The following is a 112,912-nucleotide window of genomic DNA, read 5'->3' as shown; positions in this document are numbered from 1 at the left end:
AGGGTGATATCCTGCCGACCGCTTGCCGTCACGCAGGAGCTACTGGCATTGGCCGCTCTGGTCGCCAGTAATCCTGCTGCATAGGTATCCTCGAGAACCTCGTAGGATGCCTTTTGTCGGCTGATATCCGCGCCGAATGTCAGTTTGTGTTCTGTACCAAATAGATCGATTTTGTGCAGATCCGCCTTGAACCCGTACTCGAAGCCAGTTTGCTGCTGTTCCAGATCGCCCATGCCCCCATCGGCACTTACCGCCCTGGCATCGCGCACACCGTTACGAAACGGGTTTCCCCAGTTCTTTTCATCGGACCAGCGCCAAGGCACATAAAAGGCTGAGTCCGCGTCACGGGAGCTCTGTACCATCCTGTAGGAAAGTTTGTTGGTGTAGGTCGCCTGGTCACCCCGCCAGACAGTTTTGAGTTGTGCCGTACGCCCACCCTGATCGACGCGGAAGCCCGAATTTCGCGTGTTTTGTCTGAAATATTCGTTCTCTGCAGGGGCATTTATCAGCGTGAAACTCAGATCCAGGCGATCATCGGGCGTCCAGAAACCCTTGATCATGGCGTTCTCTATTTCTCGCGTCTGGTTTCGTTTGACGGGCTCGCTGGCACTGGCGAAGCCCCCCTCGAAGGTATACAGCGGTATCTCAGAGGTCTTGCGTACGAAGTTGCCGATAAGCCCGAAGTTTTCCGTCAGGTGACCTTCCAGCATTACCCGGGTGGTGAGTTTCTTGAATTCCGGTTGGTTGGCGTAGGTGCTGGAGTATTTGAATTCCTCGTCGCTAATGACCTCACCGTTGATATGGTATTTGGTCCACTCCGAACGGGTCATGCTGGCCGAGACTTTGCCGTGGAAGTCTTCGCTGGGGCGCCTGGTAATGGCGTCAACTACCCCGCCGTTGAACTTGCCGTATTCGGCAGGCACGTTACTGTCGTAGACACGTACCTCTTCCAATAGGTCTGCGTCGATAGCGATACCAAAGGCATTGCTGGGCAGTCCGTATTGATTATGCACGTTGTTCCGGGAGCCGCTACTCGCCGCCGGATCGAGGTCATTGTTTATACTGATGCCATCGATCATGAAATTATTTTGGTAGAATTTCGCGCCGTTGATGCTTATATCTGCCGGGTTGAGTTCACCTGGAGTGTTGGAACTCTGCTGGCTAGTATCGAAACGTACACTAGGGTGCATTTTGAGCATGCTGGTCAGGTCGCCATTGGCGCCCGCGAAGTTTTCGATGGCTTGCCGGTCAATCACCGCCTCGCCCTGGAAGGTGTTCTCCGGCCTGCCCAGAACTATCGTGTTGCTCAGTTCGATAGCGTCGTTCTGGCTCGCCAACTGATGAAAGATCACCACCTGCTGGCTGTATTGCCAGCCCACGTTGCTGCCATCCAGCAGGCGTGAAAGCGCCTGTTCGCTACTCATCTGCCCTTTGATCGCCTTGCTGCGCAGGTGGCCGACCAGCTGTTGCTCGGCGCTGACCTGCAAGCCGCTCTGCTGTGCGAAGGCAATCAAGGCGTCGGCCAGGGGCTGGGCGGGCACGTTGAAGGTATGCTGTTGCTGCAACAGCGCGCTGGCGGCGTCTTGCGCCATGGCTGTGCTGACGCTGATTGGCAGCGCGCTGCACAGGCCGAGCAGGCCCAGGCTGATGGCTCTACCCAGTGTCCTGGCATGTATGGCGGGATGCGACTGCTTGTTCATACCTTCCCCGAACGGGCCAGAGGCCCAGCTGAAAGCTAATACGAATCCGTATCGATTCGTGTTCGAGGCAATGACGTGCCCGCGCTGAAAATTTTCAGAGAAATTCGAATTATTTTTTCGAGATTAGAAAAAGCCGCTCGCAAGCGGCTCAAACCCTAGCGGTCGACGATTCGCAGCCAGGCCGTCCAGGTGCTGACTCGCCCCTGATAGGGCTGGATGACGGCGCGCAGGGCGGCATCCGGATTGCGCAGATCGTAGACACCGGTGACGCGCTTGTCGCCCAGCTCGGCGTCACGCAGCGCCAGCTTGCCAGGCAGGTAGGGGCGCAATTCGTCGAGCACCTCGGCGATGCGAGCGTCGCGCACCACCAGTCGGCCTTGCTGCCAGGCGGCTATCTGGCTGACTGGGAGCGTGTCGCGCAGTACCTGGCCGCTGCCGCGCCATTGCAGCCGGTCGCCTGGGTGCAGCGCATCGGCCAAAGTCTCGCTGCCCTCGGCCACTCGCACCGAACCATGCTGCACGGCGATTGCCAATTGGCTGGGGCGCATGGCCACGTTGAACGCGGTGCCGGTGACGGTGATCTGCAGGTCGTCCGCGTCGACCGTGAAGGGACGGCTTTTGTCCGGGGTTACCTCGAAGAACGCCTGGCCGCTGAGCAGGCGTACCTCGCGGCGCTTGCCGTCGAATGCCACGGCGATCGCCGACTGGCTGTCGAGCTGTACGCGGCTGCCATCGTCCAGTTCGATGCTGCGCTGCTGACCAGCGCCCGTGCGGTAGTCGCTCTGGTAGCGCAGATAGGCGTCCGGGGTCATCACCACCAGCAGGCAGGCGGCCAGCGAACCCGCCAACAGGGCTGGCCAGCGACGTCGGCGTGGGCGGTGCGGGCGCGCAGCAGGAGCCGCTGCTGCCGCGAGGTCGGCGGTCGTTGCGCGGGGGTGTTCGATGGCCGGCGGGCTTGTCGCTGCCTGGGCCATGCCGGTCAACTGCCAGACCCGCTGGGCCTTGCGGTAGGCCTCCACATGGCGGCTGTCGATGGCCAGCCAGGCGGCCAGCTCGGTACGCAGCGCGGCATCCTCGGGGCTCTGCTGGATGCGTAGCAGCCAGTCCAGTGCAGTGTGGGTGAGGGTGCCGGTCATGGTCGTTTCGGATCGTCCTGAAAGGTGGGCAAGGTTCGCACACACGTGCCCCTACGAGCAAAGGACGGCTCAGCCGCGCGAATTTTCAGATCAGCCATTGGCCTGCTCCAGCCGGTCGGCGCAATGACACAACGCCTGGTGCACCAACTGGTGGGCGAGGCCTACGGAGATGTTCAGGGCGGCGGCGATGTGCTGCAGGGTGTGGCCTTCCAGCCGATGCATCTCGAAGGCACGCTGCACCCTAGGTGCCAGCTCTGCCAGGGCGGCGTTGACGATACGCAGTTCGGCGCTGGTGCTGGCCTGTTGCTCAGGCCCCGGCTTGTCGTCGGAGAGCGTCTCGAGTAGGTCATCGCCGTCGGGTTGGCGCCGCTCGGTGGCGTCGCGGCGGCTCAGGTCGAAAGCCAGATTACGGACGATCCGGTAGAGATAGCCGACTGGCTGCTCGATCACGGCGTCGACGCTGTCGCGGCTGCTGAAGCGCAGCCAGGCTTCCTGCACGACATCTTCAGCCTGGGCGCGGCAACTGAGCAGCGAGGCGGCGTAGTCCACCAAGGCGAGCCGATGGGTGAGGTACAGGTCGAGTTTGGGGTTGGGTGTCGAAGGCACGATTGGCACTGCCGCAAGCCGTGCACAGCGGGCGTGCTACGGCGAGCGAGCATGTTAGCTCATTATGAGAATTGTTATCAATAAGGTCTGGGCGCGCTCAGTGTGCCGTTCAGCGCGTCCTCGAGGCTGGCCTTGTAGCGCAGGTAATGAACCACCGACGGCTGCCGGTCGCCGAGTAGTGCGGAAAGATCGAGGTCAGTGATGTAACACGGATACGGTTGCTGCTCGCTGCGCTGGGCGAGGATGTGTCGGGCCACGTTGGCGAACAGCTGCTCACCGTGTTCGAGCTCGGAAAACTCCCGATGGTTGCAGAACAGGCTGATGTAGGCACGCTGGCCGTTGCCCGGCTCGACGATGGCCTGAACGTCATAGAACGGCAGGCTGGCTTCGCTCAACGGCGCCGGCCTGGGCTCCAGACGCTGCGCACGCAGTGGGGCGGCCGGCAGCAGTTGGTGGTAGAGGATCTCCAGCGGTTGCTGCGGGCCTTCGAGGGCCTGGGCGGTGCCGCGCCGGTACAGCAGCGATTGCAGGAAGCGGTGCAGCGGCGTGAGCAGGCTGGTTTCGTTATGGAACGGCGCCTGGCTGCGCCATAGCGCGCCGCACTCGTCGAGCACGCTGATCTGCGCCAGGCCTTCCGTTTCATGCAGGCGGTAGAACACCTGGATGCACGCCGGGCGTCCGGCTTCAAGGATCAACGCCAGGTCGTCGCCTTCCAGCGTATTGTGGTCCAGGCGCAGTGCGCTGTACTCGGCGCGATCCTGGGCGAGGTGCTCGAACAGCGCGGGCATATCCTCCAGCACGCTGTGCCGGACGTTGCCGGGTGACAGGTCGAGCAGGTGGTAGCGACGGGCGATCTGCAGCAGGTAGCGCGACCGCTCGCCGCTGTCGAGGCAGTCGATCAGCTCGTCCAGCAGGCCTTCGACGCGCTCGACGATGGTCGCGGCGCGGTTGCGGCAATAGCAGAACACACGCGGGCCCGCGCGCTCACCGCGAGCGGGGCGTGCGTTGAGCACGTCGCTCAGACAGTCGAGCAGGGCGGTGGCGCCTTCGTAACGCTCGACCAGCAACTCGTTCCAGCTGTTTAGGGTGATCCGGTCTAGGGTCAGCACCAGGTTGTCACGCACGCCCGAATAGCCCAGCGGATCGGTGCGCTCGCTGGTCATGTGCACGTTCATCTGGCTGTGCTGCTTGAGCGGGTCGAGGCCGACGTTGACCAGCAGCAGTTCCTCGACAGGCCGGCGCGGTCGCGCCAGGGCCACCTCGCTCGCACTGGTCAGCGGCATCGGCAGGGCCTGGGCCAGGCAGCCGAGCAGCTGGCTGAGTTCGAACTCGGTAAGGTCGCTGTCGCCCGGATACAGCGACAGGTGCGTACCGCTGTCGATCACACCGTTGCGATGGCTCCAGGCAAGCAGTTCGATCAGGCTGCGGGCCTGGCGCAATGGTGCGAAATCGTGCCATTCCTGGGCGCCCAGGCTGCCGTTGTAGAGCGCCCAGCGCTCGCCCTTGGGCGTAGGGTTATGCACCAGGGTCAGGGTGTCTTCGCCCAGTTCCGGGGCGATGCCCGGGTTGATGAATTCCACCTTGCCGGCCCGGCGTTCGAAGGCGGCGTACAGGCGCCGACCCAGCACGGCCAGGTCGCGGCTATCGGCGGCCACGCCCTTGGGGCGATTGCGCGCGAACATCGACAGAAAGCGATAGCTGTAGTTGAGTTCGTTGACCAGCGCCTGGCGTTCGGCGACGACCTGGCGGACTTTCCATTGGCTGCGGCTGTCGAGCAGGATCAGCTGGCGTTCGCCCCAGCCCCACTCGCCGGTCAGCCGCTCGAGCAGCAGGCGCTGCCAGCTCTTTTCGCGGCGGCGCGGCGGCTTGCTGATCTTCTTGTTCACCTTCAGGTACAGGCAGCGCCTGACCAGTTCCAGGCGCTCGGTTTCGCCGCGCGCCTGCAGGTATTCCTCCAGGCGGCGGTAGATCAGCACGTAGGGGTCCAGCTTGTCGAGGTCGAGCAGACCGTCGTAGACCGACTGCTTGAAGCGCAGCGACAGGCAGCGCACCTGGGGATGCTCACTGGCGTACACCTCGGTGAGCAGTAACTTGAGTGCCGATTTGTAGGGCGACTCGATGCCCTTGAACAGCTGCCACATGCCGGCGCCGAGAAACTCACCGGCCGGTACCTGGGCCAGGTGGCCGAGGTCGAGCACGTCCTCGGCGCGGATGAAGCGCTTGCTCAGCAAGGCTTCGGTCACATGGGTGTAGCGATGCTCGTCGCTGGGCGGAACCAGCCACCACAGCGGCATGCGCCCGCCCAGCCAGATCGCCGTGCGGTAGAACTCGTCGAGGAGCAGGAAATGCTGGGTGGTGCCGCAGTCGTCCGAGGTCAGTCGTGCTTCACGGGCGCCGCTGCGAAAGCGCTCGGGGTCTATCAGGAAGAAGTGCGCTTCGGCGCCCTGGCTGGCCGCCCAGCGCTTCAGCAGGTCGCATTTGCGTTGCAGTGCTGCGCGGGCGCCCGCGTCGAGATCGTCGGCGTGGCAGACCCACAGGTCCATGTCGCTCTGCTCGGCCTGGGCCACGGTACCCAGGCTGCCCATCAGGAACAGGCCATGGATGGGCGTGGGCGCCGGAGCGCGCGACGGCTTGTAGGCGAAGGAGCGGGTCAGGCGCTGGGCTTCGGCCAGCAGCTCGGCCGAGGGTTCGAAGCCGGCCAGCCCGGCCGGCGTCTGCGCCGAGACGTAGCCGGGCAGCAACGGATGATTGACGTGAAACAGCAGCGGCAACAGCGTCAGCACCCGTTGCTGGCGGGTCGACAGGGCTTGCATGGCGCGCTGCTGGCGACCGTGGTTGACGCGCATGAAGCGCGCGCGCAGCTGCGTCAGCACCTTGCGGTCGATGCCGTCATCGATATCGGGTCGCAGGGGAAGGTGGCGCGTCATGCTCGGGCTCGGCCGGGTGATAGGCAAGCCTACAGGCGCGTGGTGTCTGCTCGCAATGGCCGTCGGGAAAGGACCTGCCGCGTCATGCGGCAGGCGTGGTCAAACGGTCAGAGCGCTTTGGCGGTGGTGAGGATGGTTCGCAGGCTTTGCGCGTGTTCGGCAGCTTCGTGGCCCAGTCGGGTGAGATAGCCGCCGTCGGGGAGGGTGATCAGACCTTTGTCGTGCAGGCGCCCGGCAGCGGCGACCGCGGAGGATGCGGCGTCATGGTGAATCTTCAGGCCCTCCTGGCCGTTATCTAGATTGAACAGCAAAAGAATTTCCAGTTCGGCGACCAGATCGGCGTTAAAGACCATGGTGACTCCTGCCTGTTGTTGTCGTGCACGGCGTTGGCCGTGGGTCGCGGGGCTGGCCCGCAGGCGAAGTGTAGTCAAGCTGGCGACAGTTCGCCGGAGCGTGCTGCCAGCGCTCGAGAATCTTCTGGTAGCGACCATCCTTGCGCAGGCTGCGCATGCCCTGGTCGAAGCGCTTCAGCAGGTCGGCGGCCGCCGGGTCGCGCCGCGAGAAGCTCAGGTAGAGCGTCGGGCTGTGGAGGGTTTCCAACGCCACGAACTGTCCTTCCAATTGCGGGTTCTCGCGGAACAGCGCCTGGGCGGTGCCGCGGTAAGCGGCCACGAAGTCCACCCGACCGCGCTGCAGCATGAGAAAGCCGCTGAGGTCGCGTCGCACGGGAATGCGGATCACCTGCTGGTCGTTGTCCAGGCGAGCGCCGTATTCGTAGCCGATGGTCACGGCCACCTTGCGGCCGGCAAGATTTTGCGGTTCGCCGTCGGGCGGCGCCGTATCGCGGCGGGTCCAGAGCAGGATGTCGTCACTGAACAGCGGCTCGTCGGGAATCAGATAATCGGCGCTGATGCGCTCATCCGGTGCGGTGTTGAAACAGGCTGCCAGAGAGCCCTCGTGGGTCATCCGCATGCAGCGTGAATACGGGTAGGGCACCAGTTCCACCGGCGTATTGCTGGCCGCGAAGGCCGCCTCGACGATATCCACCGACAGGCCCTGGATCCTGCCGTCGCGGTAGGCGGTGTACGGATACCAGTCGTCCTCGGCGCCAATGCGCAGCACCTGCTCGGCCCGCGTCATGGCGCTGAGGGCGAACAACAGGAGCAGGAGCAGGCGGGTGGAAGCGCGCATCCAGGCTGATCCCCAGGGGCTTCGAGCAACCATAGCAGCGCCCTGGGCAGGAAAGAAGACGGTTGGCTGTCGCGGCGCGTCAGGCTTCGTCTGGCAAGGTCGGCAGGGCGCGCAGCAGGCGCTCGTAGTTCTCGGCATCGAAGGGGCGGTCGTCGCGCAGCATGGCGTCCACTTCGTGGGCCAGCACCATGGCCATCATCTGCACGCTTTCCTCACGCTCGTGGCCGACCAGGGTCAGCTTGTTCAGCACCGCCTGGGCGAAAGCCGGCTCGCCGGATTCCAGCTGATTCTCGATGGCCTGAACCAGCGTGTTCTCGGTGAAGGTGTCGTCGTCGTGCTCGTCGGCGCTGCTCATGGGACGTTCCAGATATCGGGATAAAGCGCCAGTGTAGACAGGCCGGTCGGCTGCTGACCACGACAATCGCGTTGCACCAGTTTGTCCTGATATATGGGAGTGTGTTTCTCATATTGAGAATTGAGTTCGACGCGGCTACAGTCGGCCGTCTGGAGAACCTCATGCCCGATCACTACGATAAACAGGCGCCAGCAGGCGCCCAGGCGCTGTTCCGCGGTCTCGCCGTCATTGATGCGGTCGCCCAGGGCGCCAGTAGCCTGGCCGACATCGGTGCGACCATCGGCTGTACGCGCAGTACCACTCATCGCCTGATCGCCGCCCTGGTGCAGGCCGGTTACCTGCGCGCCCTGGGCGGCAGCAGCGGCGGCTATCAGCTCGGTTCCCGGCTCATTGAGCTGGGCTACAAGGCACGTGGGCAAATGCCGCTGGCCAAGCGCGCGCAGCCACACCTGGAGCGATTGGCGCGCCATACCCAGGACACCGTGCACCTGGGCGTGCGTGACGGCGCCGAGGTGCTGTACATCGATAAACTGCCGGGCAGCCGTGGCCTGGAAATGCGCTCGCGCATCGGCCTGCGCATGCCGTTGGCGCTGACCGGCATCGGCAAGTCGCTGATGCTCGACCTGCCGGAGAGCGAGTGGCTGATGCTCTACAAGCAGCGACCGCAGCCTGACGATGCGCTGCCTTGGGCGACCTTCCGCGAGCAGATGTGCGACTACGCCAGCGGTGGTTTCAGTTTCGATCTCGAAGAGAACGAGCTGGGGATTCGCTGCGTCGCTGCACCCATACGCGAAGCCGGCGGGCAGATCGTCGCTGCCCTGAGCGTTGCCAGTGCCGTGCCCTACATGCCCGAGGTTCGGTTGCAGGCCTTGCGCCCAGAGGTGATCACCTGCGCCCAGGCCATCTCGGCCGAGCTGGGTTGGCGATCGCCATGAACAATGCGTCTGGCGGTCATCATCGCCCAGGCGCCATCACGCCCCGAGGAGGGTCTGCAATGTCCGATGCGTACCTGCAGCAACTGCCCCTGATCGCCATCCTGCGCGGCGTGACGCCCCAGGAAATCGTCCCCGTGGGGCTGGCGCTCCACGAGGCCGGCTTCCGGGTGATCGAGATCCCGCTGAACTCGCCCGAGCCGCTGCACAGCATCGCCCTGCTAGCCGCCGAGCTGGGCGATCGCGCGTTGATCGGCGCCGGCACCGTGCTCAGCACAGAGCAGGTCGCGGCGGTGGCGCAGGCGGGCGGTCGGCTGGTGGTGTCGCCGAACTGCAATGCGCAGGTGATCCAGGCGAGCCGGCGTGCCGGGCTGTTCAGTGCGCCGGGCGTGGCCACGCCCAGTGAGGGATTCGCCGCGCTGGAGGCAGGCGCCGATGTGCTCAAGTTGTTCCCGGCCGAGCAGTTCAGCCCGCAGATCGTCAAGGCATGGCGCGCGGTGTTCGCCAAGGACGTCGCGTTGTTGCCGGTGGGGGGTATCACGCCAGCGAACATGGCCGACTACGTAGCGGCGGGGGCCAGCGGCTTCGGGCTGGGCTCGGCGCTGTACAAGCCCGGCATGAGCGTTGGCGAAGTGGCTGACAATGCCGGCGCATTCGTCGCAGCCTGGCAGGCGATCCAGCGCTGAGCCGAGTCGCCTGCCTTGCACCTGAAGTCAGGGACGGTTGGCGATCTTTTGCAGATTCTCGTGGATCTTGAACAGCACGATCATCAGCTCGCAGCCGATCCGTGCGCCGATCACCCCGCCGATCAGGGTGCCCAGGCCGCCGAGAAAGCTGCCGTAGGCGCCGAACATCATCGTCAGGCTGCTCACGGCCACGCTGAGCAGCATCAGCCAGTAAACGAACGTGATGATTTTCGGGGTGAGCATTGCGTCGAAGAAGAACAGATTCTTCATGGGAGAAACTCCAGTCCATGGGTTGGTAAAGGCCGGGTCGCAGGCGTCGCCACGCATCGTCGGCGACGTCGGGCGGGCGCAGGGTAGCAGTCGTAATGGGTGGCGGCCAGTTGTCCGAAAATGCCCCTGGCGGCCTGTGGACAATGCCGCTAGCGTGTAACCCTGACCGAGCCCGGTCTGCCTACCAGAGGAAACGTATCCATGCTCAGGCTCCATGGTTTCGCCGTCAGCAACTACTACAACATGGTCAAGCTCGCCCTGCTGGAAAAGGGTCTGCCGTTCGAGGAAGTGCAGGTCTTCGCATCCCGTGACGAGGCCTTCCTGGCGATCAGCCCGCGCGGCAAGGTGCCGGTGCTGCAATGCGAGCACGGCTACATCAGCGAGACTTCCGCGATCCTCGAATACCTCGAGGCGCTGGGCCAGGGCTCATCGCTGCTACCTAGCGATGCTTACGAGCAGGCGCGGGTACGCGAGCTGGCCAGGCACATCGAGCTGTACATTGAACTGCCGGCCCGTGCCTGCTATGCCCAGGCATTCTTCGGTCTGCAGGTCGACCCGGCGATCCAGGCCAAGACCCGTGAAGAACTGCTGGCCGGTATCGACTCGCTGAAGCGTCTCGGCACCTTCTCGCCCTATGTGGCGGGCGACCGCCTGAGCCTGGCCGACCTGTATCTCCTGTACAGCGTCGACCTGGCTGCCGCCGTGGCTCACAAGATGTTCGCCATCGACCTCTTGAGTGATTTCCCCGAGGCCAGGGCGCTGCTCGAACGCTTCGCAGGCAACCCCCACGTGCAGCGCATCGCGGCCGATAAGGACGCGTTGATGGGGCCGTTCCTGGCTCACATGAAGGCGCGTTTCGGCGGTTGAGTCAGCCAGCGGCGAAGCTCGTCAGGGCTTCGCCGGTCAGGCGATAGCCGATCCACTCGTTCTGCGGCCTGGCGCCGATCGATTCGTAGAACTCGATGGCGGGCGTGTTCCAGTCCAGCACGGACCATTCGAAGCGGCCGCAACCGCGGGCCACCGCGAGCGTGGCCAGGTGGCGCAGCAGCGCCTTGCCGGCACCGACGCCGCGCTGCTGCGGGGTGACGTACAGGTCTTCCAGGTACAGGCCGTGCTTGCCCAGCCAGGTCGAGTAGTTGAAGAAATACACGGCGTAGCCGATCGGCTCGCCGTTCAGTTCGCCGATCAGACCGTGGGCGGTGCTGCCCTCGCCGAACAGGCTGTTCTCGATGCCGGCGACATCGGTTTTCACCTCGTGCTCGGCCTTCTCGTAGATGGCCAGGTCAGTGATGAAACGCAGGATCAGCGCGGCGTCTTCGCGTACGGCAGGGCGGATGTTCAGGGTCATGAAAGTCTTCCGATATAGAAATTTAACGGTGCGGCAAGCTGGCCAGAAAATTCTCGACGGCGTGGCGTGAGTCCAGGCGCAGGTAGGTGCAGGACGGTGGCGCGTTGCGCATTTCTTCGCTGTAGCGCTGCCGGTACACCGGGTGTCGCGTCCAGGCCCAGGCCAGAATGGATTGGCTCGGGTTGAGTTTGAAGAGATTGCCCCAGCGCTCGCGATTGCCGTTCCACAGCTCCTCGCGCGTCGCGAGCCGGCGCAAGGTGCGCCAGATCACCTGGCGCATGACTTCGTGGCGCGGCAGATCGAGCCAGATGACCATGTCCGAGCGCTCGCGTACCAGAGGACGCACCGCCGAATAGTTGCCTTCGGCGATCCAGCCGTCACCGTGCAGCGCGTCACGCGTTGCCTGCTGGAATTGCTCGGTGGGCAACGGTTGCCAGTTGGGCTGATGGAACAGCGCATCGAGCTCGATATGCCGGTAGCCCAGCTGCCGTGCCAGTTGGCGCGACAGTGTGCTCTTGCCCGCCCCGGAGCAGCCGACCACCGAAATCCGGCGGCCGGGAACGCTCATCGTGTGGCCAGCAGGTTCTGGCCGCGTGCCACCGCCGCACGCACCTGGGCCGGTGCGGTGCCGCCGATGTGGTTACGAGCATTCACCGAGCCTTCCAGAGTCAGCACGGCGAATACGTCCTGCTCGATCTGGTCGCTGAACTGGCGCAGCTCGTCGAGGCTCATTTCGGCCAGGTCCTTGCCGCTGTCGACGCCGTACTTCACGGCATGGCCGACGATTTCGTGGCAGTCGCGAAACGGCAGGCCCTTGCGCACCAGATAGTCGGCCAGGTCGGTGGCGGTGGAGAAACCGCGCAGCGCCGCTTCACGCATGATGGCGTGCTTGGGCTTGATCGCCGGGATCATGTCGGCGAAAGCGCGCAACGAATCACGCAGGGTGTCGGCGGCGTCGAACAGCGGTTCCTTGTCTTCCTGGTTGTCCTTGTTGTAGGCCAGCGGTTGGCCTTTCATCAGGGTCAACAGGCCGGTCAGAGCGCCGAACACGCGGCCGGTCTTGCCGCGTACCAGCTCGGGCACGTCGGGGTTCTTCTTCTGCGGCATGATCGAGGAGCCGGTGCAGAAACGATCCGGCAGATCGATGAACTGGAACTGCGCGCTGGTCCACAGCACCAGCTCTTCGGAGAAGCGCGACAGGTGCATCATCGCCAGCGACGCGGCGGCGCAGAATTCGATGGCGAAGTCGCGATCCGACACACCGTCCAGGGAGTTGCCGCCCACGGCGTCGAAGCCCAGCAGCTCGGCGGTGATCTCGCGCTGGATCGGGTAGGTGGTGCCGGCCAGTGCAGCGCTACCCAACGGCATGCGGTTGGTGCGCTTGCGACAGTCGACCAGGCGCTCGTGGTCACGCGAAAGCATTTCGAACCAGGCCAGCAGATGGTGGCCGAAGGTCACCGGCTGGGCAGTCTGCAGGTGGGTGAAGCCGGGCATGATGGTCTCGGCTTCGCGCTCGGCCTGTTCCAGCAGGCCCTGCTGCAGGCGGGTGATTTCGGCCAGGATCAGGTCGATCTCGTCACGCAGCCACAGACGGATGTCGGTGGCCACCTGATCGTTGCGCGAGCGGCCGGTATGCAGCTTCTTGCCGGTCACGCCGATGCGGTCGGTCAGGCGTGCTTCGATGTTCATGTGCACGTCTTCCAGGTCGACGCGCCAGTCGAAGCTGCCAGCTTCGATCTCGCCCTGGATTTGCTCGAGGCCATCGATGATCGCATCGCGTTCGGCGTCGGTCAGCACGCCGACCTTGGCCAGCATGGTGGCGTGGGCGATGGAACCCATGATGTCGTGACGGTACAGGCGCTTGTCGAATTCCACCGAGGCGGTGAAGCGGGCGACGAAGGCGTCGACGGGCTCGCTGAAGCGACCGCCCCAGGACTGATTGGTTTTTTCTTGGCTCATGAGTGTGGCTCGGCTGTAGGCGTGTTCGGACGGATCAAGGCTGCCCGTCATGGCGGAAAAGTGTACCGATGATAACAGACCCGGCACCCCGCGCAGTGGCCGGTGCGAGTGTCGCCTGGGTCACAGTTTCATCCCTTCGCCATGGGTTTACGCGGCTTATTTCGCTCGCCTGCGCTGGCCTCTCTTGCCCGTTGCGCAGCGCCCGCCGACACTGCCGTGATGAACGATAAACGCAAGACCTCGCCCCCCCAGGCGCCGAACGATTTCTTCGTGCCCGAACTGTGCCAGCCCGAAGCGCTGCTCAGCACCGTGCTGCTCGCCGAATTACTGGTGCTGGTACTGGTGCTCGCCGAACCGATGTTGCCCGGTTTCGACTGGGTGCGCCTGGCGCTGACCTCGCTGTTCGTGCAGTGGATCGTGCTGCTGTCCTCGGCGCTGCTGTGCCGGCTGCGGCCGCTGCTCGCCAGGTTGCGCGCGATGTGGGCGGGGGCGGCCTGCTGCGCCCTGGTGGTCGGGCTGACGCTGGGCTGCACGGCGGTGGCCGATTACTACGATCTGGGCGGGCCGCTGCCCCACGACGGCGAGGTCAACCTGTACCTGCGCCATGCGCTGATCAGCCTGATCATGTCGGCCTTGTTGCTGCGCTATTTCTATCTGCAGAGCCAGTGGCGGCGTCAGGAGCAGGCCGAGCTGCGCGCGCGCATCGAATCGCTGCAGGCGCGTATCCGCCCGCACTTCCTGTTCAACAGTTTGAACAGCATCGCGAGCCTGGTTGTCACAGATTCTGCCAGGGCGGAACAGGCGGTGCTGGATCTTTCCGACCTGTTCCGGGCAAGCCTGGCCAAGCCCGGTAGCCTCGTCAGTTGGAGCGAGGAACTGGAACTGGCACGGCGGTACCTGTCGATCGAGCAATATCGGCTTGGTGAACGACTACAGTTGCAGTGGGATGTCGACGATGTTCCCGCTGACCTGCCGATTCCCCAGCTGACCCTTCAGCCGCTGCTGGAGAACGCTCTGATCTATGGAATCCAGCCACGTATCGAGGGGGGACTGGTGCAGATATCAGCCACATACAACGATGGTGTATTCCATCTCAGCGTCTGCAATCCCTATGAGGAGGGCGGCGCACCCATGGTCTCGCGCGGCACGCACCAGGCGCTGGCCAATATCGATGCGCGGCTTGCGGCACTTTTCGGCTCGCAGGCCAATCTGAGTGTGGAACGCCGCGATGGCCTTCACTACACCCGTCTCCGCTATCCATGTGCAAGACCCATGCAGGAAGCCAGATCATTATGAATGTCTTGATCGTTGATGACGAACCCCTTGCCCGTGAGCGCCTGAGCCGAATGGTGGCCGCGCTCGATGGCTATCGTGTGGTCGAGCCCTCTGCGAGCAATGGCGAAGAGGCGTTGGCGCTTGTGGAGAGCCTCAAGCCCGACGTAGTGCTGCTCGACATCCGCATGCCGGGCCTCGACGGCCTGCAGGCCGCCGCCAGACTTTGCGAGCGCGAAGCGCCGCCGGCGGTGATCTTCTGCACCGCCCATGATGAGTTTGCCGTGGAGGCCTTTCAGGTCAGTGCGGTGGGCTATCTGGTCAAGCCCGTGCGTCCTGAGCACCTTGAAGATGCACTGAAGAAAGCCGAGCGCCTCAACCGTGTGCAACTGGCCGCGCTGACCCGTCCTGCCGCCGAAAGCGGGGTCGGCCCGCGCAGCCATATCAGTGCGCGGACTCGCAAAGGTATCGAACTCATTCCCCTGGACGATGTGATCTATTTCATCGCCGATCACAAGTACGTGACGCTGCGTCATGACGGTGGTGAAGTACTGCTCGACGAGCCGCTCAAGGCGCTCGAAGACGAATTCGGTGATCGTTTCGTGCGCATCCATCGCAACGCCCTGGTGGCGCGCGAACGTATCGAGCGCCTGCAGCGCACTCCGCTGGGCCACTTCCAGCTCTTCCTCAAGGGGCTCAATGGTGACGCGCTGGTAGTCAGCCGCCGTCATGTCGCGGGTGTGCGCAAGCTGATGAACCAGATCTAGCAAGTCCGTTGCCGCGTCGCAGCCGGCTTCGGGCCGGCGGCCTGCGAGCCTGTTATCATCCGCGGCAACTGGTTTTCTGGAACGTGCAAATGCCCCGCGAAATTCGCATCGCCACCCGCAAGAGTGCCCTGGCCCTGTGGCAGGCCGAATACGTCAAGGCCCGCCTCGAACAGGCCCACCCAGGCTTGCGGGTGAGCCTGGTGCCGATGGTCAGCCGTGGCGACAAGCTGCTCGATGCACCGCTGGCCAAGATCGGTGGCAAGGGCCTGTTCGTCAAGGAGCTGGAAACCGCGTTGCTGGACGACCAGGCTGACATCGCCGTCCACTCGATGAAAGACGTGCCGATGGATTTCCCCGAAGGCCTGGGCCTGTTCTGCATCTGCGAGCGTGAAGACCCGCGTGATGCGTTCGTCTCCAATACCTACGATAGCCTCGACGTGTTGCCGGCCGGCAGCGTGGTCGGCACCTCCAGCCTGCGTCGCCAGGCTCAGCTGCTGGCGCGCCGGCCCGACCTGAAAATCCATTTCCTGCGTGGCAACGTCAACACCCGTCTGGCCAAACTGGATGCCGGTGAATACGACGCCATCATCCTGGCTGCCGCGGGCCTGATTCGTCTCGGTTTCGAAGATCGTATCCGCGCCTCCATCGGTGTCGAGCACAGCCTGCCGGCTGGCGGCCAGGGCGCCGTCGGCATCGAATGCCGGGTTGGCGATGCCGAGCTGCAGCAACTGCTGGTGCCGCTCAACCACACCGAGACCGCATTGCGCGTGACGGCCGAGCGCGCCATGAACAAACGCCTCAACGGCGGCTGCCAGGTGCCGATTGCCTGCTACGCCATTCTCGAGGGCGAGCAGCTGTGGCTGCGTGGCCTTGTCGGTGAGCCGGATGGCAGCCGCCTGTTGCGCGCCGAACAACGCGGTTCGGCTGAGGACGCCGAGCGCCTCGGCATCGACGTCGCCGAAACACTGCTGGCCCAGGGCGCGGGTGAAATCCTCAAAGCCATCTACAGCGAGGCCATTGCCGAGTGAGTGCCTGGCGCCTGCTGCTGACCCGCCCCGAGCAGGAGTGCCAGGCGCTGGCCCAGATGCTCGCCGGCAAAGGCATCCACGGCGCCTGCCTGCCCCTGCTGGGCATCGAGCAACTGCTGGAAACGCCCCAGCACGGCGCGACCATCTGTGACCTGCACCGCTACACGGCAGTGATCGTGGTGAGTAAACCTGCGGCCCGCTTCGGCCTCGAGCTGCTCGATCGCTACTGGCCACAGCCGCTCGCCGAGCAGCCCTGGTTCAGCGTCGGCGCCGGCACCGGACAGATTCTTGCTGACTATGGCCTGACGGTGTTCTGGCCGAAACACGGCGACGACAGCGAGGCCCTGCTGGATCTGCCCGAGCTGCAGGCGCCGCTCAAGAACGCGATGTTCCCGCGGGTGCTGATCATCCGTGGCGAGGATGGCCGCACTCTGCTGGCCGAGCGCTTGCAGGCGCAAGGCGTCGAGGTGGACTATCTGCCGGTCTACCGCCGCGTACTGCCAGCCTACCCCGCCGGTGCGCTGCAGCAACTGATACAGGTGGAACGCTTGAATGGCCTGGTGGTCAGCAGTGGGCAGGGCCTGACGCATCTGCAGCAACTGGCGGCGGATGACTGGCCCACGCTGGCGCAGCTACCCTTGTTCGTGCCCAGCCCGCGCGTCGCCGAAATGGCCCGCGAGCTGGGTGCGGTTGATGTTGTGGATTGCCGTGGTGCCGACACCACGGCGTTGTTGGCGGCCTTGCGTGCGCAGGCTTCGCCCGACTCTTGAAGCAAAGGATGGATACGTGAGCGAAGCGACTCCCCCCAAAGAGCAGGAACAGCCTGTGCTGGCCGCCCCCGAATCGTCCCCAGCCGCTGCCGAGGCCAAGCCGGCTGCGCGCGGCTCGGCGATTGCTGCCGTGGCCTTGCTGGTCGCCGCCGTCGGTGTTGGCGTCGGCGGCTGGAGTGCCTGGCAATTGCGCGCGTTGCAGAGCGAAGCGAAGCAGCAGTCCGCTCAGCTAGAGCAGGCGCGCAGCCAGGCCCAGGCGTTGACGCAGCGCACCGAAAGCCTGAATGGCCGTTTTGAGCAACTGCCCAGCGTGCAGGCGCTCGAGGAGCGTCGCCAACTGGTGGCGCAACTGCAGGGTGACCAACAACTGCTCAATCGCCGCCTGGAAACCGTCCTGGGTGCCAGCCGCCAGGACTGGCGCCTGGCCGAGGCCGAGCACCTGCTGCGCCTGGCCAGCCTGCGTCTGTCGGCGTTGCAGGACATCAACAGCGCCACTGCGCTGGTTCAGGCGGCCGATGAAATTCTCCGTGACCAGGACGATCCGGCAGCCTTTGCCGCCCGCGAGCAACTGGCCAAGAGCCTGGAAGCCTTGCGCGCCACCGACAACCCCGATCGCACCGGCCTGTTCCTGCAGCTCGGCGCGCTGCGTGAGCAGGCTTCGCAGCTCAACTCGCTGAATCCCAAGTTCGTCGCTGACGGTGGCGTGCTTGGCGAGCTGGCGGCCGAAAGTGAGCCGGGCACCTGGTGGGGGCAGAGCCTGCACAAGCTCTCCCAGTATTTCCGTCTCGATTTCAACGCCGATCAGAACGTGCGTCCGCTACTGGCCGGGCAGAGCCTGACGCAAGTGCGCCTTGCCCTGAGCCTGGCGCTCGAGCAGGCACAATGGGCTGCACTGCATGGCCAGACCCAGGTCTATCGGCAGGCACTGCAGCAGGCGGCTGAGGTGCTGGACGCCAACTTCAATCGTGACAACCCCGACAGCCGCGCCCTGCGCACCCGCGTCGGCGAACTGGTCGACCAGCCTATCGAGATCAAGGCGCCCGAACTCGGCGAATCACTCAACGCCGTGCAGGCCTATATCGAGCACAAGCAGTCAGCGCGCGAACGGCTCAAGGATGCACCCGGCGAGGACAGCGCGGAGGAGCGCCCATGAAGCGCGGTTACCTGCTGTTGCTCACCGTACTGGTGATCGGCGGGCTGGCGCTGCTGGGCCTGGCCATCTCCGAACATCAGGGCTATGTGCTGTTCGCCTACAAGGGGTTCCGTTACGAGTCGACCCTGTGGGCGTTCGTGCTGCTGATCGTGGCGGTCTGCCTGGCGCTGTGGTTGATGCGCCTGCTGGCTCGCGCACTACTCACCTCGGTCGGGCTGATCAACCCCTGGTCAAGCCTGCACCGCGAGCGCCGGGTGCGCAGTGCCTCCGAACACGGCTTTCAGGAGCTGATCGAGGGGCGCTGGCGCAAGGCGCAGACGCACTTGAGCCGCATCGCGCGCAACGAGCCGCGGCCCCTGATCCATTACCTGGGCGCCGCCCGTGCCGCTCATAACCTCGAACACTATCAGCAAAGCGATGCCCTGCTCGAGGAGGCGCTGCAGCGCCAGCCCAACGCCGAACTGGCGATCGCCCTGACCCACGCCGAGCTGCAGCTGGCGCGTGGTGAAACCGACGACGCCCAACAAACCCTGCAGGTGATGCACGAACGCCATCCGCATAACCCGCAGGTGCTGCGCCAGCTGCAGCAGCTCTACGTGACCCGTGGTGACTGGCAGGCGCTGCTCAAGCTGCTACCGGTGCTGCGCAAGGAAAAGGCCATGGCGCCGGCCGAGCTGATGGCGCTGGAGCGACGCGCCTGGCGTGAATACCTGCTCGGTCTGGATTTCAATGAAGCGGGCGACGGCGCGCTGCCGTCGTTGGCCCAGGCCTGGGAGCGCCTGTCTCCCAACCTGCGTGGCGAGCCCGAGCTGCTGGCGGTGTATGCCGATCGTCTGCGTGCACTGGGTGCCGAGCCAGGCGCCGAGGAGCTGCTCAACAAGGCTTTGAACCGCGAGTACGACAGCCGCCTGGCGCGCCTTTACGGTCTGCTGCGTGGCCGTCATCCAGCCAAACAATTGCAGGCTGCCGAAGGCTGGCTCAAGCAGCATCCCGATGATGCCGGGCTGTTGCTCACCCTGGGCCGTCTGAGCCTGCACAACCAGCTATGGGGCAAGGCCCGAGATTACTTCGAGGCCAGCCTGACGCTCGAGCGCCACCCTGAAACCTGCGCGGAGTTGGCGCGCCTGCTGGCGCAACTGGGCGAAGTGGAACGCAGTAACCGCTTGTTTCAGGAAGGCCTGGGTCTGCTCGACCGTCGCCTGAGTGGCCGGGCAGTCGTAGCCACTCCCGTTGAGCCTGCGCGCACGCCGCCGCTGGGCTGAGCTGCATCCGTTTGCGCCGGCTCTAGGCCGGCGACGCGTTGCCCCCTTGAAGGGTGATCAGAGCAGGCATAACCTCAGACGAAATGAGAGGTCGGACTGCAAACAGAATCATGCTAGTGTCCGGACTCGGCTGCACGTTCAAGGATCGACTCGTGGTGCGTTGCCGTCGCTGCCCTCCATGGGCCGCAGCGACTTCCGGCCAGTGGGATACTGCCAGGTGACCAGCCAACTTCCGATTCCCGGCGAAGACAGGTTGAACGATGATCTGAGCCCGGATGCCTACAGGACTTAACTCATAAGGGAGCGGATCACCATGCTCGAAAGTTGCCAGAATGCGCAGGAGCGGTGGGGCGGCGTACACCTGATGATCGACCGTTGGCTGCAGGAACGTGCCGAACTGATCAAGGCCTATGCGGCCATCGACGACGTCAGCGACAAGGCGGTTATGCAGCGCTTCTGCGAATACCTCGTCGACTACGTCTCCGCCGGCCATTTCGAGGTTTACCAGCAGCTCACCGAAGAGGCCCGGGCGTTTGGCGATCAGCGTGGCCTTGAGCTGGCCAAGCAGATTTATTCGCGTATCGAGGTGATCACCGAAGCGGCCCTGGCCTTCAACGATCGTTGTGATGAAGGCGATTGTGGCGATGTCGACTCGGTGAGCGCCGAGCTCAAGCGCCTGGGGCAGATGCTGCACGAGCGCTTCGAACTCGAGGACTGCCTGATCGAGGTTCTGCACACCGCCCATAAACAGCAGGCCACCGCCGCCGCTGTATGAGCCACGACGCCGCGATCAACCGCGGCGTCGTCGTTTCAGGCCCCCGCCAAGCATATGCAGGTGCTTGCAAAGCGCCTCTGGCGGGCGCAAATTTCACCCACCTATGTATGGCTTTATCCCATCCGCCTGGAGGCGCGTCATGCCGGCCACAAAAAACCTGAAGAAGAAATCGGTCACCACCCCTTTGCATCTGCTGCAGCAACTGTCCGGAAGCTTGCTCGAGCACCTCGAGAATGCCTGCTCGCAAGCGCTGGTAGACGCTGAAAAGATTCTCGCCAAACTGGAAAAGCAGCGCGGTAGTGCGCAGGAAAAGCTGCACAAGGCCCGTGGCAAGCTGCAATCGGCAGTCGCCGATGGCAAGGCCAAGGCGCAGTCCAAGGCCAAGGCCGCAGTGGATGAGCTGGAGGGCGCGCTTGATGCGCTGCAGGCCCGCCAGACCGAAACCCGCCAGTACATCGTGCAGCTCAAGCGTGATGCCCAGGAAAGCCTGAAACTGGCCCAGGGCGTCGGCAAGGTGCGTGAGGCTGCCGGCAAGGCTCTGACCAGCCGTGACAAGGCCCAGGCCAAGCCGGCTGCCAGCAAGGCTGCAGCCAAGCCAGCGGTTGCCAAGCCAGCCGCCAAGGCTGCCGTCAAACCGGCTGCCAAGGCTGCTGCAAAACCTGCTGCCAGCAAAGCGGTGGTCAAAGCCGCAGTGAAACCAGCGGCCCGCGCTGCTGCCAAACCGGTGGCCAAGGCCGCAGCCAAGCCGGCTCCCAAGGCAGCCGCTAAGCCTGTTACCAAACCCGCTGCTCAAGCCGCCGCGAAACCGGCCAGTGCCAAGCCAGCTGCCAAATCTGCAGCTAGCAACGCTGCGGCCAAGCCAACGGTAGCCAAGTCCGCTGCCAAAGCGGCTGCGAAACCCACCGCTGCCAAGCCAGCGGCCAAGGCCGTTGCGAAGCCGGCTACCAAGCCCGCTAGCCAGGCCACTGCCAAGTCGGCCGCAGCCAAGCCTGCAGTCAAGCCCGCAGCTAAACCGGCTGCCAAGCCAGCCGCCAAAGCGGCCGCGAAGCCTGCCACCCAGGCTGCGGCGAAACCGGCTGCTGCCAAGTCGGCGACCAAGGCTGCCGCCAAACCGGCAACTGCCAAAGCCGCGGCCAAGCCTGCTGCCAAAGCCACGGCTGCAAAGCCGGTAGCCAAGCCTGAAGCCAGCAAGGCTGCCGCTGCACCGGCGAGCGAGCCAGCTGCATCCGCGCCTGCCACCAATGCTGCCAACGGCGCAACGCCGCCAGCCAGCAACTGATTGGCTCTTGAGCCTGCGAGCCTCGCGCTCGCAGGCTTGACCCGCACGCCCTTCGATGTCCGCATGCTCGCGCGATCCCTGCGCCGATTAGTATGCGCTTTCTAGTTTTGCCCTTTACGGTGTCTGGTAAGCCTGTGTCGTGCAGGCCATCTGCCAACCCACTGTGAGGTGCACCATGTCGAACGTTACCGTCAGCAGGCAACCGCTCATCTCCGCTCGCCGCTCTGCCCTGGGCGATCAACCGTCGCGAATCAGAAAGTTGTGGCTCGCCGGCCTGGGTGCTTATGCCAAGGTTGGCCAGGAAGGCCTGGAATATTTCCAGACGCTGGTGAACCTGGGGGAGCAAGCGGAACAGCGCGGCAGGAAACAGGTCAATGAACAAGTCGAGGCGGCCAATGGCCAGATCGACGAAGCCAGAAGCAGAGTGTCCGTTGTGAAGAACCAGGTCGCCGCGCGCATCGAAAAGATCGAGCGGGCCTTCGATTCACGCGTGGCTGGCGCACTGAACCGTCTTGGTATTCCCGCCCGACAGGATATCGAAGCCCTGTCTGCTAAGCTGGATGAGCTGAGCGCGTTGCTCGAGCGTGTCGCGCGTACTCAATAAGGAGAGCAGGATGGCTGTCAAAAAGAAAACCGAGAAACAGACCAGCTCGTGGATCGGCGAGGTTGAAAAGTACTCGCGGCAGATCTGGTTGGCAGGCCTGGGCGCTTACTCCAAGGTCAGCAAGGACGGCACCAAGCTGTTCGACACGCTGGTCAAGGATGGCGAAAAGGCCGAGAAGGCCGCCAAGAGCAACGTCGATAAGCAGGCCGATGCGGTGAAGTCGTCGGTCGATTCGTCCGTCAGCAGTGCGCGCTCGCGTGTCGACGAGGTGAAGGGCAGGGCGATCGGCAAGTGGAGCGAACTCGAGGAAGCGTTCGACAAGCGTCTCAACAATGCGATCTCGCGGCTGGGCGTGCCCAGTCGCAACGAGGTCAAGTCGCTCAATGACAAGGTCGATCTGCTGACCCGGCAACTGGAGACGCTAACGGGCGCGTCCAGCAAACCGACCGCCAAGCCAGCGGCGAAAAAGGCCGCTACCAAGTCGGCGGCCGCGAGCAAGGCGCCGGTCAACAAGGCAGCCAGCACGGCAGCAGCGAAGCCAGCCGCCAAGCCCGCTACGGCTAAACCGGCAGCAGCCAAGAAGACGCCGGCGAGCAAGGCGGCGAGTAAGCCAGCCTCCACCGCGAAAGCCCCGGCAAAAGCCGCAGCTAAACCAGCTGCCAAGCCGGCTGCCAAAGCCGTCAGTAAACCAGCGGCGAAGAAGCCAGCAGCCCGCAGGGCAACTACGGCAAAGGCAGCGGCGGCACAGGTAGCCACGCCAGCGGCCTCGACGACGCCGGCCGAGGCCCCTTCGACCTCTTCCGGCACGCAATCGTGAGTCGGTAAGTCGCCTGGAGAACGCCCGATCCCGTATCGGGCGTTTTTATTTTCAGCCGGCATTTTCGTGCAGGTAACTGTGGGCCAACAGTTCTGTTGTGTGGCGTGCTTCATCCTGCAGGTGCGGGGCGACCAGCATCATCACGTGGTAGACCACCAGGCGGCTGTCGGCCGGCTGGGCGACGATGCGCTGGTAATCCTGGGCGAACAGCAGGGTCAGCACGATTTGCTCGACCAGTTGCTGCAACACGTTGTCCTCGCTGATCAGTACCCGCCGGCCCTTCAGGTTCGCCAGTAGAGCCGTGAGCGTATGTCGCAGCCTGGCGAGCCAGTGGCGCATGCCGGTGGCCAGCTTGGGCAGGCGCCCGCTGAGGTTGGAAAGGTCCTGGAACAGGAAGCGGTACGCCGACATGCCTTCGGCGATCAGGTGCAGGAACAGCCAGTAGTCCTGAGCGTCGAGTTCGGCGTTGTCGGGCGGTGTGAGCAGTGGTGCCAGGGTCGCCTGGAACTGCTCGAAGAGCACCAGGGTCAACGGCTCCTTGCCATGGAAATGGTAGTAGAGATTGCCCGGGCTGATGTCCAGGCTGTTGGCGATTTCCAGGGTCGAGACGTTGGGTTCCCCGCGTTCGTTGAACAGCGCCAGTGTGGCGTTGAGAATGCGCTCGCGGGTCTTCATCGGTTCGGTGCGTCCTCACTCATTGCCATGTGTCTGGCCGTCACGGTTGTCCACGGCTCGCCGTCACGTTGTGCGGATGCATGACCGCCGGCTGCCGCTCTTCGGCGAGGAACTTCATGATGATGGGCGCCACCACCTCGGCACGGGTTACCAGGAACAGGTGGCCGTCGTCGATCACGTGCAATTCGGAGTTGGGGATGCGCCAGGCCAGCAGGCGCATGTTGAGCAGCGGGATGATCGGGTCGTCGTCGCCGGCCAGCACCAGGGTCGGCTGGCGGATCTTGTGCAGCCAGTGGATGCTCGTCCAGCCCATGCCGGCGAACAGCTGCCAGTAGTAGCCGAGCTTGCCGCCCGAGCGCACCTTGCTGACGTGAGACAGGGCGAGCTTGGGATCACGGCGAAAGGCCCCGCCGTAGATGTCGGCGGCGATATGCACGCCGTAGGAGGGTTGCAGGTAACGGCGCGGGCTGGCCATGCGCCAAAGTACCTTGGGCTTGCCCGGAATCATCACCGCGCCTGCCGAGGTCGCGGCCAGCACCAGCTTCTTGCAACGCTCGGGGTAATCACGGGCGAACTGCTGCGCCAGGGCGCCGCCCCAGGACACGCCGATGGCGTTGACCTGGCCGTAGTCGAGGTAATCGAGCATGCGCGCCGCCAGCTTGGCCAGGCCGGGAAAGCGATAGGGGATGCTCGGCGTGGAGGAGCCGCCGACGCCCGGCACATCGAAAGCGATAATTTCCTGATCCTTGTCCAGAGCGTTGACGAACGGCATCACCAGTTCCAGGTTGGCGCCGATGCCGTTGAAGATCAGCAGCGGCACCTTGTCCGGGCTGCCGGGGCGTACGGCGGTGCGGATCGTCTGTTGATCCAGGACGATGGTGCGAAACACGAAGGCTGATGACATGTGGCGCCCCTGTCGGTGGTCGTCGCGCGCTTAGCGCTCGTGCACGTAGGTGCCCGGCGCCGCCTGGGCTGCCGGGTAGCGCTTGTTGCCCAGCTTGGCGGGCGCCTTCTTGCTCTCCCCGGAGCGCGCGGTCAGCCATTTCTGCCAGTGCAGCCACCAGGAATCGGCGTGCTTGGTGGCGTCCTCCTGCCAGGCCTTCGGGTCGGCCGGCATCTCGGGGTTGGTCATGTAGCGCGCCTTGGGGTTGCCCGGCGGGTTGAGGATGCTCTGGATGTGCCCGCTGCTGGACAGCACGAACTCGCACTGCCCGCCGAACAGGCGCGCCGACTTGTAGCAGGACGTCCAGGGCGTGATGTGGTCGTTGCTGCCGGCCACCACGTAGTGGTCGCAGGTAACCTGCCTGAGGTCGATGGGTGTACCGCAGACTTCCAGCGCGCCGGCGCGGGTCAGCGGGTTGGTCTGGAACATCTCGATGAATTCGCCGTGCAGGGCAGCGGGCAGGCGGGTGGTGTCGTTGTTCCAGTAGAGGATGTCGAACACCGGCGGCTCGTTGCCGAGCAGGTAGTTGTTGACCCAGTAATTCCAGATCAGGTCGTTGGGGCGCATCCAGGCGAACACCTTGGCCATGTCGCTGCCTTCCAGTACGCCGGCCTGGTAGGAGCGGCGCTTGGCCGCTTCCAGGGTCTGCTCGTCGGCGAACAGCGCGTATTGGCTGTCCAGTTGAGTGTCCAGCACGCTGACCAGCAGCGTCTGGGCGTGCACCTTCTGTTCGTCGATGGCTGCGTAGTGACCGAGCAACGAGGCGGTGGTCGCGCCGCCGGAGCAGGCGCCCAGCACGTTGACATCGCTGCTGCCGGTGATCGCGCAAACCACCTCGACGGCTTCCTTGAGCGCTTCGATATAGGTCGACAGGCCCCATTCGCGCTGGGCCTTGGTCGGGTTGCGCCAGCTGACGATGAAGGTCTGCACCTGGCTGCGCAACAGAAAGCGTGCCAGGCTCTTTTCCGGGGACAGGTCGAATACGTAGTACTTGTTGATCTGCGGGGGCACCACCAGCAGCGGGCGCTTGAATACCTGCTCGGTGACCGGGGTGTACTGGATCAGCTCCAGCACCTCGTTGCGAAACACCACGGCGCCTTCGGTGGTAGCGACGCTGCGGCCCACCTCGAAGGCTTTCATGTCCACCTGGCTGGGCATGCCGCCGTTGTTCAGCAGATCCTTGGCCATGTGCGACAGACCGTCGAGCACGCTCTTGCCGCCAGTGTCGAAGATGCGCTTGAGCGCCGCCGGGTTGGCCAGGCTGTTGCTCGGCGCCATCGCCTCGGTCATCAGGTTGATGATGAAATGGCCGCGGCTGACGTCCTGCTCGGACAGCGAGCTGTGCTCGACCCAGTCGTGCAACTCCTTGCGCCAGGCCAGGTAGGTTTGCAGGTAGCGGCGGTAGAGCGGGTTCTGGCTCCAGGCCGGGTCGCTGAAGCGGCGGTCGTTGTCCTCGGCTGCAACCTGGACTGGCCGAGCAGCACGTTCTTCATTTCCAGCCCCAAGTGGGCGACGTGCCGGGCGCTGTGCAGCGGCTGGCGAATGGCCTGGGTCATTACCAGGCGGGCGGAATTCAGCAGATCCCTGCCACGTATACCGATGACCGGGTTGACCCCCATGGTGCTCTTGGTGGGGTTGTATTTCAGGTCATCGTTCTGCTTTTCACTCATCGACAACGCTCCCTTTGCCAGCGGCAGGCGGCCATTGATCGCGGGCAATGGCGCTGATCCTGTCGAGGCTTGCGATTGGCAGTGGTAGTGGCGCTTGCGGCATCCAGAGATGGCGGGTGAACCTGAAGTGCTCTGGTTACCCGAGTTTAGACGTTAGCGCAGGATCGGCCAGGCGGGAGCGGCGGTCGATGGCGTATCAGAGTATCAGGCGCACGACCGACTCGTCGGGGTCGCGCGATTGGCCGGCGGCGGCCAGGGCGTCCAGGTAATCACGCCACAGCTCATCCTGGCGCAGGGCCAGTTGTTGCAGATAATCCCAGCTGAACAGCCCACTGTCGTGGCCGTCGTCGAAGGTCAGCTTGAGGGCGTAGTTACCCGCCGGCTCGATACCGACCAGGGCGACGTTGAGTTTGCCGGTTTGCAGGATCGGTTTGCCGTGACCCTGCACTTCGGCGGAGGGCGAATGCACGCGCAGGAATTCGGCAGGCAAGCGGTAACTGGTGCTGCCGTAGTGCAGCTCCAGAATACGCGAGACCTTGTGCAGCTTGATCGCGGTGGGGATGAGCATGGGAAATTCCTGCTACAGGCTACAGGCTACAGGCTACAGGCTACAGGCCTTGCTTTGGCCTGCCGCCTGCCGCCTACAACGTAACTAGAGAATGTAGCGCGACAGGTCTTCGTCCTGCGCCAGCTCACCCAGGTGGCTGTTCACGTAAGCCGCGTCGATGCGAATGGTTTCGCCGCCCTGTTGACCGGCCAGATCGCCAGCGCTGAACGATACTTCTTCGAGCAGGCGCTCGAGCAGGGTATGCAGGCGACGAGCACCGATGTTCTCGGTCTTCTCGTTGACCTGCCAGGCGATCTCGGCGATACGCTTGATGCCCTCGTCGACGAACTCGACGCCTAGGCCCTCGGTCTGCAGCAGTGCCACGTACTGCTCGGTAAGCGACGCGTGGGGCTCGCTGAGGATACGCTCGAAATCCTGCGGGCTCAGCGCCTTGAGCTCGACACGAATCGGCAGGCGGCCCTGCAGCTCCGGCACCAGGTCGCTCGGCTTGCTGAGGTGGAAGGCGCCCGAGGCGATGAACAGGATATGGTCGGTCTTGACCATGCCCAGCTTGGTATTCACGGTGCAGCCTTCGATCAGCGGCAGCAGGTCGCGCTGCACGCCTTCTCGGGACACGTCAGCGCCACCCGCATTGGCGCGCTTGGCCACCTTGTCGATCTCGTCGATGAACACGATGCCGTGCTGTTCGACGGCTTCCAGGGCCTTGGCCTTGAGTTCTTCTTCGTTGACCAGGCGACCGGCTTCCTCGTCACGCACCAGTTTCAGGGCGTCCTTGACCTTGAGCTTGCGGCTCTTCTTCTTGCCTTTACCCATGTTAGAGAACAGGTTCTGCAACTGGCTGGTCATTTCTTCCATGCCGGGCGGGGTCATGATCTCGATGCCGGCCGGGTTTTCAGCCACTTCGATGTCGATTTCCTTGTCGTCCAGCTGGCCTTCGCGCAGGCGCTTGCGGAACAGCTGACGGGTGTTCGAGTCGCTGCCCGACGCCGCTTCCTCGGCGAAGCCGCTGCGTGCTGGAGGCAGCAAGGCATCGAGGATGCGGTCTTCGGCGGCGTCTTCGGCGCGGTGACGTACGCGGATGATTTCCTGCTCGCGCAACATCTTCAAGGCGGCATCGGCGAGGTCGCGGATGATCGACTCGACGTCACGGCCGACGTAGCCGACCTCGGTGAACTTGGTGGCTTCGACCTTGAGGAACGGCGCGTTGGCCAGCTTGGCCAGGCGACGGGCGATTTCGGTCTTGCCGACACCGGTGGGGCCGATCATCAGGATGTTCTTTGGCGTGACCTCGGCGCGCAGCTCGGCCGGCAGTTGCATGCGCCGCCAGCGGTTGCGCAGAGCGATGGCCACGGCGCGTTTGGCGTCGTCCTGGCCAATGATGTGGCGGTTGAGTTCGTGAACGATCTCGCGGGGTGTCATGGACATGAGCGGGCTCCGATCCGGACTGGCCTCAAAGGGCCGAGTCCAGCTCCTCGATGGTCAGGTTCTGGTTGGTGAACACGCAGATCGAGCCGGCGATGTTCAGCGCGGTTTCGGCGATCTCGCGGGCGCCGAGTTCGTCGCCGCCTTTCTGCAGCAGTGCCAGGGCCGCGGCCTGGGCAAAGCCACCACCGGAGCCCATGGCGATCAGGCCGTGCTCGGGTTCGACCACGTCGCCGTTGCCGGTGATGATCAGCGAGGCATCCTTGTTGGCTACGGCGAGCATGGCTTCCAGGCGGCTCAGGGAACGATCGGTACGCCAGTCCTTGGCCAGTTCGACGGCGGCGCGCACCAGATGGCCCTGGTGCTTCTCGAGCTGGGCTTCGAAGCGCTCGAACAGGGTGAAGGCGTCGGCGGTGGCACCGGCGAAGCCGGCGATCACCTGGCCGTGGTAAAGGCGACGAACCTTCTTGGCGTTGCCTTTCATCACGGTATTGCCGAGGGAAACCTGGCCGTCGCCACCCATGACGACTTTGCCATGGCGGCGGACTGAAACGATGGTGGTCAAGGGAGAGTCTCCACGCTGCGGGGCGAAATGGCCCTGATGACTCTCAGATGGGGGCCCGCCGCGGTTTTTCAACCGGCGGCGGGCGAAAGGGAATCAGCGTAGCTGGCGCTGTTGTAAAAGTAGGTTGCCGAACCCGCCGGCTGCCAGGGTCTTCTGGGCGCTGGCCAGTTGCTCGCGATTGGCGAAGGGGCCGACCAGTACGCGGTGCCAGGTCTTGTCCTGCACGGTGCCGGATTCCACACGCACGTTCTGGCCGAGCAGAATGATCTGCGCGCGCATGCTTTCGGCCTTGTCCTTGCTGGGGAACGAGCCGGCCTGCAGGAAGAACTGCGTGGTCAGCGGCGCTTGAGCGGCTTCGGCTGGTTTGCTCACGGGCGGTGCGGGCGGCGGGGTTTCGCCATTGAGCGCGGCCTGGGCGCGGGCGGCATCGATCTTGGCCGCCTCCTCCGGGGTGACTGGCTTCTGCTCGGGCGTGGGTGTTAGTGGGGTAGGCAGGGCATCGGGCGGCACGATCACTTCCGATTCGGGAAGCAGGGTGTAGAAATCGTACTTGGGCTTGCCCGGCTCCTGGCTGGTGGCCGAGGGGGTCGGTTTGGGCGTGGTACTGGCGCGCTCCGGCTGTGGCTTGTCGCGCTTGACCGCCTCGTCACCCGGTTTGAGGTTGAGCAGCAGGGTGACGAACACGCCTACGGCCAGGCCACAGGCGAGCCAAATCCAGCCGGGTACCGGGCGCTTGCTCGGGGCCTTGTAGCGGCTGGCGCCGCGCTTGGGTGCTGGCTTCTTGCGGGCTGCCACTTACATGCGCTCCAGGGTTTCCAGGCCCAGCAATTGCAGGCCTTGCTTGAGGGTGCGGCGAGTCAGGGCGGCGAGGCGCAGGCGGCTCTGGCGGGTGCCTTCGTGTTCGGCGCCAAGCACCGGGCAATGCTCGTAGAAGCTGGAGAACAGCCCGGCCACGTCGTAGAGATAAGCGCACAGCAGGTGCGGCGTGCCCTTGTCGGCGACACTGCTCAGCACTTCACCGAACTGCGCCAGCTTGCCGGCCAGTTCGATTTCCTGGGGCGCGTGAAGTTCGATGTGGCCGCCAATGTCCTCGATGCCCTTGCCCAGCTTGCGGAAGATGCTCGCGGTGCGCGTGTAGGCGTACAGCAGGTAGGGCGCGGTGTTGCCCTCGAAACTCAGCATCAGTTCGAAGTTGAAGCTGTAGTCGCTGGTGCGGTGCTTGGACAGGTCGGCGTACTTCACCGACGCGATGCCCACAACTCGCCCGATCTGGCGTAGCTCAGCTTCTTCGAATGGTGTTTCACCCTTCGCCGCACGTTGGTCGTTGCGCTCCTTGACCAGCTCGTAGGCACGCGATTCGGCTTCGTCGAGCAGGTCGATCAGCTTCACGGTGCCGCCGTCGCGGGTCTTGAACGGGCGGCCATCGGCGCCGTTCATGGTGCCGAAGCCCATGTGCTCCAGGTCCATGCCCTCGTGCACGAAACCGGCGCGGCGGGCGACTTCGAAAGCCATCTGGAAGTGCAGGGCCTGGCGCTGGTCGACGAAGTACAGTGCGCGGTCGGCCTTGAGCACCTGGCTGCGGTAACGCATGGCTGCCAGGTCGGTGGTCGAGTACAGGTAGCCGCCGCCGGCCTTCTGCACGATCACCGGCAGCGGGTTGCCCTCGGCGTTCTGGTACTCGTCGAGGAAGACGCACTGAGCGCCGTTGTCCTCGGTGAGCAGGCCCTTGCTGCGCAGGTCGGCGACCACGTTGGCGAGATCCGCGTTATAGGCGCTTTCGCCCTTGACGTCGGCCGGGGTCAGTTTGACGCCCAGGCGGTCGTAGGCCTTCTGGCAATGGCTCAGGGAAATGGCGTTGAAGCGGTTCCACAGGCGCATGCATTGCGGCTCGCCGGCCTGCAGCTCGACGACCAGGGCGCGCGCCCGTTCGGCGAATTCCGGGGACTCGTCGAAGCGCTTCTTGGCGGCGCGATAAAAGCCTTCAAGGTCGGCCAGCTCGCTTTCCGCGGCGGCCGGATTCTCTTCCATGAAAGCCAGCAGCATGCCGAACTGGGTGCCCCAGTCGCCGACGTGGTTCTGGCGGATCACCTCGTCACCAAGGAACTCCAGCACCCGCGCCACGGCGTCGCCGATGATGGTCGAGCGCAGGTGGCCGACGTGCATTTCCTTGGCCAGGTTCGGCGAGGACAGGTCGACGACCACGCGCTGCGTCGCGCCGTTCTTGCGCACGCCGAGGCGCTCGTCGGCCAGGGCCGCTTCCAGGCGCTCGGCCAGGGCGTCGCTGTTCTGGAAGAAATTCAGAAAGCCGGGGCCGGCGATCTCGACCTTGCTGATCTGCGCGTCGGCAGGCAGCGCGTCGATCAGCTTCTGGGCCAGGTCGCGGGGCTTCATGCCGGCCGGCTTTGCCAGCATCATGGCGATGTTGCTGGCAAAGTCACCGTGGGTCTTGTCCCGGGTGTTCTCCACCTGGATCGTCGGGCTCAGGCCGTCGGGCAGCACGCCTTCGGCGGTCAGGCGGGTCAGGGCTTGCTGGATCAGGTGGCGAATGCTGTCTTTCATACTCGGCTCGGGTTGCCTTGGGGCTTTGATCGAAAACTGCACATTATAGGAGTAGCGGCAGGTTGCAGGCCACAGGCTTCAGGCAAAGCGTATCTGCCTGTGACTTGCAGCTTGTGGCCTGCGGCCTAGAAAAGATCGATCGGGTCCACATCCAGCGACCAGCGCACCGCGCGGCCGCTGGGCAGGCTCTCCAGGATCAGCAGCCAGTGCGCCAGCAGCTTGTGCAGCGGTGCACGGGCGTTGCCCTGCAGCAGCAATTGCGCGCGGTAGCGCCCGGCGCGGCGCTCCATGGGCGCGGGCACCGGGCCCAGCAGTTCGATGCCGCTCAGCGCCAGTTCGTTCAGCAGGTGCTCGGCCTCGCTGCAAGCCTCGTCGAGAAAGCCTTCGGCCTGGCCGGGCTTGTGCGCCTCGGCACGCAGCAGCGCCAGGTGGCAGAACGGCGGCAGGCCGGCGGCGCGGCGTTCGCTCAGCGCCTGGTCGGCAAAGGCGAAATAACCTTGCTCGGTCAGCTGTACGAGCAGCGGGTGGTCGGCCAGATGGCTTTGAATGATCACTTTGCCCGGCTCCTCGGCGCGGCCTGCGCGGCCGGCCACCTGGACGATCAGCTGGGCCATGCGTTCGCTGGCGCGGAAGTCGGCGGAGAACAACCCGCCGTCGGCATCGAGGATCGCCGCCAGGGTGACACGCGGGAAGTGGTGACCTTTGGCGAGCATCTGGGTGCCGACCAGGATGCAGGGTTCGCCGCGCTGTACGGTGTTGAACAGCGTATTCATCGCCTCCTTGCGCGAGGTGCTGTCGCGGTCGACACGCAGCACCGGCACGTCCGGAAAGAGAATTTCCAGGCGTTCTTCGGCGCGCTCGGTGCCAGCGCCCACCGGGCGCAGGTCGACGTTGTTGCAGCTCGGGCAGTTGCTGGGCTGGCGCTCGGCGTGGCCGCAATGGTGACAGCGCAGCTCGCGGCTGCGCTGGTGCACGGTCATGCGCGCGTCGCAGCGCGGGCATTCGGACAGCCAGCCGCATTCGTGGCACAAGAGGGTCGGCGCGAAGCCGCGACGGTTGAGAAACACCAGCACCTGCTGGCCGGCTGCGAGAGTCTGGGTGATGGCCTGCTGCAGTGGCGGCGACATGCCGGCGTCGAGCGGGCGGCTCTTGATGTCCAGGCGCAGGAAGCGTGGTGGCTGGGCGCCGCCGGCGCGCTGGTTCATGCGCAGCAGGGCGTAGCGGCCGCTGTGGGCATTGTGCAGGCTTTCCAGCGAGGGCGTGGCCGAGCCGAGCACGATCGGCACGTTTTCCTGATGGGCGCGCACCACGGCCAGGTCGCGGGCGTGATAGCGCAGGCCTTCCTGCTGCTTGTAGGAGGCGTCGTGCTCCTCGTCGATGATGATCAGCCCAGGGCGCTTCATGGGCGTGAACAGCGCCGAGCGGGTGCCGATGATGATGTCGGCCTCGCCGTCGCGTGCCGCCAGCCAGGCGTCCAGGCGCTCGCGGTCGTTGACCGCCGAGTGCAGCAGGGCGATGCGGGCGTTGAAGCGGCGCTCGAAGCGCGCCAGGGTCTGTGGCCCCAGGTTGATCTCGGGAATCAGCACCAAGGCTTGCTTGCCGGCTTCCAGGGTTTCGCGGATCAGCTGCAGATAGACCTCGGTCTTGCCGCTGCCGGTCACGCCGGCCAGCAGAAAGGCGTTGAAGCCATCCAAGCCGGCGCGCACCGCCTCGGCCGCGGCGCGTTGCTCGGCATTGAGTGGCAACTCGGGCTGGGCCAGCCAGTTGGCGTGGCGCTCCGGGCTGCTCAGGCGGCGTACTTCGACGCGTACCAGGCCCTTCTCCTGCAGCAACTGCAGGCTGTCGCGGTTTATCTGCAGCTGGCTGAGCAGTTGGTGGGCGACGCCGTGAGGGTGTTGGGCGATGGTCTTCAGGGCTTCGCGTTGGCGTGGCGCGCGGGCCAGGCGCGGATCATCCAGGTGGGCGTCCTTGGCGATCAGCCAGAAACGCTCCTGGCGCGCTTCGGCGGCTTCGCCCTGGCGCAGCAGCACCGGCAGCGCCCAGCTCAGGGTATCGCCCAGGCTGTGCTGGTAATACTGGGCGGTCCATTGGCACAGGCGCATCAGCGCAGGCGGCACCGGGGGCTGCAGATCGAGCAGCTGCAGCGCGGGCTTGAGCTTGTCGGCCGGTACGTCGCTGTGATCGCTGACCTCGATCAGCACGCCGATCATCTCGCGGCGGCCAAAGGGTACGCGCAACCGTGCGCCGGGCTGCAGGTCGCGGGCCGATACGCCGGGCGGAGCGAGGTAGTCAAACAGCCGGCGCAATGGCGAGGGCAGGGCGAGTCGCAGGATGACGTCGGGCACGCAGAGGCTCCAGGCAGGCGAGGCGCAATAGTAACAGGCCATGTGCGACGGCCGGTAACAGCGAGTTGGTTGCATCATGGGCCGGCTCTGGTATGATCCGCGGCCAACCTAAGTGCGGTACCTGACAATAGTGTCGGGTGGCGGCACAAAACCTGAGGAAGAATCATGAAAGCCGATATCCATCCGGAATACGTCGCCATCGACGCCACCTGCAGCTGCGGTAACGTCATCAAGACCCGCTCCACGCTGGGCAAGCCGCTGAGCCTGGACGTCTGCTCCGAGTGCCACCCGTTCTACACCGGCAAGCAGAAGGTGCTGGACACCGGCGGCCGTATCGATCGCTTCAAGCAGCGCTTCGGTGTGTTCGGCGCCAAGTAAGCGACCGAGCAGCGAAAGAGGCCCACATGGCTGTTTTCGCATCATTGAAAAAGGCGTCCCTGGTGGGCGCCTTTTTCGTTTCTGTCTTTTGCCTGCCTGCCCACGCGCTGTGCCCGACGCCCGGCAAATTGCCTCTGGCCAAGGTTCAGCGTGTGGTCGATGGCGATACGGTGCGCCTGGCCGACGGCCGCAACGTCCGCCTGATCGGCCTCAATGCCCCCGAGCTGGCGCGCAAGGGCCGGCCGGCCGAGCCGTTCGCCGAGGCCGCTGGTAAGCGCCTTGCCGAACTGGTGGCTGCCAATGGCGGGCGGGTGGGCGTACAGGTGGGCGAGCAGAAAAAGGATCGCTACGGCCGGACTCTGGCCCATCTCTATGACAGCGCCGGCAGCAATCTGGAGGCGCAGCTGCTCTCCGAAGGGCTTGGGCAGTTGGTCGCAATCGCACCGAATGTGGCGCTGGTCGCCTGTCATCGCGAGGCCGAGCGTCAGGCGCGTGGCGCCCGGGCCGGGCTCTGGGCGCAATTGCGACCATTGCCGGCCCGCGCGGTACGCAGCAGTGGTTTCGTGCTGCTCGAAGGGCAGGTGCAGCGCGTCGAGCGCAATCGTGGCGGCGTCTGGATCGAGCTGGGTAATTCGGTGGTGCTGCGCATTGCGCCGCAGGTGCTGGATACCTTCGCCGCAGCGGATCTGCGCGATCTGCAAGGCAAGCGGATCGAGGCGCGGGGCTGGATGATCGACCGCTCCCGCGGCGGTGGACTCAGGGTTGGCCAGGCGCGCTGGATGTTGCCCCTGACCCATGGCGCCATGCTGGAGGTGCTGCGATGAAGTTGTTTCTGGTGGTTCTGATGCTGGCGACCCTGGCAGGCTGCGCGGTGAATCCGGCTACCGGGCGCACCGACTTCGTGATGATGAGCGAGGCCCAGGAGCTGTCCATCGGTCGTGATGCCCATCAGCAGATACTCAAGCAATACCCGCGCTACCCCGATGAAGCCCTGCAGGCCTATGTGCAGCAAGTCGGTGAGCGCGTCGCGCGGCACAGTCATCGCGGTCAGCTGGATTACCACTTCACCGTGATCGACAGCCCGGATATCAATGCCTTCGCCCTTCCGGGCGGCTACATCTATATCCATCGTGGGCTGATGGCTTACCTGAGTTCCGAGGCCGAACTGGCGGCCGTGCTTGGTCACGAAGTCGGCCACGTGACCGCCCGCCACGGCGTGCGCCAGCAAAGCCAGTCGACCGCCTGGGGCCTTCTCGGCCAGGCGGTGGCCATGGGCACCGGTGTGGGCGCCGCCGCCGACGTGACCGGGGTGTTGGGTAATGCCGTGGTACGCGGTTATGGCCGTGACATGGAACTGGAGGCCGACGGCCTGGGTGCCCAATACCTCGCCCGCGGTGGTTATGACCCGCAGGCGATGATCGAGGTGGTCAAGGTGCTCAAGCTGCAGGAGGACTTCGCCCGCGACCAGGCCGCGGCGCGCGGTGAGCAGCAGCCGGTCGGCAGCTACCACGGCCTTTTCGACACCCATCCGGATAACGACCGGCGCCTGCAGCAGGTGATCGGTCCGGCTCGAGCCTTGGTCGCCGGGCAGCAGGTGGTCAACCGCGACGCATTTCTACAGCGGTTGCAGGGCCTGCCGTTCGGCGATTCGGCCGAGAGCGGCATTCGCCGCGGCGAGCGCTTCTATCACCGTGATCTCGATTTCACCCTGGCCTTCGCCAAGGGCTGGAGCATCATCAACGGGCCGCAGCAACTGGTCGGCCAATCGCCGGACAAACAGGTGCTCGTCGCCATGACCCTGGAAGACAACCCCCGGCGCCTCGACGCCGCGACCCTGCTCAGGCAACGCATCGGTGGCCGCCGCCTGCTTGGTGGCGAGCCGCTGCAGCAGGCCGGGTTGCAGGGTTATACCGGCCTGATCGAGGGCGACGTGCCGCGCCGGGCGGCGGCGATTCTCAAGGGCGACAAAGCCTACCTGTTCGTTGGTGCGGCCAGGGGTCGCGCCGCCAGCGCAACGGAGGATGCCCAGATGCTCGCGACGATCGGCAGTTTCCGGCCATTGCAGGCTGCCGAGCGCAAGCTGGCCGAGCCATTGAGGTTGCAACTGGTGCGCGTGGCGGCAGGGCAGAGTGTCCGGTCACTGGCGGCCGCCAGTGGTTTGCCGAGTGATGCCGAGGCGACGCTGCGGCTGCTCAACAATCTTTATCCACAGGGCGAGCCTCGCCCTGGTGATTGGTTCAAGACGGTTCGCTGAGGCACGTTTGCAGGCTGACTGCATAGTCTTGTGCAGGCCCCCGCAGATTGCGTATCCTCGGCCGCCTGCCAGTCAACAGCCCAAAAAAGCGGAAATGCCACTATGTCTGATCTGAAAACTGCCGCTCTCGAATACCATGAGAAGCCCCGTCCGGGTAAGTTGAGCGTCGAGCTCACCAAGCCCACCGCCACTGCCCGTGACCTGTCGCTGGCCTACAGCCCGGGTGTTGCCGAGCCAGTGCGCGAGATCGCTCGCGATCCGGAGCTGGCCTACCGCTACACCGGTAAAGGTAACCTGGTGGCAGTTATTTCCGACGGCACCGCGATCCTCGGTCTGGGCGATCTCGGCCCGCTGGCCTCCAAGCCGGTCATGGAAGGCAAGGGCGTGCTGTTCAAGCGCTTCGCCGGCGTCGACGTGTTCGACATCGAAGTCGATGCCGAAAGCCCGCAGGCCTTCATCGACACCGTCAAGCGCATCTCCATCACCTTCGGTGGCATCAACCTGGAAGACATCAAGGCGCCCGAGTGCTTCGAAATCGAGCGCGCGCTGATCGAGCAGTGTGACATCCCGGTTTTCCACGATGACCAGCACGGCACCGCGATCGTCACCGCAGCCGGCATGCTCAACGCCCTGGAGATCGCCGGCAAGACCCTGCCAGAAGCCAAGATCGTCTGCCTGGGTGCCGGCGCTGCAGCCATCTCCTGCATGAAGCTGCTGGTGAGCATGGGTGCCAAGGTCGAGAACATCTACATGATCGACCGCAAGGGCGTGATCCACGCCGGCCGCGACGACCTGAACCAGTACAAGGCGGTGTTCGCCACCGAAACCGACAAGCGCACCCTGGATGACGCGCTGACCGGTGCCGACGTATTCGTCGGTCTGTCCGGTCCGGACCTGCTGAGCGCCGAAGGGCTCAAGCTGATGGCGCCGAACCCGATCGTCTTCGCCTGCTCGAACCCTGATCCGGAAATCAAGCCGGAGCTGGCCCACGCCACCCGCAATGACGTGATCATGGCCACCGGTCGTTCCGACTACCCGAACCAGGTCAACAACGTACTGGGCTTCCCGTTCATCTTCCGCGGTGCGCTGGATGTTCGCGCGACTCGCATCAACGAAGAGATGAAGATCGCGGCGGCCAACGCTCTGCGCGACCTGGCCAAGCTGCCGGTTCCCCAGGACGTGTGCGACGCCTACGGCGGTATCAAGCTGGAGTTCGGCCGCGAGTACATCATTCCGAAGCCGATGGACGCTCGCCTGATCAACGTGGTGTGCGATGCCGTTGCCAAGGCGGCCATCGAGAGCGGCGTGGCGACCCTGCCGTATCCGAAGCACTACCCGCTGCAGTCGGTCAACGACGTGTTCAAGGGCTGAGTCGTCAGCCGGTAACAAAAAACCCGCTTCGGCGGGTTTTTTTATGGGCTTCTGGTTGGCTACAGGCTACAGGCTACAGGCTACAGGCTACAGGCTACAGGCTACAGGCTCTCGCCTGTCGCTTGCAGCTTGCAGCCTGTAGCTGTTTCTAGAACAGGTCGATCGGCGCGCTCTCGTCTGCCGGCAGTGGGCTGTTCGGTGCGCCCATGCCTGGGTCGAACTCGTTCATCGGCGGCGGTGAGTCTTCGCTCTTGAACAGCTCGAAGTACGCGTCCGGCGTTCCTGGGGCTGCGGCACGACCACTGTGCGGGTCGACGCGCAGGGTGAGAATGCCATCCGGTTCGGCGGGTGCGTGGGCGGGCTTGTCCTTGAGCGCGGCGCCCATGTAGCTCATCCAGATCGGCAGGGCAACGGTGCCACCGTATTCATGGCGGCCCAGGCTTTCCGGCTGATCGAAGCCGGCCCACACGGTGGTCACGTAGTCGGCGTTGTAGCCGGAGAACCAGCTGTCCTTGGAATCGTTGGTGGTACCGGTCTTGCCAGCCAGATCGGTGCGGCCCAGGGCCATGGCCCGGCGCCCGGTACCGCGCTTGATCACGTCCTGCAGCATGCTGGTCATGATGTAGGCAGTACGCTCATCGAGGATGCGCTCGGCGGCGGCCGGTTCCGGCGCCTCCGGCAACTGCTCGGGCGCTGCTTCGGCAGTGCTCATCACGCCTTCCTCGTTGACCGGCGGCGGCACGTCGGCCTTGGCTGCATTGGGCACGGTCGGCGGGTTGGCGATGAACAGCGGGTCGCCATGGCGGTTGTCGATGCGCTGGATCAGGTAGGGCTGAACCTTGTGGCCGCCATTGGCGAAGGCCGTCCAGCCGATGGCGATTTCCATCGGCGTCAGGTTGGCCGTGCCGAGCGCCAGGGACAGGTTGCGCGGCAGGTCCTGGCGGTTGAAGCCGAAGCGCTCGATGTAGTTCAGCGTTTTCTCGATGCCCATGGCCTGCAGCAGGCGGATCGACACCAGGTTGCGCGACTTGTAGAGCGCCTCGCGCAGGCGGATGGGGCCGAGGAAGGTATTGGTGTCGTTCTTCGGTCGCCAGACCTGATCCATGTAGTCATCGACGAACACGATCGGCGCGTCGTTGACCAGGCTGGAAGCGGTGTAGCCATTATCGAGCGCGGCACTGTAGATGAACGGCTTGAAGCTTGAGCCGGGCTGGCGCTTGGCTTGCACGGCGCGGTTGTAGTTGCTTTGTTCGAAGGAGAAACCACCGACCAGGGCGCGAATAGCACCGTTCTGCGGGTCGAGCGAGACTAAAGCACTCTGCGCGCTGGGCAGTTGCGCGAAGCGCAAGTTGCCATCGTCCTGGCGCTGCACGCGGATCAGGTCACCGATCTGCGCCACGTCCGCCGGCTGCTGCGGACGCGGCCCCAGGCTGTTGGTATTGAGGAACGGGCGGGCCCATTTCATGCTGTCCCATGACACCGCTTCCTCGTCGCCGCGCCGGGTCAGTACCAGGATGCCGCTCTTTTCGACCTGGGTGACGATCGCCGGCTCCAGACCGCCGCGCAGGCCTTGCTTGCTCAGTTCGGTCTGCCAGGTTTCCCGGGTCATGCCGGGCAGGCGGCTTTCCGGGCCGCGATAACCGTGGCGCTGGTCGTATTCGATCAGGCCGTCGCGCAGGGCCTTGTTGGCCATCACCTGCAGGTCGCTGGGTACCGTGGTGGTTACGTTGAAACCCTGGGTGTAGGCATCGCTGCCGTAGCGACCGACCATTTCGGCGCGGGCCATCTCGGCCACGTAGGGCGCCGGTACTTCGGGCGTGGGCACGTGATAGCTGGCGTCCACCGGCTCGGCCAGGGCGGTTTCGTAGCGCGCCTGGTCGATACGGCCCAGGCGATGCATGCGACCGAGGATCCAGTCGCGGCGCTCCTTGGCCCGGGTCGGGTTGGTCAGCGGGTTGAAGGCCGAAGGTGCCTTGGGAAGACCGGCTATCGTCGCAAGCTGCGAGAGGCTCAAGTCTCGGATGGATTTGCCGTAATAGACTTGGGCAGCGGCTTCGATGCCGTAGGCGCGGTGACCCAGATAGATTTTGTTGACGTACAGCTCGAGGATTTCGTTCTTGCTCAGCTCGCGCTCGATCTGCAGGGCGAGCAGAATCTCGGTGATCTTGCGCGAGAAGCTGCGCTCGCTGGTGAGGAAGAAATTCTTCGCCACCTGCATGGTGATCGTGCTGCCGCCGGACTGAATTTGACCTGTTTTCAATAATTGCGTGGCAGCGCGCATCAGGCTCGTAAGATCAACGCCATAATGATTTGCGAAGTTATCGTCTTCGGCAGCCAGCAGCGCGCTGGTGAAGTCGGGCGGTATGTCGGCGAAGGCGATGGGCGAGCGGCGCATCTCCCCGAATTCGGCGATGAGTTTTCCGTCGCTGCTGTACACGCGAAGCGGGATCTGCAGCTCTATACTGCGCAAGGCATCGACAGAGGGTAGGGTCGGGCTCAGGTAGAGGAAGGCACCACTGACGGCGAGTACCAGCGCACAAAAAACGGCGATGACGGACCAGCAGAAAAACTTCAGCAAACGCATCAAGATTTTTGGATTTCCAGATAAAAGAATGAGTTAAGCGGAAGACAAAATGAAAAGGCAAAAGCTGATCACATTATAAGCGTTTTTTTTGCCGAGGAGCCATTTGCGCTTCTGTCAAGTCTGCTATTTAATGTGGAAAAACATAAATCATCCGTAAGTTATGGATGTGAATAGGAAATCGGTCGTGCTAGGGCTCTTCAGTAAAAAAGCGAATACGCTTTTGGGGATCGATATAAGTTCGACCTCCGTCAAGCTCCTCGAATTGAGTCGCTCAGGTAGCCGCTACAAGGTAGAGGCCTACGCCGTCGAGCCGCTCCCCGCCAATGCCGTGGTCGAAAAGAACATTGCCGAGCTCGAGGGTGTCGGTCAGGCTCTGTCGCGTGTTCTCGCCAAGGCCAAGACCAGCGTGCGCTCGGTTTCCGTGGCCGTCGCCGGCTCGGCGGTGATCACCAAGACCGTCGAGATGGAAGCGGGCCTGTCGGACGACGAGCTGGAGAACCAGCTCAAGCTCGAGGCTGACCAGTACATTCCGTACCCTCTTGAAGAGGTGGCGATCGACTTCGAAGTTCAGGGCATTTCGCCGCGCAACCCCGAGCGGGTCGAAGTGCTGCTTGCAGCCTGCCGCAAGGAAAACGTCGAGGTGCGCGAGGCCGCCCTGGCCCTCGCCGGCTTGACCGCCAAGGTGGTGGATGTCGAAGCCTATGCCCTCGAACGTGCCTATGACCTGCTGGCCGAGCAGCTCGGTGGCGTGCACGACGAGCTGACCGTCGCAGTCGTCGATATCGGCGCGACCATGACCACGCTCAGCGTGCTGCACAACGGTCGCACCATCTACACCCGCGAACAGCTGTTCGGTGGCCGCCAGCTGACCGAGGAGATCCAGCGTCGCTATGGCCTTTCGGTCGACGAGGCCGGCCTCGCCAAGAAACAGGGCGGGCTGCCTGACGATTACGAAAGCGAAGTGCTGCAACCCTTCAAGGACGCCTTGGTGCAACAGGTGTCCCGCTCGCTGCAGTTCTTCTTCGCTGCCGGCCAATACAACGATGTGGATTACATCCTGCTGGCCGGTGGAACCGCTTCCATCCCGGATCTCGATCGCCTCATTCAACAGAAGATCGGCACCCAGACCCTGGTCGCCAACCCCTTCGCGGACATGGCCCTGAGCGGCAAGGTCAACGCGGGAGCGCTGGCCAGTGATGCACCGGCACTGATGATTGCCTGCGGCCTGGCGATGAGGAGTTTCGACTGATGGCGCGGATTAACCTCCTTCCCTGGCGCGAGCAGCTTCGCGAAGAGCGCAAGCAGCGTTTTCTGGTGTCGCTGGGCGGCCTTCTGGTCGCCGCTGCAGCACTGATTTTCCTGGGCGACCAGTACCTCAACGGTGAGATCGAGAATCAACAGGCCCGTAACGACTTCGTGCGCAAGGAAATTGCTGTGCTCGATACCCGCATCGCGGAAATCAGTGAGCTGCGCACGCGCCGCCAGCAACTGTTGGAGCGGATGAAGATCATTCAGGATCTACAGGGCAACCGCCCGATCATTGGCCATGTGTTCGACCAGTTGGTGAGAACGCTGCCTGACGGTGTGTACTTCACCGGGGTGAAAATGACCGACAAGACCATCGCCATCGTTGGCGCGGCCGAGTCGAATAGCCGGGTTTCCAAGCTGATGCGTGATATGGATGCTTCCGACTGGCTGACTGCGCCAAACCTGACCGAGGTCAAGGCCGTCACCGCTGGCGCAGTGGATCAGGCCAACACCTTCCAGCTGACCGTGCAGCAAGCCAAGCCCGTCAAGGAAGAAGCGGAGGTCAAGCCATGAGCCTGAATGATTCTCTGGCCAGCCTACGCAAGGTCGATATCAATGATCTCGATCTGAACAACATCGGTTCCTGGCCTGCCGCGGTCAAGGTGATCGCCGGCATTCTGGCCGTCGTGTTGGTTCTGGTGCTGGGCTATAACTTCCACCTGAAGGATCTGCAGGCCACGCTGGATCAGCAGCGTATGGATGAGGAAACGCTCAAGGAGCAGTTCTCTACCAAGGCGTTCCAGGCCGCCAATCTCGAGGCTTACCGTGAGCAGATGAAGGAGGCTGAAACGTCCTTCGGCGCTCTGCTCAAGCAGTTGCCCAGTGACACCGAAGTGCCGGGTCTGCTCGAAGATATCACCCGTATCGGCCTGGACAGCGGCCTGGAGTTCGAGGAGATCAAGTTGCTACCGGAAGTCACGCAGCCTTTCTATATCGAGCTACCTATCCAGATTCAGGTGGTCGGCGGCTATCATGACCTGGCGACCTTCGTCAGTGGCGTCGCCAGCCAGCCGCGCATCGTCACGTTGCACGATTTCGAGTTGGTGCCGGCCGAGCAGGGCAGTACCTCCAAGCTGCGCATGAAGGTTCTGGCCAAGACCTATCGGTACAACGACAAGGGGGCACACCAATGAAACGTGTCCTCGTACCTGGTCTGCTGCTGCTGACCCTGAGCGGTTGCGGCGGCGGCGACTTCAGCGACCTGCAAGCGTATATGGATGAAGTGCGGGCGCGGCCAAGGGGCCAGATCGAGCCCCTGCCGCAGCCTGAACCCTACGAAAGCTTCACCTACAGTGCTGCCGCCTTGCGCAGCCCATTCCAGCCGCCAGTGAAGATCGATATGGTCGCTCGGGCGAAAGGCAGCAAGGAAATCAAACCTGACGAGACGCGCGTGAAGCAGTTCCTCGAAGGGTTCAATATCGAGCTGTTCGAGATGGTCGGCACGCTGGCCAATGACAATGGTTCGTTCGCTCTGGTGAGCGGTGCGGGCGGGGTCCATCGCGTCAAGGTCGGGGATTACCTGGGACGCAATGAAGGCCGCATCGTCGCCATCGACAGCGCCAAGATCGATGTGGTCGAGATCGTCCCGGACGGTGATGGCGGCTGGCTCGAGCGTCCTCGTACCCTCACTCTGAAGGAACGCTCCTGAGGAGCGAGGTGAACCATGAACAGAAATAACCGGTCTGCCAAACGGAACCCAAGCATGAACAGCTCTCTTTCTCGCCTAAGCATCTCGCTGCTGGTGGCAATGCTCTCTCCTGCCGCTCTGGCTGCCAACCTGCAGGCGCTGGACGTGGCGGCTCTGCCGGGTGACCGTGTCGAGCTGAAACTGTCCTTCGACGAGCCGGTGGCAGCGCCGCGCGGCTATACCATCGAGCAGCCGGCGCGTATCGCGCTGGACCTGCCGGGGGTGTCCAACAAGCTGGGCGTGAAGAACCGTGAGCTGGGCATGGGTAACGCGCGCAGCGTTACCGTGGTCGAGGCCAAGGATCGCACGCGTCTGATCATCAACCTGACCAACCTGTCGTCCTACAATACCCGCACCGAAGGCAATAACCTGTTCGTGCAGGTCGGTGCCGGTGTAGCCACCTCGGCAACCACCACGGCGGCTGCGCCGGTAAGCGCGCCCGCACCAGCGGCGGCGCGCCCCGCTCAGGCGGCAACGCCGGTCGCGGCGCCGGCTGCACCGAAGGTGTTCGGCGCGGTCAACAAGTCGATCAGCAATATCGACTTCCAGCGCGGCGAGCAGGGCGAGGGCAACGTCGTCATCAACCTGTCCGATGCGTCTGTCAGCCCTGATATTCAGGAGCGTGGCGGCAAGATCATCCTGAATTTCAATCGCACCCAGCTGCCTGAAGCCCTGCGTGTGCGCCTGGACGTCAAGGACTTCGCGACCCCGGTGCAGTTCGTCAGTGCCAGTGGCACCGGTGACGATGCCAGCATCGTCATCGAGCCTGTTGGTGCCTTCGATTATCTGGCCTACCAGACCGAGAACAAGCTGACTCTCAGCGTCAAGCCGCTGACCCAGGAAGATGCCGACAAGCGTCAGGCCGAGCGCTTCGCCTATACCGGCGAGAAGCTGTCGCTGAACTTCCAGGATATCGACGTGCGCTCGGTGCTGCAGCTGATCGCCGACTTCACCGACCTGAACCTGGTCGCCAGTGACACGGTGGCGGGCAACATCACTCTGCGTCTGCAGAACGTGCCTTGGGACCAGGCGCTGGATCTGGTGCTGAAAACCAAGGGTTTGGACAAGCGTCAGGTCGGCAACGTGTTGTTGGTGGCGCCGGCTGAGGAAATTGCTGCCCGTGAGCGTCAGGAACTGGAGTCGCAGAAACAGATCGCCGAACTGGCCCCACTGCGTCGTGAGCTGATTCAGGTCAACTACGCCAAGGCGGCCGATATGGCCAAGCTGTTCCAGTCGGTGACCAGTGCGAATGGTGGCGTTGCCGATGATCGTGGCTCGATCACCGTCGATGAGCGTACCAACAGCATCATCGCTTACCAGACTCAGGAGCGGTTGGATGAGCTGCGTCGTATCGTTGCCCAGCTGGACGTGGCTGTACGCCAGGTGATGATCGAGGCACGTATCGTCGAGGCTAACGTCAACTATGACAAGGCACTGGGCGTGCGTTGGGGCGGGAGTGCAAGGCGAGGTGGTTGGGATGTAAGTGGCAAGGATGGTGCCCAGGCTTTTGATTCTGATACTGGGCAACGACTTGGTTTTGTAGGAACTGACCAAATTGGTGGCGGCACTGCCCTACAAGATGGATTGGCGCGTTTGCCCTTTGTCGACATGGGAGTAGCCAACAGTACATCTGGTATCGGCATTGGATTTCTGAGTAACAATGTCGTGCTTGATCTTCAGCTTTCTGCGATGGAGAGCTCAGGAAACGGTGAGATCGTTTCTCAGCCTAAGGTCGTCACCTCGGATAAAGAGACCGCAAAAATTTTGAAAGGCCAAGAGGTTCCTTATCAGGAAGCTAGCTCCAGTGGGGCAACGTCTACATCCTTCAAAGAAGCAGCCCTGTCTCTAGAGGTCACTCCTCAGATCACGCCGGATAATCGAATTATTATGGAGGTCAAGGTGACCAAGGATGCACCGGACTTCGGCCGGGTGCTCAATGGCGTTCCGCCGATTAACAAAAACGAAGTCAATGCAAAAGTTCTAGTTGCAGATGGTGAAACGATCGTGATCGGCGGTGTGTTTGAAAATACTCAAACCAAATCTACGGAAAAGGTCCCTTTCCTCGGTGATGTGCCCTATCTTGGACGCCTGTTCCGTCGCGACACGATCTCCGACAACAAGACCGAGTTGCTGGTTTTCATCACTCCGCGCATCATGAACACCTCTGCGGTGGCCGTGAGTCGGTAATTTGTGCGTAATCTGATCCTTGTCGGCCCGATGGGTGCTGGAAAAAGTACCATCGGGCGTTTGCTTGCCAAAGAGCTGCGGTTGCCATTCAAGGACTCCGACAAGGAGATCGAGCAGCGTACCGGTGCCGATATACCCTGGATTTTCGATGTCGAGGGCGAACAGGGTTTTCGTGAGCGCGAGCAGGCGGTGATCTGCTCGCTGTGCGAGGCTGATGGGCTGGTACTGGCTACTGGCGGTGGTGCCGTTTTGCGGACGCAGAATCGCCAGGCGCTGCGCGACAGTGGCCGGGTTGTGTATCTGCATGCTTCCGTGGAGCAGCAGATCGACCGCACGGCCCGTGATCGCAACCGACCTTTGCTGCGTGCCCCCAATCCGGGGCAGGTACTGGCCGATCTGCTGGCCATTCGTGATCCGCTTTACCGGGAAATCGCTGACGTGATCATCGAGACCGATGAGCGTCCGCCGCGAATGGTGGTTCAGGAAATTCTCGAGCGGCTGGAAGCGCTGGCGCCCCGTTAATGACAGGGCAGAACTGCGCTATCCTAGAGCCCTTTTTCAATCGGGGGCTCCATGCAAACACTTCATGTTGATCTCGCTGAGCGCAGCTACCCCATTCATATCGGGGCTGGCCTGCTGAGTCGTGCGGATCTGTTGGCGCCGCACATCATCGGACGCCAGGTGGCCATCGTCACCAACGAGACCATCGCGCCGCTGTACCTGCAAGCCCTGCAGGGCACGCTCGCCGATTACCGCGTCACCTCGATCGTGCTGCCCGATGGCGAAGCGTTCAAGAACTGGGAAACCCTGCAGACCATCTTCGATGGCTTGCTCGGCGCTCGCCATGACCGGCGCACGACCGTCCTGGCCCTGGGCGGCGGGGTGATCGGCGATATGGCCGGTTTCGCTGCAGCCTGCTATCAGCGTGGCGTGAACTTCATCCAGTTGCCGACTACGCTGCTGTCTCAGGTCGATTCCTCCGTAGGTGGCAAGACCGGAATCAATCATCCGCTGGGCAAGAACATGGTCGGTGCGTTCTACCAGCCGCAAGCGGTGCTGATCGATACGCGCAGCCTGGACACGCTGCCGCCGCGTGAGCTGTCGGCGGGCCTGGCTGAGGTGATCAAATACGGGCTTATCTGCGACGCGCCGTTCCTCGGTTGGCTCGAGGAGAACATGGTTGCCTTGCGCAGCTTGGATCAGGCCGCTTTGACCGAGGCCATCGAGCGCTCCTGTGCGGCCAAGGCTCGGGTGGTCGGTGCCGACGAGAAGGAAACCGGCGTGCGCGCCACCCTGAATCTGGGTCATACCTTCGGTCACGCCATCGAGACGCAGATGGGCTACGGCGTCTGGTTACATGGCGAAGCCGTGGCGGCAGGAACGGTGATGGCCCTGGAGATGTCCCATCGCCTGGGCTGGATCGATGCCGACGAGCGCGATCGTGGTATTCGTCTTTTCCAGGCTGCTGGCCTGCCTGTGGTACCGCCGCAGACGATGACGCCCGAGCAGTTCCTGGCGCACATGGCCGTGGACAAGAAGGTGCTGGATGGTCAATTGCGGCTGGTGCTGCTGCGCTCGCTCGGCGAGGCGGTGGTGACCAGCGATTACCCGGCAGACATATTGAGTGCCACCCTGGCCGCCGATTACCCGGCGCTGGTGGCCCGGCTTAACAATCAGTGAGTATTCAATGACCAGTTTGCACGCCGACGAAGCATTTCTCGATCATTACCAGTTCACCCACGACCCTTTCGCGGCGCGGGTGCCTGGATTCAAGTTCTTCCCGGCACAACGCAAGCCGGTGCTCGGGCAGTTGCATCACCTGGCGCGCTATAGCCAGTTGCTGCTGGTGGTCACCGGCCCAGAGGGCAGCGGCAAGACCCTGCTGCGTCAGGCACTGGTCGCCAGCACCAACAAGCAGGCCGTGCACAATGTGGTGGTTTCGGCCCAGGGCGCTGCCGATCCTGCGACCCTGATGCGCCACATCGCCCAGGGTTTGAATACGCAGCAGACCGACCGTGCCGCTCTGCTCGGCCAGGTCGGCCAGCTGTCGCTGACCGGGCAGGAAGTCTACCTGCTGATCGACGATGCCGAAGAACTCAGCGACGCGGCGATCGACGAGCTGCTGATACTGGCCCAGGGCAATGCCGAAGGACGCCCTCACGTTTTCCTGTTCTCCGATACCGATCTGATCGCCCGCCTGGATGCCCTGAGCAACGGTGAAGAGTCGTTCCACGTCATCGAACTCGAACCGTACAGCGAAGAAGAAACCCGTGAATACCTGGCTGTGCGCCTGGATGGTGCGGCTCAGGGCATCGAGTTGCTGTCCGATGAGCAGGTCGAGCTGATCCACGAGCGCTCCGGCGGCTGGCCTGGCGAGATCAACCGGGTCGCGCGCGAGGTGCTGATCGACGCCATGGCCGCCCGCCGCGGCGCGGTGAAGGGTGGCGGCTTCGCCTTCAAGCTGCCCAAGAAGCACCTGCTTGCGCTTGGCGTGGTGGTAGTCGGCGTGGCTGCAGCCCTGTTGATGCAAGGTCGCTCGGAGTCTACCGATACGCCGGCTGCGACCCAGGCTCAGTTGCCAATGGACAGTGCGCCGCCGCCTCAAACGGCGCCAAGCGCTCCGGCCGGTGCCGAGCAGGGCGCTGATGGCCGGCCGCCGATCGAGTTCGCGGGCAGCAATCAGCCGTTGCCGCTGCCCCTCGTGGGCCAATCCCAGCCGGTCATCCGTCAGCCGCTGGCCCAGGCCGCGGGCGAGACCGACGGTGAGGCAAGCGTGGAGCTGCCGGAGTCCACGCCAACCGCACCGGTCACTGTGCCGCCCACCGCCTCGCAGAATGTGCCTGCACCGACGCCTGCTCCGGCGCCGCAAGTCGCCACGCCGGCTACGCCGCAGCCCAAACCGGTTGAACAACCGAAGCCCGTGCAGCAGCCGAAACCGGCAGAGCAACCCAAGCCAGCGACGCCACCTGCCCAGGCAACTCGGCCTGCACCAGCGGCCCAGGCGCCAGCGACGGCTGGCGGCTCGCAAGCCAATGCCTGGTATGCGGCGCAGAACAAGGGCCACTACACCTTGCAGGTGCTGGGCACCAGCACGGAAGCCAGTGCGCGTTCCTTCGTCAGCCAGAACGGTGCGCAGTACCGCTACTTCAAGAAGATGCACCAGGGTAAGCCGCTTTTCGTCATCACTTATGGTAGCTTTGCCAGCCGCGATGCCGCCCAGGCTGCCGTGAAGACCCTGCCTGCCAAGGTTCAGGCCGGCAAGCCGTGGCCAAAGACCTTCGCCAGCGTCACCCAGGAAATGGCCAACTGATCGAAACAGCCCGTTACGCAGAAATTGATGTAACGGGCTCTTTCGTTTTTGCGACATTTTATTCCTGTTTTTCGTCACATTGTTCTTTGTGACGTCTATCTCGCTATGTACAATGCCCTCCGTTTGCCTGCGCAACGCGGCGTCTAGACCTGCGCGCGGATTAGAGAAAACGCCTGAGAAAGGCTGTCTGGTGAGAGTCCCTTATGAAAGCAGGTTTGTACCGTCCTGATGAGTTCAAGGATAACTGCGGCTTCGGCCTGATCGCCCACATGCAAGGTGAGGCCAGCCATCACCTGTTGCAGACGGCGATCGAAGCACTGACCTGCATGACCCACCGTGGTGGCATCAACGCCGATGGCAAGACCGGTGATGGTTGCGGTTTGCTGATTCAAAAGCCCGATCTGTTCCTGCGCGCCATCGCCAAGGACACCTTTGGCGTCGAGCTGCCCAGGCAATATGCCGTTGGCATGGTCTTCCTCAACCAGGATGACGCCAAGGCCAGCGCTGCCCGCGAGAACATGAACCGCGAGATCCAGGCTGCTGGCCTGAATCTGGTCGGCTGGCGCAAGGTGCCGCTGGATACCAGCGTGCTCGGCCAACTGGCGCTCGAGCGTCTGCCGCAGATCGAGCAGGTGTTCATCGGCGGTGAAGGCCTGAGCGACCAGGAATTCGCCATCAAGCTGTTCTGCGCCCGTCGTCGCTCTTCGGTGACCAATGCCGCCGACACCGAGCACTACATCTGCAGCTTTTCGCACAAGACCATCATCTACAAAGGCCTGATGATGCCGGCCGACCTGCAGCAGTTCTACCCGGACCTGGGTGACGAGCGCCTGCAGACTGCGATCTGCGTGTTCCACCAGCGCTTCTCCACCAACACCCTGCCGAAGTGGCCGCTGGCTCAGCCGTTCCGTTTCCTCGCCCACAACGGCGAGATCAACACCATCACCGGCAACCGCAACTGGGCCCAGGCGCGCCGTACCAAGTTCGAGAATGGCCAGATCCCGGCCCTCGACGAGTTCGGCCCGCTGGTCAACCGCGTCGGTTCGGACTCCTCGAGCATGGACAACATGCTCGAGCTGATGGTCACCGGCGGTATCGACCTGTTCCGCGGCGTGCGTATGATCATTCCGCCGGCCTGGCAGAACGTCGAGACCATGGACGCCGACCTGCGCGCGTTCTACGAATACAACTCCATGCACATGGAACCCTGGGACGGTCCGGCTGGCGTGGTGCTGACCGATGGTCGCCATGCCGTGTGCCTGCTCGACCGCAACGGCCTGCGCCCGGCGCGCTGGGTGACTACCACCAATGGCTACATCACCCTGGCTTCGGAAATCGGCGTGTGGAATTACCAGCCCGAAGACGTGGTCGCCAAGGGCCGTGTCGGCCCGGGCCAGATCCTCGCCGTGGACACCGAAACCGGCCAGGTGCTGACCACCGACGACATCGACAACCGCCTGAAGTCGCGTCATCCCTACAAGCAGTGGCTGCGCAAGAGTGCGCTGCGCGTGCGCGCGACCATGGAAGACAACGACCATGGCTCGGCCTTCTACGAGGCCGATCAGCTCAAGCAGTACATGAAGATGTTCCAGGTCACGTTCGAGGAGCGTGACCAGGTGCTGCGCCCGCTCGCCGAGCAGGGCCAGGAAGCGGTCGGCTCCATGGGCGACGATACGCCGATGGCCGTGCTGAGCCAGCGCGTGCGCTCGCCGTACGACTACTTCCGCCAGCAGTTCGCCCAGGTCACCAACCCGCCGATCGACCCGCTGCGTGAAGCCATCGTCATGTCGCTGGAGATCTGCCTCGGGGCCGAGCGCAACATCTTCGAGGAATCGCCCGAGCACGCCATTCGCGTCATTCTCAGCTCGCCGGTGATCTCTCCGGCCAAGTGGCGCACCTTGATGAACCTGGACCGTCCGGGTTTCGAGCGGCAGATCATCGACCTCAACTACGACGAGTCGATCGGTCTGGAAGCGGCCGTGCGCAACATGGCCGATCAGGCCGAAGAGGCCGTGCGTGCCGGTAAGGTCTTGCTGGTATTGAGCGACCGCCATATCGCCCCTGGCAAGCTGCCAGCCCACGCCGCACTGGTCACTGGCGCCGTGCATCACCGTCTGACCGAGACCGGCCTGCGTTGCGACTGCAACATCCTGGTGGAAACCGCTACCGCCCGTGACCCGCACCACTACGCGGTGCTGATCGGCTTCGGCGCGTCGGCGGTTTATCCGTTCCTGGCCTATGAAGTGCTCGGCGACCTGATCCGCACCGGCGAAGTGCTGGGCGATCTGTACGAAGTCTTCAAGTACTACCGCAAGGGCATCTCCAAGGGGCTCTTGAAGATTCTCTCGAAGATGGGTATTTCCACCGTCGGTTCCTACCGCGGCGCCCAGCTGTTCGAAGCCGTTGGCCTGGCCGACGAGGTCACCGGGCTGTGCTTCCGTGGCGTGCCGAGCCGCCTCAAGGGCGCACGTTTCGTCGACCTGGAAGCCGAGCAGAAGGCGCTGGCTGGCGAAGCCTGGAACAACCGCAAGGCGATCCAGCAGGGCGGTTTGCTCAAGTTCGTCTACGGCGGCGAATACCACGCCTACAACCCGGACGTGGTCAATACCCTGCAGGCGGCGGTGAAGCAGGGTAGCTACGAGAAATTCAAGGAATACACCGCGCTGGTGGATACCCGCCCGGTGTCGATGCTGCGCGATCTGTTGCAGGTCAAGCTGGCCGATCAGCCGCTGAGCCTGGACGAAGTCGAGCCGCTGGAGTCGATCTTCAAGCGTTTCGACGCTGCCGGCATTTCCCTCGGCGCGCTGTCGCCGGAGGCCCATGAAGCACTGGCCGAGGCGATGAACCGCCTGGGCGCGCGCTCCAACTCCGGTGAAGGCGGCGAAGACCCGGCGCGCTACGGCACCATCAAGAGCTCGAAGATCAAGCAGATCGCCACCGGCCGTTTCGGCGTGACCCCGGAATACCTGGTCAACGCCGAAGTGCTGCAGATCAAGGTCGCCCAGGGCGCGAAGCCGGGTGAGGGCGGGCAACTGCCAGGCGGCAAGGTCAATGGCCTGATCGCCAAGCTGCGCTATGCGGTGCCGGGGGTGACGCTGATCTCGCCACCGCCGCACCACGACATCTACTCCATCGAAGACCTGGCGCAGCTGATCTATGACCTCAAGCAGGTCAACCCCAGCGCCCTGGTCTCGGTGAAGCTGGTCTCCGAAGCCGGTGTCGGCACCATCGCCGCTGGTGTCGCCAAGGCCTACGCCGACCTGATCACCATCTCCGGCTATGACGGCGGTACTGGCGCTTCGCCGCTGACCTCCATCAAGTACGCCGGCGCACCCTGGGAACTGGGCCTGGCGGAAACCCACCAGACCCTGCGCGGCAACGACCTGCGCGGCAAGGTGCGGGTACAGACCGACGGTGGCCTGAAGACCGGCCTGGACGTGATCAAGGCCGCCATCCTCGGCGCCGAGAGCTTCGGCTTCGGCACCGCGCCGATGGTCGCTCTGGGTTGCAAGTACCTGCGCATCTGCCACCTGAACAACTGCGCCACCGGCGTGGCCACCCAGAACGACAAGCTGCGCAAGGATCACTTCATCGGCACCGTCGACATGGTGGTGAATTTCTTCACCTATGTGGCCGAGGAAACCCGCGAGTGGCTGGCCAAACTGGGCGTGCGCAGCCTCGGCGAGCTGATCGGGCGTACCGACCTGCTCGACGTGCTGCCGGGCGAAAGCGCCAAGCAGAACCACCTGGATCTGACCCCGCTGCTGGGTAGCGACCACATCCCGGCGGACAAGCCGCAGTTCTGCGAAGTCGACCGCAACCCGCCGTTCGACCAGGGTCTGCTGGCCGAGGAGATGCTGTCGATGGCCAAGTCGGCCATCGATGGCGCCACGGGCGGCGAGTTCGAACTCGACATCTGCAACTGCGACCGTTCCATCGGTGCCCGCGTGTCCGGGGAGATCGCCCGGGTGCATGGCAACCAGGGCATGGTCAAGGCGCCGATCACTTTCCGCTTCAAGGGCACTGCCGGGCAGAGCTTCGGCGTGTGGAACGCCGGCGGCCTGAACCTGTACCTCGAAGGCGACGCCAACGACTACGTCGGCAAGGGCATGACCGCTGGCAAGCTGGTGATCGTGCCGCCCAAGGGCAGCCCGTTCGCCACCCAGGACAGCGCCATCATCGGCAATACCTGCCTGTACGGCGCCACCGGCGGCAAGCTGTTCGCCGCCGGCACCGCGGGCGAGCGTTTCGCCGTGCGCAATTCCGGTGCCCATGCGGTGGTCGAGGGTGTGGGCGACCACTGCTGCGAGTACATGACTGGCGGTTTCGTCTGCGTGCTCGGCAAGACCGGCTACAACTTCGGTTCCGGCATGACCGGCGGCTTCGCCTACGTGCTCGATCTGGACAACAGCTTCTACGACCGCGTGAACCATGAGTTGGTGGAAATCCAGCGCATCAACAGCGAGTCCATGGAGTCGTACCGTAGCCACCTGGAGCGCGTGCTGGTCGAATACGTCGAGGAGACGTCAAGCGAGTGGGGCCGTAACCTGCTGGAAAACCTGGACGACTACCTGCGCAAGTTCTGGCTGGTCAAGCCCAAGGCCGCGAACCTCAAATCGCTGCTCTCCAGTATTCGCGCCAACCCGCAATAAGAACGCCGCAGGCGGCAGGCTCCAGGCAGAGCCGCTGCCAACCGATGCTAGCCTGCAGCTTGAGGCCTGAAGCCTGAAGCTGCTGTTAAGAGGTTTTGAAAATGGCTGAACGTCTGAATAACGACTTCCAGTTCATCGAAGTCGGGCGTAAAGACCCGAAGAAGAAGCTGCTGCGCCAGCGCAAGAAAGAGTTCGTCGAGATCTACGACACCTTCAAGCCGGCCCAGGCCAGCGACCAGGCGCATCGCTGCCTGGGTTGCGGCAACCCGTATTGCGAGTGGAAGTGCCCGGTGCACAACTTCATCCCCAACTGGTTGAAGCTGGTTTCCGAAGGCAACATCCTGGCCGCCGCCGAGCTGAGCCACCAGACCAACACGCTGCCGGAAGTCTGCGGCCGCGTATGCCCGCAGGATCGTCTCTGCGAGGGCGCCTGTACCCTCAACGACGGTTTCGGCGCGGTGACCATCGGCTCGGTGGAGAAGTACATCACCGATACCGCCTTCGCCATGGGCTGGCGCCCGGACATGTCCAAGGTCAAACCAACCGGCAAGCGCGTCGCGGTGATTGGCGCCGGCCCTGCCGGCCTGGGCTGTGCCGACGTGCTGGTGCGCAACGGCGTGACCCCGGTGGTGTTCGACAAGAACCCGGAAATCGGTGGCCTGCTGACCTTCGGCATCCCCGAGTTCAAGTTGGAAAAGAGCGTGCTCAGCAACCGCCGCGAAGTGTTCACCGGCATGGGCATCGAGTTCCGCCTGAACACCGAAGTGGGGCAGGACATCACCCTGCAGCAACTGCTGGACGAGTACGACGCCGTGTTCATGGGCATGGGCACCTACACCTACATGAAAGGCGGCTTCCCCGGTGAAGACCTGCCGGGCGTCCACGATGCCCTGGATTTCCTGATCGCCAACGTCAACCGCAACCTCGGTTTCGAGAAGTCGCCGGAAGACTTCGTCGACATGAAGGGCAAGCGCGTCGTGGTGCTCGGCGGTGGCGACACCGCGATGGACTGCAACCGCACCTCGATCCGCCAGGGCGCCAAGGCGGTGACCTGTGCCTACCGTCGCGACGAAGCGAACATGCCGGGCTCGCGCAAGGAAGTGAAGAACGCCAAGGAAGAGGGCGTGAAGTTCCTGTTCAACCGCCAGCCCATCGCCATCGTCGGCGAAGATCGGGTCGAAGGCGTCAAGGTCGTCGAGACCCGTCTTGGCGAGCCGGATGCCCGTGGCCGTCGCAGTCCTGAGCCGATCCCGGGCTCCGAGGAAATCATCCCGGCCGAAGCCGTGCTGATCGCTTTCGGCTTCCGCCCGAGCCCGGCGCCGTGGTTCGAGGAGTTCGATATCCGCATCGACACCCAGGGCCGCGTGGTTGCACCGGAAAAGGCCACCTTCAAGCACCAGACCAGCAACCCGAAAGTGTTCGCCGGCGGTGACATGGTGCGTGGCTCCGACCTGGTGGTCACCGCCATCTACGAAGGCCGCAATGCCGCCGAAGGGATTCTCGACTACCTCGGCGTGTGAATCTTTCGTGTCGTGACGAAGCCGGCCAAGTGCCGGCTTCGTCGTTCATGGCGCCTCGCTGACCTGGGGCAATGCGCCGTGCGATTGCTTGCCTCATCCTCCCGCGCCTGCGGCACGGCGTCCCATGCCGTGCCTTTTAAAGCCTGCTCTGCGACAATGTGCGCACTTTTTGCTCACCGCTTCTGCCCGGGAATACCCATGACTGCCCTGAAGAACGACCGCTTCCTTCGCGCCCTGCTCAAGCAGCCCGTAGACGTCACGCCGGTGTGGATGATGCGCCAGGCCGGTCGGTACCTGCCCGAATACCGCGCCAGCCGCGCCAAGGCCGGGGACTTCATGAGCCTGATGATGAACCCCGAGTTCGCCTGCGAAGTCACCCTGCAGCCGCTCGATCGCTACCCGCAACTGGATGCCGCGATCCTTTTTTCGGACATCCTCACCATTCCCCACGCCATGGGCCAGGGCTTGTATTTCGAGACCGGCGAGGGCCCGCGTTTCAAAAAGGTGATCAGCAGCGCTGCCGATATCGACGCACTGCCGATTCCCGATCCGGAAAAGGACCTGGGCTACGTGATGGATGCGGTGCGCACCATCAAGTCGGCCCTCAACGGCCGTGTTCCGCTGATCGGCTTTTCCGGCAGCCCCTGGACCCTGGCGACCTACATGGTCGAGGGCGGCTCGTCGAAGGACTTTCGCAAGTCCAAGGCGATGCTCTACGACAATCCCGAAGCCATGCACGCGCTGCTCGACAAGCTGGCCCGCTCGGTGACTGCCTACCTCAACGGGCAGATACAAGCGGGGGCCCAGGCCGTGCAGATCTTCGATACCTGGGGCGGCAACCTGTCGTCGGCGGCGTACCAGACGTTTTCCCTGGCCTACATGCAGAAGATCGTCGACGGGCTGATCCGCGAGCAGGATGGCCGCAAGATTCCGGTGATCCTGTTCACCAAGAATGGCGGCTTGTGGCTGGAGTCCATGGCCGCCACCGGCGCCGACGCGTTGGGCCTGGACTGGAGCTGCGACATTGGTGAGGCGCGTCGTCGCGTCGGCAGCCAGGTGGCCCTGCAGGGCAACATGGATCCGACCGTGCTATACGCCAAGCCGGCAGCGATCCGCGCCGAAGTCGCGCGTATTCTCGAAAGCTACGGCAGTGGCAGCGGCCATGTTTTCAACCTGGGCCATGGCATAACGCCGGAAGTCGACCCGGCTCACGCGGGTGCCTTCCTCGAGGCCGTTCACGAGCTGTCGGCCGCTTACCACAACTGATTACGGTCAGTCTGTCTGCGCCTTGCCGCGAGCTGGGTGCAGGCGGATATCGACCAGCGTGTCGTCCTCGCCATGCTCGAATGCGGCGGCCCGGGGTTTGGGTTTGCCTTTGAGTAGCATGGGGTTGTTGGAAAAACCCACGGGCTCCAGGGGAATGCCCCGCGGGCTCAGGTCGAGGTGGCCGTTGCCATTGCTGTCCTGGTAGAGCTGCAGGGCGAAACGCCCGGGCGGCACGTCCTTGAGGATCAACTGCGCACCTTCGCCCTGCAGTTCGCGAAGCATCGGCTGCCAGTCGTCCTGGCCGGCATCCACCAGGGCCAGATACAGCTTGGCCGGGCTGTGGTTGCCCTCGATCCGTATCAACAGATCCCCCGCCTGGGCCGATAAAGGGCCGAGCAAGAGAACCACTGCACAGCTTGCGCAGTATTTGGTTACGATTTGAAAAGGTCTCTGTGGCATAATCCACTCATTTTGCAGGGATTCGCGTTAAAAAATGCGTCAGGTTCTCGTCGTTCACTTTTCACAGACTGGCCAATTGAATCGCTTGGTGCAATCGGTCTGTGCGCCCTTGCAGGCGAGTGATGGGGTGCAGGTCGATTTTCTGGCCCTGCAACCGGCCCAGCCGTTTCCCTTTCCCTGGCCCTTTCTCGGCTTCTTCCGGATCTTCCCGGAAACCGTGCTGATGAAACCGCAGCCACTGCTACCGTTGGGCGTCGATCCCGGCAAGCGATACGACCTGATCATTCTCGCCTATCAGGTGTGGTTTCTGTCGCCCTCGCTGCCCTTCACCAGCTTTCTCGCCTCCCCCGAAGCCGCCCGACTGCTCAAGGGCACGCCGGTGGTGACCCTGATCGGCTGCCGCAACATGTGGCTGATGGCCCAGGAGAAGGTCAAGGCACGTCTGCAGGCGCTGGGCGCGCGGCTGGTCGACAACGTGGTGCTGACCGATGCCTGCGGCACGGCGGCCAGCTTTCTGGCCACCCCCCTGTGGATGTTCACCGGCCGGCAGAAGCCCTACAGCTGGGTGCCGCGCGCCGGTATCGACGACGACGAACTGGCGGCAGCCAGCCGATTTGGCGATGCCATGACGCGCTGCTTGTTGGCTGACGAGCGGCCCATCGAGCAGCCCATGCTCGCTGGCCTGGGCGCGGTGAAAGTGGATGAAAAACTGATCGCCAGCGAGAAGGTCGGCAATCGCAGCTTCACCCTGTGGAGCCGCCTGCTGTCGGCACTCGGGCCGCAGCAGAGCCGGCGCCGCGGTGCCGGGCTGGTGGTCTACATCGTTTTCCTGATCTGCCTGATCATCACCGTGGTGCCGATCACCGCGCTGCTGAAGAAGTTGCTGGCGCCGCTGTTCAAGGCGCGCGTCCAGCGTGAAAAGGCCTATTTCGCTGGCCCGTCCGGCGAGTGAAGCAGGCCGAGGATAATCCTTATGGCAACATCCGTATTCATCAATCGCATCAGTGCCTGCCTGCCCCATGAGCCCGTGGCCAACGAGCAGATGGAGTCGCGTCTCGGCATGGTCGGTGGCAAACCGTCACGGGCGCGCAAGCTGATCCTGCGGCGCAATGGCATCCAGCAGCGCCACTACGTCATCGACCCGCTCAGCGGCGAGCCGAGCATGACCAACGCGCAGCTCAGTGCCGAGGCAATTCGCGGCCTGGCCGGCGATGGCTTCACCCTGGACGAGCTGCAGTGCCTGGTCGCCAGCACCTCGTCGCCCGACCAGGTGATGCCCGGCCATGCGGTCATGGTGCACGGTGAGCTGGGCAACCCGCCCTGTGAGGTGGCAACCACCGCCGGCATCTGCGTATGCGGGATGACCGCCCTGAAATATGCGTGGATGAGCGTGGCCAGTGGGCAGAGCGGCAATGCCGTGGCCTGTGGCTCGGAAGTGGCTTCGGCGCTGATGCTGGCGCGCAACTTCAACGCCGAATACGAGAGCCGCGTCGACGAGCTGGAGAAGCATCCGGAGATCGCTTTCGAGAAGGACTTCCTGCGCTGGATGCTTTCCGATGGCGCTGGCGCCTTGCTGCTGCAGGATCGACCCAACCAGGCCGGCCTGAGCCTGCGCATCGATTGGTTGGACATCTACTCGTTCGCCGACCAGATGCCAGCATGCATGTATGCCGGCGCCGAGATGCAGGACGGTGCGCTGCGCGGCTGGAGCCGCTATGACGCCGACCAGCGCGCGCATCGCTCGGTGATGGCCATCAAGCAGGACGTCAAGCTGCTCAACGACAACATCGTCCGCTTCACCGTGATCGAGGCGCTGCGCCGCATCATGGTGCGCCGCGAGTTGCGCGTGGCGGACATCGACTGGTTCCTGCCGCACTACTCGTCCGAGTTCTTCCGCGAGCGCCTGGCGGCCGGCCTGGCCGAGGTCGACCTGCCGATTGCCATGACGCGCTGGTTCACCAACCTGACCAGCAAGGGCAATACCGGCGCCGCGTCGATCTTCATCATCCTCGAAGAGCTATTCAACGGCGGGCGCCTGCGCAGTGGCCAGAAGCTGCTCTGCTACGTGCCGGAAAGCGGGCGTTTCTCCAGTGCGTTCATGCACCTGACGGTGGTCGGCAATGAAGCTTGATGACGTTCCCCAAGACCCGGATTCCGCCTATGGCGGGCACAGCAAGCTGCTGTACGCCGTCGATGACAAGGGGCATTACCAGGGGGCGCAGAGCGCCGGCTGGGAGCCCGAGTCCTATTCCACCCAGCTGGCCGTCGCCGAGTTGCAGGCCCAGGAAGCCGAGGCCCATGCCGCCTGGCAGCATGGCGAGGCGTCGCCGCTCAAGTGCCTGATGTATCGCTATCGCATGGATGAGGCGGCGCTCGCGCAGATCGCCGGGCTCTGGCAGTGGCGCGTGCGTCGGCATTTCCGGCCCGAGGTCTACCGGCGCCTGAGCGATGCGCTGCTGGCTCGTTATGCCGAAGCTTTCGGCTTGTCCGTCGACGAGCTGCGCCGTTATCAGAAGGAACTGCCATGACCGCCTTCGAGCACCGCCAGAGCGCCCACTGCGAAAGTGGCGTGATGGCCAGCCTGCTGACCCACGCCGGCCTGCCGATGAGCGAGCCAATGGCGTTCGGTTTGGCTTCGGGCCTGGCGTTCGCCTACCTGCCGATCGTCAAGCTGGGCGGCATGCCCCTCATTGCCTACCGCATGCCGCCGCGGCACCTGATCAAGACCCTCAGCAAGCGCCTCGGATTACGCTTGACCAGCCGTACGTTCAGCAATCCCGAGCAGGGCCGTACTGCGCTGAATGCGGCGCTGGACAGTGGGCGCCTGGCTGGCCTGCAGAGCTCGGTGTTCTGGCTGCCGTACTTTCCGCCGGAAATGCGCTTTCACTTCAATGCCCATAACCTGCTGGCCTATGGGCGCGAGGGCGACGAATACCTGCTCAGCGACCCGGTGTTCGAAGCGCCGGTGCGCTGCGCCGCCGAGGACCTGCAAAAGGCCCGCTTCGCCAAAGGGGCGCTGGCCGCCAAGGGGTTGATGTATTACCTGGACGACGTGCCGCAGGAACAGGACTGGCAGCGGTTGATTCGCCAGAGCGTGCTGTCCACCTCGCGCATCCTCGACGGCATGCCACTGCCGTGGATCGGCATCCGCGGCATTCGCCACCTGGCCAAATGCGTCGAGTCGCTCGACCCGGCGCAGAGCAAGTACAACCGCCTGTACCTCACCCATATCGTGCGCATGCAGGAGGAGATCGGCACCGGCGGCGCCGGTTTTCGCTTCATGTACGCCAGCTTCCTGCAGGAGGCCGGCGAGAAGATTGGCGACGCCACGTTACGCGAGGCCTCGACACGCATGACCGCGGTGGGCGACGACTGGCGCCAGTTCGCCTCGGCCTGTGTGCGCGCCAGCCGCAGCAAGGGAGAAGCGCCAGATTTCCGGCCGATTGCCGAGATGCTGCGGGGGATTGCCGATCAGGAGCGGGTGTTGATGAAAGAGTTGGGCGCCTGGGCCAAGCGTAGGGGCTGAGGTAAGGCTGTAGGAGGGTCGGTGCGGAGCTTTTGTAGGATAGGCCGGGCGGCGATCCGCTTTAGCCTCGAGTTTTCTGAACAGCCCGCTTCACATGTTTGAGCTGTGATTTGCCAGAGTTATTGCATTGCTCTTGCGTTCGGTTCCGCTCTGACGAGCGGGTTACTTTTGGCGTTGCCCCAAAAGTAACCAAAAGGTCTAGCCCCGACATTCGGCCCCGGCTTCGCCGGGGTTCCCTCACTCCATCGTTGTTCCGGGGGCCGGCCTGGAAGGGCCATCCATGGCCCATCAGGCGGGGGCGCCTAGCCCTCTCGCCGCATCCATGCGGCTCGTCCCCCTGTACAACGACTCCATTCGGCCTCCTGAAGGGGCGATTTGTGTCGCCTGTTATTCCCGTGTAGGAGAAACATCAAAAAGTTAAAGCCAGCCAAACGCCCGCTGCGTTACAGCTGCAACTCCAGCACATCCACGCCCGCCGTCAGCCCGGCAAAATCAGTTGCCTGGCTTGATCCCTCGATCAACACCGCCTGAGCCTCGAAGGCCTGGTCTTCATCGATCAGTACCAATAGCGCCTGGCCGATCAGGCCGTCGGCCAGATCCAGCCCAGCCAATGCCTGCAGGTGCTTCCATACATTGGGGCCGGCGCCGATGAACAGGTTCGGCCCTTCCAGCCCCAGTTGCGCGGCGACGTGAAAGCCGGCGGCATTGCTGACGCTGTTGACGAATTCGAAGGGCTTGGGCTGCAGCTGGTGTACGCACACGCTGTCGAGCAGCGAGCCCATGGTGCCCCTCGCCGGGTGGCGCGAGGCCAGGTACAGGCCGCAGTCACGGCGCACCTTGGCCTTGAGCGGTGCGGTACACAGCAGGGCCTGCAGGATCAGCCGGTCGATTCGCCGTGGCGTGCTCGGCAGCCAGTTGATCAGCGCGGCCTTGAGGTCCTTGTCGGTGTTTTCCACATCCCCGCGTACGCTGCAGGCCGCGATGGCATGGCTCATGGCGCGTCTCCTGCGCAGCGTTGCAGCACCAGGCTGGCGTTGTTGCCGCCAAAGCCGAAGAAGTTGGCCAGCAGCAGGCTGCACTCGGCGACCGCCAGGGGCTGGTCGGGCAGGGGCAATAGGGCGTCCACGGCGTAGTCGCAGGCGGGCAGGTGGGCGAGGTTTTCCACCAACAGCAGGGTTTCGCTCAGGCCGCAGGCGCCCAGGGTATGGCCGAGCCAGGGCTTGAGCACGCAGAGGGGCGGCAGTGCTTCGCCGAACAGCAGGCGCACGCCGTTGCTTTCGGCGCGATCGTTGGCGCCAGTGGCCGTGCCATGGGGTTTGACCAGGTCGACCTGCGCGGCGTCGATGCCGGCACTGCGCAGGGCTTCGCGCATTACCCACTCGATGTGGCTGCCGTCTTCGCGGGTGTTGGTCAGGCTGCTGGTGTCGCAGGCACTGAAACCGCCCAGCAGGCGGGCCAGTGGCGCCGGGCCTGGCTCGAGTGCCAGCAGTGTGGCGGCATAGGCTTCGCCCAACACCAGGCCATCGCGCTGCGGGTGAAAGGGCCGGTACTCGCCACTCGGCGATACCAGGCCCAGGGCGCCGAAGCCTTGTTGAGCAATGGCACTGGGCGTTTCGAAGGCCAGCACCAGGGCCCGCTTGTACAGCCCGGTGCCGAGCAAGCGAGCCCCGTACAGCAGGCCATTGGCGGCGCTGGTGCAAGCGGTGTTGAGGGTGAAGGCATCGGCGAAGGCGAAGCGCACGCGCAGCCGTTCGGCGAGCAGGTCGAGGGAGGTCGAGTGACTTGGCTGGAAGCCGCCGTGCTGCGTGGCGAGCGCCTCCAGCTCGTCGATGTCCAGGCTGGTGCTGGCGACTATCAGCAGGCAGTCGTCCAGTGCGCCGGGGGTGTCGCCCAGGGTTTCGCGGATCAGCCGGTCGAAATGCTCGTCGGGGCTTTCATCGCCGGCCACGGCAAGGTACGGGCGCGGTTCCTGCAATTCATGCAGCAGCACGGTGCTCGCTTGCGGCTTCGCGCCGCTGCGCAGGGCTGTATTGGCGGCGCACAGGTCGGCGCCGAGGGCGCTGTGCAGGGCGCCTCGCTGCAGGTAAACGGGCGTCACTGCTGCTGCCTGATGAAGGCCGCGATACTGGCGATGCTGTTGAGAATGCGCCGACCGTCCTTGGCCCCTTCGATGCGCACACCGTAGTGCTGCTGCAGCGCCAGGGAGACCTGCAGGGCGTCCAGGCTGTCCATCTGGATACGGCTCTGCTGGCCGAAGAGCGGTTCGTCGTTGTCGATGCTTTGCCAGTCGATATCGTCTTCCTTGTCGCACTCGCGAATCAGCAATTGCTTGAGCTTTTTTTCTAGTAGTGTGTGGTCCATTGCGTTTGCTGTACTCGTTTGTGGAACAGGAACAAGCCGCTGACACCGGCCACCGCTGCAAACAGCAGCAGGCGAGCGCACCAGGGGGCTACGTCGTTCAGTGAGCCGTGGCCCACCAGCAGGGTAAGGAAGGCGTCCAGTGCCCAGCTCATCGGCGACACCTCTGCCAACTGGCGCATGGCCTCGGGCATCACGCTCTTGGGCACCATGATGCCGCCGATGGCTGCGAGGATGATATTGATCCCGCCGCCAAGCAATAGGGCTTGTTCACTACTGTGCGCCAGGGCGGCCAGCAACAGGCCCAGGCTGCTGGTGGCCAGGGCGATGCTGACGGCCAGCACGGCGTAGGCGAGCAGGCTGCCGTTGAGTTCCAGCGCGGGCAGGCCGGCCAGTGGCAGCCCGTGCACGCCGATCGCCAGCAGCACCGCGAACTGCACCAGGTTGATGGCCAGGTAGGGCAGTACCTTGCTCGCCGCCAGGGTGTCGAGCCCCAGGCCCAGGCAGCGGAAGCGCAGCAGCGCGCCGCTTTGCTGTTCGCGCTGGAAGCTGCCGGCCATCGGCAGCACCACGAAGAACATGCCGAAGATCAGCCAGGCCGGCACGCTCATCTGCGTGGCATTGGCCTGGGCGCTGAGGTCGCCACTGGCCAGGCGCTCCTGCTCGTCGATGCGGCTCTCGGTGCGCTGCTGGACCAGTTCGAGCTGCTCGTCGCGGCTGAGGCCTTGTTCCAGCGCGCCGCTGTCCTGCAGGTAGGCAAGCAGCCGGGTCTGCGCCAGGGCGATGGTCACCGCAGCGTGCAGGCGCTGGCGCGAAAGGCGATCGAACTGCGCAGGAAAGCTTAGCGCCGGGCCCTGGTGAGGGGTGTCCAGCAGCCTCTCGTCGAAATCCGCTGGCAGGCTGATGCGCGCCATTTGTGCCGGCCCATGGTCCAGCAGTTGGCTGTCGGGTAACCGTGCCTGCAGGGCGTCGTGGAAGAAACGGCTCGACTCGCTGGGCTGCGGGGTTTGCAGCACCAACTGCAGGGGCGGCAGGCGGTCCTGCAGGTAGCTGGACATGGCGCCGGCCATGATCACCAGAAACAGCGTCGGCATGATGAACAGCACGGCCAGCGCGTGGGGGTCGCGCACCAGCAGAAGGATTTCCTTGCGAACCAGGGCGCGCAGTCTCACAGGCGACCTCCGTTGAGGCGCAGGTACAGCTGCTCCAGGGACGGCCGACCGAAGCGCAGCAGGCTGGGCGTTTGCGGTTGTGCGGCGATGAAGCGGGTGATCGCCAGCAATTGCTCGACGTTCAGCGCGGCGATACGCAGGCCGTTGGGCGTGAACTCGGCGCTCAGGTGGAGTTCGGCCAGCAGCGCCGGCAACGCCTCGGGCACGCGCTCCGGCCATTCCAGAAACAGCCCTGGCTGGTCACCGAGCAACTGGTGCGTATCGACATCCAACTGCACGCGACCTTGGTGCAGCAGCAGGATGCGGTCGGCGACCTTTTCCACTTCGTCCAGGTAATGGCTGGTGTAGATCACCGCCTTGCCGTCGGCGGTCAGCTGCTGTACGGCGTCGAGCAGCAGCTGCCGGCTGGCGGCATCGACGCCCACCGTGGCCTCGTCAAACAGGTACAGATCGGCCGGTTGCAACAGACCGATGGCGAAGTTCAGGCGCCGCTGCTCGCCACCGGACAGGCGTTCGGCGCGGCGCTCGAGCTTGTCTGCCAGGGCCGTGCTGGCGATGCAGCGCTCCAGGCGCTGGCGCCGCTCGCTACCGCGTAACCGGTAAAGATCGGCGAACAGCGCGAGGTTCTCTCGCACCTTCAGCCCGGCGTAGAAGGCCAACTGCTGGGGCACCAGGCCCAGACTGCGCTCGCCGTGCCAGGCAATCTGCCCATCCAGCGGCTGCAGCACGCCGCTGAGCAGCGACAGCAAGGTGGTCTTGCCGGCGCCGTTACTGCCCAGCAGCCCGAGGCACTGGCCGGCCTGCAGGTGCAGGTCGATGGCGTGCAGCGCCGGTTGCGCGGCGCCAGGGTAGCGATAGGCGAGGCGGCTGAGTTCAAGCACGGACGAGCACCAGCAGCAGCTTGCCGTCCAGCAGCAGGCGCTCGCCTTCCTGTACGCTGAAACCGTAGAGGGCGCCGGCTGGGCTCAGGGCTTCCTGAGTCGCGCTGACCAGCAGGGCGCCTTCACGCCGGGTGGGGTGATAGTGCAACTGCAACTGGGAGAGTTTGCCGACCAGGGCCATTTCGATGGCGCTGTCATTGCCGTATAAGGCACCATGCGCAGCGCACAGCTGGGCAGCGGCCTCGAACAGCAGGCTCGGCGAGGCGTTCTCGCCCAGGTTGTGCAGATGCCGCCAGTCGCTCAGGCCGCGAATGCCGATGGCGTCGTGGTCGAGCAGGGCGTCCAGCCAGAGTGCCTGGCCCTGGTGCGGCAGCAGTGAGTGCAGTTGGGTGCGATCCATGGCGGGCGTCTGGCGGCGGGCTGCTAAGCGAGCGCAGCAGTGTAACAGAGGGTATTGGGGAGCAAGCGAGTGGGCGGTTGGCAATTACTGGTTTTCGTGGGGCTGAGCATCGCCCTGACGCTCGTCTCCTGGCGTTCGCTGGGCAACCCGCGCAGCCACGGTTTCTATCGCTACTTCGCCTGGGAGGTGATGCTGGTGATGCTGGTACTCAACGCGCCGTTCTGGTTCGAGGACCGCGCCGCCGTGCATCAACAAATTTCCTGGGTGTTGCTGACTTCGTCGCTGGCGGTGCTGTTCGCCGGCATCTACCAGATGCGCCGTTTCGGGCGTGCCGACGAGCGCCGTCAGGACGACGAGCTGTTCGCCTTCGAGCGTACCTCGCAACTGGTCACCAGCGGCATTTTCGCCTACATCCGCCACCCGATGTACTGCTCGCTGCTGCTGCTCGCCTGGGGTATCGCCTGGAAGCAGCCGACCACTCTTGTGATGCTGCTGGCGGTGGCGTCCAGCGTGCTGCTGTGGCTCGCCGCGCGCGTCGAGGAGCGTGAGTCGTTGGCCTATTTCGGCGACGCCTACCGCGCCTACATGGCGCGCAGCCGGATGTTTGTGCCCTATCTCTTCTGAAGACCCTTTTGAGTCTTTTGCTACAGATTCACCGATTCGGCAGCTAAGTGGGGCGCAAGCGGCCGTTCCCCGCTCCCACGGGTACTGCATCGATGGCCGCTTCTGCCTTGTAGTTGCCGCTTTCATGCGAGGATCTTGAACAGGTTCTGAGCCGACGCGCCGCAAGGCTGTGCTTGCGGCGCATCACGGGCTTACTTGACGCTCGCGTACTTACCCTTCAGCGCAACGCCCGCCATGATGGCGCCGGCGTGGCATTCGTACTTGCTGCTGTCGCGGTATTCCTTGTTCTTGTAGTTGCTGGCCAGGTCGACCACGGCGTTGGCGCCGGCGGCCTTGGCCGAGTTCTGCAGTTTGATCAGCGCCGATTGCAGCGCCCAGCTGCAGGCGGCTTCATCGGTCTTGTTGAAGGCGTTGGTCTTCTGGCTGGTGGTGACGTTGGCGTTGATGATCTTGGCGCCGGCCGGGGTCTTGTTCAGGTAGAACTTCACCGAACCATCGAGGCGTCCGGCCTGGGTGGCTTCGTTGACCACCGACTGGAAGTCCAGGAAGTGGGCGGTGTCACGGGCCTGGCTGACGGCAGGCAGCAGGGCGGCGGTGAGCAGTGCAGCAGCGGTCAAGCGTTTCGCGTTCATCGGGTATCTCCTGAGGTGTTACTGGGGCATGGGAAGGGAGGGGCTTTGCAGTTCCTGCTGGATACTGCGGTCGAGATTGCGGACCCACTTGTTGTAGTTGCGGTGGATCTTGCCTTTGCGGTAGTCGAGGTTGTGGCTGTCGCGGTAGCGGATCGAGTAGCCCGACGCGCTGTAGGGAATGGTGATTTCGGCCTGGTGGCTGCGGCGGGTGATCAGCGCCATGATCTGCCCGCGGTCGGCGCGCTCCACCGTCCACTGCCGACGTTGCAGGGCGGTGAGGATCGCCCGGCGCATGTCGTCCTCGTCTTTCACCACGGCGGGCGGGGCGCTGCTGGTGATGTTCAGCACCGGTTTCGAGGTACAGGCGGTAATGCCCAGCAGCAGTGCGGCAAGCAGGGCGAAGCGGTTGAAGCGAGACATCATCCTTGGTCCTTGTCTTGGGGGTCAGCGCCAGCGGCGAAAGATCAGCGACGTGTTGACCCCGCCGAAGGCAAAATTGTTGTTCATCACGTATTCGTGGCTCATCTCGCGGAACTCGCCGCGCAGGTAGTCCAGCTCGCCGCAGGCCGGGTCGATGTGATCCAGGTTGAGGGTGTGCACGTAACTGTCGCGGTTGAGCATCTCGATGCTGAACCACGACTCCAGCGCGCCGCAGGCACCCAGGGTGTGACCGAAGTAGCTCTTTTGCGAGCTGATCGGCATGCGCGGGCCGAACAGGCTGCTGGTGGCCTGGGTTTCGGCGACGTCACCCTGTTCGGTCGCAGTGCCGTGGCCGTTGACGTAGCCGATGGCCTCGGGCGTCAATGCGGCATCTTCCAGGGCCAGCTGCATGGCGCGGCGCATAGTGCTCTGCACCGGCTTGGTGGCGTGCTGACCATCGGCATTGCAGCCGAAGCCGACGATCTCGGCGTGGATGGTGGCGCCGCGCGCCAGGGCGTGTTCGAGCTCCTCGAGCACCAGCATGCCGGCGCCTTCACCGATCACCAGGCCGTCGCGGCCGCTGTCATAGGGGCGCGGGCTGGTGTGTGGCGCGTCGTTCTTGAGGCTGGTGGCGTACAGCGCGTCGAAGACCATCGCTTCGGTCGGGCACAGCTCCTCGGCGCCGCCGGCGAGCATCAGCGGCAGGCGGCCGAACTTGATCGCCTCGTATGCGTAGCCGATGCCCTGGCTACCGCTGGTGCAGGCGCTGGAGGTGGGGATCAGCCGGCCGGTGAGGCCGAAGAAGATGCTGATGTTGGCCGCCGTGGTGTGCGGCATCATGCGGATGTAGGAGTTGGCGTTGAGGCCGTCGGCCACCGAGTTGAGCAGCATGTTGCCGAACGCCTTGATCTCGTCGGTGCTGCCGGTGGACGAGCCGCAGGCCACGCCCATGCGCCCATCCTTGATGCTCTCGTCTTCGAGCAGGCCGGCGTGGGCCAGGGCGCGTTCGGCAGCGTACACCGACAGGCGCGATACGCGGCCCATGCTGCGCAGCTGCTTGCGGGTCCAGTGGGTGGGCACGACGAAGTCGTCCACCGGGCCGCCCAGGCGGGTGTTCAGCTCGCTGAAGCGATCCCACTCGTGCATCACGCGGATGCCGCTGCGGTTGGCGCGGAAATTCGCCGCGATGCTGTCCCAGCTGTCGCCCAGGGAGGTAATGCCGGCCATGCCGGTAACGACTACGCGTTTCATGCCACTTCGCTCTCTTTCAACACAGACCGCCATTGACGGCGATCACCTGGCGGGTGATGTACGCCGCCTCTTCGGACATCAGGAAATTCACCGTGCCGGCCACTTCCTCCGGGGTGCCCATGCGCGCGGCCGGCACCATCTTGAGAATCTCCTCGAGCGGTACGTGCTCGTCGAGAATCTCGGTGTCGATCAGCCCGGGGGCCACGCAGTTGACGGTGATCTTGCGTTTGCCCAGCTCGATTGCCAGGGCCTTGGCGGCGCCGATGATGCCGGCTTTCGAGGCGCTATAGTTGACCTGGCCGCGGTTGCCGATCAGCCCGGAAACCGAGGTGATGCAGACGATACGCCCTGGCTTGCGGCGACGCACCATCGGCATCGTCAGCGGGTGCAGCACGTTGTAGAAACCATCCAGATTTGTGCGCAGCACCACATCCCAGTCCTCCTCGCCGAGGGCCGGGAAGGCGCCGTCGCGGGTCAGCCCGGCGTTGCACACCACGCCGTAGTAAGCACCATGGCTTTCCACGTCGGCTTCCAGGGCGTTGCGGCAGGTTGCCCGGTCGGCCAGGTCGAACTGCAGGATGCGCGCCTTCTGGCCCATGGCCTCGATCTCGCGCTGCACCGCTTCGGCCTCGTCGCGGCGCGAGCGGCAATGCAGCACCAGGTCGAAACCGGCGCGCGCCAGGCGCAGGGCGATGGCACGGCCGATACCGCGGCTCGATCCGGTGACCAGAATGGTCTCGCTCATTGGGACGGCTCCTGAAGTGGGGGTTCTTGGATGTAGGTGGACACGTCGCGGGGCTGGAACACGTTGAGCCGCGCTTCGACCAGGATGCCCGGGCCTTCGAGGCGGCACTCGAACACGCACATGCCGTTGTCGTCCTGCAGCGATCGATTGGCGCGGATCAGCAGGGTGCTGCCAGCCGGGAAACGGTCCACGTTGCAGGTGTAATTGCGCGTCCCAAGCAGAAAGCCCAGCTCCACCGGCAGGCCTTGTTCACGGGCATGGCAGCCGGCGAACGCGGCCACGCTCTGGGCCATCAGCTCGATGCCCAGCGCAGCCGGCAGGCTGCCGTCGGCCTGGCTGAACAGGCCGCCAGGGCGTACCACCAGGCGGGTGTCGATATGGTCGGCGCCGAATGCCAGCACCTCGTCGATCAGAATCATGTCGCCAGCGTGGGGCACCAGCTCGGCGACGGGCCAGACACTCACGAAAGGTCTCCCAGGATCAAGGAAATGTTGTTGCCGCCAAAGGCGAACGAATTGCTCATCAGATAGCGCCGGCCGTGGCTCGGCAACTGCCGGTTGGCGTTCGCGCTGACCAGATCGAGTCGCGGCAGCTGCGGCTCGGCCTGGCCGTCCCAGATGTGCGGCGGCAGGCGATTGGCGGCGTTGTGGTCCGATAGCGTCAGCCAGCAGAAGGCCGCTTCCAGGGCACCGGCAGCGCCCAGGGTATGGCCGGTCAGCGGTTTGCTCGACGAACAGGCTACGCCCGCCGGGAACAGCGCCTGTACGGCCAGGCTCTCCATGGCGTCATTGTGCGTGGTGGCGGTGCCATGCAGGTTGAGGTAGCCGATCTGTTCGGCGGCCACCCCGGCGGCGGCCAGCGCCTGGCGCATCGCCTGCTGGGCGCCGAGGCCCTCGGGGTGCGGCGCGGAAATATGGTGCGCGTCGGATGTCGCGCCACCGCCGAGCAGGCCGATGCCGGGCCCCTGTTCGGCGCGGGTCATCAGGAACAACGCGGCAGCCTCGCCGATATTGATGCCGTGGCGGTTGACCGAGAACGGATTGCAGCGCTCGTCGGATACCGCCTCCAGGCTGGCGAAGCCGTTCAGGGTCAGTTTGCACAGGCTGTCCACGCCGCCGCACAGCACTGCATCACACACCCCCATGCTCAGCAGGCGCTGGGCGGCGAGCAGGGCGCGGCCGCTGGAGGTGCAGGCCGTGGACTGGCAATAGACCGGGCCGCTGAGGCCCAGCCAGTCAGCCAGGAAATTGGCTGGCGCGGCGATCTCCTGGCGGCTGTAGCGGTAGGCGGCCGGTAGCTCGCCGTCGTGCACGTACTCGGCGATATGCTCGCCGGCTTCGGCGATGCCCGAGGTACTGGTGCCGAGCACCACGGCGACGCGGCTGGCGCCGTATCGGGCGATGGCGGCGCGGATGTCGCCCTCGATTTCCTGGGCGGCGGCGAGCAGTAGGCGGTTGTTGCGGCTGTCGGCGTGCTCGAAGCCGGCGGGCATCTCCGGCAAGCTCGCCTCGACCGCACCGACGGTGACGCTGCGCTCGGGAATCCAGCCGGTCTGGCGGCGCATGCCACTGGTGTCGCCGGCGAACAGGGCGTCGGCCACCGCCTGCTTGCCCTGGCCAAGGGCGCAGATCACGCCGAGGGCGTCGAGTCGAGCGATCATGGTGGCGTCTCCAGCGGGCGCACCCGGTACTGCTGCGTGGCATTGCTGAGTTCGATGGCCTGCCCGGCGCTATAGCGGATGCGCCAGTCAGGTGCCAGCTGGCGCCCTTCGGCGCCTTGTCGCCAGCTTTTATCGGCGTAACTGCCGGCCAATTGCGCGTCCGGGGTGAGGGCGAACAGCAGGGCGGCGAACAGCTCGCGGGCCGCAGGGTTGGGTGGCAGCAGGCCGTCGTTGTGCCAGGCGCCGCCTGCCAGCGATTGCCGGGCCAGCGGCACGCCGAGCGGATCGAACAGCGACCAGCGCAGTGCCGCACCCTCGGCCTGGATTACCAGCAGCCAGTCCTGGCCATCGGCGGTGCTGATCTGCAGCGACATCGGCAGCGGCTGCGCCAGTTGCGGCGTGGCGGCAGGTAACGGCGTGCGGGCGGCACAGGCCGTCAGCAGCAGGATGCAGGCGAGGGTCAGCAGGTGTTTCATGCCGGCTCCAGCGGTTTGCGCACCGCGGCGTTGACCAGGGTCTCGTTGCGCTGGCCGAAGGGTTTGGCCTTGCGGATGCCCCAGCGCTCCAGCAGGCCGAAATCTTCCGAGCGGCTCCACCACAGGTACGGGTAGGAGACGTTGCGTTCGCTGAATTCGAAACCCTGCTGGTGCAGCATGGCCAGGTATTCATCGGCACTCTTCTGCACGTCCATGGGGTGGCGGAACAGCCAGCGAATCACCCAGGTGTCGATGTAGTACTTGGTCGACTCGGCGAACAGCAGCAGGCCACCGGGCTTGAGCACGCGCCAGAACTCGGCCAGCGCCTGCTCCTGCTCGACCAGATGATGAAAGGTCTGGTGGCAGAAGAGCATGTCCACGCTGGCATCGGGCAACTGGATCGCCGCGCAGTCGCTGGCGATCAATTGCACGTCGAGACCCAGGCGCTGAGCTTCGGCACGCGAGCAGTCGAGGCTGTGCGGGTCGGCATCCAGGCCGATGATTCGCGCCGGCGAAAACGCACGCTGCAGCAGCGAAAACGACTTGCCCTGGCCGCAGCCGGCATCCAGCACCACCGGTGCGACCGGCAGCGGGCCATCGATCAACCCGCGCAGGTCGTCGACGGCCACGCGCAGCACATGGTGCTGCCACACGTGGCTGCGCAGGAACCAGAAACCGAAACCGGTCTCTTCGACGTAGGTGGCGGCGGCGCGATCCATCGCGATCTCCTTAGGCACTGGCGCACAACTCGGCGAGCACCCGCAGGCGGCGCTTGGGTTCGGCGACATAGGGGTTGCGCGCGTCCCACGCATAGCCGGCGAGGATGGAGCTGATCATGGCGCGGATCTCGGGCGAGGCATTGGGGTAGTAGATGACGTCCTGGAAGCTGCCGTCGTACCAACCTTCGACGTACACGCGGAAGGTATCGACGCCGCGTTTGAGTGGAATCGCGAAGTCTTGTTCCCAATCCACGGTCTCGCCGCTCAACTGGCGGTGCAGCAGGTTGGCGGCCATGCTTGCCGAACGCATGGCGATGGTCACGCCCGAGCTGAATACCGGGTCGAGGAACTCGGCAGCGTTGCCCAGCAGCGCGAAGCCCTTGCCGTGCAGTGCCTTGACGTTGGCCGAGTAGCCCTTGATCTCGCGCACCGGGGTGTCCCACACGGCATTGCCCAGCACCTTGGCCAGGCTCGGCGTTTCGGCAACGAACTGCTTGAGCGCGGCGTCCATGTCGTCGGGGTAACCGCTGAAGCGCTCGGCCAGGCCGACCACGCCGAGGGAGCAACGGCCGTTGCTGAACGGAATGGTCCAGAACCACACGTCGCGCAGACTGGCGTGGGTGGTGATGAGGATCTTCTCGCGGTCGAAGGACGGATGATCGATGCGGTCTTCGATATGGGTGAACAGCGCCTTGCGCATCGGCAGGTTGGACGTCAGTTCGAGGTCAAGCAGGCGCGGCAGCAGGCGGCCATAGCCGCTGGCGTCGAGCACGAAGGCGCAGCGCACCTGATACTCGTGGCCGTCGGTCAGGCGGCGTACCGACAGCAACGGCTGCTCGCCGCTGAAGTCCACGGCGACGATTTCCTCTTCGTAGCGGATGGTCGCGCCCTGGCGCTCGGCGGCGTCGGCCAGCACCTTGTCGAAATCGGCGCGCTGCACCTGGTAGGTTGAGCCGAAGCTCTGCGTGAAGGTCTCGCGGAAATCGAAGTCGGTGTAGCGATCGCCCCAGGCGAAGGCTGCGCCGTGCTTGGTCTGGAAGCCCGCGGCACGCACCGCGTCGATCATCCCGGCTTCCTCGACGAAGTCCAGGCAGTGCGACAGCAGGCTCTCGCCGATCGAGAAGCGCGGGAAGCGCTGGCGCTCGAGGATCAGCACCTCGTGGCCCTTGCGCTTGAGGATGGCGGCGGCAATCGCGCCAGCCGGGCCGGCACCGGCTACGACGATCTGATGCTGTTGGACTTCAGGAGATTTCATAACGGCTTTTTGCCTCGCTCGGGTAAACGCGCCGACCCATCACGGCGGGCAGCAGGGTGGAGAACAGGCTCATCAGCAGCAGGCCGAAATACACCATGGCATCGATCAGCTGCAGTTGCAGAAGCAGGTTGAGAAAGACGATCTCGGTCAGGCCGCGAATGTTCAGCAGCAAACTTTCGTGCCACTTGATCCGCGCCGTGGCAGCGGGATCGGCCCAGTGCAGGCCCAGCCAGCTGCCGAGCACCTTGCTGAGCACCGGCGCCACCAGCAGCACGCCGACGGCGAACCAGGAGCCGGCCGCGCCGATGCCGTGAAAGTCCACGCGCAGCACGCCGCAGGTGAGGATCAGCGGTACCGCCAGGCCGTTCATCAGCAGCTTCCACTGGTGCTGCGGCAAAGGCAGCTGGAATGGCATGCGGATCGCCGCCAGGCACAACATGTAGGCGATGCCGAACACCAGGGCGTTGAGCTTGAGGTTGTGCAGCAGCACCATCAGGGCGAAGAACGGCAGGCTGTAGAACAGCGGGTGGCGCAGCCGCAGCAGGTTGAGCGCCAGCGGCAGCGCGGCGGCCAGCAGTGGCCACAGCAGGCTGGCCGGGTGGCTGCTGCCCTGTGCCAGGCCAAACAGGCTCCAGCACATGAAGTCCATGAGGATCGCCGCGTGCAGCAGGCGTTTGGTGGCCGCCGGCGGGTAGCCGATGCTCTGCAGGAACAGGTACAGCACCGGAATCGCGGTGATCGAGAACAGCAGGCCGATTCCGATCGCGCTCAGCCAACCGTAGTCCCCCGGCAGCACCCACAGGGCGCAGGCCAAACCGGCCAGCAGGGGCAGCAGAAAACTCGGCAGGGCGATCTTCAGGCACGCCGGGCTCAACTCCAGATCGATCACGTCGCTGAGGATGTAGCCCAGCAGCAGGGCGAAGCACAGGCCATAGGCCAGATCGACCCAGGTCGGCGCCAGCAGATCGGCCGCGCCAAGGTTCAGGTGCGGCTCTACCCAGCCGAGCAGTAGTGCGGGCACCGCCAGGCTGGCGACCAGCAACTGGCCGACGATGGGAATCAGTCGCCGGCCGCCGGCGATGCCGACCACGGCATAAGCGGCCAGGGCGACCAGCCAGAACGCGAGTACGCTCATGGGTGAGCCTCTTTGGCATACCGCGGAGCGGCCCAGGGTGAGAGCAGGAAGCAGAACATCAGGCCCAGGCTGATGGCCAGGCCGAAGTTGGCGATGGCGGGCGTCTGGCTGACCAGCAGCAGGCCGAACGACAGCCAGCTGGAGACCGCCGAAAGCAGGGTGCCGAGCAGGCTGACCGCCGGCCCGCCGATGTTCTCGCGCATCAGGATGGCGTAATCGACGCCGATGGCGGTGATCAGCAGCAAACCGAACAGGCTGAACAGCGTCAGCGGCTGGCCCAGCCAACCCAGGCAGGCCAGTGCCGCCAGCGCCGCCAGCAGCGGCAGGCAGACCACCCGCAAGGCGCCGCCAATGCCGAACGGCAGGCACAGCAGCAGGACGATGGCCAGGCAGGAGATCAGCTTGAGTTCGGCGGCGCTGACCTGGGTGGCGGCGAACAGGCCGTTCAGCTCGCCCAGGCGGTCGACCAGCTGCACGCCTTCCAGGCCATCCACCGCACCTTGCAGCACGGTGCTGTCGGTCTGCCCCTGCAGGCTGACGATGGCGGCCACACCCCGTTCGTCGCGGCCCAGCCACAGCGCCCGCCAGGGCTCGGCCAGCGGGCTCGCCAGGGCCTGCTCCAGGCTTGCCTGGGGTTGTGCCAGTAGTTGCTGCAGCTCGGCCTGCAAGGCTTCGGCGGGGATGCCCAGCGCCAGGAGCGGTTGCCAGTAAGCGGGTAGCGCTCGCAACGCTTCGCGGGAGGCCTGCAGTCGATCGGCGGGAGCGAGCAGCTGATTGAGCGACAGGTAGCTGCGCAGCTGGCCGCCACTGGCCAGTGCGTCGAGCCGCACGCCGAGCGCCTGCTGGCGCTGCAGCAACTGCGCTTGGTCGTTGGCGCGCACCAGGAAGAACTGGCTGGTGGGCTGCTGCTCGGTGAGTTCGACGATGCGTTGCGACTGGGCAAACAGCGCCGGGTCCTTGCCCAGCCACTGACGCAGATCGTTCTGGCTGTGCAGTTGCCAGATGCCGGCGGCGCAGAACGCCAGGAACAGCGCCAGCAGCCAGTAGGTGCCGCTGCCCTGGCGCAGGCGACCGTGCCAGCTCATCGCCTGGGTCGCGATGGCCAGCAGGCGTGGCGCCGGGCGCAGGCGCATGCCGTTCAGCCAGGCCGGCAGCAGGCACACGGAGCACAGGTAGGCGCCGATCAGCCCGGCGGCGGAGAACGCGGCGATCTGGGTCAGTGCCGGGAATGGCGTGAAGGCCAGCGCCAGGTAGCCGATCAGGTTGGTGCCCAGGCTCAGGCTCAGGCCCGGCAGGGTGCTGCGTAGCGCGCTCCAGCTGCGCCACTCGGCGTGGCCCCAGCTCTTGCTCAGGTAATGCAGCGGATAGTCGGCGGCCACCCCGATGAGGCTGGCGCCGAGCACCAGGGTCAGGGCGTTGATCTGCCCGAAGATCAGCACGCAGGCGGCGCAACCGGCCACCAGCGCCACGCCGATGGGCAGCAGGCTGAGCAGCACCCGCGGGCGGCGAAAGCCGATCAGCAACAGCAACAGGGTGCCGAGGCTGGCCGCGCCGCCGATCAGGGTCATCTCGCTCATCGCCTTGTTCTGGCCGGCGGCGGCATACAGCGCGCCGCCAGTGGCGAGCAGCTGGCCGCCATCGGCCTCGACGATCTGGCGAGCCGCGTCGATGCCCTGGGCGATGACCAGTGGCGCCTGCATATCGAAGGCATCGCCACGGCTGCGCAGGTGCAGCACGGCCCAGCTCATGCCGGGCTCGTTGACCAGCAGGGTGCCGCTGGCCAGGTCCGGCTGCATCCGGCCGCCGAAATTCAGTGCCTGCTGGGCGCGGGCGCCCAGGCCGAGCCAGTCCTGCTCCGGCGGCAGCAGGCTGAACGAGGCGAAGGGGTCGAACAGCGCTGCGGCGCGTTGCTCGATGAAGGCGTCCGGTCGCTCGATCAGCAACTGGCGGTCGGTGGCAGGCAGCAGGTTCAGGCGGCTGTCGCGCAAGTGCTGGCGCAGGGCATCGAGGTCGCTGTCGAGCTGCCAGCGCACCTGCTCGAAGTGGCCACTGGCCTGCCATTGCCGCCCCAGTTCGGCTGCCAGGGCGACCGCCCGCTCGCGCTGCGGATGGCCGACCAGCACCAGCAGGTCGTGCTGAATCGGCTCCTGCATGCGTGCTTCGGCCTGTTGCAGGCGTGCGTCACCGGCGCCGCTGGGCAGCAGGGCGAGCATGCTGGCCGCTATCGGCGGGCCGTTGCGCCATTGCCAGGCGGTCAGCGCCAACAGCGCCACCAGCAGCACGGCGAACAGCCGCGGCAGGCGGCGTTCGATCAGGGTGTGCTCAGCGCGCAAAATCGCTGCGCTCCTGTTCGCTCAGGGCCTCGCCGGCGACGCTGGCGGGCATGCGCAGCAAGGTGCGGTCACCCTGGGTTTCGTGCAGCTCGATGCGCTCGACCAGTTCGCCACCGCCGATGTCGATACGGCTGAACACCTGCTTGAGCAGCAGCGAGGTCGGCGTCAGGGTCAGGGTCCAGGCCTTGGCATCGCCACTGAGCTGCAGCGCGAAATTGCGCGCCAGGCCGCTGTGGTTGCCCTTGAGCACGTCGAGAAACAACTTGCTCTGCTGAGCCGCCACGTCGCGCCCCGGTTGCATCTGCCAGCCCTCGGCGGTGCGCTTGGCGATGCCGTTGGTGTCGATGCGGTAAGCCTGCTCGAGCGGTTTCTCCAGCTTCCACATCAGGCCGGCATCGGCGGCCAGCACGAAGGTGCCGCTGCTGGTCAGCGGTTGCGGCAGGGCGCGCAGGTGCTTTTCCTGCACGAACGGGCCACGCACCACGGGGTGCTGCGACAGCTGCTGGCTCAGTTGATCCAGGGTCAGTGGCTCGGCCTGGCTGTTCAGCGCGCTGAGCAGCAGGCCGACCAGCAGGGAGAAACGCGCCAGGATTTTCATCCGATCACCCGCTGCACGGCATCGATGAAGACCTTGGGCGAGGCCAGCTGCATTTCGCGGGTGGCGATCTCCACCGCGACCTGCACGCTGCTGCCGCGGGTCATGCGTTCGCCGGTGGCGGTGTCGCTGATCAGGTAATGGATCTTCAGGCGGTTCTCCCATTCCACCAGGTCGGCGCACACGCTGATGCGCTGGCCGAAGGTGGCGCCGCGGATGTAGCGCAGCTGCAGGTCGATCACCGGCCAGGCGTAGCCGCTGTCGCGCATCTGCGGGTAGCCGTGGTCGAGCTTGTCGAGCAGGGCGCAGCGGGCCTGTTCGAAGTACTTGACGTAGTGGCCGTGCCAGACGATTTCCATCATGTCCACGTCGAAGAACGGCACGAGGATTTCCACCTCGGCCTGCAGAACGCCCTTAGCGCGCATGGGGAGCGTCCTTGAGAGCGATGGCTATCTCTGTGGGAGCGGGCCATGCCCGCGAATCGTGGGAATGCGGCGAATTACGCATACAGGCTCCAGTGCTGGGCGCGGATACGTTGCAGGCACAGGCGCAGTTCGCCTTCCAGGGCGCGATCCTCGACCAGCGGCGGGAAGTCTTCGCTCAGTTGCCCATGCATATCGGCCAGGGCGGCCGGCAGCACGGTGGCTTCGGCGCGCTGGCGCAGCCACACGCCCTGGTTGGCAGCGATCAGCGTGGCGGCCGCGACCTGCTCGGCCAGCTCCAGGCTGCGCAGGGCGTCGCGGGCGGCGATGGTGCCCATGCTCACCTTGTCCTGGTTGTGGCATTCGGTGGAGCGCGAGAACACGCTGGCCGGCATTGTGTTTTTCAGGGCTTCGGCCGTCCAGGCGCTGGCGCCGATCTGCACGGCCTTGAAACCGTGGTTGATCATCGCGGTTTCCACGGGGGCGCCGGACAGGTTGCTCGGCAGGCCGTGGTTGTAGCGGGTGTCGACCAGCAGGGCGAGCTGGCGGTCGAGCAGGTCGGCGAGGTTGCCGATGAGGTTCTTCAGGCTGTCCATGGCGAAGGCGATATGCCCACCGTAAAAGTGCCCACCGTGCAGCACGCGCTCCTCATCGGGGTCGATCAGCGGGTTGTCGTTGGCGCTGTTCAGTTCGTTCTCGATGAACTGGCGCAACAGCCCCAGGCTGTCGGCCAGTACGCCGAGCACGTGGGGTGCGCAGCGGATGGAATAACGATCCTGCAGGCGATGCAGCGGCGCGGTCGGCGCGTCGATGGCCAGGTCCTGGCGGATCCACGCGGCGACCTGATTCTGGCCCGGGTGCGGCTTGGCGGCGAACAGGCGCTCGTCGAAGTGCTCCGGGTTGCCCTGCAGGGCGATCACGTTCAGCGCGGTGATGCGCGTGGCCAGCTTGAGCAGGTAGTCGGCACGGGAATAGGCCTGGCAGGCCAGGGCGGTCATCACCGCGGTACCGTTCATCAGCGCCAGGGCTTCCTTGGGGCGCAGCACCAGCGGCGTCCAGCCCAGTTCGGCGTGTACGTCAGCGGCGCTACGGCGCTCGCCGCGATACATGACTTCACGCTCGCCACACAGGGTCGCGGCGATGTAGGACAGTGGCGTCAGGTCGCCGCTGGCGCCCACCGAACCTTCTTCCGGGATCAGCGGCAGCACATCGAATTCGATGAATGCCTGCAGGCGCTCGAGCAGTTCCAGGCGCACCCCGGACATGCCCTGGCAAAGCGACTGCAAGCGCGCGGCCAGCACCGCGCGGGTGGCTGGCGCGTCGAGCAGCTTGCCCAGGCCGCAGCCGTGAAAGGTGTACAGGTGACGCGGCAGCGCCTCGACCTGATGCAGCGGCACGGCCACCACACAGGAGTCGCCGTAGCCGGTGGTGATGCCGTAGATCATGCCTTCGCGGTCCAGCAGGCTGTCGACGAAGCGCGCACCGCGGGCGATGCGGTCGCGCCATGCGGGGCTCTCGTCCAGCGCGCCGTGGGCGGTGCGCTGGGCCAGGCTGACGATCTGTTCGAGACGCAGTGGCTGCGCGCCGAAGGTCACGGTTTCAGGCTGCTGTGTTGTCATGGTCGTTCCAGAACGGGTAGAAGTTGAACCACTGCTGCGGGGCTTGCAGGCAGCGTTGGGCCAGGTGATCGGCATAGCGTTGCGCCCAACCCTGGATCACCGCTTCGCGCTCGCTGCGCTTCCAGCGCACGGCATCGGTGAAGGGTTGCAACATGACCTGATAGCGGCCGTCGATCTTCAGGCAGTCGATCAGGTTGACCGGGCATTGCAGCAGCCCGGCCAGTAGCCAGGGGCCCTGGGGCAGGGGCGCCGAGTGGCCGAGAAAATTCACCTCGACGGTGCGTTCACCGTGGAGCGGCACGCGGTCGCCGGCGATCGCCAGCCACTCGCCGCGCTCCAGATACTCGGCCAGGCGCATCATCACCGCCGGGTCCAGCTCGCTGACCTGAATCAGCCGCAGGTTGTTGGCGCCACTTTCCCTGAGCAGGCGATTGAACTGCTCGGCGTGACGGGTATGCACCAGTACGTTCATGCGCACCTCGGCGCTCAGCTCGGCCAGGGCGCGGCACACCTCGAGATTGCCGAGGTGGGCGCCAACCAGCAGTTGCCCGCGCGTGCCGCTCATCTGCCCATGCAGGCCGTGAGGATCGATGAGGTCGACGTCGCTCAGGTGCAGGCGTCCGCTCCACACGTCGAGTTTGTCGAGCAGGCTGTCGGCAAAGGCCATGAACTGGGCGAACACCGAGCGGCGGGTCGGGCGCAGCCCAGGCCGCCCGCTCCAGCTCGCCAGGTTTTGCTGGTACTGGTCGATGGCGTGCCGCGCCTTGGCGCCGCACAGGAAGAAGTAGGCGACGATCAGGTACAGCAACGGGGTCAGCGCCCGGCGGCCAAGGTAGCGGGATGCCAGTGCGGTGAATTTCATCGCCGCGAAGCTGCCACGCTCGCGCTGGCCGGCCCAGTGCCTGCTCTGATCCATCAGCGCCACCGCCGGTAGAGCAGCACGGGCGCACGGCAGAGCATGCCGAAGAACAGTCTGGCGTGCATTTTCGAGATCAGCACGTTGTCCTGCCAGAGCCGGAAGTGCGAGACGCCGTCCTCAGGGTAGTGCACCCGGGTCGGCAGCCAGCGCATCGGTTGCCCGCGCCAGGACAGGCGCACGAGGATCTCCGAGTCGAAGTCCATGCGCTTGCCCAGTTTCGCCGAGTCGATCAGCGCCACGCTGGCGGCCAGCGGGTAGACCCGGAAGCCGCACATGGAGTCGCGAATCTCCAGCGACAGGCTGTTGATCCACACCCACACATGGGTCAGGTAACGCGCGTAGAGGCGGCCTTTGGGTACGCTGGCGTCGTACTGCGGGTAGCCGCAGACGATGGCCTCGGGGTGGGCACGGGATTCGTCGAGAAAGGTGTGCACCGACTGCAGGTCGTGCTGGCCGTCGGCGTCCACCTGCAGGGCGTGGGTGAAGCCCAGGCGTTGCGCTTCACGCAGGCCGGCCATCACTGCGCCGCCCTTGCCCTGGTTCTCCGCCAGGCGTAGCTGGTAAGTGTCAGCCACGCCGGCCAGGCGCTCGATCACCGCGGCGCAGGCTGGGCTGGAAGCGTCGTCGACCAGCAGGCACGGCAAGCCGGCGGCCAGCAAACTGGCGACCACGCCTGGCAATGGCCCCTCGTGGTTGTATACCGGGATCAGCGCACAGGGGCGGTGTTGCGCGGCAGTCATGGCGCTGCCTTGAGCAGGATGCGCCCGGACGAGCAATTGGCTTCGCCGCTGCGGAAGGTGAAGTACAGCTTGTCGCGTTCGGCATCGAAGCGCAGGGTCAGCTGCAGGCGATCGCCGGGGCGCACCAGCTGCTGGAACTTGAGCACTTCCATGCCGCCGAACAGCGGCGGCAGGTCCTCGATCAGGGCACGGGCCAGTTGCTGGGCCCAGTCGATCTGCACCACACCGGGCAGCACCGGGGTACCGGGAAAGTGCCCGCTGAAGTGCGCCAGATCGAGCGGCACGTCCAGCTCCAGATGCCACTCGCCGTTATCCTCACGGGCGCTGGCCGGCTCGACGCGGGTCGGGCGGGCGGCAGCCAGCAGGTCGTTGACCTGGGCCTGGCCCAACTTGCCCTGGCTGCTGTACGGCAGGTGCGGCAGCAGGCGCCAGCGACGCGGCAGGGCGATGGCTTCGCAGTGGCCGGCGAGGTGGCGGCGCAGGCCTTCGGTGAGGTGGCGGCGGCCCTGGTTACGCAGCACGTGCAGGCCCTCGGGCGACAGGGCCACCAGTGCGCCGAGAAAGGCGCGGCCCTGTTGCAGCACGCCCAGGCGCGCCTCGCTGACCCAGCTGTGCTGGGCCAGGGCCTGTTCGAGCAGGGGCAGGGAAATGCGTTTTTCTTCGAGTTTGACGATGCGGTCCAGGCGCGCGCCGAGGGTGAAGCGCCCGTCAGCATCGATCTGCACGGCGTCGGCCATCTGCTCCCAGTGCCCGACCGGCAGATAGGGCGAACTCAGGCGCAGGGCGCCTTGTTCGTCGACGTCGAGCTGTACCTCGGCGAATGGCTGCCAGTGCTCGCCACCCTGGCGCCAGGCGATGCCGCCGGTTTCCGAGCTGCCGTAAATTTCCGTCGGCCATTGGCCCAGGCGCTGCTGCACCGAGGCGGCGGCGCCGGCCGGCAGTGCGCCGCCGGAGGAGAACACCTGGCGTACGCGGCTCAGTGCCGGCCAATCGAGGTTGTCGCCCATGCGCTTGAGCAGCGCCGGGCTGGTGATCCAGGCGAAGGCCGGATGCGGCAGGCTGGCCAGCTGCAGGTCTTCGGGAAACGGCTGCGCCTGGGGCAGGAACATGCGGCCCGCGCACAGCGGCCAGAGCACGCGGAACAGCAGGCCGTAGATGTGCTGGGCGGCCACGCTGCCAATGATCAGCGCATCGCCGAGGCGCGCGCCCCACAGCGCTTCGAGCGCCTGCACTTCGTTGGCCAGCTGGCCGAGGCTCTTGTCGATCAGCTTGGGTTCGCCACTGGAGCCGGAGGTGCACAGGGTCAGGCGGCAGCGCTCGCGATCCAGCGCTCTGGCCTCGCGCGGCGCTGCGGCCATCGAATCGTCGAGCTGCTCGACCCACAGGTCGACTTGGGCGCCCAGGCGCTGACGGGTCTGTGGCTGAGCATCGGCGGGCAGCAGCACGTGGACATCGGCTTGCCAGGCAGCGAGCAGGGCGATGGCCAGCTCGGCGGCGTCCTGCAGGTGCAGGGCGACGCGCTGCACGCCGGCCGCCTGCCAGTGGGCGGCAAGACCCAGGGCACGCTGGCAGAGCTCGGCATGGTCGAGCGCAGGCGTCACCTGGCGGCTGGCATTGGGGGCCAGCAGCAGGTCTTCGAGGTTCAGCCAGCTCATGCGGTTCTCCTTACACGTTGACGTACCAACCATTCGCCGGCGAATAGCAGGCCCATCAGGAGGTAGGAAATCAGCCCGGTGTACAGCGCCCACCAGGACAGCGGTGCCCACAGGTTCAGCGCCACCACCAGCAGGCCATTGGTGAGCATGAAGGCGGCCCACACTTCGGTGACGCGGCGGGTGTAGCGCACCGCCACCGGTGGCAGCGCAGGTTCGCGCAGGCGGGCCAGGCGCTCGGCCATCGGCATGCCGATCTTCAGGCTGCTGGCGAACAGCAGGCCGAGCAGCACGCTGACCAGCACCGGATACCAGCGCAGCAGTGCCGGCTCATCGGCCAACGCCAACAGCAGGCAGAACACCAGCACCGCACCGGTCATGCGTCGGCTGTTGCGGTCACCCGGGTTGCTGAGCAACCGCGCCAGCCACAGGCCGCCGAGCAGGGCGGCGAACAGCGTTGGCGACAGATGACCGGCGCCGAAATACACGGCGAACGGGTAGGCCACGCTGACCAGTGCGACCAGCAGGCCGAACAGACGGCTCATGCGGGTTCCGCGTTGACCATCTGATACACCGCCTCGACCACGTCGCCGACGGTGCGCACCGATTTGAACGCTTCGGCGGCGATCTTCTTGCCGGTCTGGCGTTTGATGTGATCGATCAGGTCGACGGCGTCGATGCTGTCGATTTCCAGGTCTTCGTACAGGTTGGCGTCCAGGCTGACGCGCTCGGGGCTCAGTTCGAACAGCTCTACCAGGGCGTCGCGCAAGGTGTCGAAGATTTCCTCACGGGTTTGCATGCTCATCGTCCTCAGGCTGCCTGGCGGCTGGCAACGAAGGCTGCCAGGCTGGCCACGTTGGCGAAATGGGTGCGAGTGTCCTTGGCTTCGGCGTCGATCTTGATGCCGAAACGCTTCTGAATCGCCAGGCCGAGCTCCAGGGCATCGACCGAGTCCAGGCCCAGGCCTTCACCGAACAGGATCATGTCGTCGTCGATATCCTGGGCAGTGACGTCCTCCAGGCCGAGGGAGTCGATGATCAGGTTTTTGATCTCAAGCTGTAGAGCGCTCATCTTTGGCGAGCTCCTGTATGAAATGCTGATGCAGATGATCGTTGAGTTTGCGCGACGCGACCGGCGCCGCGCCCATGGCGGCGAAGTGCGCCGGGTCGATGTCTTCGCCGACGCGCAGGCGGATGTGGAAGCGCCGCGCGGGAATGCGGTACCAGGGCTCGGCCTTGGTCAGGGTGGTGGGCGATACGCTGATCACCACCGGGGTGATGATTCGCGCACCACGCAGGGCGATGGCCGCGGCGCCGCGATGGAACTCCGGCGGCTGGCCGGGCGTGGTGCGCGTGCCCTCCGGGAAGATCACCAGGGTCTGGCCCTGCTGCAGCGCGCCGGCGGCTTCGTCGAGCATGTCCATGCTGCCGCTGTTGCTGATGTAGCCGGCCGAACGGATCGGCCCGCGCATGCAGGGGTTGTCCCACAGGCTCTGCTTGACCACGCAGTTGGTGTCGCGGGTGAAGGCGATGGTCACCACCACATCGATCAGTGACGGATGGTTGGCGATGATCATCTGCCCGGGGCGGCCCAGGCGCTCGGCACCTTCGACCTGGTAGGTGAGCACGCCGCTGCGGTGCATGAATTCGACGAAGGTGCGAAAGGTCAGGCTGACCACGCGCCGCGCGCGGCGCTGGTGGGCGGCGGCGTCGCCAGGCAGCAGCGACAGCACCGGGAACACCAGGATGCGCAGCAGCACGCCGCCGATGCCGAACAGCGTGAAGCTGGCCGCCGTGGCGATCAGCCGCCACCAGTAGGGCGGGCTGTAGCGCTTCACAGGCTTTTGCGTGACCAGGTCCATTGACGCTCTTTCCAGGTGTGTTGGAGGGCGGCGCTGTGCAGGCACAGGCTCTGGATCAGGCTCAGCGGGTGCGGCCAGGCGCTGCGCGAGCCTGGCGCGTTGCTCAACGCCAGGCTCCAGTCATCGCCGGGTTTGAGCAGCAGGGCCAGCGCGTAGGGGAACGGCACGTCATCGATGAACGGCGCGTAGGGCTCTGGCTGGGCTTCCTCGCCGATCACCAGCAGCACGGCCGGCGCACCTTCGGCCAGAAAACTCAGGGCCTCGAGCATGGCCATTTCCAGACCATCGCCTTCGCCGGCCAGAGCGGTCATCTCGCTGGTGTCGCCACGCATGATCGACCACTGACCGATGATCGCGTTGTGCACGGAAAGGCTGAACTGTGTCGGCGACAGCGGTTCTTTAACTGCAAGATCCTTGAGGATCGCCAGATTGCGCGGGGTTTCGCCATGCCGCGACGCGAACACCAGGGGCAGCGCCGAGTGGCCTTCGGCCAGTGGCCAGGCAACCTGAAACACCATGCGTGCCAGGCGGCTCAGGCGGCGGCGTTGCAGGGCCGGCAGAAAGCCGACGTCGGGCTGCTGCCCGCCATCGAGCAGGCGTTCGGGTGCCTTGCTCCAGACGAGCCAGTCATCCGTACTGTTCAGGCCGGGAGCCCAGGCACGCCATTGATCGATCCTGAAATGCATTTCTAGATGAAACTCTGCTTGGCCCGCCGGGCATTTCCTTGTCTGTGCGACTTTCCTGTGCGACAAGAGCCTTGTCGATGGGGAGCGATGCTGCGCGGGCATTATCCGGGGGATGACAAGCCCCCGCAAACATTAAGTATCGATTTTCTGATGGATGACCCGTTTCGCTTGATTCCCGTGAATGTCATCAAGTTTTGCCTAGTATCAATGTACTAGTGGAGAGGGGAGGTTTCGGATGAGGCGCGTGGTTTTCAATCAGAAAGGTGGCGTGGGCAAGTCCAGCATTGCCTGCAATCTGGCTGCGGTCAGTGCGTCACAAGGGTACCGAACGTTGTTGGTCGACCTCGATGCCCAGGCCAATTCATCCCACTACCTGACCGGGCTGACGGGCGATGACATTCCCATGGGCATCGCCGATTTCTTCAAGCAGACGCTGTCCAGTGGGCCGTTCGCCAAGAAGGGTAAGGTGGATATCTACGAGACGCCCTTTGAAAACCTGCACGTGATTACCGCCACGCCCGAGCTGGCCGAGCTGCAACCCAAGCTCGAGCAGAAGCACAAGATCAACAAGCTACGCAAACTGCTCGAGGAATTGTCCGAGGACTACGAGCAGATCTACCTGGACACGCCGCCTGCACTGAATTTCTACACGGTATCTGCATTGATCGCTGCTGACCGTGTGCTGATTCCCTTCGATTGCGACACCTTTTCGCGCAATGCCTTGTACGGCCTGCTCCGCGAGATCGACGAGTTGAAGGAAGACCACAACGAAGCGCTGCAGGTCGAGGGCATCGTGGTCAACCAGTTCCAGCCCCGCGCCTCGCTGCCGCAGCAACTGCTCGACGAGCTGGTGGGTGAAGGCCTGCCGGTGCTGCCAGTCAACCTGATGAGCTCGGTGAAGATGCGCGAATCCCACCAGGCGTGCATGCCGCTGATCTATCTCGACCCGCGCCACAAGCTGACCCAGCAGTACGTCGAGTTGCACGACCTGCTGCAGCGCAGCTGATCAAAGCATCCCTGGGTATCGCTGCGCTCAACCGCAGGCTACGGCCTTATCCCTCTGTAGCCCGGTGTCGAGCGCAGCGATACCCGGGTTCGTTTTCAGCGCACCACGAACACGTCGCACGGCGCCTTGTGTAGGAAGTGCTGGGCCAGGCTGCCGAGCAGCGCCTGGCTCAGCGCACCGCGCCCATGGCTGCCGAGTACCAGCAGGTCGCTGCCGCGGGCCCTGAGCTGCTCCTGCAGGCAGCGCAGAATGCCGCCCTGATGGATGGCGTGGCTGATCGTCGGGCCCGCCGCCGGCAGTTTCTGCTTTTCGTCCGTCAGCAGTTGGTCGATCAGGGCCTGCTGAATCTGCAACTGGTTGTCGACGTGTTCGCGGCTGCCCTTGTCCGGCTCGAACACATGCACAGCGTGCAGCTCGGCGCCTTGCGGCAGCAGCCCGTGGGCGCCGGCCAGGGCGCTGCAGGCGCACAGCGAGAAGTCGAGGGCCGCTACCGCCTGGTGGTAGGCCCCCGGGCTCGGGTGGGCGACCAGCAACAGCGGCACCGAGCAGTTGAGCGCGATGCGATCCAGGCTGGTGCCGGAAAAGAACTCGTGGCGTTCCAGATGTCCGCCCAGCACCAGGTCGTAGTCGCTTTCCTGCAAATGCTGCAGCACCACTTCCGAAGGCTTGCCACTGCGTAGGTGCAGGGCGCTGCCGGCCGGTGCGAACTGGCTGATGCTGGCGTCCAGCAGCTGTCGTGACTGGTCGTGGGTCTGCTCGCTCGCGGCGGGGTCGAGCACGTGCAGCACGCTCAGGCGCGCGCCGTGCTGCTGCGCCAGTTGCGCCGCCCGGCGCAGCGCCAGGTCGGCCGTGCCCCGCAGGTCGTGGGCGATCAGAATGTGCTTGAACATGGCGCCTCCCGCCGTGTTGTTATCGGGCTTTACACCACGATGATCCTTCCTTGGATTAGTCGGCTTTTTGACCAGTGGCAAGGTCAGGTGTCAGCCGGCTCGCTGCGGCCCACTCAAACGCCTTGAGCGTTCAGCCAGGCGAGCAGCTGCGGCAGGGGCAGGGCGCCACTTTGCCTGGCGACTTCCTGGCCATTGCGAAACAGGATCAGGCTGGGAATCGAGCGGATGCCCAGCTGCGCAGACAATGGCTGATTGGCTTCGCTGTCCAGCTTGCCCAGGCGGCAGCGGGTACGCAGTTCGCCAGCCGCCTGAGTGAAGGTCGGCGCGAAGCCGCGGCACGGGCCGCACCAGGCGGCCCAGACATCGACCAGCAGCGGCAGGTCGCCCTTGAGCTGGCTGGCGAAATTGCCCTGGTCGAGCTCGAACGGTGTGCCCGGCAGTACCTCGGTCTTGCAGTGGCCGCAGCGCGGTACTTCGCCCAGGCGCGCGCCGGGAATGCGGTTGAGGCTGCTGCAACTGGGGCAGGGGATGATCGCTGAGTCGCTCATGACGGGCTCCGAACGCAAGGATGTCGGCCCGAAGCCTATGAGCTATGGCGTGCCATCGCAAGGTACGCACGATGGTGGACGGTGCCAGCGTTTTTGCCGGGCGGGGGTTATGATGAGTCGTTTACGGCGGCCCCGGAGGCGAGCATGAAGGCGGTGGAAAAAGGGTTGCGCCTGGGCGGCCTGGTGGTGGCGGTAATCGCGCTGACGTTCTTCGGCCTGCGTATCTACGACGCCCACAACAAACCGGATCTCGGCCCCTGGCACACCTTCGTGCCGCGCGAGCTGGGCGCCGATGAGCTCGATGCCGCCAGCTGGCAGGATTATCTGCTCGCCGAACAGGCCCTGTTCGCGGCGCTGCCCGGCAATGTCTACCAGCGCCTGGACGATGCCGAGCGAGTGCCGGATAACCGCTATTTCGCCGACAGCCCGCTCAACGCCTCGCGTTTCGAGTGGGACTGGAACCGTTCCTACGTGCTCGAGCCCGAGGGCAAGCCCAAAGGGGCTGCGGTGATGTTGCACGGGCTGACCGACTCGCCCTACAGCCTGCGGCACATCGCCCGGCTGTATCGCGATGCCGGCTTCGTGGTGGTCGGGCTGCGCCTGCCCGGGCATGGCACCACGCCCGGGGCGCTGACCCGCGTGACCTGGCAGGACTGGCTCGCCGCGACGCGCCTGGCGGTGCGCGAAGCGGCGCGGCTGACCGCGCCGGGCGACGAGCTGCAACTGGTCGGCTACTCGGCGGGAGGTGGCCTGGCGCTCAAGTACGCCCTCGATGCCCTGGGCAACGAGGAAATGGCCCGCCCGACGCGCCTGACGCTGATTTCGCCGATGATCGGCGTGGCCGGCTACGCCCGTTTCGCCGGGCTGGCCGGTTTGCCAGCGGTGTTCCCGGCATTCGCCAAGGCGGCCTGGCTGGATGTGCTGCCCGAGTACAACCCATTCAAATACAACTCCTTCGCCCTCAATGCGGCGCGGCAGTCGTACCTGTTCACCTCCGCGCTGCAGGAACAGATCGCCGTGCTCGCCGGGCGCAATGCCCTGAGCGAGCTGGCGCCGGTGCTCACCTTCCAGTCGTTGGTCGATTACACCGTGAGCACTCCAGCCGTGGTCGATGCCCTGTACGCAAGGCTGCCGGCCAATGGCAGCGAGCTGGTGCTGTTCGACCTCAACCGCTTCGTCGATTTCGGGCCGCTGCTGGGCGCCCATGCCAAGTCGCCGGACGACCTGCTGCCGGCTGCGCCACGGCGCTATCGCACCACGCTGATCGGCAATGTGTCACCCGACACCCTGGCCGCCGCTGCGCGCACTACCGAGGCCGGCGCCACCGAGCAGCAGCTCAGGCCCGTCGGCCTGGCCTTCCCACGTGAGGTGTTCTCGCTGTCCCACGTTGCCCTGCCATTTCCGCTGAGCGATTCGCTGTATGGGCTGCAGCCTGACGAGCCGGAGGATTACGGCGTGCACCTCGGCGCGCTGTCGGTGCGTGGCGAGCGCGGTGTGCTGCTGGTGAGCATGGAGGCGCTGCAGCGGGTGACCTCGAACCCGTTCTATCCCTACATGGTCGAGCGGTTGCGTGAGCATGGGAGATTGCGGGCGTATTAGCTGATTTATGGAGGAAAGCGATCTTCCCGTGGGAGCGGGCGGGGACGCCTAGCCCATGCGCGCGATTTTTTCGCGGGCATGGCCCGCTCCCACAATTACAGCGTTAACCTCGCCTCCCGCATTCAGCCATTTCTCGCCGCAACGCGGCTCGCGCTGAAACGGGAACAGACCCTAGAGCGGGGTATCAGGTGTTCGGCTGCTCCTCGGCCGCTTCACCCTTGTCCTTCTTTTCCTTGACCACGAAATAGAACTCTTCGCCGTGCTTCACCGCGCCGTAGAGCACGGCCTTCTCGATCAGCTCGCTGCCGCGCAGGTCGCGCAGCATCATCGGGTCCTTGCGCAGGTCGCGGTACAGGGCGATGCAGAGCAGGGCCATCACCACCACGAAGGGCAGCGCCACCACGATGGTCAGGTTCTGCAGGCCGGTAAGCGCCGCGCCCGGATCGCTCGGGTCGCCGATGGCCAGCATGATCGCCGCTACCGCGCCGGTCAGCGCACCCCAGAAGATCATGGTGCCACGCGAGGGCTCGGTGGTGCCGTGTTCGGACAGCGTGCCCATCACCAGCGACGCCGCGTCGGCGCCGGAGACGAAGAAGATGCCCACCAGAATCATCACCAGCACCGAGCTGATGGAGATGAACGGGTAGCTTTCCAGCAGCTCGTACAGGGCGATGTTGCTGTCTACCGCGCCGTTGGCCAGAGTGAACACGCCTTCGCGTAGCGCATCGATGCCGGCGCCGCCGAAGATCACGAACCACGCCAGGCTGACCAGGCTCGGTACCAGCAGCACACCGGTGACGAACTGGCGAATGGTGCGGCCGCGGCTGATGCGGGCGATGAACATGCCCACGAACGGCGTCCAGGAAATCCACCAGGCCCAGTAGAACACGGTCCAGCTGGACAGCCAGCTGTCCATGCTGTCGCCGCCGCTGGCATTGGTGCGCGCCATCATCTCCGGGAGCATGTTGATGTAGTCGCCTAGGGCGGTCGGCAGCAGGTTGAGCATCAGCAGGGTCGGGCCGGCGACGAACACGAAGGCCGCCAGCAGCAGGGCTAGCACCATGTTGGTGTTGGACAGCCACTGGATGCCCTTGTCGATGCCGGACACCGCCGAAGCCACGAAGGCGACGGTCAGCAGGGTGATCAGGCCGATGTAGAACAGCTTGCCGGGTTCCTCGACCCAGCCGTTGTACTCCAGCCCGCCGGCGATCTGCAGGGCTCCGAGGCCCAGCGAAGCGGCCGAGCCGAACAGCGTGGCGAAGATCGCCATCATGTCGATGGCGCGGCCGATCGGACCGTTGGCGTGTTCGCCCATCAGCGGCCGGAAGGCGGCGGAGATCAGCTGCGAGCGGCCGCGGCGAAAGGTGCCGTAGGCGATCGCCAGGCCGACGATGGCGTACATCGCCCAGGGATGCAGGCTCCAGTGGAACAACGTGGTCGCCATGGCCACCTGCATGGCGGCATTGGTCTGCGCCTCGGCGGTGCCCGGCGGCGGGCTGACGTAATGGGACAGCGGCTCGGCCACGCCAAAGAACATCAGGCCGATACCCATGCCGGCGCTGAACATCATGGCGATCCATGAGGTGGTGCGAAATTCCGGCTCTTCGCCGTCCTTGCCGAGGGGAATCTTGCCGTAGCGACTGGCCGCCAACCACAGCACGAAAACCACGAAGATGGTCGAGGTGAGCACGAAGAACCAGCCGAAATTGACGATGACCCAGCTCTGCGCCGTGGCGGCACTCTTCGCCAGGCTGGCCTGGTTGAGAAAGCCCCAGGCCACGAAGGCCAAAGCCAGCAGACTGGTGAAACCGAACACGATCCAGTCCAGCTTGCCTTCCAGGTAACGGTCTCGTCTGGCTTCCTCCGTCTGCGATGGATCGGTGATACCAAGCTCCGGTGTTTCATTGCCTTGGGTTGCCATGGCTGCTGAGTGCCCTCTATGGGTTCTTGTTGGTCTCGTCACGCAAGTTGAGGCATGCCCTGGCCTGTCGCGCTTGCACGGTGCGCGCGAGTTCGCGTGGACGATGATGCGTACCCACCACTCGCCGCCCCTGTCTGTTAACGCCCCGCGCCGTTCTTGTCACGACCTTTTGCTGTCGCAAAAACGAAGAAAGCACCCGAAGGTGCTTTTCTGTTGACGCTCGAGGCTGCGCTTATCGGCTGGCCAGGCCGGCCGCCCTGGCGCGCGCCGCGTGCAGCTTCTTGTAGCTGTCGATCAGGCGCTGGTGTTTGTCCAGGCCCTCCAGCTTCATGCTGGTGGGCGTCAGGCCGAAGAAGCGCACGCTGCCGTCTACCGAGCCGATCGCGGCATCGATGCGCGCGCTGCCGAACATGCGCCGGAAGTTGTGCTCGAAGTTGGCCAACTCCAGGTCGTCGTCCAGCTGCACTTCCAGCACGGCATTGACCGCCTGGTAGAACAGGCCGCGCTCGACGGTGTTGTCGTTGTACTGCAGGAAGGCCTCGACCAGCTCCTTGGCGTCGTCGTACTTGCTCAGCGCCAGGTTGATCAACAGCTTCAGCTCGAGAATGGTCAACTGGCCCCATACCGTGTTGTCGTCGAATTCGACGCCGATCAACGTGGTGATGTCGGTGTAGTCGTCGACCTCGGTGTTGTTGAGGTTACGCAGCAACGACTTCAGTTCGCGATCGCCCAGGGCGTGCAGATTGAGGATGTCCTTGCGGAACAGCAGGGCCTTGTTGGTGTTGTCCCAGACCAGGTCCTCGACCGGGTAGATCTCCGAATAGCCCGGCACCAGGATGCGGCAGGCGTTGGCGCCGAGGTCATCGTAGGTGGCGACGTAGACTTCCTTGCCCAGGTCTTCGAGGATGCCGAACAGGGTCGCGGCCTCCTGTTCGTTGGAATCTGCACCCTCGCCGGAGAAATCCCACTCGACGAATTCGAAGTCCGGCGTGGCGCCGAAGAAGCGCCAGGAGACCACGCCGCTGGAATCGATGAAATGCTCGACGAAGTTGTTCGGCTCGGTCAGCGCCAGGCTGTCGAAGGTCGGTTGCGGCAGGTCGTTGAGGCCCTCGAAGCTGCGGCCCTGGAGCAGCTCGGTGAGGCTGCGCTCCAGCGCCACTTCCAGGCTCGGGTGGGCGCCGAAGGAAGCGAAAACGCCGCCGGTGCGCGGGTTCATCAGGGTCACGCACATCACCGGGAATTCACCGCCCAGGGAGGCGTCCTTGACCAGCACCGGGAAGCCTTGCTCCTCCAGGCCCTGAATGCCGGCGACGATGCCCGGGTATTTGGCCAGCACGTCCTGCGGCACGTCCGGCAGGCACAGCTCGCCTTCGAGGATTTCGCGTTTGACCGCCCGCTCGAAAATCTCCGACAGGCACTGCACCTGGGCTTCGGCCAGGGTGTTGCCAGCGCTCATGCCGTTGGACAGGTACAGGTTCTCGATCAGGTTGGACGGGAAATACACCGTCTCGCCATCGCGCTGGCGCACGAAGGGCAGCGAGCAGATGCCGCGCAGGGTGTTGCCCGAATTGGTGTCGTACAGGTGCGAGCCGCGCAGCTCGCCGTCCGGGTTGTAGATGGCCAGGCAGTGCTCGTCGAGGATCTCCTCGGGCAGCGCATCTTTGGGCCCCGGCTTGAACCAGCGCTCGTTGGGGTAATGGACGAACTCGGCGACGGCGATGTCTTCGCCCCAGAACTGGTCGTTGTAGAAGAAGTTGCAGTTCAGCCGCTCGATGAACTCGCCCAGCGCCGAGGCCAGGGCGCTCTCCTTGGTTGCCCCCTTGCCGTTGGTGAAACACAGGTTCGACTGCGCATCGCGGATATGCAGGGACCAGACGTTGGGGACGATGTTGCGCCAGGAGGCGATCTCGATCTTCATGCCCAGATCCGCGAGCAGGCCCGACAGGGTGGCGATGGTCTGCTCCAGCGGCAGATCCTTGCCCGGGATGTAGGTGGTGGTATCGGATACCGGCATCAGCAGCGCCTGGGCATCGGCGTCGAGGTTTTCCACTTCCTCGATGATGAACTCGGGGCCTTGCTGCACCACTTTCTTCACGGTGCAGCGGTCAATGGAGCGCAGAATTCCCAGGCGATCCTTCTCGGAGATATCCGCCGGCAGTTCGACCTGGATCTTGAAGATCTGCGCATAGCGGTTTTCCGGGTCGACGATGTTGTTTTGCGACAGGCGGATGTTTTCGGTGGGAATGTCGCGCGTCTGGCAGTACAGCTTGACGAAGTACGCCGCGCACAACGCCGAAGAGGCCAGGAAATAGTCGAACGGCCCCGGCGCCGAGCCATCGCCCTTGTAGCGAATCGGCTGATCGGCGATCACCGTGAAGTCATCGAACTTGGCTTCGAGGCGAAGGTTGTCGAGAAAATTGACCTTGATTTCCATGGAGCGGCACCGGCAAGCAAAACGAATGGCCGGCATTATCCGGGTTTTCGCCAGGAAGTCTTGTGCAGGGCGGGCGCGCCGGCTGAGCGGTGGCCAGATAGCTGCTCGCGTCGAACGGTGCTTTACTCGGATTTTTTATGCGCATAGATTGTGCGCATTGCTCTGCGGGGAAATTCTCATGCTGCCTTCATACGATCTCAATGCGCCGAAACGAGCTGTCAACCTGCGCGTCAATGAGGATCTGCTCGCCGAGGCCAAGTCGCTCGACATCAACCTCTCTGCCACCCTGGAGAAGGCCTTGGCCCAGGCGCTGAAGGAGAAGCAGCGTGAGCAGTGGCTGGCGGATAACCGACAGGCCATCACTGCCTACAATGATCATGTAGAGACCAATGGCGTGTTCAGCGACGAATTGCGGAGCTTCTGATGCCGCAGTTTGCCGTTCACAAGAACATCAACCCTGCCACCAGGGCCGCCGTGCCCCTATTGCTCGATGTACAGAGCAACCTGCTCGCAGACCTTGCCACGCGGGTCGTGGTACCGCTCTATCCGGCGAGCAGCCTGCAGGGTAAACTGCTGAAAACCCTCACGCCACGATTTGAAATCGAGGGTGAGCCCTACGTGATGATGACGCCGCAAATGGCCGGTATTGCCAGCAAACAGTTGGGGCCCATGGTGGCGGACTTGACTGCGCGGCGTGACGAAATCATTGCGGCGCTCGATCTGCTCATCTCCGGCATCTGAGCGAAATGCGCGATCGTAGAGGGCGTGTGGGCTGAGGCCTCGATCCGCGTGACCAGGTGGATCATGGTGAACCATGGATTACGCCACCGGCCAATCCATCGGCTGATCGTCAGCCCTGCTCGAGTACCGCCGGCTCTGCCATCGCTGCACAAGGTAGTGATTCTCTCCCTCTGTGATCTCAGCAGGGTGTTCATCCGCCAAAATGGCACCGCCGAGGCCTGAAAAGCAGAACGCCCACACGAGTCTATCTGGATTATCAGCTCATGCATCCAGTTCGCGTTAAGTGGCGGATTATGCCTTCGGCTAGTCCACCCTACGGATCTTGCTCCTTCTTAACGCGTTGCCCTGTGAGCAACGTTTACTCGGTGAGTGGTTAGCGATTGCCTTCTGCGGCGAATGAGCGATCGGCAATGGCGATACCTTTTTCCCGGCCTTCTGCGGTCAGCCAAACAGACTTGCTCTTACCCCGGGGCTGGTCGATCAGGCCTTGCTGGTGCAGGGCGTTCATCACATCGAAGTCGTAGCCTTTCCAGGATCGGCCACCATCGAAGCTGAAGGTAGCAAGAAGTGCCAGCACGGTTTCTTCGATACGTTTTGGGTCGTATTCCACGGTTAGGTTCTCCCCTATGTAGCTAGTAAAATGGATGACGATTTTTTCATCCCCCATTGCGAGACTGGAGAAGCACGCAGCACTCACGAGAAGCCCTTTGCTGATAAGCGCGACACTGCTTTCAATCACGCACGAATAGCAAAACGCTCCCGACACTACGCCTCCAACTAGCACCCGTCTAGGTCATGCTCACAGCCGTCCTGGTTGCCCCATCCCGCCAATCCTTCCCATACTGCCTCCCTATGCCACCGACCAAGGGAGCCCCTATGTTCGCCATCAGCGAGACCCTGGAACGCCGCTTCACCGCCCTGCGTTCCACCGCCGATTTCTGGTCGCTGCGCCATGTGCGGGAGACCACCGAGCGCTATTGGGTGCGCCGTAATGTGGCGCGGGCGCCGTCGTTTGCGGACGATGCGGGGGCCATGCTCAGTGTGCGGGTGGCTGGGGTGGAGGCCTATGCGGCGACCAGCGATCTCAGCCAGGCCGGGTTGCAGGCGGCGCTCGACAAGGGCGAGCGGCTGGCGCGGCAGTTGGCGGGGCGCAATCTGCTCGATCTGCATGAGCTGCCGGTGCCCCATGGGCAGGCCGATGATGTGATGCCTGGCTACCAGCACACGCTGGCCAGCCCGGCGCACTGGTATGAACTGCTGGCGGCAGAATCGGCGCGGGTGCCGCGCGACGAGCGGTTGGTGGACTGGTACGCCGGGCTGACCTTTACCGCCACCGAGCAGATCTACCTGAACAGCGCCGGCGCTCGCCTACGCCGCGCTCAGCATTATGTTTTTCCGCAGTTGGCGGTTACCGCCAGCGATGGCACCGACAGCCAGAGCCGCAGCTTTGGCGGCACTCATCTGGCGCGCCAGGGCGGTGCCGAGGTGATCGACGAGCTGGGCGTGGTCGGCACCGCCAGCCGTATCGCCGACGAGGCGCTGCAATTGCTGCTGGCGCCCAATACGCCGAGCGGTCACCGCGACCTGCTGCTGATGCCGGACCAGATGATCCTGCAGATCCACGAGTCCATCGGCCATCCGCTGGAGCTGGATCGCATCCTGGGTGATGAGCGCAATTTTGCCGGCACCAGTTTTATCCACCAGGAGGATTTCGGCCGTTACCAATACGGCTCGTCGCTGCTCAACGTGACCTTCGACCCAACGGTATCGGGCGAGCTGGCCAGCTATCGCCATGACGACGACGGCACCCCGGCGCAGCGCGAATACCTGATCCGCGAGGGCATCCTGCAGCGGCCGCTCGGTGGCGCGCTGTCGCAGTGGCGCAGCGGGCTGGAGGGCGTCGCCAACAGCCGCGCCTGCAGTTGGAACCGCCCGACCCTGGACCGCATGGCCAACCTCAATGTCGAGCCCGGCAACCAGCGCCTGGAGCAGCTGATCGGCGGCATCGAACGCGGCGTTCTGATGAGCAACAACCGCTCCTGGTCGATCGATGACGCGCGCAACAAATTCCAGTTCGGCTGCGAGTGGGGCCGGCTGATCGACAACGGCGAGCTCAAGGGCGTGGTGAAGAACCCCAACTACCGCGGCATCTCCGCGCAGTTCTGGCGCAACCTCAAGGCGGTCGGCGACGCCAGTACCTTCGAGGTGCTGGGCACGCCGTATTGCGGCAAGGGCGAGCCGAACCAGGTGATCCGCGTCGGCCACGCCACGCCGGCGTGCGTGTTCGCCGATGTCGACGTATTTGGAGGGGCGGCCTGATGAACGCACGTCAACATTTCGAGGCGCTGCTCGCGCACCTGAACGCCGGGCTAAAGGCCGGTGAGGGTTTTACCCTGGAATACCAGGCCGAGGCCTCGGACTTCATCCGCTTCAACCACGCCCACGTACGCCAGGCCGGCCAGGTGCAGCAGGTATACGCCACCCTGGCGCTGTACCAGGGCGAGCGGCATGGCGACTTCGAGCTGGCCCTGAGCGGGCTGATCGACGACGACCGCCCGCGTCTCGACCAGGCACTGCAGCGCCTGCGCGCGGTATTGCCGACGCTCGCCGACGACCCTTATCTGCGCCTGAACCGTGAGGCCTGGCGCAGCGAAACCGCGGCAGGCGAAGCGGCTCAGCAGAGCGAGGCCGCCATCGCTCAGATCCATGAAGCCGCCGCCGGGCTGGATCTGGTCGGCTTCTACGCGGCCGGGCCGCAATACCAGGGCTTCGCCAGCTCCTGGGGCGCCTTCGGCTGGCACGGGGCGAGCAGCTTCAACTTCGAGTTCAGCCTGTTTCACGAAAACGGTCAAGCGGTGAAAAGCAGCTACGCCGGCGAGCAATGGGATGCACAGGCCTTCGCCCGCAAACTGGCGTTCGCCCGAGAGCAACTGGAGCATCTGGGCAAACCTGCCCATGAGTTGAAGCCGGGGGCTTATCGCGCCTACCTGACGCCAGCGGCACTGGAAGAGTTGTTCGGGTTGTTCGCCTGGGGCTTTTCCGCCGAAGCGCTGGCCACCGGTGGTAGCCCACTGCAGCGGCTCTTTGCCGGCAGCGCCAGCTTGAGCGACAAGGTGACACTCGACGAGCGCCTCGATGGCGGCCTGGCGCCGGCCTTCACCCGCGAAGGGCCACGCCAGCCGTTGCGCCTGGTCAGCCAGGGCAAGCCGGTTGAGCGCCTGGTCAGCTCGCGCAGCGCCGCCGAACACGGGCTGATCGCCAACGGCGCGGGCAGCGGCGAGTACCCGTTCTCGCTGCACCTGCATGGCGGCGAGCTGGAGGAGGGCGAGATTCTGCAGCGCCTCGGCACAGGGCTGTATATCGGCAACCTGTGGTACGCCAACTTCTCCGACCTGCCGGCCGGGCGCCTGACCGGCATGACCCGCTTCGCCACCTTCTGGGTCGAGGACGGTCGAATCCAGGCACCGGTCGACACCATGCGCTTCGACGACTCGCTGTTCGACTTCCTCGGCGCGAACCTGGAAGCCCTGACCCGAGAGCCGGAGCTGCTGCTGCCCAGTGGCACCTATGGCGCGCGACAAACCGGCTCGATGGCGCTGCCCGGCGCGCTGCTGTCGCGGTTTACCCTGACGTTGTAAGGACGGTATTCCTGGGTATCGCTGCGCTCGACCGCAGGCTACGTGTGATCTGTAGCCCGGTGTTGAGCGCAGCGATGCCCGGGAGCGATTGAGCTCACCCTGCCCAAGGCGCGGGCTGAAACCGAACTGTCATCCCTTCGTCGCGCGGCTGCCATCTGCGCCCGCTAAGTTGCTCGCCAATGAGATCGATCTCAAAGCGAGCGAGCATGACGGATCTGAAAGAGGTTGCCCTCAGGGCAGGCGTTTCGCGGGCTACCGCCGCGCGGGCATTCGCCTCGCCGGATATGGTGCGCCCGCATACCCGTGAGCAGGTGTTCGCCGCGGCGCGCCAGCTGGGTTTTCGCCCCAACCGCCTGGGCCGGCAGCTGCGTTTGCAGACCACCCAACTGATCGGCGTGGTGGTGCCCAACCTGCTCAACCCGGTGTTCGCCGAGCAATTCCAGGCCATGGAGCAGGCGGCGCGTGCGCGCGGCTACAACCTGCTGCTGGCTACCACCGACTACCAGGCCGAGCGCGAGAGCGACGTGGTCGAGGAACTGCTGCGCCAGCGCGTCGACGGCCTGGTGCTGACGGTGACCGATGCGCGCAGCAACCATGTGCTGCAGAGCCTGGCTCACGAGGACACACCCTTCGTGCTGGCCTACCACCAGCCCGAGGATGCCGAGTACGGCGCCGTATCGGTGGATAACCGCGCCGGCATGGCCCTGGCCACCCGGCATCTGCTGCAGGCCGGCCACAGGCGCATCGGCATGGTCGCCGGCTCGGCGCTGCAGTCCGACCGTGCGCGCTTGCGCTATGCCGGCTATCAGGACGCCATGCACGCGGCCGGGCTACCGGCGCTGCCGCTGATCGAGATGCCCGCCCACACCCAGGCCGACTTCGCCGCCATCGAGCCCTGGCTGCACGACCCGCAGGCGCCCAGCGCGCTGCTCTGTTCCAACGACCTGCTGGCCATCAGCCTGATCAACGTGCTGCGTCGCAATGGCTGGAGCGTGCCCCGCCAGCTCTCGGTGATGGGCTTCGACGGCATCGCCCTGGGCACGCAGATGCATCCGACGCTGTGCAGCGTGGTGCAACCCATCAGCGAACTTGCGCACAGGGTGATCGACCAGTTGCTGGCGCAGATCGCCGGTGCCAGCCCCGCTTCCCACTGCCTGCCATGCCATATCCGGCCAGGCGAGAGTATCCGCCCCCTCGAGGAGACGTCCGATGATCCGCTTGCGTAAAACCCTCGCGGCTCTGTTGCTGTGCGGTACCGCCAGCCTGAGCCACGCCGCCGAAACGGCGATCTGCTACAACTGCCCACCGGAGTGGGCGGATTGGGGCGCCCAGCTTCAAGCCATTGCCGCCGACACTGGTGTGAAGGTGCCGCTGGACAACAAGAATTCCGGCCAGGCCCTGGCGCAGCTGGTGGCCGAGCGCGCCGCGCCGATGGCCGACGTGGTCTATTACGGCGTGACCTTCGGCCTGCAGGCGCAGAACGCCGGGGTGGTCGGTACCTACAAGCCAAAGGGCTGGGACGACATTCCCGCTGGGTTGAAAGACCCTGAAGGGCACTGGTTCGCCATCCATTCCGGCACGCTGGGTATCATGGTCAACGTCGACGCGCTGGGCGGCCTGCCGGTGCCGCAAAGCTGGGCCGACCTGCTCAAACCCGAGTACAAGGGCATGGTCGGTTACCTGGACCCGTCCAGCGCTTTCGTTGGCTACGTGTCGGCAGTTGCGATCAACCGTGCCATGGGCGGCGACCTCGACGACTTCACCCCGGCCATCGACTATTTCAGGAAACTGGCCGGCAATTCGCCGATCGTGCCCAAACAGACCGCCTATGCGCGGGTGCTGTCCGGCGAGCTGCCGATCCTCGTCGACTACGACTTCAACGCCTACCGCGCGCGCTACAAGGACCAGGCCAACGTCGCCTTCGTGATTCCGAGCGAGGGCAGCATCAGCGTGCCCTACGTGATGAGCGTGGTGGAAAACGCTCCGCACCGGGCCAACGCCGAGAAGGTGCTGGACTTCGTATTGTCCGACAAGGGCCAGGCACTGTGGGCCAATGCCTACCTGCGGCCAGTGCGCCCGGTACAGATGCCCGCCGAGGTGGCGGCGCGCTTCCTGCCGGAAAGCGACTATGCCCGGGCTGGCGTGGTGGATTACCAGAAGATGGCCGCGGTGCAGGAAGCCTTTGCCGCGCGCTATCTGAAAGAGGTGCGCTGAGATGAGCCGTGCGTTGAGCAACCACGCCGCTGCGAGGGCCGACAGCCGGTTGCTGTGGCGTTGGCGACCTGGCGCGGCCGTGGCGCTGGTGCCGGCCGCCGCGGTGCTGCTGGCCTTCTGGCTGTTGCCGCTGGCCCACCTGGTGCTGCTCGGCGGTGAAAGTCGCAGTGAGGCGGGCAGTGGCTACTGGCAGGTGCTGAGCAGCGGCCAATATCTGAGCAGCCTGGCGCAGACCAGCGTGCTGGCCGCCACGGTGACCCTGGCGGCGTTGCTGGTGGGCAGCATCAGCGGCGTGTTTCTCGCCCGCCAGCGCTTCTTCGGCCGTTCGGCGCTGGTCGCCCTGCTGACCTTTCCCCTGGCCTTCCCCGGCGTGGTGGTGGGTTTTCTGGTGATTCTGCTGGCTGGCCGCCAGGGCGTGTTCGCCGCACTCGGCCTGGAGCTGGTCGGCGAGCGCTGGATCTTCGCCTATTCGCTGGCCGGGTTGTTTCTCGGCTACCTGTATTTCTCCATACCGCGGGTGATCCTCACCGTGATGGCCGCCAGCGAAAGCCTCGACGCCAGCCTGGAGGAGGCCGCCCGCTCGCTTGGCGCGAGCCATTGGCGGGTCACGTGGGACGTGATCGTGCCGGGGCTGATGCCGGCGCTGGTGTCCTGCGGGGCGATCTGCTTCGCCACCTCGATGGGCGCCTTCGGCACTGCCTTCACCCTGGGCACCCAGCTAAACGTCACGCCGGTGGCGATCTACAACGTGTTCACCAACTACGCGAACTTCAGTGTGGCAGCGGCGCTGTCGGTGATCCTCGGCGCGCTGACCTGGGCGGTGCTGCTGGTGGTCAGGAAGTGGGTGCGCCAGTCCGGAGGGCTGCTATGAAACGCTCGACGCTGTTTGCCGCGCAGTTGATCTTCACCTGCCTGGTCTGCGCCTTCATGCTGGTGCCGGTGCTGCTCTCGCTGCTCGCCGGGCTGACCCGCAATTATTTCCAGGGCCTTTCCAGCGGCCTGACCTTCGACTGGCTCTTGCAGGTCTGGCAGGCCTATTCGCCGACGGTGTGGCTGTCGCTGCAACTGGCGGTGGCCTGCGCCCTGTGCGTCTGCCTGATCGGCGTGCCAGCGGCCTATGCCCTGGTGCGCATGAACAACCGCTTCAGCCGCGCCTTCGAGGAACTGATGGTGCTGCCGGTGGCGATGCCCGGCCTGGCCAGTGCACTGGCGCTGCTGCTCACCTACGGGCATCTCGGCGGTTTTCGCGGCAGTTGGCTGTTCATTCTGGTCGGCCATGTGCTGTTCACCCTGCCGTTTCTGGTACGCCCGGTGATGGCGGTGATGCAGCGCCAGAACCTGCCGACCCTGGAAGATGCCGCTGCCAGCCTTGGCGCCGGCCCGTTGCGACGCTTCTTCACCGTGGTGGTGCCCAACTGCCGGGCCGGCATCCTCGCTGGCGTGCTGATGGTCGTCACCCTGTCGCTGGGCGAGTTCAACCTGACCTGGATGCTCCACACGCCCATGACCAAGACCCTGCCGGTGGGCCTGGCCGACAGCTACGCCTCGGCGCGGCTGGAAGTCGCCAGTGCCTACACCCTGCTGTTCCTGCTGATGATCGTGCCGCTGCTGATCGCCCTGCAGGCGATCAGCGCCCGGCTGTCCCGTGGAGACCAACGATGACCGCTACCTCCATTCGCCTGCACAACTGCCGCAAGGCGTTCGCCGACGGCACCGTCGCCGTGGACGACCTCAGCCTGGAGATCCAGGCCGGCGAAACCCTGGCCATCCTCGGCCCGTCCGGCTGCGGCAAGACCACCACATTACGCCTGATCGCCGGCCTCGAACGGCCGGATGCCGGGCAGGTGTCGTTCGCCGGGCAGGACGTCACCCAGTTGCCGATCGAGCGCCGTGACGTGGGCATGGTGTTCCAGAACTACGCGCTGTTTCCCAACCTCAACGTGGCCGACAACATCGTCTACGGCCTGAAGGTGCGCAAGATGCCCCGCGCCGAACGCGAACGGCGCTGCGCCGAGTTGCTCGAGCTGGTCGGCCTGCAAGGCTATGGCCACCGCGCCATCCATGAACTGTCCGGCGGCCAGCGCCAGCGCGTCGCCTTGGCCCGCGCCGTGGCGCCACGCCCGCGGGTGCTGCTGCTCGATGAACCGCTGGCTGCTCTGGATGCGCAATTGCGCGAGCGTCTGCGCAGCGAGCTGGGCCAGTTGCTGCGCGAGCTGGCCATCACCGCGGTGTTCGTCACCCATGACCAGGGCGAGGCCATGGCACTGGGCGATCGGATTCTGGTCATGGAGCGTGGCCGCATTGCCCAACTCGCCACACCGCGTGCCCTCTATCAGCAGCCCGCCAATGCCTTCGTGGCGAATTTCATCGGCACCCTGAACGCCTTCGCGGTGCTCGGCCGTACCGATAACGGCGTCCAGGTCAACGGCGGCGAGTTGCCGTGGAGTGCCAGCGAATTGCCGGGCACCTTGTATTGCCGCCCCGAGCATCTGCGGGTGACCAGCGCTCCAGGCCACGTGCGCGGGCGTCTGCTCGGGCAATTCTTCCAGGGCGCGCAGAGCCGCCTGTTGGTGGACGTGGGCGGCGCGCAGCCGTTGTCGGTGGACAGCCGCGACGACCGCCTGCACGCCCCTGGCGATTGGATCAACCTGGCCGTCGAGCCCCAACGTGTGTTCAGCCTCAATGCCTGATGTCATCCGCAACGCTTCGACTTTCCTGATCGCGCAGATCAGCGACCTGCACCTCAAGGCCGGTGGCAAGCTGAGTTACGGGGTGGTCGATACCCTGGCGGCGCTGCGCCGCGCGGTCGACCACCTCAACGCCAGCCAGCCGCGCCCGGATATCGTGCTCATCAGCGGTGACCTGGTGGACTTCGGCCACCCCGACGAGTACGCCGTGCTGCGCCCCGAACTCGAGCGCCTGGCCATGCCCTATTACCTGGTGCCCGGTAACCATGATGATCGTGCCCACCTGCTGGCGGCCTTCGCCGATCACGGCTACCTGCCGCCATCGCCCGATGCGCCGTTGGACTGGGTGGTCGACAGCCATCCGGTGCGCCTGATCGGCCTGGACACGACGATTCCCGGCAGCCACGGCGGGCAGCTACAGGACAGCCAGTTGCGCTGGCTGGATGTTCAGCTGGCGCTGCGCCCGCAGGTACCGACGGTGCTGGTTCTGCATCACCCGCCATTCATCAGCGGTATCGGCCACATGGACCGCGAGCCGTTTCGCAATGCGGCGGCGCTGGAATGGCTGATCGGCGGCCACCCGCAGGTGGAGCGACTGCTCTGCGGGCACCTGCATCGGTCGATCCAGCGGCGCTTCGCCGGCAGCCTCTGCTGCGTATGCCCCGGTGTTTCCCACCAGATCGTGCTGGACCTGCAGCCCAGCGCACCGGCGCACTTCAACCTGGAGCCACCTGGCTACCTGCTGCACCACTGGCACGTGGAGCATGGGCTGGTCACCCATACCGGCGTATTCGGTGAATACCCGGGGCCGTATCCGTTCTATGACGCCAACGGCCTGATCGACTGAGAGAAGGTGTTCCTGGGTATCGCTGCGTTCAACCGGCGGCTACGGGCCGCTCTGTTAGCCCGGGTCGAGCGAAGCGACTCCCGGGTTCATCTGGATCACTTGGTCGCCTTCAGCACCACGAACTTCGGCGTGGCCGCTACCTGCTCGACGCCGCGGAACAGCCGCGCCAGCTTGGCGTGGTAACCCAGGTGGCGGTTGCCGACGATCCACAGTTCGCCGCCGGTGACCAGTGCGCTGCGCGCCTGCTGGAACATGCGCCAGGCGAGAAAGTCGCCGACCACCTGCTGCTGGTGGAAGGGCGGGTTGCACAGCACCAGGTCCAGTGAGTCTGCAGGCTGCTCGGCCAGGCCGTCGCCCGCGCGCACGGCCACCGGGCGCTCGCCCAGGGCGGCCTGCCAGTTCTCGGCGGCGGATTGCACGGCCATGTAGGACTCATCCACCAGGGTCAGCTCGGCCTTTGGGCTGCCGAGGGCGTAGACGATGCCCAGCACGCCGTTGCCGCAGCCCAGGTCGGCCACCCTCCGGTTGTCCAGGTGGCGCGGCAGGTGCGGCAGGAAGGCGCGGGTGCCGATGTCCAGGCCTTCGCGGCAGAACAGATTGGCGTGGTTGCTCAGCTCCAGCGCCGGTTTGTCGAGGCGGTAGCGGGTCGGGTAGGGCGACTGCGCCGCTGGCCGAGCTTCGGGCGTGGCGTGCAGCAGACGGGCCTTTTTCACCGCCAGCGAAGCCTGCACCGGGCCGATGTACTTCTCCAGCAGGTCGCCAGCGGCGCGGGGCAGGTGCTTGATCATCGCGCCGGCGATCACCTGGGCGCCTGGCGCGAGCTGGCCGTGCAGGCGGATCAGCTGTTCTTCCAGCAGCGCCAGGGTTTTCGGGATGCGGATCAGCACCAGGTCGAACGGCCCGCTGGCCGCCTCGCTGGCCGGGATGAAGGTCACCGCGTCCTCGGCGAGGCCATTGCGCGCCAGGTTGAGGCGCAGCGCCAGGTGGCCGAGGTGCGAATCGCCGCTGCTGGTCACCCGGGCGCGGCCGGCGAGGGCGCAGGCCAGGGCGCCGAAGCTGTCGTTGAGCAGCAGCACATGTGCGTCGGCCGGCAGGGGCTGCACCTGTTCGAGCAGATAGGCATCGGCGGCATCGAAGGCCTGCAGCGGCATGCCGGGTTGCTCGGGCTGGCGCTGCAGGTCGAGGGTGGCGAACGGGGTGACGAAGGACGACGACATGCTGATCTCGTGGTGGGCGTGGCGGGCGCATTCTGCCACGGGAAATCTTCAGGTTGTGCGGCAGTTGGCGTATTTGCGGCTTGTTCGGCAGGTGCCAATGGCGAAGAATCGCGGCCGCTGCCCTGCCGGTCATTTGCCAACCCACCGGTCATATCCGCAGCCCCTCCAATAATAGTCGGCCCTTCCGCACCCGCTGCGGGCCCAGCCGACAACGCGTCACCAGCGCCTCGCCGAGGCCAGTCCAGATGAGTCCCTTTTTTCAGGTGGGTGCCCTGTGCGCCTGCCGTGCTGCCATTGCCAAGGTATCTGCATGTTCAAGTCCGTTGTCACCACTGTCCTGTCAGCCGCGCTGCTGATCTGCACGCCGGCCTTCGCCGCCGAGCCCATCGTCATCAAGTTCTCCCACGTGGTCGCCGAAGACACCCCGAAGGGCCGCGGTGCGCAGCTGTTCAAGGAGCTGGTTGAGCAGCGCCTGGGCGACAAGGTGAAGGTCGAGGTGTACCCCAACTCCACGCTGTTCGGTGACGAAGACGAGCTGCAGGCGCTGCGTGACGGCAAGGTGCAGTTGCTGGCGCCGTCGCTGTCCAAGTTCGATGCCTACACCAAGCAGCTGCAGGTGTTCGACCTGCCGTTCCTGTTCGACGACCTGGAGGCGGTGAAACGCTTCCAGAAACGCGAGAAGAGCCGCGAGCTGCTGCGCTCCATGGCCGGCCAGGACATCTACGGCCTGGCCTACTGGAACAACGGCATGAAGCAGCTTTCCGCCACCCGCGCGTTGAAGGTGCCGGCCGATGCCAAGGGCCTGAATTTCCGTATCCAGCCGTCGCCGGTACTGGAAGCGCAGTTCGCCCAGATTGGCGCCAGCACCAGCAAGCTGGCCTTCAGCGAAACCCTGGCGGCACTGCAGAAGGGCACCGTGCAAGGCGCGGAAAACCCCTGGTCGAACCTGGCCAGCCAGAAGCTCGACAGCGTTCAGCCGTTCATCACCGAAACCAACCACGGCTCGCTCAACTACATGCTGATCAGCAATTCCAAGTTCTGGGTCAGCATTCCCTACCAGGTGCGCACCCAGCTGGAAGCGATCATCGAGGAGGTCAGCTTCAAGGTGAATCAGGACGCCGAAGAGCTGAACCGCAAGAGCCGCGAGCAACTGGTCGCTGCCGGCCACGCGCAGATCATCACCCTCACCCACGAGCAGCGCGAAGCCTGGCGCGAAGCGATGCGCCCGGTGTGGCAGCACTTCGAGGCCGAGATCGGTGCTGACGTGCTGCGTGCAGCGCAGACGGTCAATCGGCGTTGACTGACTAAGCCGGACTGCCGCCGAAACCCTGTGGGAGCGGGCGGGGGCGCCCAGCCCATGGCCGCGACTTTTTTCGCGGGCATGGCCCGCTCCCACATTAGATATGCGCAATTCCGTAGGCCGTAGGCCGTAGGATGGGTGAAATCCATCGGGATTGACGGGTTTCACCTGCGCGGCCCGCCCCATCCTACAAAGCTAGCCACGACTACGAAGCGCGCAGCTCTTCGAGCAGCAGACGCGCTGGCGCCGATAGCGGCGAGCCGCGCCGGCTGATCACCCCATAGGGCTCGCTGCGCAGCGTCTGGGCAAGATCCAGGCACGCCAGTTGGCCGGCGCGCGCCACCGACTGGGCGGTTTCCCGCGGCATCAGCGCCACCAGGTTCGGGTCTTCCTGCAGCAGCATCAGGGTGGCGAAGGTCGACGCGGTTTCCAGCGGGTAGCGCGGGAACTCCAGCTCGGCGTCGCTGAAGGCCCGCTCCAGCACCAGGCGCATCGGCATGTTCGCTGGAAACACCACCCAACTGTAGACGGCCAGTTGCGTCAGGCTCAGGCCCGGCGTGCCCGCCAGGGGATGGGCAGGGCTGGCCACCACCTTCAGCTGTTCGTCATGCAGGCTCAGGCAGTCGTAGTCGTCCGGCCGGCGGCTCACGCTGGTGCGGCAGATCGCCAGGTCGACGCGGCCCTGGTCGATCAGGCTGAGCAGTCGCGCGCTGGTGTCCTCGACGATCTCCACCGACAACTCCGGCTGGCGCGCGCGCAAGCGTGACAGCGCGCGGGTCAGGTGCGGCACCGCTCCCATGATCACGCCCACCACCAGGCGGCCGCCCTGGCCCTGGAGGATGCCGAGCATTTCTTCGCGCAGGTGCGCCAGATCACTGTGGATAAGGCGCGCGTAGCGAATCGCGCAGCGCCCCAGGTCGTTGGCTTCCAGGCCCTGGCTGGTACGGGTGAACAGCCGCGTGCCGAACGCCGACTCGATTTCGTTGAGCGCCTTGGTCGCGCCTGGCTGGCTGATCGCCACGGCGTCGGCGGCCTTGTGCAGCGAGCCCTGCTCGTCGAGGGCGATCAGCAGGCGCAGCTGTTTCAGGCGCAGTCGGGAAACCAGGGCGGGCAGGGACGCGAGCATGGTGATAACCATCGGTTATTGCTTGATCAGAGCCTGTCATTAGGCAGGCTGGCGCGCAGTTCGTAAAGTCTGTCCTGTACCCGTTCGGGCAAGACTGACAAGAGAGATAAGCCATGCGACTGATCCAGTTCGAATCCACCAGCGGGCAGCGCCAGGTCGGCGTTGTCGAAGGCAATGCCATCCGGACCGTGCGTGGCGTGGCCAGCACCCGCGAATTGGCGCTGGCGGCGATCCGTGCCGGGCGCAGCCTGCAGCGCGAAGTCGAGAGCCGCGGCAGCGACGCCGGCCCGGCCTACGCCGAACTGCAGCAGGGTGGGCGCATCCTGCCGCCGCTGGATCATGAGGATTCGGCCCATTGCCTGATCAGCGGCACCGGTCTGACGCACCTGGGCAGCGCCTCGACCCGCGACAAGATGCACCAGCAAAAAGGCCAGGACGAAGCCACCCTGACCGACACCATGCGCATGTTCCGCTGGGGCCTGGAGGGCGGCAAGCCGGGTGCCGGCAACGTCGGCGCGCAGCCGGAGTGGTTCTACAAGGGCGATGGCAGCATCGTCGTGCGCCCTGGCGCCGAACTGCCGGTGCCGGTGTTCGCCGAAGACGGCGGCGAGGAGCCCGAGCTGGTCGGCCTGTACGTGATCGGTGACGACGGCAAGCCCTATCGCCTCGGTTACGCCCTGGGCAACGAATTTTCCGACCATGTACTGGAGCGCCGCAGCTACCTGTACCTGGCGCATTCCAAGCTGCGCGCCTGTGCCTACGGGCCGGAGCTGCGCGTCGGCGAGCTGCCGGCGCATCTGGCCGGCACCAGCCGCATTCACCGCGGCGGTGAGGTGATCTGGGAGAAGGAATTCCTCAGCGGCGAGGAGAACATGTGCCACAGCCTGGAAAACCTGGAATTCCATCACTTCAAGTACCAGCAGTTCCTGCGCCCGGGCGACGTGCACGTGCATTACTTCGGAACGGCTACGCTGTCCTATGCCGACGGTATCCGGGCACAGCCCGGCGACACCTTCGAGATCGAGATGAGCGAGTTCGGTGCGCCCTTGCGCAACGGGCTGGCGGCGGCCGATGAGCCGCTCGAGCCGGGTGGCGTGACCGCGCTTTAAAAACGTTCACCAGGCTTTAGCGCCTGTCACGATCTATTCGGCTCGATTTCAGCGCGTTGCCTGCAAGGTGGCCAGAATGGCCGTCCGGCAAAGTAGTTGTGGGAGCGAGCCATGCCCGCGATTTTTCGCGCGCATGGCGCGCTCCTACAATGAATCGGCGAACGGTCGCTTGTGCCTTGTGGCAGTCGCTTTGTATCGCCTAAAAAAGATCGTGAGCAGGCTCTCAGGGCCCGCTTGGTTTTCCACAGGAGGAAATATCCATGTCCGTCAACGGCCACAACATCATCGGCGGCGCCTACAGTGCCCGCGGCAGCGTGAAGCTGCAGAGCGTCGATGCCACCACGGGCGAAGCACTGCCCCACGACTTCGTCGAGGCCACAACCGAGGAAGTCGATGCCGCTGCCCAGGCCGCCGCTGCCGCCTACCCGGTTTATCGCAGCCTGCCGGCGAACCGGCGCGCCGAGTTTCTCGATGCCATCGCCGACGAGCTGGACGCCCTGGGCGAGGACTTCATCGCCGTCGTCTGCCGGGAAACCGCGCTGCCGGCCGGGCGTATCCAGGGCGAGCGCGGGCGTACCAGTGGGCAGATGCGCCTGTTCGCCCAGGTGCTGCGCCGCGGCGATTTCCTCGGCGCGCGCATCGACCGCGCCCTGCCTGATCGCCAGCCGCTGCCGCGCCCGGATCTGCGCCAGTACCGCATTGGCCTCGGCCCGGTCGCCGTGTTCGGCGCCAGCAACTTCCCGCTGGCGTTCTCGGCGGCGGGTGGTGACACCGCGTCGGCCCTGGCTGCCGGCTGCCCGGTGGTGTTCAAGGTCCACCCCGGCCACATGACCACCACCGCCCTGGTGGGCGCTGCGCTGCTGCGCGCAGCGGAGAAAACCGGCATGCCCAAAGGCGTGTTCAACATGATCTATGGCGGCATCGTCGGTGCCGCACTGGTCAAGCACCCGGCCATTCAGGCGGTCGGCTTCACCGGTTCGCTGCGTGGCGGTCGTGCCCTGTGCGACATGGCCGCGGCGCGCCCACAGCCGATCCCGGTGTTCGCCGAGATGAGCAGCATCAACCCGGTCATCTTCCTGCCCGAAGCCCTCAAGGCCCGTGGCGAGAAGGTTGCTGGCGAGTTGGCCGCATCGGTGGTGCTCGGCGCTGGGCAGTTCTGCACCAACCCTGGCCTGGTGCTTGGTATTCGCTCGCCGGAGTTCAGCGCCTTCCTGCACAGCCTGACCGCCAAGATGGCCGAGCAGCCGCCGCAGACGCTGCTCAATGCCGGCGGCCTGGAGGGCTATGGCAAAGGCATCGCTGCGCTCGCCGCACACCCGGGCATCACCCACCTGGCTGGTGCCGCGCAGGAAGGCAAGCAGGCGCGCCCGCAGCTGTTCAAGGCTGATGTCAGCCTGTTGCGCGATGGTGACGAGCGCCTGCAGGAAGAAGTCTTCGGGCCGACCACCATTGTCGTCGAGGTGGCCGACAAGGCCGAGCTGCTAAAGGCCATCGAGGGCTTGCACGGTCAGCTGACCGCCACGCTGATCACCGAACCGGACGACCTGGCCGGCAGTGAGGAGCTGTTCGCACTACTCGAACAGAAGGTCGGCCGCGTACTGTTCAACGGCTACCCGACCGGCGTGGAGGTCTGTGATGCCATGGTGCATGGCGGCCCGTACCCGGCAACATCCGACGCCCGCGGCACCTCGGTCGGCACCCTGGCCATCGACCGCTTCCTGCGCCCGGTGTGCTACCAGAACTGCCCGGACGCCTTGTTGCCCGACGCCCTGAAGAACGCCAACCCCCTGGGCGTCGCCCGCCTGGTGGACGGTGCCAGCAGCCGTGACGCGCTGTAAGCGACTGAACGCGCTGTAACGAAGAGCCGACTTCAGGGTCGGCTTTTTTGTGTGCGGTGGATCGGAGGTGATCGGTGCAGGTAGTCATCGGTTTGGGAGCGGGCCATGCCCGCGATTCGCGCGCATGGCGCGCTCCCACAGAAGTGCCGCGCAAGTGCCCTCTGCCGTGGCCCGTATTGAGCGAAGCGACACCGTGCATCGCCCATCGGTTGGATAACGCGAAGCTTATCCAGCAATCACATCGAGCCCGTGCACTCACCAATCCCGCCCAACCGTTTTCCCTGATCTTTACCGGTGTTTCCAGCTGCCGCTTTGCGCCACACTAGGCCCATGAGCCATGCTGGAGCCGCCGATGAGTAGCGAAGACAAATTCACCCGCCAGACCCTTCTCGACGTACAGACCCTTACGCCCACGCTGTTCACCCTGCGTACCACCCGTGATGCCGGGTTCCGGTTTCGCGCCGGGCAGTTCGTGCGTCTGGGTGTGGAGAAGGCCGATGGTTCGGTGGTCTGGCGCGCCTATTCGCTGGTCTCCGCGCCCCACGACGAGCACCTGGAGTTCTTTTCCATCGTGGTGCCCGGCGGTGAGTTCACCAGCGAACTGAGCCGCCTACGTGTCGGCGATACCCTGCTGGTGGAGAAGATGGCCACCGGTTACCTGACCCTGGATCGCTTCGTCGACGGCCGCGATCTGTGGTTGCTGGGCAGCGGCACCGGAATCGCGCCGTTCCTGTCGATGCTGCAGGATTTCGAGGTCTGGGAGCGCTTCGAGCGCATCGTACTGGTGTACAGCGCGCGCACGGTGGCCGAGCTGGCCTATCAGGACATGATCCACGGCTTCTCCGAGCTGGAGCACCTGGCTGAATTCACTCACAAGCTCACCTATCTGCCGGTGGTGACCCGCGAGCAGGCGCCCGGCTGCCTGAATGCGCGCATCACCGAGTTGCTCGACAATGGCGAGTTGGAACGTGCCGCTGGTCTGGAACTGACGCCCGAGCATTCGCGCCTGATGATCTGCGGCAACCCGCAGATGATCGATGATATCCGCCAACGCCTGAAGGCCCGCGGGTTGAATCTGAGCCTGACGCGGCGGCCCGGCCAGGTGGCCGTGGAGAACTACTGGTAAGGCTGCGAGCTGATGCTCACGCACGTCATGTAAAGCACGGTTACAAACTTGCTGCTTTCAGTGTGACTCGCGCTCCAGTAGATTGCGTGGTCTGTTTCCCACTATCCGGTCTTCATGGACAGCGACAGTAGACGATCGCCCTCGCCGTTATGGACGAGGGCGGTACTTCCCAAAGGCCACGCCGCCCGGCGTACGCCCAACGTGCAGCACGCAGCTGCGCCTCATTTCCGACAGCCGAGCTTCCACGCGCCTGCCTCTTGCATGCGTGGCGCATTCGGCCGTCTCTGTTTTCCCCTAGAGAGAGCTACACACTAAATGGAATGGATGGCTGATCCGACGGCCTGGCTGGGCCTGTTGACCCTGATCGTCTTGGAAATCGTCCTGGGCATCGACAACCTGGTGTTTATCGCCATTCTCGCCGACAAGCTGCCGCCCGAGCAGCGTGATCGCGCGCGGGTGATCGGCCTGAGCCTGGCGCTGATCATGCGCCTGGGTCTGCTGGCCAGCATGGCCTGGCTGGTAACCCTCACCGACCCATTGATCGAGGTATTCGGCAAGACCTTCTCCGGCCGTGACCTGATCATGCTGTTCGGCGGTGTGTTCCTGCTGTTCAAGGCCACCATGGAGCTGCACGAACGCCTGGAAGGGCGTGTGCATCAGCCCGGCGGCGCCCGTACCTACGCCAAGTTCTGGCCGGTGGTGGCGCAGATCATCGTGCTCGACGCGGTGTTCTCCCTGGACGCGGTCATCACCGCCGTCGGCATGGTCGAGCACCTGGAAGTGATGATGATCGCGGTGATCATCTCCATCGGCCTGATGATCGTCGCCAGCAAGCCGCTGACCGCCTTCGTCAACGCCCGCCCGACGGTGATCATGCTGTGCCTGGGCTTCCTGATGATGATCGGCTTCAGCCTGACCGCCGAAGGCCTGGGCTTCCACATCCCGAAAGGTTACCTGTACGCCGCCATCGGCTTCTCGATCCTTATCGAGCTGTTCAACCAGGTCGCCCGTTCGCGCCGCAAGCGCAGCCTGCAGGGCCAGCGTGGGCTGCGTGACCGCACCGCCCATGCGGTGATGCGCATGCTCGGCGGCAAGGTGCAGGCCGATGAAGTCGGCGAGGACATCGCCGACATGCTCGAAGGCGAGCAGGGCGAAGCCGCGCTGTTCGACCGCCGTGAGCGGGTGATGATCAGCGGTGTGCTGAACATGGCCGAAATGTCGATCCAGAAGGTCATGACCGATCGCATGGAAGTCGACCGCATCAACCTCGACGACGCGCCGGAGAAGATCCAGCAGGCGCTGCTCGACTCCCCGCACTCGCGTCTGGTGGTGACGCGCAATGATTCGCGTGACGAGCCCCTGGGCTACATCCACAAGAAGGAGCTGTTCAAGGAGCTGCTCAAGGGCCAGCAACCGGATATCGAGAGCCTGGTGCGGGCGCCGATCAACCTGCCGGACAGCTCCAGCGTGCTCAGCTCGCTCGAGCAGATGCGCCAGGGCTCGACCCACGTGGCCTTCGTGGTCAACGAGTTCGGCGGCTTCGAAGGCCTGCTGACCCTGACCGACATCCTCGAAGCGATTGCCGGCGAGTTGCCGGACGCCAGCGAAGTGGATGGCCCGGACGTCGAGGAAGTGGATGGTGGCTACCGGGTCAACGGTGCGGTCAACCTGGCGGTGCTGCGCGAGCGGATGAACTTCGCGGCCAAGCCGACCGACGATTACCAGACCCTGGCCGGCCTGGCCATGAGCCTGCTCGACCGCCTGCCGCTGATCGGCGACAAGGTCGAGTACCTGGGCTGGGAGCTGACGGTGATCGAGGTCAAGGAGCGCCGCATCACCCGCGTGCTGCTCAAGCCGGGCAGCGAGTCGGCTGCGTAACGGCGCGGCAGTGAAACGAAAACGGCGCCCCTAGGCAGAGCGTGTGAAAAGTCGCTGATGCAGGTAGTGATCCCATCAGACGCCCCGACATTGTTCGGGGCGTTTGCTTTTGTACGATTCGAAAGGTCGCGACCAACCTTTCAGGTGAGCAG

At 64.8% G+C, this 112,912-nt stretch carries 106 protein-coding genes and 1 pseudogene (1 of these 107 cut by a window edge); 50 read left to right on the top strand and 57 right to left on the bottom strand.

Annotation, left to right across the window (positions count from 1 at the left end; all coding sequences use genetic code 11):
- From BVH03_RS05455 to BVH03_RS05425, 7 genes are all read right to left on the bottom strand, one after another.
- Positions 1-1,700 carry the 5' portion of a TonB-dependent receptor plug domain-containing protein gene (locus tag BVH03_RS05455; RefSeq protein WP_083640000.1) on the bottom strand. Its footprint begins 1,186 nt before the window's first position, so only the first 1,700 of its 2,886 coding nucleotides appear in the window; it begins with the start codon at positions 1,698-1,700; its stop codon lies off the left edge, out of view.
- Positions 1,701-1,855: 155 nt separating this feature from the next.
- Positions 1,856-2,836, bottom strand: coding sequence for a FecR family protein (locus BVH03_RS05450; protein ID WP_075960229.1), 981 nt, complete (start codon positions 2,834-2,836; stop codon positions 1,856-1,858).
- 90 nt (positions 2,837-2,926) lie between these two features.
- The gene (locus BVH03_RS05445; protein WP_075960285.1) at positions 2,927-3,442 is read right to left on the bottom strand and encodes a sigma-70 family RNA polymerase sigma factor; all 516 of its coding nucleotides are present in this window, start codon (positions 3,440-3,442) and stop codon (positions 2,927-2,929) included.
- A gap of 77 nt (positions 3,443-3,519) precedes the next feature.
- Positions 3,520-6,369, bottom strand: a complete 2,850-nt coding sequence (locus tag BVH03_RS05440; RefSeq protein ID WP_075960228.1) for a class I adenylate cyclase — start codon at positions 6,367-6,369, stop codon at positions 3,520-3,522.
- A gap of 107 nt (positions 6,370-6,476) precedes the next feature.
- Positions 6,477-6,722 (bottom strand): TIGR02647 family protein, encoded by a 246-nt coding sequence (locus BVH03_RS05435; RefSeq protein WP_075935642.1) that lies wholly within the window; start codon positions 6,720-6,722, stop codon positions 6,477-6,479.
- Positions 6,712-7,560: an ABC transporter substrate-binding protein gene (locus BVH03_RS05430; protein ID WP_075960227.1), complete on the bottom strand. Its 849-nt coding sequence runs from the start codon at positions 7,558-7,560 to the stop codon at positions 6,712-6,714. The genes BVH03_RS05435 and BVH03_RS05430 overlap by 11 nt, the downstream gene beginning before the upstream one ends.
- A gap of 79 nt (positions 7,561-7,639) precedes the next feature.
- Positions 7,640-7,915 (bottom strand): hypothetical protein, encoded by a 276-nt coding sequence (locus BVH03_RS05425; protein ID WP_075960226.1) that lies wholly within the window; start codon positions 7,913-7,915, stop codon positions 7,640-7,642.
- A gap of 161 nt (positions 7,916-8,076) precedes the next feature.
- Here BVH03_RS05425 and BVH03_RS05420 point away from each other — a divergent pair, with 161 nt between their 5' ends.
- Positions 8,077-8,850, top strand: a complete 774-nt coding sequence (locus BVH03_RS05420; protein ID WP_075960225.1) for an IclR family transcriptional regulator — start codon at positions 8,077-8,079, stop codon at positions 8,848-8,850.
- 59 nt (positions 8,851-8,909) lie between these two features.
- Positions 8,910-9,533, top strand: a complete 624-nt coding sequence (locus tag BVH03_RS05415) for a 2-dehydro-3-deoxy-6-phosphogalactonate aldolase (protein WP_075960224.1) — start codon at positions 8,910-8,912, stop codon at positions 9,531-9,533.
- A gap of 27 nt (positions 9,534-9,560) precedes the next feature.
- On the opposite strand, the gene BVH03_RS05410 is transcribed toward BVH03_RS05415, so the two are convergent.
- Entirely contained in the window at positions 9,561-9,803 is a 243-nt protein-coding gene (locus BVH03_RS05410; protein WP_075960223.1) for a DUF4282 domain-containing protein, read from the bottom strand.
- Positions 9,804-10,004: 201 nt separating this feature from the next.
- Here BVH03_RS05410 and BVH03_RS05405 point away from each other — a divergent pair, with 201 nt between their 5' ends.
- On the top strand, positions 10,005-10,670 hold the full coding sequence (locus tag BVH03_RS05405) for a glutathione S-transferase family protein (RefSeq protein WP_075960222.1): 666 nt from the start codon (positions 10,005-10,007) through the stop codon (positions 10,668-10,670).
- A gap of 1 nt (position 10,671) precedes the next feature.
- Here BVH03_RS05405 and BVH03_RS05400 read toward each other — a convergent pair whose 3' ends face one another.
- Genes BVH03_RS05400 through argH form a run of 3 tightly spaced genes read right to left on the bottom strand, consistent with a single transcriptional unit; the run spans position 10,672 to position 13,110 of the window.
- Entirely contained in the window at positions 10,672-11,151 is a 480-nt protein-coding gene (locus tag BVH03_RS05400; RefSeq protein ID WP_075960221.1) for a GNAT family N-acetyltransferase, read from the bottom strand.
- A 22-nt stretch (positions 11,152-11,173) separates the two neighbouring features.
- Entirely contained in the window at positions 11,174-11,719 is a 546-nt protein-coding gene (locus BVH03_RS05395; protein ID WP_075960220.1) for a shikimate kinase, read from the bottom strand.
- Complete coding sequence (gene argH, locus BVH03_RS05390) at positions 11,716-13,110, bottom strand: argininosuccinate lyase (RefSeq protein ID WP_075960219.1); 1,395 nt, start codon at positions 13,108-13,110, stop codon at positions 11,716-11,718. Before argH ends, BVH03_RS05395 begins: the two co-directional genes overlap by 4 nt.
- A 219-nt stretch (positions 13,111-13,329) precedes the next feature.
- On the opposite strand from argH, the gene BVH03_RS05385 reads away from it, so the two are divergent.
- From BVH03_RS05385 to BVH03_RS05340, 10 genes are all read left to right on the top strand, one after another.
- Entirely contained in the window at positions 13,330-14,406 is a 1,077-nt protein-coding gene (locus BVH03_RS05385) for a sensor histidine kinase (protein ID WP_075960218.1), read from the top strand.
- Positions 14,403-15,149 (top strand): LytTR family DNA-binding domain-containing protein, encoded by a 747-nt coding sequence (locus BVH03_RS05380; protein WP_075960217.1) that lies wholly within the window; start codon positions 14,403-14,405, stop codon positions 15,147-15,149. Before BVH03_RS05385 ends, BVH03_RS05380 begins: the two co-directional genes overlap by 4 nt.
- Positions 15,150-15,238: 89 nt before the next feature.
- Positions 15,239-16,177, top strand: coding sequence for a hydroxymethylbilane synthase (gene hemC / locus BVH03_RS05375; protein ID WP_075960216.1), 939 nt, complete (start codon positions 15,239-15,241; stop codon positions 16,175-16,177).
- Positions 16,174-16,947, top strand: coding sequence for a uroporphyrinogen-III synthase (locus BVH03_RS05370; protein ID WP_075960215.1), 774 nt, complete (start codon positions 16,174-16,176; stop codon positions 16,945-16,947). The genes hemC and BVH03_RS05370 overlap by 4 nt, the downstream gene beginning before the upstream one ends.
- A gap of 16 nt (positions 16,948-16,963) precedes the next feature.
- Complete coding sequence (locus BVH03_RS05365) at positions 16,964-18,100, top strand: uroporphyrinogen-III C-methyltransferase (RefSeq protein ID WP_075960214.1); 1,137 nt, start codon at positions 16,964-16,966, stop codon at positions 18,098-18,100.
- Positions 18,097-19,362, top strand: a complete 1,266-nt coding sequence (locus BVH03_RS05360; protein ID WP_075960213.1) for a heme biosynthesis HemY N-terminal domain-containing protein — start codon at positions 18,097-18,099, stop codon at positions 19,360-19,362. Before BVH03_RS05365 ends, BVH03_RS05360 begins: the two co-directional genes overlap by 4 nt.
- Positions 19,363-19,675: 313 nt before the next feature.
- Entirely contained in the window at positions 19,676-20,137 is a 462-nt protein-coding gene (locus tag BVH03_RS05355) for an Rsd/AlgQ family anti-sigma factor (RefSeq protein WP_075960212.1), read from the top strand.
- A 139-nt stretch (positions 20,138-20,276) separates the two neighbouring features.
- Positions 20,277-21,416 carry an AlgP family protein gene (locus BVH03_RS26310; RefSeq protein WP_075960211.1) on the top strand — a complete coding sequence of 380 codons (1,140 nt, stop codon included), beginning with the start codon at positions 20,277-20,279 and terminating at the stop codon, positions 21,414-21,416.
- A gap of 175 nt (positions 21,417-21,591) precedes the next feature.
- Complete coding sequence (locus BVH03_RS05345; RefSeq protein ID WP_075960210.1) at positions 21,592-22,020, top strand: phasin family protein; 429 nt, start codon at positions 21,592-21,594, stop codon at positions 22,018-22,020.
- 10 nt (positions 22,021-22,030) lie between these two features.
- Positions 22,031-22,837 carry a phasin family protein gene (locus BVH03_RS05340; RefSeq protein WP_075960209.1) on the top strand — a complete coding sequence of 269 codons (807 nt, stop codon included), beginning with the start codon at positions 22,031-22,033 and terminating at the stop codon, positions 22,835-22,837.
- A gap of 51 nt (positions 22,838-22,888) precedes the next feature.
- Here the strand turns inward: BVH03_RS05340 and BVH03_RS05335 are convergent, their stop codons facing one another.
- From BVH03_RS05335 to BVH03_RS05295, 9 genes and pseudogenes are all read right to left on the bottom strand, one after another.
- Positions 22,889-23,512: a TetR/AcrR family transcriptional regulator gene (locus BVH03_RS05335; protein WP_075960208.1), complete on the bottom strand. Its 624-nt coding sequence runs from the start codon at positions 23,510-23,512 to the stop codon at positions 22,889-22,891.
- A 40-nt stretch (positions 23,513-23,552) separates the two neighbouring features.
- Positions 23,553-24,416 carry a poly(3-hydroxyalkanoate) depolymerase gene (phaZ, locus tag BVH03_RS05330; RefSeq protein ID WP_075960207.1) on the bottom strand — a complete coding sequence of 288 codons (864 nt, stop codon included), beginning with the start codon at positions 24,414-24,416 and terminating at the stop codon, positions 23,553-23,555.
- A gap of 30 nt (positions 24,417-24,446) precedes the next feature.
- Positions 24,447-26,125 (bottom strand): annotated as a pseudogene (phaC, locus tag BVH03_RS05325) (class II poly(R)-hydroxyalkanoic acid synthase).
- A gap of 196 nt (positions 26,126-26,321) precedes the next feature.
- Positions 26,322-26,693, bottom strand: a complete 372-nt coding sequence (locus BVH03_RS05320) for a gamma-butyrobetaine hydroxylase-like domain-containing protein (protein ID WP_075960206.1) — start codon at positions 26,691-26,693, stop codon at positions 26,322-26,324.
- Positions 26,694-26,777: 84 nt separating this feature from the next.
- On the bottom strand, positions 26,778-28,118 hold the full coding sequence (gene hslU, locus BVH03_RS05315; RefSeq protein ID WP_075960205.1) for an HslU--HslV peptidase ATPase subunit: 1,341 nt from the start codon (positions 28,116-28,118) through the stop codon (positions 26,778-26,780).
- A gap of 25 nt (positions 28,119-28,143) precedes the next feature.
- Positions 28,144-28,680, bottom strand: a complete 537-nt coding sequence (hslV, locus tag BVH03_RS05310; protein ID WP_075928576.1) for an ATP-dependent protease subunit HslV — start codon at positions 28,678-28,680, stop codon at positions 28,144-28,146.
- Between the two features lie 93 nt (positions 28,681-28,773).
- The gene (locus BVH03_RS05305) at positions 28,774-29,475 is read right to left on the bottom strand and encodes an SPOR domain-containing protein (protein WP_075960204.1); all 702 of its coding nucleotides are present in this window, start codon (positions 29,473-29,475) and stop codon (positions 28,774-28,776) included.
- A complete protein-coding gene (argS, locus tag BVH03_RS05300) occupies positions 29,476-31,239 on the bottom strand; it encodes an arginine--tRNA ligase (RefSeq protein ID WP_075960203.1) in 1,764 nt (587 codons plus the stop codon).
- A 125-nt stretch (positions 31,240-31,364) separates the two neighbouring features.
- Positions 31,365-33,584: a primosomal protein N' gene (locus BVH03_RS05295; protein ID WP_075960202.1), complete on the bottom strand. Its 2,220-nt coding sequence runs from the start codon at positions 33,582-33,584 to the stop codon at positions 31,365-31,367.
- A 165-nt stretch (positions 33,585-33,749) separates the two neighbouring features.
- On the opposite strand from BVH03_RS05295, the gene rpmE reads away from it, so the two are divergent.
- The 4 genes from rpmE (at position 33,750) to BVH03_RS05275 (ending at position 37,587) form a co-directional block, all read left to right on the top strand.
- Entirely contained in the window at positions 33,750-33,962 is a 213-nt protein-coding gene (rpmE, locus tag BVH03_RS05290; RefSeq protein WP_070885964.1) for a 50S ribosomal protein L31, read from the top strand.
- A gap of 26 nt (positions 33,963-33,988) precedes the next feature.
- Positions 33,989-34,786, top strand: coding sequence for a thermonuclease family protein (locus BVH03_RS05285; RefSeq protein ID WP_075960201.1), 798 nt, complete (start codon positions 33,989-33,991; stop codon positions 34,784-34,786).
- The gene (locus BVH03_RS05280) at positions 34,783-36,216 is read left to right on the top strand and encodes a M48 family metalloprotease (protein ID WP_075960200.1); all 1,434 of its coding nucleotides are present in this window, start codon (positions 34,783-34,785) and stop codon (positions 36,214-36,216) included. The genes BVH03_RS05285 and BVH03_RS05280 overlap by 4 nt, the downstream gene beginning before the upstream one ends.
- A 102-nt stretch (positions 36,217-36,318) precedes the next feature.
- On the top strand, positions 36,319-37,587 hold the full coding sequence (locus tag BVH03_RS05275) for a malic enzyme-like NAD(P)-binding protein (protein ID WP_075960199.1): 1,269 nt from the start codon (positions 36,319-36,321) through the stop codon (positions 37,585-37,587).
- 148 nt (positions 37,588-37,735) lie between these two features.
- Here the strand turns inward: BVH03_RS05275 and BVH03_RS05270 are convergent, their stop codons facing one another.
- A complete protein-coding gene (locus tag BVH03_RS05270) occupies positions 37,736-40,174 on the bottom strand; it encodes a penicillin-binding protein 1A (protein ID WP_075960198.1) in 2,439 nt (812 codons plus the stop codon).
- Between the two features lie 181 nt (positions 40,175-40,355).
- Between BVH03_RS05270 and BVH03_RS05265 the strand changes: the two genes are divergently transcribed.
- From BVH03_RS05265 to hemE, 11 genes are all read left to right on the top strand, one after another.
- Positions 40,356-41,420 (top strand): pilus assembly protein PilM, encoded by a 1,065-nt coding sequence (locus tag BVH03_RS05265; protein ID WP_075928584.1) that lies wholly within the window; start codon positions 40,356-40,358, stop codon positions 41,418-41,420.
- Positions 41,420-41,992, top strand: a complete 573-nt coding sequence (locus BVH03_RS05260) for a PilN domain-containing protein (RefSeq protein WP_075960197.1) — start codon at positions 41,420-41,422, stop codon at positions 41,990-41,992. Before BVH03_RS05265 ends, BVH03_RS05260 begins: the two co-directional genes overlap by 1 nt.
- Positions 41,989-42,612 (top strand): type 4a pilus biogenesis protein PilO, encoded by a 624-nt coding sequence (gene pilO / locus BVH03_RS05255; protein WP_075960196.1) that lies wholly within the window; start codon positions 41,989-41,991, stop codon positions 42,610-42,612. The genes BVH03_RS05260 and pilO overlap by 4 nt, the downstream gene beginning before the upstream one ends.
- Positions 42,609-43,127, top strand: a complete 519-nt coding sequence (pilP, locus tag BVH03_RS05250; RefSeq protein WP_075960195.1) for a type 4a pilus biogenesis lipoprotein PilP — start codon at positions 42,609-42,611, stop codon at positions 43,125-43,127. The genes pilO and pilP overlap by 4 nt, the downstream gene beginning before the upstream one ends.
- A gap of 54 nt (positions 43,128-43,181) precedes the next feature.
- On the top strand, positions 43,182-45,353 hold the full coding sequence (pilQ, locus tag BVH03_RS05245) for a type IV pilus secretin PilQ (RefSeq protein ID WP_075960194.1): 2,172 nt from the start codon (positions 43,182-43,184) through the stop codon (positions 45,351-45,353).
- Between the two features lie 3 nt (positions 45,354-45,356).
- On the top strand, positions 45,357-45,875 hold the full coding sequence (gene aroK / locus BVH03_RS26735; protein WP_075960193.1) for a shikimate kinase AroK: 519 nt from the start codon (positions 45,357-45,359) through the stop codon (positions 45,873-45,875).
- A 51-nt stretch (positions 45,876-45,926) separates the two neighbouring features.
- Positions 45,927-47,033: a 3-dehydroquinate synthase gene (gene aroB, locus BVH03_RS05235; RefSeq protein ID WP_075960192.1), complete on the top strand. Its 1,107-nt coding sequence runs from the start codon at positions 45,927-45,929 to the stop codon at positions 47,031-47,033.
- Positions 47,034-47,040: 7 nt separating this feature from the next.
- Positions 47,041-48,663, top strand: a complete 1,623-nt coding sequence (locus BVH03_RS05230) for an AAA family ATPase (RefSeq protein WP_075960191.1) — start codon at positions 47,041-47,043, stop codon at positions 48,661-48,663.
- Positions 48,664-48,866: 203 nt separating this feature from the next.
- Positions 48,867-53,315, top strand: coding sequence for a glutamate synthase large subunit (gltB, locus tag BVH03_RS05225; protein ID WP_075960190.1), 4,449 nt, complete (start codon positions 48,867-48,869; stop codon positions 53,313-53,315).
- Between the two features lie 101 nt (positions 53,316-53,416).
- Positions 53,417-54,835 (top strand): FAD-dependent oxidoreductase, encoded by a 1,419-nt coding sequence (locus BVH03_RS05220; RefSeq protein ID WP_075960189.1) that lies wholly within the window; start codon positions 53,417-53,419, stop codon positions 54,833-54,835.
- 198 nt (positions 54,836-55,033) lie between these two features.
- Positions 55,034-56,101 (top strand): uroporphyrinogen decarboxylase, encoded by a 1,068-nt coding sequence (gene hemE, locus BVH03_RS05215; protein ID WP_075960188.1) that lies wholly within the window; start codon positions 55,034-55,036, stop codon positions 56,099-56,101.
- A gap of 6 nt (positions 56,102-56,107) precedes the next feature.
- Here the strand turns inward: hemE and BVH03_RS05210 are convergent, their stop codons facing one another.
- Positions 56,108-56,509 (bottom strand): DUF2141 domain-containing protein, encoded by a 402-nt coding sequence (locus BVH03_RS05210; RefSeq protein WP_075960187.1) that lies wholly within the window; start codon positions 56,507-56,509, stop codon positions 56,108-56,110.
- Between the two features lie 127 nt (positions 56,510-56,636).
- Between BVH03_RS05210 and BVH03_RS05205 the strand changes: the two genes are divergently transcribed.
- From BVH03_RS05205 to BVH03_RS05190, 4 genes are read left to right on the top strand one after another with little or no spacing between them, the layout of a single operon-like run.
- Positions 56,637-57,512, top strand: a complete 876-nt coding sequence (locus BVH03_RS05205; RefSeq protein ID WP_256574626.1) for a dialkylrecorsinol condensing enzyme — start codon at positions 56,637-56,639, stop codon at positions 57,510-57,512.
- 21 nt (positions 57,513-57,533) lie between these two features.
- Positions 57,534-58,691: a beta-ketoacyl-ACP synthase III gene (locus tag BVH03_RS05200; protein ID WP_075960185.1), complete on the top strand. Its 1,158-nt coding sequence runs from the start codon at positions 57,534-57,536 to the stop codon at positions 58,689-58,691.
- Positions 58,681-59,088, top strand: coding sequence for a hypothetical protein (locus tag BVH03_RS05195; protein ID WP_075960184.1), 408 nt, complete (start codon positions 58,681-58,683; stop codon positions 59,086-59,088). Before BVH03_RS05200 ends, BVH03_RS05195 begins: the two co-directional genes overlap by 11 nt.
- Positions 59,085-60,086, top strand: coding sequence for a BtrH N-terminal domain-containing protein (locus BVH03_RS05190; RefSeq protein ID WP_075960183.1), 1,002 nt, complete (start codon positions 59,085-59,087; stop codon positions 60,084-60,086). The genes BVH03_RS05195 and BVH03_RS05190 overlap by 4 nt, the downstream gene beginning before the upstream one ends.
- 443 nt (positions 60,087-60,529) lie before the next feature.
- Here the strand turns inward: BVH03_RS05190 and BVH03_RS05185 are convergent, their stop codons facing one another.
- The 6 genes from BVH03_RS05185 to BVH03_RS05160 are packed head-to-tail and all read right to left on the bottom strand — an operon-like array spanning position 60,530 to position 64,897.
- A complete protein-coding gene (locus BVH03_RS05185; RefSeq protein ID WP_075960182.1) occupies positions 60,530-61,081 on the bottom strand; it encodes a hypothetical protein in 552 nt (183 codons plus the stop codon).
- A complete protein-coding gene (locus BVH03_RS05180) occupies positions 61,078-62,184 on the bottom strand; it encodes a beta-ketoacyl synthase N-terminal-like domain-containing protein (protein WP_075960181.1) in 1,107 nt (368 codons plus the stop codon). Before BVH03_RS05180 ends, BVH03_RS05185 begins: the two co-directional genes overlap by 4 nt.
- The gene (locus BVH03_RS05175) at positions 62,181-62,447 is read right to left on the bottom strand and encodes an acyl carrier protein (RefSeq protein WP_075960180.1); all 267 of its coding nucleotides are present in this window, start codon (positions 62,445-62,447) and stop codon (positions 62,181-62,183) included. The genes BVH03_RS05180 and BVH03_RS05175 overlap by 4 nt, the downstream gene beginning before the upstream one ends.
- The gene (locus BVH03_RS05170; RefSeq protein WP_075960179.1) at positions 62,429-63,616 is read right to left on the bottom strand and encodes an ABC transporter permease; all 1,188 of its coding nucleotides are present in this window, start codon (positions 63,614-63,616) and stop codon (positions 62,429-62,431) included. The genes BVH03_RS05175 and BVH03_RS05170 overlap by 19 nt, the downstream gene beginning before the upstream one ends.
- On the bottom strand, positions 63,613-64,497 hold the full coding sequence (locus tag BVH03_RS05165; RefSeq protein WP_075960178.1) for an ABC transporter ATP-binding protein: 885 nt from the start codon (positions 64,495-64,497) through the stop codon (positions 63,613-63,615). Before BVH03_RS05165 ends, BVH03_RS05170 begins: the two co-directional genes overlap by 4 nt.
- Positions 64,490-64,897, bottom strand: a complete 408-nt coding sequence (locus BVH03_RS05160; protein WP_075960177.1) for a beta-hydroxyacyl-ACP dehydratase — start codon at positions 64,895-64,897, stop codon at positions 64,490-64,492. Before BVH03_RS05160 ends, BVH03_RS05165 begins: the two co-directional genes overlap by 8 nt.
- Before the next feature lie 69 nt (positions 64,898-64,966).
- Between BVH03_RS05160 and BVH03_RS05155 the strand changes: the two genes are divergently transcribed.
- Complete coding sequence (locus BVH03_RS05155) at positions 64,967-65,521, top strand: isoprenylcysteine carboxylmethyltransferase family protein (RefSeq protein WP_075960176.1); 555 nt, start codon at positions 64,967-64,969, stop codon at positions 65,519-65,521.
- Between the two features lie 191 nt (positions 65,522-65,712).
- Here BVH03_RS05155 and BVH03_RS05150 read toward each other — a convergent pair whose 3' ends face one another.
- From BVH03_RS05150 to BVH03_RS05045, 22 genes are all read right to left on the bottom strand, one after another.
- Positions 65,713-66,153, bottom strand: a complete 441-nt coding sequence (locus tag BVH03_RS05150) for an excinuclease (RefSeq protein ID WP_075960175.1) — start codon at positions 66,151-66,153, stop codon at positions 65,713-65,715.
- An 18-nt stretch (positions 66,154-66,171) separates the two neighbouring features.
- Positions 66,172-66,573 carry a hypothetical protein gene (locus tag BVH03_RS05145; RefSeq protein ID WP_177344890.1) on the bottom strand — a complete coding sequence of 134 codons (402 nt, stop codon included), beginning with the start codon at positions 66,571-66,573 and terminating at the stop codon, positions 66,172-66,174.
- A gap of 24 nt (positions 66,574-66,597) precedes the next feature.
- The gene (locus BVH03_RS05140; RefSeq protein WP_075960173.1) at positions 66,598-67,824 is read right to left on the bottom strand and encodes a beta-ketoacyl-ACP synthase; all 1,227 of its coding nucleotides are present in this window, start codon (positions 67,822-67,824) and stop codon (positions 66,598-66,600) included.
- Between the two features lie 16 nt (positions 67,825-67,840).
- Positions 67,841-68,569, bottom strand: coding sequence for a 3-oxoacyl-ACP reductase FabG (fabG, locus tag BVH03_RS05135; protein ID WP_075960172.1), 729 nt, complete (start codon positions 68,567-68,569; stop codon positions 67,841-67,843).
- Entirely contained in the window at positions 68,566-69,033 is a 468-nt protein-coding gene (locus tag BVH03_RS05130; protein ID WP_143485896.1) for a hotdog family protein, read from the bottom strand. Before BVH03_RS05130 ends, fabG begins: the two co-directional genes overlap by 4 nt.
- Positions 69,030-70,229 carry a beta-ketoacyl-[acyl-carrier-protein] synthase family protein gene (locus BVH03_RS05125; RefSeq protein ID WP_075960171.1) on the bottom strand — a complete coding sequence of 400 codons (1,200 nt, stop codon included), beginning with the start codon at positions 70,227-70,229 and terminating at the stop codon, positions 69,030-69,032. Before BVH03_RS05125 ends, BVH03_RS05130 begins: the two co-directional genes overlap by 4 nt.
- The gene (locus BVH03_RS05120; protein WP_075960170.1) at positions 70,226-70,705 is read right to left on the bottom strand and encodes a DUF3261 domain-containing protein; all 480 of its coding nucleotides are present in this window, start codon (positions 70,703-70,705) and stop codon (positions 70,226-70,228) included. Before BVH03_RS05120 ends, BVH03_RS05125 begins: the two co-directional genes overlap by 4 nt.
- On the bottom strand, positions 70,702-71,424 hold the full coding sequence (locus tag BVH03_RS05115; RefSeq protein ID WP_075960169.1) for a class I SAM-dependent methyltransferase: 723 nt from the start codon (positions 71,422-71,424) through the stop codon (positions 70,702-70,704). Before BVH03_RS05115 ends, BVH03_RS05120 begins: the two co-directional genes overlap by 4 nt.
- Positions 71,425-71,434: 10 nt before the next feature.
- Entirely contained in the window at positions 71,435-72,679 is a 1,245-nt protein-coding gene (locus BVH03_RS05110; protein WP_075960168.1) for an NAD(P)/FAD-dependent oxidoreductase, read from the bottom strand.
- Positions 72,666-73,814, bottom strand: coding sequence for a sodium:proton antiporter (locus BVH03_RS05105; protein ID WP_075960167.1), 1,149 nt, complete (start codon positions 73,812-73,814; stop codon positions 72,666-72,668). Before BVH03_RS05105 ends, BVH03_RS05110 begins: the two co-directional genes overlap by 14 nt.
- Positions 73,811-76,147, bottom strand: coding sequence for an MMPL family transporter (locus tag BVH03_RS05100; RefSeq protein ID WP_083639999.1), 2,337 nt, complete (start codon positions 76,145-76,147; stop codon positions 73,811-73,813). The genes BVH03_RS05105 and BVH03_RS05100 overlap by 4 nt, the downstream gene beginning before the upstream one ends.
- A complete protein-coding gene (locus tag BVH03_RS05095; protein ID WP_083639998.1) occupies positions 76,137-76,745 on the bottom strand; it encodes an outer membrane lipoprotein carrier protein LolA in 609 nt (202 codons plus the stop codon). Before BVH03_RS05095 ends, BVH03_RS05100 begins: the two co-directional genes overlap by 11 nt.
- Positions 76,742-77,167: a thioesterase family protein gene (locus tag BVH03_RS05090; RefSeq protein ID WP_075960166.1), complete on the bottom strand. Its 426-nt coding sequence runs from the start codon at positions 77,165-77,167 to the stop codon at positions 76,742-76,744. The genes BVH03_RS05095 and BVH03_RS05090 overlap by 4 nt, the downstream gene beginning before the upstream one ends.
- A gap of 74 nt (positions 77,168-77,241) precedes the next feature.
- Positions 77,242-78,783, bottom strand: coding sequence for a histidine ammonia-lyase (hutH, locus tag BVH03_RS05085; protein ID WP_075960165.1), 1,542 nt, complete (start codon positions 78,781-78,783; stop codon positions 77,242-77,244).
- Positions 78,764-79,699, bottom strand: coding sequence for a glycosyl transferase (locus BVH03_RS05080; protein WP_075960164.1), 936 nt, complete (start codon positions 79,697-79,699; stop codon positions 78,764-78,766). Before BVH03_RS05080 ends, hutH begins: the two co-directional genes overlap by 20 nt.
- Positions 79,699-80,442 carry a glycosyltransferase family 2 protein gene (locus BVH03_RS05075; RefSeq protein WP_075960163.1) on the bottom strand — a complete coding sequence of 248 codons (744 nt, stop codon included), beginning with the start codon at positions 80,440-80,442 and terminating at the stop codon, positions 79,699-79,701. Before BVH03_RS05075 ends, BVH03_RS05080 begins: the two co-directional genes overlap by 1 nt.
- A complete protein-coding gene (locus tag BVH03_RS05070) occupies positions 80,439-82,097 on the bottom strand; it encodes an acyl-CoA synthetase family protein (protein WP_075960162.1) in 1,659 nt (552 codons plus the stop codon). The genes BVH03_RS05075 and BVH03_RS05070 overlap by 4 nt, the downstream gene beginning before the upstream one ends.
- Positions 82,094-82,639: a hypothetical protein gene (locus BVH03_RS05065; RefSeq protein ID WP_075960161.1), complete on the bottom strand. Its 546-nt coding sequence runs from the start codon at positions 82,637-82,639 to the stop codon at positions 82,094-82,096. The genes BVH03_RS05070 and BVH03_RS05065 overlap by 4 nt, the downstream gene beginning before the upstream one ends.
- Positions 82,636-82,893 carry an acyl carrier protein gene (locus BVH03_RS05060; RefSeq protein WP_075960281.1) on the bottom strand — a complete coding sequence of 86 codons (258 nt, stop codon included), beginning with the start codon at positions 82,891-82,893 and terminating at the stop codon, positions 82,636-82,638. The genes BVH03_RS05065 and BVH03_RS05060 overlap by 4 nt, the downstream gene beginning before the upstream one ends.
- Positions 82,894-82,904: 11 nt before the next feature.
- On the bottom strand, positions 82,905-83,165 hold the full coding sequence (locus BVH03_RS05055; protein ID WP_075960160.1) for a phosphopantetheine-binding protein: 261 nt from the start codon (positions 83,163-83,165) through the stop codon (positions 82,905-82,907).
- Entirely contained in the window at positions 83,146-83,955 is an 810-nt protein-coding gene (locus tag BVH03_RS05050; RefSeq protein ID WP_177344889.1) for a 1-acyl-sn-glycerol-3-phosphate acyltransferase, read from the bottom strand. Before BVH03_RS05050 ends, BVH03_RS05055 begins: the two co-directional genes overlap by 20 nt.
- Positions 83,928-84,641: a beta-ketoacyl synthase chain length factor gene (locus BVH03_RS05045; RefSeq protein ID WP_075960159.1), complete on the bottom strand. Its 714-nt coding sequence runs from the start codon at positions 84,639-84,641 to the stop codon at positions 83,928-83,930. The genes BVH03_RS05050 and BVH03_RS05045 overlap by 28 nt, the downstream gene beginning before the upstream one ends.
- Before the next feature lie 235 nt (positions 84,642-84,876).
- On the opposite strand from BVH03_RS05045, the gene BVH03_RS05040 reads away from it, so the two are divergent.
- The gene (locus BVH03_RS05040; protein ID WP_075960158.1) at positions 84,877-85,647 is read left to right on the top strand and encodes a ParA family protein; all 771 of its coding nucleotides are present in this window, start codon (positions 84,877-84,879) and stop codon (positions 85,645-85,647) included.
- Between the two features lie 95 nt (positions 85,648-85,742).
- Here the strand turns inward: BVH03_RS05040 and BVH03_RS05035 are convergent, their stop codons facing one another.
- Positions 85,743-86,537, bottom strand: a complete 795-nt coding sequence (locus BVH03_RS05035; RefSeq protein WP_075960157.1) for a universal stress protein — start codon at positions 86,535-86,537, stop codon at positions 85,743-85,745.
- Between the two features lie 113 nt (positions 86,538-86,650).
- Complete coding sequence (gene trxC, locus BVH03_RS05030) at positions 86,651-87,085, bottom strand: thioredoxin TrxC (protein WP_075960156.1); 435 nt, start codon at positions 87,083-87,085, stop codon at positions 86,651-86,653.
- Between the two features lie 144 nt (positions 87,086-87,229).
- Between trxC and BVH03_RS05025 the strand changes: the two genes are divergently transcribed.
- Complete coding sequence (locus BVH03_RS05025) at positions 87,230-88,684, top strand: carboxylesterase (RefSeq protein WP_075960155.1); 1,455 nt, start codon at positions 87,230-87,232, stop codon at positions 88,682-88,684.
- 184 nt (positions 88,685-88,868) lie between these two features.
- On the opposite strand, the gene BVH03_RS05020 is transcribed toward BVH03_RS05025, so the two are convergent.
- Positions 88,869-90,605 carry a BCCT family transporter gene (locus BVH03_RS05020; RefSeq protein ID WP_075960154.1) on the bottom strand — a complete coding sequence of 579 codons (1,737 nt, stop codon included), beginning with the start codon at positions 90,603-90,605 and terminating at the stop codon, positions 88,869-88,871.
- Positions 90,606-90,837: 232 nt separating this feature from the next.
- Positions 90,838-93,039, bottom strand: a complete 2,202-nt coding sequence (locus BVH03_RS05015) for an OsmC domain/YcaO domain-containing protein (protein WP_075960153.1) — start codon at positions 93,037-93,039, stop codon at positions 90,838-90,840.
- Positions 93,040-93,217: 178 nt separating this feature from the next.
- On the opposite strand from BVH03_RS05015, the gene BVH03_RS05010 reads away from it, so the two are divergent.
- Positions 93,218-93,463 (top strand): type II toxin-antitoxin system CcdA family antitoxin, encoded by a 246-nt coding sequence (locus BVH03_RS05010; RefSeq protein ID WP_075960152.1) that lies wholly within the window; start codon positions 93,218-93,220, stop codon positions 93,461-93,463.
- Complete coding sequence (locus tag BVH03_RS05005) at positions 93,463-93,780, top strand: CcdB family protein (protein ID WP_075960151.1); 318 nt, start codon at positions 93,463-93,465, stop codon at positions 93,778-93,780. The genes BVH03_RS05010 and BVH03_RS05005 overlap by 1 nt, the downstream gene beginning before the upstream one ends.
- A gap of 373 nt (positions 93,781-94,153) precedes the next feature.
- On the opposite strand, the gene BVH03_RS26730 is transcribed toward BVH03_RS05005, so the two are convergent.
- On the bottom strand, positions 94,154-94,546 hold the full coding sequence (locus tag BVH03_RS26730) for a DUF6429 family protein (RefSeq protein ID WP_256574622.1): 393 nt from the start codon (positions 94,544-94,546) through the stop codon (positions 94,154-94,156).
- A gap of 110 nt (positions 94,547-94,656) precedes the next feature.
- On the opposite strand from BVH03_RS26730, the gene BVH03_RS04995 reads away from it, so the two are divergent.
- From BVH03_RS04995 to BVH03_RS04960, 8 genes are all read left to right on the top strand, one after another.
- Entirely contained in the window at positions 94,657-96,099 is a 1,443-nt protein-coding gene (locus BVH03_RS04995; RefSeq protein ID WP_075960149.1) for a TldD/PmbA family protein, read from the top strand.
- Positions 96,099-97,418, top strand: coding sequence for a TldD/PmbA family protein (locus BVH03_RS04990; protein WP_075960148.1), 1,320 nt, complete (start codon positions 96,099-96,101; stop codon positions 97,416-97,418). The genes BVH03_RS04995 and BVH03_RS04990 overlap by 1 nt, the downstream gene beginning before the upstream one ends.
- A gap of 206 nt (positions 97,419-97,624) precedes the next feature.
- Positions 97,625-98,644, top strand: coding sequence for a substrate-binding domain-containing protein (locus BVH03_RS04985; protein ID WP_075960147.1), 1,020 nt, complete (start codon positions 97,625-97,627; stop codon positions 98,642-98,644).
- The gene (locus tag BVH03_RS04980; protein ID WP_075960146.1) at positions 98,628-99,632 is read left to right on the top strand and encodes an ABC transporter substrate-binding protein; all 1,005 of its coding nucleotides are present in this window, start codon (positions 98,628-98,630) and stop codon (positions 99,630-99,632) included. The genes BVH03_RS04985 and BVH03_RS04980 overlap by 17 nt, the downstream gene beginning before the upstream one ends.
- Before the next feature lies 1 nt (position 99,633).
- Positions 99,634-100,503: an iron ABC transporter permease gene (locus BVH03_RS04975; RefSeq protein WP_075960145.1), complete on the top strand. Its 870-nt coding sequence runs from the start codon at positions 99,634-99,636 to the stop codon at positions 100,501-100,503.
- Entirely contained in the window at positions 100,500-101,294 is a 795-nt protein-coding gene (locus BVH03_RS04970; protein WP_075960144.1) for an ABC transporter permease, read from the top strand. Before BVH03_RS04975 ends, BVH03_RS04970 begins: the two co-directional genes overlap by 4 nt.
- Positions 101,291-102,322, top strand: a complete 1,032-nt coding sequence (locus BVH03_RS04965) for an ABC transporter ATP-binding protein (RefSeq protein WP_075960143.1) — start codon at positions 101,291-101,293, stop codon at positions 102,320-102,322. Before BVH03_RS04970 ends, BVH03_RS04965 begins: the two co-directional genes overlap by 4 nt.
- Positions 102,315-103,166 carry a phosphodiesterase gene (locus tag BVH03_RS04960; protein ID WP_075960142.1) on the top strand — a complete coding sequence of 284 codons (852 nt, stop codon included), beginning with the start codon at positions 102,315-102,317 and terminating at the stop codon, positions 103,164-103,166. The genes BVH03_RS04965 and BVH03_RS04960 overlap by 8 nt, the downstream gene beginning before the upstream one ends.
- A 95-nt stretch (positions 103,167-103,261) precedes the next feature.
- Here the strand turns inward: BVH03_RS04960 and BVH03_RS04955 are convergent, their stop codons facing one another.
- Complete coding sequence (locus BVH03_RS04955) at positions 103,262-104,383, bottom strand: class I SAM-dependent methyltransferase (protein WP_075960141.1); 1,122 nt, start codon at positions 104,381-104,383, stop codon at positions 103,262-103,264.
- A 310-nt stretch (positions 104,384-104,693) separates the two neighbouring features.
- Here BVH03_RS04955 and BVH03_RS04950 point away from each other — a divergent pair, with 310 nt between their 5' ends.
- Positions 104,694-105,683 carry a TRAP transporter substrate-binding protein gene (locus tag BVH03_RS04950; protein ID WP_075960140.1) on the top strand — a complete coding sequence of 330 codons (990 nt, stop codon included), beginning with the start codon at positions 104,694-104,696 and terminating at the stop codon, positions 105,681-105,683.
- Between the two features lie 205 nt (positions 105,684-105,888).
- On the opposite strand, the gene BVH03_RS04945 is transcribed toward BVH03_RS04950, so the two are convergent.
- The gene (locus BVH03_RS04945) at positions 105,889-106,809 is read right to left on the bottom strand and encodes a LysR family transcriptional regulator (RefSeq protein WP_075960279.1); all 921 of its coding nucleotides are present in this window, start codon (positions 106,807-106,809) and stop codon (positions 105,889-105,891) included.
- A 113-nt stretch (positions 106,810-106,922) separates the two neighbouring features.
- On the opposite strand from BVH03_RS04945, the gene araD1 reads away from it, so the two are divergent.
- From araD1 to BVH03_RS04925, 4 genes are all read left to right on the top strand, one after another.
- The gene (gene araD1, locus BVH03_RS04940; RefSeq protein WP_075960139.1) at positions 106,923-107,918 is read left to right on the top strand and encodes an AraD1 family protein; all 996 of its coding nucleotides are present in this window, start codon (positions 106,923-106,925) and stop codon (positions 107,916-107,918) included.
- 260 nt (positions 107,919-108,178) lie between these two features.
- Complete coding sequence (locus BVH03_RS04935) at positions 108,179-109,756, top strand: aldehyde dehydrogenase (NADP(+)) (RefSeq protein ID WP_075960138.1); 1,578 nt, start codon at positions 108,179-108,181, stop codon at positions 109,754-109,756.
- A 352-nt stretch (positions 109,757-110,108) separates the two neighbouring features.
- Positions 110,109-110,882, top strand: coding sequence for a ferredoxin--NADP reductase (locus BVH03_RS04930; RefSeq protein WP_075960137.1), 774 nt, complete (start codon positions 110,109-110,111; stop codon positions 110,880-110,882).
- A 315-nt stretch (positions 110,883-111,197) separates the two neighbouring features.
- Positions 111,198-112,760, top strand: coding sequence for a TerC family protein (locus BVH03_RS04925; RefSeq protein ID WP_075960136.1), 1,563 nt, complete (start codon positions 111,198-111,200; stop codon positions 112,758-112,760).
- Positions 112,761-112,912: the final 152 nt, after the last annotated feature.

Source organism: Pseudomonas sp. PA15(2017) (assembly GCF_001945395.1).
In the GTDB taxonomy this organism is placed as follows: Bacteria; Pseudomonadota; Gammaproteobacteria; order Pseudomonadales; family Pseudomonadaceae; genus Aquipseudomonas.
Note: the sequence above shows the minus strand (reverse complement) of the source record. Positions and strands in the feature narration are given on the sequence as shown.

Bases quoted from the DNA above. Each gene is read 5' to 3' on its own strand.
- BVH03_RS05110 (WP_075960168.1), bottom strand. From the start codon at position 72,679: ATGAAATCTCCTGAAGTCCAACAGCATCAGATCGTCGTAGCCGGTGCC.
- hemC (WP_075960216.1), top strand. From the start codon at position 15,239: ATGCCCCGCGAAATTCGCATCGCCACCCGCAAGAGTGCCCTGGCCCTG.
- BVH03_RS05120 (WP_075960170.1), bottom strand. From the start codon at position 70,705: ATGAAACACCTGCTGACCCTCGCCTGCATCCTGCTGCTGACGGCCTGT.
- rpmE (WP_070885964.1), top strand. From the start codon at position 33,750: ATGAAAGCCGATATCCATCCGGAATACGTCGCCATCGACGCCACCTGC.
- BVH03_RS05090 (WP_075960166.1), bottom strand. From the start codon at position 77,167: ATGCGCGCTAAGGGCGTTCTGCAGGCCGAGGTGGAAATCCTCGTGCCG.
- BVH03_RS05195 (WP_075960184.1), top strand. From the start codon at position 58,681: ATGAAGCTTGATGACGTTCCCCAAGACCCGGATTCCGCCTATGGCGGG.
- BVH03_RS05160 (WP_075960177.1), bottom strand. From the start codon at position 64,897: ATGGATCGCACCCAACTGCACTCACTGCTGCCGCACCAGGGCCAGGCA.
- argH (WP_075960219.1), bottom strand. From the start codon at position 13,110: ATGAGCCAAGAAAAAACCAATCAGTCCTGGGGCGGTCGCTTCAGCGAG.
- BVH03_RS05025 (WP_075960155.1), top strand. From the start codon at position 87,230: ATGAAGGCGGTGGAAAAAGGGTTGCGCCTGGGCGGCCTGGTGGTGGCG.
- BVH03_RS05400 (WP_075960221.1), bottom strand. From the start codon at position 11,151: ATGACCCTGAACATCCGCCCTGCCGTACGCGAAGACGCCGCGCTGATC.
- BVH03_RS05005 (WP_075960151.1), top strand. From the start codon at position 93,463: ATGCCGCAGTTTGCCGTTCACAAGAACATCAACCCTGCCACCAGGGCC.
- BVH03_RS05410 (WP_075960223.1), bottom strand. From the start codon at position 9,803: ATGAAGAATCTGTTCTTCTTCGACGCAATGCTCACCCCGAAAATCATC.
- aroB (WP_075960192.1), top strand. From the start codon at position 45,927: ATGCAAACACTTCATGTTGATCTCGCTGAGCGCAGCTACCCCATTCAT.
- BVH03_RS05360 (WP_075960213.1), top strand. From the start codon at position 18,097: ATGAAGCGCGGTTACCTGCTGTTGCTCACCGTACTGGTGATCGGCGGG.
- argS (WP_075960203.1), bottom strand. From the start codon at position 31,239: ATGAAAGACAGCATTCGCCACCTGATCCAGCAAGCCCTGACCCGCCTG.
- BVH03_RS04970 (WP_075960144.1), top strand. From the start codon at position 100,500: ATGAAACGCTCGACGCTGTTTGCCGCGCAGTTGATCTTCACCTGCCTG.
- BVH03_RS05220 (WP_075960189.1), top strand. From the start codon at position 53,417: ATGGCTGAACGTCTGAATAACGACTTCCAGTTCATCGAAGTCGGGCGT.
- BVH03_RS04975 (WP_075960145.1), top strand. From the start codon at position 99,634: ATGAGCCGTGCGTTGAGCAACCACGCCGCTGCGAGGGCCGACAGCCGG.
- BVH03_RS04930 (WP_075960137.1), top strand. From the start codon at position 110,109: ATGAGTAGCGAAGACAAATTCACCCGCCAGACCCTTCTCGACGTACAG.
- BVH03_RS05260 (WP_075960197.1), top strand. From the start codon at position 41,420: ATGGCGCGGATTAACCTCCTTCCCTGGCGCGAGCAGCTTCGCGAAGAG.
- BVH03_RS05045 (WP_075960159.1), bottom strand. From the start codon at position 84,641: ATGCATTTCAGGATCGATCAATGGCGTGCCTGGGCTCCCGGCCTGAAC.
- BVH03_RS05040 (WP_075960158.1), top strand. From the start codon at position 84,877: ATGAGGCGCGTGGTTTTCAATCAGAAAGGTGGCGTGGGCAAGTCCAGC.
- pilP (WP_075960195.1), top strand. From the start codon at position 42,609: ATGAAACGTGTCCTCGTACCTGGTCTGCTGCTGCTGACCCTGAGCGGT.
- trxC (WP_075960156.1), bottom strand. From the start codon at position 87,085: ATGAGCGACTCAGCGATCATCCCCTGCCCCAGTTGCAGCAGCCTCAAC.
- BVH03_RS05060 (WP_075960281.1), bottom strand. From the start codon at position 82,893: ATGCAAACCCGTGAGGAAATCTTCGACACCTTGCGCGACGCCCTGGTA.
- BVH03_RS04955 (WP_075960141.1), bottom strand. From the start codon at position 104,383: ATGTCGTCGTCCTTCGTCACCCCGTTCGCCACCCTCGACCTGCAGCGC.
- hslU (WP_075960205.1), bottom strand. From the start codon at position 28,118: ATGTCCATGACACCCCGCGAGATCGTTCACGAACTCAACCGCCACATC.
- BVH03_RS05425 (WP_075960226.1), bottom strand. From the start codon at position 7,915: ATGAGCAGCGCCGACGAGCACGACGACGACACCTTCACCGAGAACACG.
- BVH03_RS04925 (WP_075960136.1), top strand. From the start codon at position 111,198: ATGGAATGGATGGCTGATCCGACGGCCTGGCTGGGCCTGTTGACCCTG.
- hutH (WP_075960165.1), bottom strand. From the start codon at position 78,783: ATGACAACACAGCAGCCTGAAACCGTGACCTTCGGCGCGCAGCCACTG.
- BVH03_RS05405 (WP_075960222.1), top strand. From the start codon at position 10,005: ATGCTCAGGCTCCATGGTTTCGCCGTCAGCAACTACTACAACATGGTC.
- BVH03_RS05050 (WP_177344889.1), bottom strand. From the start codon at position 83,955: ATGGACCTGGTCACGCAAAAGCCTGTGAAGCGCTACAGCCCGCCCTAC.
- BVH03_RS05435 (WP_075935642.1), bottom strand. From the start codon at position 6,722: ATGGTCTTTAACGCCGATCTGGTCGCCGAACTGGAAATTCTTTTGCTG.
- BVH03_RS05035 (WP_075960157.1), bottom strand. From the start codon at position 86,537: ATGTTCAAGCACATTCTGATCGCCCACGACCTGCGGGGCACGGCCGAC.
- BVH03_RS05415 (WP_075960224.1), top strand. From the start codon at position 8,910: ATGTCCGATGCGTACCTGCAGCAACTGCCCCTGATCGCCATCCTGCGC.
- BVH03_RS05395 (WP_075960220.1), bottom strand. From the start codon at position 11,719: ATGAGCGTTCCCGGCCGCCGGATTTCGGTGGTCGGCTGCTCCGGGGCG.
- BVH03_RS04960 (WP_075960142.1), top strand. From the start codon at position 102,315: ATGCCTGATGTCATCCGCAACGCTTCGACTTTCCTGATCGCGCAGATC.
- BVH03_RS05335 (WP_075960208.1), bottom strand. From the start codon at position 23,512: ATGAAGACCCGCGAGCGCATTCTCAACGCCACACTGGCGCTGTTCAAC.
- BVH03_RS05185 (WP_075960182.1), bottom strand. From the start codon at position 61,081: ATGAGCCATGCCATCGCGGCCTGCAGCGTACGCGGGGATGTGGAAAAC.
- BVH03_RS05450 (WP_075960229.1), bottom strand. From the start codon at position 2,836: ATGACCGGCACCCTCACCCACACTGCACTGGACTGGCTGCTACGCATC.
- BVH03_RS05380 (WP_075960217.1), top strand. From the start codon at position 14,403: ATGAATGTCTTGATCGTTGATGACGAACCCCTTGCCCGTGAGCGCCTG.
- BVH03_RS05230 (WP_075960191.1), top strand. From the start codon at position 47,041: ATGACCAGTTTGCACGCCGACGAAGCATTTCTCGATCATTACCAGTTC.
- BVH03_RS05200 (WP_075960185.1), top strand. From the start codon at position 57,534: ATGGCAACATCCGTATTCATCAATCGCATCAGTGCCTGCCTGCCCCAT.
- BVH03_RS05140 (WP_075960173.1), bottom strand. From the start codon at position 67,824: ATGAAACGCGTAGTCGTTACCGGCATGGCCGGCATTACCTCCCTGGGC.
- BVH03_RS05075 (WP_075960163.1), bottom strand. From the start codon at position 80,442: ATGACTGCCGCGCAACACCGCCCCTGTGCGCTGATCCCGGTATACAAC.
- BVH03_RS05175 (WP_075960180.1), bottom strand. From the start codon at position 62,447: ATGGACCACACACTACTAGAAAAAAAGCTCAAGCAATTGCTGATTCGC.
- BVH03_RS05285 (WP_075960201.1), top strand. From the start codon at position 33,989: ATGGCTGTTTTCGCATCATTGAAAAAGGCGTCCCTGGTGGGCGCCTTT.
- BVH03_RS05340 (WP_075960209.1), top strand. From the start codon at position 22,031: ATGGCTGTCAAAAAGAAAACCGAGAAACAGACCAGCTCGTGGATCGGC.
- BVH03_RS05020 (WP_075960154.1), bottom strand. From the start codon at position 90,605: ATGGCAACCCAAGGCAATGAAACACCGGAGCTTGGTATCACCGATCCA.
- BVH03_RS04995 (WP_075960149.1), top strand. From the start codon at position 94,657: ATGTTCGCCATCAGCGAGACCCTGGAACGCCGCTTCACCGCCCTGCGT.
- BVH03_RS05055 (WP_075960160.1), bottom strand. From the start codon at position 83,165: ATGAGCGCTCTACAGCTTGAGATCAAAAACCTGATCATCGACTCCCTC.
- BVH03_RS05275 (WP_075960199.1), top strand. From the start codon at position 36,319: ATGTCTGATCTGAAAACTGCCGCTCTCGAATACCATGAGAAGCCCCGT.
- BVH03_RS05125 (WP_075960171.1), bottom strand. From the start codon at position 70,229: ATGATCGCTCGACTCGACGCCCTCGGCGTGATCTGCGCCCTTGGCCAG.
- BVH03_RS04950 (WP_075960140.1), top strand. From the start codon at position 104,694: ATGTTCAAGTCCGTTGTCACCACTGTCCTGTCAGCCGCGCTGCTGATC.
- BVH03_RS05115 (WP_075960169.1), bottom strand. From the start codon at position 71,424: ATGGATCGCGCCGCCGCCACCTACGTCGAAGAGACCGGTTTCGGTTTC.
- BVH03_RS05440 (WP_075960228.1), bottom strand. From the start codon at position 6,369: ATGACGCGCCACCTTCCCCTGCGACCCGATATCGATGACGGCATCGAC.
- BVH03_RS05015 (WP_075960153.1), bottom strand. From the start codon at position 93,039: ATGGAAATCAAGGTCAATTTTCTCGACAACCTTCGCCTCGAAGCCAAG.
- hemE (WP_075960188.1), top strand. From the start codon at position 55,034: ATGACTGCCCTGAAGAACGACCGCTTCCTTCGCGCCCTGCTCAAGCAG.
- BVH03_RS05320 (WP_075960206.1), bottom strand. From the start codon at position 26,693: ATGCTCATCCCCACCGCGATCAAGCTGCACAAGGTCTCGCGTATTCTG.
- BVH03_RS05065 (WP_075960161.1), bottom strand. From the start codon at position 82,639: ATGAGCCGTCTGTTCGGCCTGCTGGTCGCACTGGTCAGCGTGGCCTAC.
- BVH03_RS05280 (WP_075960200.1), top strand. From the start codon at position 34,783: ATGAAGTTGTTTCTGGTGGTTCTGATGCTGGCGACCCTGGCAGGCTGC.
- BVH03_RS26310 (WP_075960211.1), top strand. From the start codon at position 20,277: ATGCCGGCCACAAAAAACCTGAAGAAGAAATCGGTCACCACCCCTTTG.
- BVH03_RS05190 (WP_075960183.1), top strand. From the start codon at position 59,085: ATGACCGCCTTCGAGCACCGCCAGAGCGCCCACTGCGAAAGTGGCGTG.
- phaZ (WP_075960207.1), bottom strand. From the start codon at position 24,416: ATGTCATCAGCCTTCGTGTTTCGCACCATCGTCCTGGATCAACAGACG.
- BVH03_RS05095 (WP_083639998.1), bottom strand. From the start codon at position 76,745: ATGAAAATCCTGGCGCGTTTCTCCCTGCTGGTCGGCCTGCTGCTCAGC.
- BVH03_RS05080 (WP_075960164.1), bottom strand. From the start codon at position 79,699: ATGGATCAGAGCAGGCACTGGGCCGGCCAGCGCGAGCGTGGCAGCTTC.
- BVH03_RS05105 (WP_075960167.1), bottom strand. From the start codon at position 73,814: ATGAGCGTACTCGCGTTCTGGCTGGTCGCCCTGGCCGCTTATGCCGTG.
- BVH03_RS05345 (WP_075960210.1), top strand. From the start codon at position 21,592: ATGTCGAACGTTACCGTCAGCAGGCAACCGCTCATCTCCGCTCGCCGC.
- BVH03_RS05150 (WP_075960175.1), bottom strand. From the start codon at position 66,153: ATGAACGCGAAACGCTTGACCGCTGCTGCACTGCTCACCGCCGCCCTG.
- BVH03_RS05145 (WP_177344890.1), bottom strand. From the start codon at position 66,573: ATGTCTCGCTTCAACCGCTTCGCCCTGCTTGCCGCACTGCTGCTGGGC.
- pilQ (WP_075960194.1), top strand. From the start codon at position 43,182: ATGAACAGCTCTCTTTCTCGCCTAAGCATCTCGCTGCTGGTGGCAATG.
- pilO (WP_075960196.1), top strand. From the start codon at position 41,989: ATGAGCCTGAATGATTCTCTGGCCAGCCTACGCAAGGTCGATATCAAT.
- BVH03_RS05070 (WP_075960162.1), bottom strand. From the start codon at position 82,097: ATGAGCTGGCTGAACCTCGAAGACCTGCTGCTGGCCCCCAATGCCAGC.
- BVH03_RS05385 (WP_075960218.1), top strand. From the start codon at position 13,330: ATGAACGATAAACGCAAGACCTCGCCCCCCCAGGCGCCGAACGATTTC.
- fabG (WP_075960172.1), bottom strand. From the start codon at position 68,569: ATGAGCGAGACCATTCTGGTCACCGGATCGAGCCGCGGTATCGGCCGT.
- gltB (WP_075960190.1), top strand. From the start codon at position 48,867: ATGAAAGCAGGTTTGTACCGTCCTGATGAGTTCAAGGATAACTGCGGC.
- BVH03_RS04935 (WP_075960138.1), top strand. From the start codon at position 108,179: ATGTCCGTCAACGGCCACAACATCATCGGCGGCGCCTACAGTGCCCGC.
- BVH03_RS05420 (WP_075960225.1), top strand. From the start codon at position 8,077: ATGCCCGATCACTACGATAAACAGGCGCCAGCAGGCGCCCAGGCGCTG.
- BVH03_RS05430 (WP_075960227.1), bottom strand. From the start codon at position 7,560: ATGCGCGCTTCCACCCGCCTGCTCCTGCTCCTGTTGTTCGCCCTCAGC.
- araD1 (WP_075960139.1), top strand. From the start codon at position 106,923: ATGCGACTGATCCAGTTCGAATCCACCAGCGGGCAGCGCCAGGTCGGC.
- BVH03_RS04980 (WP_075960146.1), top strand. From the start codon at position 98,628: ATGATCCGCTTGCGTAAAACCCTCGCGGCTCTGTTGCTGTGCGGTACC.
- BVH03_RS05355 (WP_075960212.1), top strand. From the start codon at position 19,676: ATGCTCGAAAGTTGCCAGAATGCGCAGGAGCGGTGGGGCGGCGTACAC.
- BVH03_RS04985 (WP_075960147.1), top strand. From the start codon at position 97,625: ATGACGGATCTGAAAGAGGTTGCCCTCAGGGCAGGCGTTTCGCGGGCT.
- BVH03_RS05010 (WP_075960152.1), top strand. From the start codon at position 93,218: ATGCTGCCTTCATACGATCTCAATGCGCCGAAACGAGCTGTCAACCTG.
- BVH03_RS04945 (WP_075960279.1), bottom strand. From the start codon at position 106,809: ATGCTCGCGTCCCTGCCCGCCCTGGTTTCCCGACTGCGCCTGAAACAG.
- BVH03_RS04965 (WP_075960143.1), top strand. From the start codon at position 101,291: ATGACCGCTACCTCCATTCGCCTGCACAACTGCCGCAAGGCGTTCGCC.
- BVH03_RS04990 (WP_075960148.1), top strand. From the start codon at position 96,099: ATGAACGCACGTCAACATTTCGAGGCGCTGCTCGCGCACCTGAACGCC.